Below are 115,343 nucleotides of genomic sequence, written 5' to 3'. Positions count from 1 at the left end.
GCCCGTTTAAGAATAAGGTTACAATAATATTGAACACCGAATGTCCAATATCGAATAATGAACGAGAAAGTTCGGTGTTCGATATTCAAAATTCATTGTTCGAAATTACTGATACCGCCGTTTAATTGAGATGTTCGTATTATGGCGTGTCCCTCCCGCTGGTAGAAGCGGGGGGCCCGGGCTTTCCATTTATACGCCTGCAAGGCATTAGGCGCGGCCTGGCTGCTGCCCACTGCCGGGCCGGTATTCATTGCAATCCTTCACGCTATGYGGGTACATTACCAAAAAACTGTATTAATCTACTTTATTGGGATTAGTGTATTTTAACGTATTAACTTTTAGGAAGTCACGATTATTCACCGGCAATGATCCATTGAGATACTTGATTATTGCAGAGGTATCAATCAGATAGGTCTTTGCCATTCATCCCGGATATTATGGAGTTGCTCGTCAATTTCTTCATTACTCATTTTAGTTTGAATTTTTTTTGTAATGAGGAAAGTGTTGAAGGCCTTTTTATTACTTTAATGATATTAAGCTTCTCAAGGTCTTCCAAAATTTTATAAGCCTTTTGATTAGTCAGTTCTATAATAACTGTTTCCATATCGCATCTTTTTATGAATACATTATTGTTGGCTTGTCGAGAATGCCAATAATAATCTCATTCAAACAAATTAATGATTTTATCTGATCTAATGCATTTTTATAAAATGTAACGAACTGTTTCCGCTCTTTTTCTTCTGCCGGCGTTTAAGTACATTTAAGCCAGATAACCTGCACTATCATGATACCCGAACAAGAGTTACTCTGGCAAAATATTCAACACTATAGTATAGATAAACCCGGGGTCGGTTTCAAATTTTCGGACAGGCTGGCCCGCGAAAATGGCTGGCCGCGCAACTATGCCTTGCGCGTGATTGAAGAATATAAAAAGTTTATTTTCCTGTGTTGTATCACTCCTGGTGGGGTAACCCCGTCTGATCCGGTAGACCAGGCCTGGCACCTGCATTTAACCTTCACCCAATCATACTGGAACGATTTATGCCGCGATACCCTGGGCCAGCAAATACATCATAACCCAACCAAAGGCGGCCAGGCCGAGGCCATTAAATTCGATGGTTATTACACCCATACACACCAGCTGTATACCCAAACCTTCGCCACTATGCCTCCGGCAGATATCTGGCACAACAACAAAACGCGTTTTACAGATATCAATTTCAGGCGCGTAAATGTGGGTAGGTACTGGCTGCTGCCCAAGCCCCGCAATATCAGCCAGGTTGTTATTTTGCTGATGCTGATTGTTGCCGCAGGCTTGTTTATACAGGCCTCGGAAACCAGCATTGCGTTGGCTATTATGATAGGGGTTATTGGGCTGGTGGTTGTGGCGGTTTACAAGGGCGGCCACGATTATAGCGATGAAGATCGTAAAAACAACAATGATGGAAACAGTGGTTGCGGCGGCGACACGGATAGCGGCCACCATGGCGACCATTCCGGTCACGGCGGTTCACATGATCACGGCGGTTCACATGATCACGGTGGTTCACATGGCTGCGGTGGGCACAGCGGTTGCGGCAGTGGCTGCTCAGGCTGCTCATCCTCGGGTTGTAGCGGCTGCGGCGGTGGCGGCGACTAATAAAGCGCGCTTTGCATATTATCACCCCACAACATCTATATTAGCCGCACCAATAAATCACCAATGGAAAACACCACAAAAACTGCTGTTGAACAAGTAGTAAAAAAACAACTGGATGCCTATAATGCAAAGGATATTGATTTGTTTATGACCTGTTGGGCCGATGACGCCCTGTATTATGAATTCCCGGATACACTGCTGGCCAGCGGAGCCGCTGCCATTCGCGAAAGGCACCTGGTTAGGTTCCTGGAGCCCGATTTGTTTGGTAAGCTGCTCACCCGCACGGTGCTCAACAATAAAGTTGTCGACTTTGAGTTGGTATCCCGTACTTTTCCTGATGGGCCGGGCCATATCGACGCTCTTTGTATTTACGAGGTGGCCGGCGATAAAATTAGTAAAGCCTGGTTTGTAATGGGCACGCCAATGCTGGATACTGTGGTGTAATGTTGATTATTACCTTTAAACATAAAAGACCTGCTTTTTGTGGAGCAGGTCTTGGTTAATATAAGTCAGTCAATAGTTAATAGTTCAATTTTATCGGATGGAGATGATTTTGTACAGTACCCAGTTGTCCGTTTCGTGAACGCGGCGGTAGTTAATGCCGCTGTTTGCAATACGAATGGCCGGGATATACTTATTGTTAAGCTGTGTGTAGCCGGTAAACGGATTTTTGGCCGTTGCAATCAGGATGTAATCATCATACCGGTAGGGCGTTTCAATGGCGCTTAAAAACAGGTCCTGGTAGGGAAGGGTTAACCTCCTGATATCATTTGTTAAGGCTGCAACCGGGTATGCTATGGCATCGTCCATAAGCACATGTGAGTTTTTGGGCAAGGTATTAATATAACCTGCCATGTCCATAATTTCCACCTGGTCCATATTATGTTCGCCGCTCATAAGTGTGGTTATAAATGCTTTTTCATCATGGATGAAAGACCCCTTTAAAAACGAGTAACCGGTGTAAAACGAGACAAGCGCCGCAACCAAAACAATTATTTTAAAAGCCTTTTGATTTTGAACCACCAGGGCCTTAAATATAAGGCAAAGCAACGATAGTATGAGGAAAATGAGGTAGTACTCATAAGTAATATATAGCTTGTCGTATTTGATGTGCAAAAACTCGATAAACGCGAAAGGAGTTAAAATAGTTAAAGCCTGGTAAGTACTTTCGCGGAAGAGGTATATAGCTATCAAAATAAGCGGGCAAAAATAGATAACCCTTACAGATACCAGTACCGAAAGTTCGGGCAACTGGTAGTTGGTTGCGGCTGTTGTAATATCGTAGTTTAATTTATCAACCAACACATTCCAGGTGGCATAGGGGCTTTCGATAAAGTAGTTAAGATCGTTGGAATGGGTGAGGTTGAGCAGCTTGTAAGAAATGATAGAGGCAATGGGCAAAATAAACAGGATGATATAAATTGCGAATGTTTTGCTTATGAGCTTACGGCGCAGTGATGGGCTGTTAAAACTTAAAAACAGCCGGAAAATGGATTCCTTTTCGCCAAGGTTTAAGCTTTGTAAAGTAATGGCCAATACCAGCGGTATAAAGAAGAGGCAGAGCCATACAAACTTATAATCGCAAAAAATAAGTATCACCAGCGAAATACTGGCTAATGATACGTGGAAAGTTGTATTTGAGCGATAAAACTTTAGCAGGTTAAAAAAGAACAGGAAAAAGCTGATAAGCACCAGGTAAATAGCCTTGCCCGATGCTGCCACATAAATGATACCCGGGTGTAAAAAAAACAGGGCAACAAATATGTAAAAGTAAAAATCGTCGTGCTGGATACGTGTTTTTAATGTAGAGGCAAGGATGTAAAATAAAACGGCTGTACCCAGAGCCGACGCTATTACGGGTGCCAGGAAAGTACTTACAGAACTAAAAATTATGGAACAATAAAAGGGTAATAATGGCGATGTAAGCCCCATTACTTTAATACGGTTGCCAAGGCCCTCAAAAATGATCTTGGTTTTTTCGATATAAAATATGCTCTCCTGGTTATAATAGCCCAAATGGTTCATGTAAATGCCCACTGCCAGGTAATAAACAGCAAGTATTGCGGTTATTATAAACAGGTATTGACTTTTAGAGATCCTCATTTTTTATTTAACAACATTTGTAGGATTTTTAACTTTGCTTAAACCATGGTTGGTTTTTTCCCAATAAAACGGATTGGTTATCAGCTGGTATAAGCCCATATATGCTGCTGCCGAGTGCATTAACCAATAAACCGGGTTGGCAAGGGCAAACAATATCAGTTCAAAATAACGGCGTTTAAATACGGCCATCATGTTTACATATATCATCAGGATGTTGCCTACCATCAAATTAAATATAGCCATAAATAAAACCCAATCAGGAAACAGGGTGCGGATTGTTGAAAAATCGAAAACCAGGTAACAGATAAATATGGCTAACAACAGCGGGTAAACCAAAAACGTGGCCGATGTAGCGCCGATAAAAAAATTGAAGCCTAAAAAACCTTTAAAGCCAATCTTCCTGATTAATTCAACAGGGTTACGCATGTGTACCAGGTAGGTTTGCATATAGCCCTTTATCCATCTTGAGCGCTGCCTGATCCAGTTAATGGGTTCGTTGTTAGCTTCTTCGTAGGTGGTTGAATTGATGATGGCTATTTTATAACCTTTGGCATAAGCACGCACACCAAGGTCGGCATCTTCGGTTACGTTAAAGGGATCCCAGGCGCCAAGCTCAATAAGGGCATCCATTTTAAAGTGGTTGCTGGTGCCGCCCAAGGGGATTGGAATGTCGAGGGTATCTAAGCCGGGCAACATATAATCAAACCAGTATGAGTACTCCAGGGTAAACATACGGGTAAGGAAGTTTTCATTGCGGTTAAAATAGTTAAGTGCGCTTTGAATACAAATGTAATGATCGGGCAGTTTGGCAAATAAGGTAACTACTTTTTTAAGCTGATCGGTATCGGGGATATCCTCGGCATCGTAAATGGTTAGGAATTTACCCCTTGAAAAATGGAGGCCATAATTACAAGCTTTGGGCTTGGTTTTAGGCATGTGAAAGGGCACCACAATTACCTCGAAAACAGCAGGGAAATCAAGGTTTTGAACGGCTTTTAATGTTTTATCATCATCTTCTTCAATCAGTAACTTTATATCCAGCATCTCGCGCGGATAGTCAAGGCTTTGCAGGTTCCAGATCAGTTTTTTAATGAGTTTGTCTTCTTTATATACCGGCAGCAGCACGGTGTACATGGGCAGTTCGGCATCAACTACATCGCGCACTTCATCCTTGGTTACGGCCTGGTGCAACTCAAACCGCGACCCCACCAGGGCCAGGAACAGTTTAAAGGTAATAGCCACCAGGAAAAACATGCTGATAACTACGTTGATGGCAATTGATGTGTTCTTAAAATTTAAAACCATCCCTGCAGCTATAAGGCCCAGCAGTATAAATATGAATGCCAGTTGAGGGGTGGTGAAAGTAGTAGAAGCCGAACTTTTAGGGTCTCGCCTCATTAATTCATAAACGGATGCTTTAACATACTTTTCGCCCAGCAACTTGTGGCTAAACCACGTTATATCCAAATCATAGGCAACAATGATGTCGGGCTCCATATCATAAGTAAACCTGATGAAATCGACAAAAAGCTGATCGGATGGATCGGCCATAAGCGTAACCACCCGGTTGTTTTCTATACGCAGAGGGAGCGCGAGGTGGTCATTAGCAAATTTGAGTTCAACTTTTTTCAATACTTCGGTATCAAAAACTTCCTCTCGAATTTGTGCAAAATGATAACCGGCGTTACTTAATGAGCGTTCATAGTTTTTGCGGGAAATGTAACCAAAGTTAAGCGCTATTTTAACGTAGGCCATACCCGATCTTTCTGCAAAACTTTTGATTTTTACCTGATCGCCTGGTGTTATAAACCCGTCATTAACCAAAAGTTCAGGAATTGAAATACTCATTATATATATGTAAGTTACTTTATTAGTATCAAGTAGTAAGTATCAAGTATCAAGTATCAAGTATCAAGTATCAAGTAGGTGGTACCGGTTTAAAATCTTGATAGTTTAAGATCGGTTAAACCTGGTAGTTAGTACTTAGTATCAAGTAGCTGGTACTGAAAGCCGCATTTGCAGCTATCTTGCTACTTGATACTTACTACTTGATACTAAATCAAAAGGTTAATCATTAAACAAATCCTGTGATCTTTGAACTCTTGAACGAACGTACAGGAACGATAGCAATATTAATATAAGTATCCCCAGCAAAATGTACAGGTTATAGCTGTCCCAGAAACGGGTTAACCCGCTTTTGGTATCAATATACTCCAGGTTTTCGCTCGATTTATTGATGTTGAACAAGTATTTGTTGGAGTTTACATCTGATATACATACGTTGCTTGATAGGGTAGAGAGCTGCTCCGTGATTGATTTTGACGCAGCCAGGAACGCATCGCCAATGTGGGTTCCAGTTGCGGTGAGTACCAGGGTGGCGTTGTTGCTGCGGCCGTAAAATATTTGCGCAAGCCCGTTTGATACAGTATCATTTAAGGAGTATACCGTTGTGTTATCATCGGTTTTATATAGCCTGAAATCCCTGTCGAACTTAATTGGGGCATCAGGAAACTCGCCCATTAATTTGTCGTTTTTTGATAACAGGGCGATGATATTATATTTTTTCAGATCGCCGGTTGGAATTTCGTCTGAATAAACAAACTCCGGGAAATTATTGGCGTTAATATTGTTGTTTAATTCATAAATAATCTCGCCTAAAGCCCCTGCTGCATATTTTGCATAATCTTTGGTTACCACTATACGTGTTGTGCCAGTGTTAAAGGCCTCGGGATATTGGTAAAAACTCAGGTCGCTGGTTACAAACGGGTTTTTTGATTCCAGGTATGATTTGTCAACATCAACCTCGGCAAAAAAGTTGGTAAAGCTATCCTTGCAATGGCCGCTGGTTGGGTAAAACCTGAATTCGGCCTCCAGGGTATTGTATTTATGATGCTGATAACGGTTAATGGTAATAGCTGTATTTAATTTACCGGTACCGTCAAGTTTTTCGCTGTTGATAAGCAAGCCATTAAGGTATATGTTAAAAAACCCACGGTCGCCTACGCTTAAAGCACTATAGTTGGCCACAAAACGAATCTCCACTTCTTTTGGAGTAAAACTAAAATCGCTGTTTTTAAACGAGTATGCGCTTTTTAACGATCCGATACCTGATAAAAAATCGGCTACACCGCCAATTTGTTTTAATGAAAGTTTTGAACGGTTTTCGTCGATAGTTTTAGAAAATGTATTTTGTGCTTTTTCAATCAACAGGTAGTCACCATAGGTCGAATTTAAAATATTCATGTTACCCAATGCGGTAATGGCTTTCTCGTAACCCTTATCATCACCGCCGGTAACAAATAATATCTCTTTTGGCTGCAATTCCTGTGTTGCTGTTTTTACCGCGGTAAGTACACCTTTAATATCAACCAAACGGGTATTGGTATCAGTAACCATACTCATTGATTTATGCAGGTAAAATAAACCCTGGCCGTTTTGCGGGGTTACTTTTAACAACCCGCGCGAATCGGCGTTTAACGAGCCAACGGTACCAACTTTAATATAATTTCTGAGGGTATCAGGCACATGGGCTTCGTCATAAACCATGATATCCCTGGTTTGTGTCTTTTTTAACCTGGAGTAAGCCCATGCCACCGCTTTAAGATCGGGAAGGGTAGGGTTTGTAGGGTAAACGATAGCCTTTTTTGAATCGAAGCAATTGCTAATGTTTACGTTATCAAAAAAACCTTTGGTGTTACGTAGCAGGGATAAGTACGAGTAATTTTTAACTTTTAACCACATGCCGGGGTTGTCCAGGTCGCGGCACTCATCATCAGTGATGGTTAGCAGGGTTTTAACTTGTATTTTAAGGAATTTATCGTTGGATAAATCGGCCCTGGTTAAGGTAAGCGTTACTTTTTGGATAGAATCTTTAGTCATGCGGCCACTATAGGCCGGCTTGTTATTTATAACGACGTTTATATAGGAGTGTTCTTTGAGCAAGGCTTGTGATGGCTCAAAAAACAACACCACTTTACTGCCATTCATTTCGGTTAGTGGCGTTATTTTAAAATAAAATGAATTGGCACCACTCATGCCATATATCATATCGTCATCATGGCCCAGTGTTTTAAAAGTTACAAGGTGTTGTGCTTTTGACGCTGTACTAATAAGAAATACAAAGGCTAAGAGGGAAAGAAATTTATTCATCGGGTTGTAAATAATTAATTTATAACGTAAAACTCTACTCGGAAATAATTACCATTTTCATTACTACGGTATGTTAGGTCGCCGCCCATTTCCTGGGTCATTAACTTGGCTATTGAAAGGCCAAGTCCAAGGCGGCTTTCGGTAACTCCCGATGTATCATTTAATGTTTTTAGTTTATTGAACATCATATCCAGTTCGCTTTGCCCTATAGCAATACCTTCGTCAATAATTTCAAACACAAAGCGCTGGCGCTGCAAACTGGTTACAATTTTTATGGTATTATTGGTTTGCGAAAATTTGATGGCATTTGATAACAGGTTTTGAAAAACCTGCCCGGCAAATACCTTATCAAGTTTTACGTTAAGCGGTAGTTTTAATATGTTATCAACCAAATGGATATTTTTCAGCTGGGCGGTTTCATACAAACCTTTAAAAATATGCATTACTTCAACGTTGATATCAAAAATCTCCAGGTTGAATTTAATCTCGGGCGATTCGATCTCTTTAACATCCATCAGCTTATTAAGCATATACTGCATTTTATCGGCCGATTCGGCTATATAGCCTACAAACTCTTTCTGATCGTTGCTTAAGCGGTAATCTTCCTCTTTGATCATGTTGTTGCTCATGGTGATAGAGCCAATGAGGTTTTTTAAATCGTGCCCGGCTATATTGATAAAGCTGTTTTTTTGTTCATCAAGTCTACGCAACTGCTCATACTGTAAATCAATAAGGTTGTTTTTCTCGTTGATAGATGTATTTTGCTCCTTTAGCTGTTCGTTTGATTTCTCGATCAGTATCTGCGAACGCACATCACGTTGCATTATCTTGAAGCGGGTGTTGGGCACTATACATGATATGGCCGATATGATAAAAAACAGCTGTCCGCCGCCGTTTATCACGATATCAAGGTTGTACTCATGCTGCATGTTAAAAAATACGGCAAGAAACAAAATGGCCAGCATAAACTGGATAATTGAATTGATGGGTTCCCAAAAAACCTGCAGGTTAAAAAACAGTACCAGGGTAGCAAAAAGCGAATAATATATATTTAAATTAGATACGCTTACAATATTACAAAGCAACGCCGATGTTACCGATAGCAGCAACATGCTAACATGTAACAATATCCGGTAATTGTATTTTTTGTATTGCACGTAACTGTGTAAGGCATAAATTATAAGGCAGGTAATTATCCTTACAATAAAAAATTGTATCCAAACATCGGGCGCATATATAAAATCGACTATACTAAAAAGCGGGTAAAGGAATATAATCATCCAAACAATGTTGTTAGTTTGGAACCACGCTTTTTTTGAGGTCTCTTTGATTAACTCTTCTTTTGTAATTTGAACAAACATTATTCGCTATCTTGAAAATATAAATTAAAATGAAGGCTTGAACTAATTAATTGGTGATGAATATAATATGCTTGCGAAACAAAAATATATGTTTTAAGCTGCTTTTAAACTTTTTGTTAATATTATTATGCATGACAACAAGCTGCCCAGTTGCAAAAAGCAGTCCAAAATATATGCAGGTGCGGGCACTCGCCTTCAGGCGGGCTGCAAGCCTTAACAATGGTATCAGTTTTTCATGGCTCGAGCAAACATGGAACAAAAATCCGCTAAGCCAGGGCGCTATAAAAGATGCTGATTTTGCGTTGCTGAAAAGGCTTGGTTTTAGGAGCATACGGCTCCCAATAGCTTTTACATACTTTGAAACGGCACACATACCAACCGGAGAAATATTGGGATACATTGATAAAGTGGTTAAGCAATGCCATAGGTACGGATTTAAATTGGTATTGGATTACCATTATGGCAATTTAAATGATACAAACAGCACTGCCGAAACCCTGAAAATTATCAATTTATGGGCGAAACTTGCTAAAAGGTATGCGAATGTGAATGCTGATGAATTGTTTTTTGAATTATATAACGAGCCACCCCACATGAACCCCAATGTGTGGAAAGATGTAGCCTATAATGTTGTAACAGCATTGCGTAAAGTTGATAAAAAACGCACGTTTGTTATTGGCGCCAGCAATTATAACAGCATATATGAATTAAGCCGTTTTGTAAGGCTTGCCGATGAAAATATTATATACACATTTCACTTTTACGAACCTTTCTTTTTTACCCACCAGGGGGCCAGCTGGGTAGGCAACCAGGTTGCCACAACCGGGGTATCATTTCCTTATAGTGCGGAAAATTTTCCAGTACTTGATCCCAGGGCCAAAGGTACCCCCGGCGAAAGTAACCACGAAATGTACCGGCGCGATGGTAACGAACAGTCGGTAAATTATAAGCTGCAAATTGTGAAAGCCTGGGGCGATAAATATGACGTGCCAATAATATGCGGCGAATATGGCGTGTATAATAAATACGCAGATTTAGGCAGCCGGTGCAGGTATATTAAAGCCGTGAGGTCGGCACTAAAAAAACTGGGTATTCCAGGGATGCTTTGGGACTATAATGGTTCCTTTTCGATATTCACGGGCAAACCTTCGACGGATAATTTGCCTGCGTGTATGAAAGACGCAATAGCTTATTAAGCCTTAAAATGATATAACTTTATTGTGGTTTAAATGTTACCTTTGAACACTAATAATTTGTTATGGAATTTTTTGTAGAAAAACGCAGGGAAGTAATGAGCCACATTGAAAAATTCATGCTCGAAAAGATGTATGATTTTTTAAAACCTGTTGATACGATATGGCAGCCCTCTGATTTTTTACCCGATTCTTCAAGAGATACCTTCTTTAACGAAATTAAAGAACTACAGGAAAGCGCACAGGGGCTGAGTTACGATCTTATTGCTGTATTAGTAGGCGATACCATTACCGAAGAAGCGTTGCCAACCTACGAATCATGGCTTACTATGGTTGATGGTGTTTCGAAAAACGAAGATGGCGGCTGGATGAAATGGACACGCCACTGGACTGCCGAAGAAAACCGCCACGGCGATTTGCTTAACAAGTACCTTTATTTATCGGGCCGGGTTAATATGCGCATGATGGAGGTATCTACCCAATACCTTATTGCCGATGGTTTTGATATAGGCACAGGTACCGATCCGTACCGCAACTTTATATATACCTCTTTCCAGGAGCTGGCAACCAACGTATCGCACAGGCGCGTGGCATCGCAGGCTAAAAAAGACGGCGATACTTTATTGTCAAAAATGTGTGGTGTAATTGCAGGCGACGAGGCCCGCCACGCCAAAGCCTACAAATACTTTATCGAAAAAATATTTGAGGTTGACCCTAACGAAGCCATGATAGCCTTTGAGGATATGATGCGTAAAAAAATTGTAATGCCGGCCCACTTCCTGCGCGAAGTAGGTTTAAAAATAGGCCAGACTTTTGGTCACTTTACCGATGCCGCCCAGCGTTTAGGTATTTATACCGCTATTGATTATGTTGACATATTAAAAGAGCTGATTGAAGACTGGCACATTGAAAGTGTTACCGACCTTAACGAAAGCGGCGAAAAAGCCCGTGATTATATCATGAACCTGCCAACCCGTTTACTACGCGTTGCCGACAGGATGAAAAACCCCATGCTGGAGTACAAGTTTAGCTGGATAAACGGATAAGGTTTTAAACCCATAAGATTTTTGTAGAGACGCATTACATGCGTCTTTTTTTTGTTTAGGGATATATGGTCTTCCCAATAGTATCCGGACGTCCCGATAGGGCAAAAGGGCGGAAGACCCGCGGTGAAACGAAAGCGAAATGAAACTTGTTTTGCATTAAATGTGTCTACTCCACCTTAAACCCCGGTTTAACATACCCTTCGGCCACATAGCCATCCGGAATCTGGATATGGTTGCCATCCCTTAACGATGTATAATGCGGCGACATGATCTCCACACCGGCTTCGTTAAACTTATCCTGTATGTTTTGATGCAACCGCGAATAAACGCCGGCCATTTGGTTTGATAAAGCGGTATAAGCGTTAAGCTGGTAACTCACATTAAAATCGTTGAGTGCGGTTTGCAGTACAAAAGATTTTTTATCGGCCAGGATACCATCCGTAGCTTCGGCAGCAGCTATTAAAAGGCTGTGCACTGTTTGCCAGGGAACATCGTAACCAATGGTAACCGTAGTGTTCAATATCAGGCCCATAGTATTGGCTACGGTAGTATAGTTGGTGGTATGCCCGCTTAATATGGTGGCGTTTGGTATTGTAATGTCTTCGTTTTTGATGGTGCGCAGGCGGGTAACCAACAGGTTTTTTTCTACCACATCGCCCATAACCTCACCCACTTTTATGCGGTCGCCAATTTTGTAGGGGCGCATATAGGTAAGCACAATGCCCGCTACCATGTTGGATATGGCCGACGATGACCCTAACGAAAACAATATCCCCAGGAAGACAGTAACCCCTTGAAAAATCTTTGAATCGGAGCCTGGCAAATAAGGGAAAATCACCACAAACATAAACGCGAAAAGCAACACCCTGATAATGTTATAAGTTGGCATGGCCCATTCGGCATAAAAACCTTTAATAGTAAAATTGCCCAGGGCTATTTCGTTGGCTATAAATTTTACCAGCTTAACAATATAACGGGTTACCAGGTAAATAACCGCAATGGTAAGCAGGTTGGGGATATAATGTACAATAGCCAGCAATATGCTTTTAAATGGCGTAACCACATAGCCCAGCAACTGTACCGAAATGGGTTTTGAGGATGGAAAAATATAAAACAATACAGGTAGTGCAAGGTACACCAGCAAAATAATAACAACGATACGTGCTATGCGCAGCAAGCCGGTAACAACGGGCAGCAGCCGGTGCGCGTAAACCACTGGCGCTCCCTGTGATGCCAGTTTATCCATCCGGGTTTCCCAGGCCTTTAATAGTTTTAGCTTTAACCAGCGCGAGGCTTTAAACAGTGCCCATATAAGCGCTATTAACAGCACAATAACGGCTGTGGCTTCTAAAATATTAACTACCACCTGTTTGGTGCCATTATTGGTAAAGTAGTTGCCCAGTTTTTGTTTAAGGATGAGTAAATAGCTGGCGGCAAGTTGCGGGCGGTTAAGTTCGGTAAAAGTAGCATCCTGGTTATTTATGGCCATCACAATTTGCGAGCTGTAATAAATAACCGATAATGTACTGTCGTTTTTTAACGTAAGCGAATCGGGGTTAAAATCCATCCGCGCTACGAGGGCCTCAATCCGTTTGGTAACTACGGCGGCGCGTTCCTGCACGTTAAACAGGCCCTGCCCGGTATACAATTTAAGCAGGGTATCGCGGTTAATGACAACCGGCTCGCCCCGCAAAGGGTCCGGCGCTTTGGCTTTAACAGGCGCTTGCGCGTTCAGGTTGACCGATGCTAATAAAAAACAGATCAACAGGTACCATATATTACGCATAGGTAGTTTTTCTGTTAAAGCTAAAAATTATATTTCAAATTTTCGCTTAGCCTTCCTGCACAAGGTCGGTGCCGTACTTACCCGCCACATCGGCAAACAGGTCGTTCAGGATAGATTCTACCGTCAGGGAGTTTACATCGTCAACATAGTGTTCATTACGGGTAATATGTAGTTCCTGCCCAACTATCTCAAGTTTGAACAAAACACCATCGTACAAATCATGCTGGCTTATCTCAATAACATCGTTATGCCCGCTGATGGCAAAGTTAACATCAACCTGCCTGCGTTCGTGAAAAAGCGCGTTAAGCTTATGCTGCAATATGTTAAATAACTCGTGGATATGTATCGGGGTATGGAGTGTTATAATTTTCATGGTAATACATTTGTATTGTTTAATATTACAAAGCACCTTTGTTATTGTTTGAGCCCCACCCAAACCCTCCCCCAAAAGGGAAGGCTTTAAATTTTCTTACTTAGGTGTATGGGGGCTAACTGATAAAATCGATAAACTAAAAAATAAAAGTCTCCCCCTTCAGGGGGAGATTTAGAGGGGGCTCCTATGAACTACAAATTACTCGGCCGATCGGGCCTTAAAGTTTCTGAACTGTGCCTGGGCACTATGGGTTTTGGCACCGAAGGCGGCTGGGGTGCCGATGCGGCAACTAGTTTTGCCATTATGGATGCCTACGCCAACGCAGGCGGTAATTTTTTTGATACCGCCAATGTTTACAAGCTGGGGACCAGCGAAAAGATCATAGGCGATTATATGAGCAATCACGACCGTGATTATTTTGTGCTGGCAACAAAGTACACGCTAAAAGATAACGTAACCAACCCCAATGCATCCGGCAACAGCCGTAAAAACATGATGCGCAGTGTAGAAGAAAGCCTGAAGCGCCTGAAAACTGATTTTATTGATGTTTTGTACCTGCACATATGGGACAATATTACCCCCATTGATGAGGTACTGCGCGCTATAGACGACCTGATAAAACAAGGTAAAATTACCTATGCCGCTATAAGCGATACGCCCGCCTGGGTGGTAGCCAAAGGCAATACCCTTGCCGAACTGATGGGCTGGAGCCAGTTTATAGCCTTACAGGTTGAGTACAGCCTGCTGGCCCGCACTGCCGAGCGCGAGCTGATACCCATGGCCAAACACTTTGGGATGACGGTTACACCCTGGGCACCGCTTGCCGGAGGCGCACTTACCGGTAAATATTTAAAAGGCGATAAAGGCCGCATAAAACCCGAAAGTAACCGGCTGAATGCCCGCGCCGAAAAGATTACAAAAGTAGTGATGGAAGTTGCCGCCGAATTGGGTGTATCAGAAAGCCACGTTGCCCTAAACTGGACCCGCCAGCAATATTTTTCGTGCATCCCCATTGTGGGTGCTACCAAGGTAGACCAGCTGCTTGATAATTTAAAAACAGTTGATGTTACCTTGAGCGCCAACCAGATGAAACGGCTGAGCGATGCCAGCGCAATTGAATTAGGTTTCCCCGGCGATTTTTTTAACGAAGAGGCAGTTAAAAATAACAGCTTTGGTGGGTTTTATGACAGGGTGGAGAAAAGGTAAATAAATTTTAATAATAGTTTTTTGAGCTATATATTTAGGCAAAGCTTTATCACATACGCTTTGCCTTTTTTATGAAAAAACCTATCCTTTTATTACTGCTGCTATTTGCTGTTTTTAAAAATGTTAAAGCCCAGGAACCGGTATCTTCAGAACAAATTCAGAAGCTGATAGGTTATTTAAATGATGAAAACTGGAAAGATGCCGCCGATTTATCTGAAACCTATTTGAAAGCTATTCCTGATGATAAAATTGATTGGGATGCTGCGGCCATCGTTAGATATATGTACCTCACTTCCGAGTCGGGATTGATGAATTCAGGGGGAATTACCCAACAAGAGGCCCTGAAGAAAGTAAGCCGTTTTGCCGGGCATACGATTATTTTTCCCTGGCGGTCAGTAACTGTTGCTTTCGGTATGAATAAAATAATGCCTCATAATGATAAAGCTGACACCTTAATGGTTACCGCCACCAATAGGAAGGCCACGTCGATATTTGCCTTTGAATATATAGTACCGGTGCCGGGAATATCGTTGGATGATTTAAAAAGCTTTGCAGGTAAATCCTGTAGGGTTAACGGTACATTAAAGTCGGTAAGTGTTGAAGGACATATATTGCCGAGATATAGGTTATTGATTGATAAAGCAAGTTTGAAATTTGGCGAATAAACCCTTTATTGAAGGGGTTGGCCATCATTGGTATGCGTCTCGTGATGTGCGTGGTGGTCATGGCGCGTATCCTTGTGATTATCCTGCTGAAGATTTTGTTGCTTTGTACGTTTGCGGTTAAGATAACGTCTTAAGCGACTGAAAGCCAGTTGTGCTTTTCTAATAAACCGCGAATCCCAGTGATCGAATTTTCCCATTAAGGCCATAGTGCCAAATATGATGAAGCCACCTATAACCACGATAACAAAAATGTGCAGGCCGTTAATAAAAAACTCTCTCATGATCATTATTGGTTAACTATACATTCAATAGCAATACCCATGCCCCTTTTTGTAAATGCAATTTACCTGAACGGTGCATGCAAATGTATAAGGAGAATGTAGGCTAATAAATGACGGCGATCACTCAAAGCGTTTTAAATATGCAGGGCTCACCAGTTCGCCATAAAGGATGTAGGCTGGTTCATCAAGGCTAAACCAGGGATTTTCCTGGTATTGGAGCAGTTGGATGCTTTGGGCAGGCATATAGCTTTGCGCCAGCAGGAATTTTTTATGATAGGCCGCATCTTCTACCACGTTCATCACTATAAAACAATGCCCCGGCGAACCGCCTTTAATAAACACATCGCCGGTTTTTAAGGTTGATGGATTGCTTACGGTTTTCAATTCTTTTTGTAGCGATAAGGTGCCGGCATAGCTAAATACCAGGGTCATGTACCGCATAAAGTTATCGTAACCATAATCTTTTTTGGCTTTTAGTATCCAATGATCATTATTGTAACGGTAACCATTGGCATAATGCACAAAATCGCAGCGGAAACCACTGGTAAAGTTGAAGGATATGTCATCGTACTTCTTCTGGCTGTACAGGTACTCGCCGCGCAGGCGCATTACAGCATCGGCACATTGCTGCAGGTCGTATTTACCAACACTCAAATCAACTATGCCCGCGGTATAACCCTCCGTACGGGCCACCTTACCCTGGTAGGTAAGGCATTGCGATCCATTAGGTTTCAGCGGTACATTCTGTAGCCAGGCACTGAAGCTACCGGGCGCTACGGCACTTTGTTTATAACCTGTGGGTGGCTTAAAACGGGTGATAACATTATCGGTTTTAACCGGGCTGCTCATCAACCCTATTATTATGAGCATTAAAATCGCTTTCATAATGTTTTAGCTTTTTTTAATTGCTGATAAGGGTTAAAGGGCACAGGGATATCATCAACCAGCCGGAAGGCCGAAAAATGCAAATGTGTTGGCGAGCGTTTTTTATAGGCATTGTAGCCGGTGCGCCCAACCTCGGCTATTTTTTGGCCGGGCCTAACTTCGTTGCCAGGCTTTACAAAAATGGCGCTGTTGTGGGCGTAGTAAGTGATTACTCCATCGGTTGAATTGTCATTCTTTCCCTTGCTTCCGGGGTTATGATAGCCATAAACAAAATGATAAATCCAGATATATTTCCCACCCCGTAGATCGCTATTGGTTTCCCAGGTATCACTGCAAGCAATCACAATACCATGATCTATAGCAAGTACATCTACCGGTTTATGAGAGTGGTCGTCAATACAATCCTGGTTTTTATCATTTATAAATATATCATGTGCCGGATGAGCACCGTGTTTGTTGCCATCAAGGTAATGGTAGCCTTTATCTGAATAACCATCGCCATTGCCGCCAATCGCATGGTAATTGTATCCCTTCAGCGGAAATATCCATGTGTCATTTAACTCATCTATTTGGCTGCGTACAAAAAGCCATTGGTTAATCTGTTTAACTACTGCCTTAAATTGTTTTTGGGCCTCTTCTTTTTTTACACCACCATTTAGAACCAGGCTGTTAAATTCATTGAATTTAACGCAGGCCCCAATACGGTCTATCGTTTGGCCATAGTTGATTTTGGCTAAAAATACTAATCCAACAAATAGTACAATTTTTCGCATAAGGTTTATCCTGAAGAATACATATAACTAAATATCCGCCAGAATATTATCCCTCAATTTTAATATCGTATTTGGCCAGCAGGCCGGGCAGGCCGTGGAGCGAGAACATGGCTTTTTTAATCATATTATCATCCGGGTCAATGGTGTAATTGTAGGAGCTGCGCAGGTCGGCGCCCTTCAATATGGTGCGGCTGAAGAAAGCCCGGTTAAGGTTGCAGTTGATAAATTTAGCCTCGGTTAAATCTGCCTCAGTGAGGTCAGTCTCTGTCATGGAGCAATCGGTAAACCGGCCTTTTTTGTTTTTCTTTTTGTAAAAGATGGCGTTATCTAAAATGCAGTTCTCAAAGTAAACCTCGAACAGAAAGTCGCGGGCTTTGCCAAAGTTTAGTCCGCTCAGTTTGCAATCTTTAAACCGGATGTTCTGGAACCCGGTATCGGTGGCATCGGCCAGCGCCAGGTTGCAGCCATCAAATACACAGTCGATAAAAACTAAACCGTACAGGTTGGCATGAGACAGATCGCAGCTGATGAATTTACAGTTTTCGTAGATATGGTTGCGCCCGGTAAGTTGTGTGGCAGGGGCTTTGGTAAATGTTTCGTCCTCGTAATGCATGGTAGAATAGTATCAAGTCGCAAGTATCAAGTATCTTGAGAAGTATCAAGTAGCGAGTATCAAGTATCAAGATTTTTTTTGGATAGTTGAGCGCGAAATAATAAATAAAAGGCAAGGTACTTGATGGAAAAAGTAGCAAGTATTTAGTATCAAGTATCAAGATTTTTTTGGATAGTTGAGCGCGAAATCTTAAATAAAATGCAAGGTGCTTGATGGGAAAATTTGAATTAAATGACAATACTTTTTAAAAGTCTTGATACTTGATACTCGCTACTTGATACTAATTTATTTGTAACTTTTCGCACCAAAAGTATTCTTAACAGAAAATCTCCTGCACATGCATCCAAACTACATTTTAGTGATCAATGGCAAGCCCGAAGGGCCTTTCAGTATTGATGAGCTAAAAGCCCGGAAAATAAAACCTGCCGACTTTGTAAAAACGCCCGAAATGCCCGATTACAAGGAAGCCCAGGAAATTGCCGAACTGCGGGAACTTTTTGGCTTTGCCAAACCCGCCCTTCTTATGCAGTATTTCGGCAGTTTTGACCAGCGATTGCTGGCCTCATTTTTAGATTGGTTTATAATTTTTGGCGCATTTGTGGTGGTTATTTTTGTGGTGGTATTGTTGATATTGCAGGATAAGGAAACGCGCATGACAGCCAGCTTTGGCTTATTGGCCTGCATACCATTTGCTAAAATTATTTACCACATGGTGATGGAAAGCTCGGCCAAACAGGCCACCTATGGCAAACAGATGCTTAAAATAAAAGTAGTTGACATGAATGGCGACCGCATTACGTTTGGCAAAGCCGTAGCCCGTAACCTGTGCAAAATATTCTCTGTACTTACTTTTTTTATCGGCTACCTGCTGGCGTTTTTTAACAAGAAGCAGCAATGTTTACATGATATGATGGCGGGCACGCTGGTGATTAAGGAGAGGTTGTTTTAGGTGGGCTATTTAATCAGGCTTTCAGAAATTTGGCTTTGATGGTTTCGAAGGAAACGTATTTGGTTGTATCATCTTCCTCCTCATCCAACATTTTATCTATCATACTTTTGTACCCTTCGGTTACTTCGAGTGTTAAATGTCGCTTATGTAATAAATCCTCAAAGTCGGTTATCGGAATAATTGCAGCGGTTTTTTCGCCTTTATAATTAGTTATAAATTGGAGCTTCATTCATTAAATTTAATCAATTAAATGCTTAAATTTGAATATGGAAACGCTAATTGTACATCCGCAAAATAAAGAGCAACTGGATGCTTTAAAAGCTTTTATGAAAGCACTTAAAATTTCATTTGAGGCCGAAAAACCTTATGATCCTGAATTTGTGGCGATGATTTTGCAAGGAGAGGAAGATATCAAAGCCGGAAAAGGAATTAAGGTTGATATAGATAATCTATGGAAGTAGTTTTTACTCCTAAAGCTTTAACTCACCTTGATGAATGGCGACAAAGTGGCGACGTTGGTATTCAAAATAAAATTCACGAACTTCTAGTCTCTATAAAAGAGTCGCCTTTTAAGGGAATTGGTAAGCCGGAGCCATTGAAACACAAACTTTCGGGTAAATGGTCAAGGAGGATTAATGGCGAACACAGGATTGTTTATAGTTTGGACGGTAATACTATAAACATATACTCATTAAAAGGACACTATTAAAAGTCTATCTACCTTATCCTTACCAACCGATACTTCAATTTACCCAAAACCAATTCTGTTGAGTCGTTATTTTGGGTACATCTAAAATGCAAATTTATCCTAACCGTCCCATTAATTTATCATTTACATCCAAACAACTTATTCCCCAACATAATCGTTAAATTTGCAGCTTATTAATTATCCGCTGCATGAATACTGATGCTGTTAAATTGCTGCAAGGCCGTTATTGTAATTCGTTAACCCAATATTCGCGTTTTGTTACCCGCGAGGTAAACATTGGCGATGTGCCCATGGGCGGTAATAACCCCATCCGCATACAAAGCATGACTACTACCGATACCATGGATACTATGGGTACGGTTGAGCAATCTATCCGTATGGTTGATGCCGGCTGCGAGTATGTACGTATTACTGCACCCAGCATTAAAGAGGCCAAAAACCTGGCCGAGATAAAAAAACAGCTTCGCGCCCGTGGGTACAATGTACCCCTGGTGGCCGATATCCACTTTACGCCAAATGCTGCCGAGGTAGCTGCCCGTATTGTCGAAAAAGTACGCGTTAACCCCGGCAACTACGCTGATAAAAAGAAATTCGACCAGATAGATTATACCGACCTGGAATACCAGGGCGAACTTGAACGCATTTACCAAAAGTTTGCGCCACTGGTAAACATTTGCAAAGAGTATGGCACCGCTATGCGCATTGGCACCAATCACGGTAGCTTAAGCGACAGGATCATGAGCCGTTATGGCGATACCCCGCAGGGCATGGTTGAATCGGCCATGGAATTTATGCGTATGTGCGAAACGCTGAATTATTATAATTTGGTAATCAGCATGAAATCCAGCAATCCGCAGGTAATGGTGCAAGCCTATCGCCTGCTGGTAGAAACCATGGTTGCCGAAGGCATGAACTACCCCCTGCACCTTGGCGTAACCGAGGCCGGCGACGGCGAGGATGGCCGCATAAAATCAGCCGTAGGCATAGGCACCCTATTGGAAGACGGCCTTGGTGACACCGTCCGCGTATCATTAACCGAAGAACCAGAAGCAGAAGCACCGGTGGCTATTGAGTTGGTGAAACGCTACTCTTTGAGGGAAAAGGTTAAAGGCGAAAGGTTAAAGGCAAAAGGCAATGAGATTATTACAGATCAGAACCTTTCACCTTTAACCTTTTCCCTTTCACCTCAACAACACAGCCCCTACGAATACAAAAAACGCCACACCTATGAGGCCAATGCTTTCATTGGCGGGCACATGGTGCCAAGGGTGGTGCTTGATCTGAGTAAAAAGAACCTGAAAGATCCTGGTATTATGGCGGATGCCGGTTATATCTACTCGCCCTTGCTGGATAAATATAATATGGCCGAGCAATCGGTTGATTTTGTTTACCTGGCAGATGAGCTGCCGTCGTTTAACCTACCGGGCAATTTAAAACAGCTTTATAACTACCAAACATGGTTAAAACTGGCCGATAAAAAACTTTGTCATCCATTATTTACACTGAAAGAATATATCGGGGCCACCAACAAAACATCTTCATTAAACCTGGTGAAACTGTTTCCGGAAGATATTGATTCGGAAGAGTTTGGCTCGTTACCGTTTGATAATTCGCTGGTGTTTGTTTTAGAAACCAACGCACTGCACGGCATGGCCGACCAACGCAGCTTCTTCTTCAAAATGGAAGAACTGGGATTGGATGTGCCGGTTATAGTAAAAAGGAGTTATGAGTTTGGAGTTATGAGTACTGAGTCGGAACATGAAAACTCAGCACTCAAAACTCAAAACCTACAACTATTTGCCGCCACCGACCTTGGTGCTTTATTGGTTGATGGCTTTGGCGATGGCATTTGGATTGAGGCACCTGAGGTTGATACCAAAGTGATCACTTCTACCGCCTTTGGTATTTTGCAGGCTACACGCTCGCGCATTTCCAAAACAGAATATATCAGTTGCCCAAGTTGCGGGCGTACCTTGTTTGATTTGATGATTACTACGCAGATGATCCGCAGCCGCACAAGCCATCTTAAAGGCTTGAAGATTGGTATAATGGGCTGCATTGTAAATGGTCCCGGCGAAATGGCGGATGCTGATTATGGCTATGTTGGTTCGGGTACTGATAAAATCACCCTTTACCGCGGTAAAGAAGCCGTAAAGAAAAACATCAGCGCGGCAAACGCTTTAGATGAACTTATTGGCATCATTAAGGACGACGGAAACTGGGTTGAGCAGGAATAAACCTAATGTATGAGCGATAAGATCACCGTTTTAGATATTCCATCAACGCTAAAAAAACACCTGGCATCGGTAGGTGATAACGCGCCAGATTTTGGAATTATTAACGACGGTTGGAACCAGGACGATTTTGCAGTGCTCAATAACCAGCCGGGCCTTACGCATGGCCTGCCTGTTAAAACAGATTATTATTCGGTTATTTTATGTTTAAGGGGCAGCTGTAAAAAAACAATCGGCCACTTCGTGTTCGAGGTGTATACCAATTCTATCCACCTGGTATCGCCCCAGTTTATAACTTCCTATGAAGATGCCTCGCCCGATTTGTTATTGTACGAGGTGTTGTTTAAAAAAGAATTCCTGACCAATAACCTGCTTAAGGAAAACATACTGGATAACCTGCTGGAGGTAAACCCCGATTATCCGCCAATTTATGGTCTGTCGCAAAAAAACTGCGCCTCGTTAAAAGCCCTTTACGAAAAAATAAGCGACGAAAGCCGGGAGAAAGGCGCTTTTCATTTACCTATATTACGGTTGCTGTTAACAGATTTACTTTACGAAATGAACCGGGCTTGCGAAAACTGCCTGCTGCATTCAACCCGCCACCTCAGCAAACAATATCAGCTGGTTTATAAATTTAAAAAGCTGGTTGAGGATCAGTTCCTGACCCTTAAAACGGTGCAGGAATATGCCGATGCTTTGTTTATATCGGCAAAATATTTAACCGAAATTGTAAAGGCCGAGACAGGCCAAAACGCCCTGCATGTTATCCATAACCGGATGTACCTGGAAGCGCAATACCTGCTCTCGTCGTCTGGCCTCAGCATAAAAGAAATTGCCGAGCGACTGAACTTTGATAACAGTTCGCATTTTAGTCGTTTTTTCAAACGTTTTGCCGGTAATAATCCCTCGGAGTTTAAGCAGCTTCAATAAAATTCTCCATTTAGCTCACCCCAATCGCCGTTATGACTATCGGCTGACGGTAATAACCGGCCTCAGGAAAAATTGGTTGTTAAAACCGATTTATTGAGATTGATGCGCCCTGCTATGCGCAGTACCTTTGATATGTCAATCAAACAACACGATCATGAAAAAGGAAAACATAGAACTCATAAAAAGCAGGTTACTGCAATTGTACTTTGGTACCTACCAGATATTAACTATCATTTACAGGTAATAATAAAGCTTAAAGCAGAATGCTTAAGGCTCAAAGCCGATGCACGGTTGTAACAGCCGGCTATATATACATAAATAATTAAGAACTATAGGTAACAAACACTACAAAAACAAGCAGCCGTTAAAAGGCTTCACTATATATTGGTACATAAAAAAGGGGCAGACTTATAACAAGTTTGCCTTTTTTGTTTTTAATTAATAGCATTGGTAAAAGGAAACAATGGCGCTTCGCGTTTTACTAACAGTCAGGCCTTTGTTCCGGGTATCGGGTTGTGGCACAGCTCCCACAAATTATCTTCCGGGTCGGTAAAAAAGCCGCTGTATCCACCCCAAAATGTTTGCGCGGGCCTCTTTACAATCGTGGCTTTTAACCTGGCCAATACCATAAAATTATCGTCGACTTCCTTTGCTGAATCAAGGTTGATGGTGAAATAACAACTGTTATTCTTTTCTCCGTGCGATGGTATCCCGGTATAATCAGCAAACAACGCCTCGGTGCACAATGTAAGTACAGATGTTTTCAACTTCAGCATTAAAACACTTTCGTTTTCGGCGAGTATTTCCCAGCCTAAAACACCGGTATAAAATAGCTTTAATTGCTGCAAATTTTTAGCAGCGATAGTAACAGCGCTAAGTACTTGCTTCATAAATAGAGTCGGGCTTCAACTGAAAGTAACTGGCGTGGTGTAGGCTACTCTGCGCGCAACGCCATTTTGCGAACCCGGCTTCCATTTTGGCGAAAGTTTGATAACACGCACTGCCTCTTTATTAGCCTCGGCACTAAGCCCTTTAATTACTTTAATATGGTTTAGCTTTCCAGTCTTTTCCACAACAAAATACACCAAAACTTTGCCTGATACCCCTTTTAATGGCCGCAATTTTGATTTTATAAACGCCGTAAGCTTATCCTGCCCGCCCGGAAACTGAGGCAGCACTTCGCCAGGCTCCGCGGTAACGGTGTTGGTTTTAACTGTATCCTTTTGTACATTGGCAAATGAATGTTGTCCTATAAAACAAAAGGTAAAAATTGCGATGATTGGTGCAAGGTTAAATTTCATATTCCCTGGTATTAAAGTAAATTCTGTATTTATATTTTATCTGCAAACCCTACCATAACAATAAAATACACACTTTGTTGGCATATGGATAATTTGTTTAATTGGATTGGCATGTTACTAGCTTGTTAATCAATAGTGTTAAACTCTGCAAACATGTTTCCGGCCTCGGCAAGGCTGTTTAGGTTTACATAGTCGCATACCTCTGCATACTCGGCCCACAACTGGTGTACAACAGGGTTGGCATGTGCCTGCCTGATGGCATCGGCCGATAGCCACTCAAAAACTTCTATTACGGTGCCATCAGCGGCTTCCATAATTATGGCTTCGCGGTTAGTAACAAGCCCTTCGGCCCTTAAACGCCGTACATGGGTTTTGGTGAGTTCTTTCAACTCCAGGGCTTTGCCGGGCTTGGGTTTGTAAGCTACAATAACTATGCGTGCCATAAGGGTTTTATTAAATATAATAATATGAACCGGATCTTGATGCGCTTGTTCATATACGCCTAAGTGTCAATTTTTTAATAAATATATAAAATGTTACTTAATGCCAACTTTACTTAAAAGCAATCGTATAAAAACAGCATAAAGCTAAATTAATTTTTTTTATATAGTGATGATTAAACCGCACAGATGGTTTACATTTTTGGTTGGGGGACTTGTATTGTTTGCAGGCCTTTTATCCCCCAAAGATGGTAAAACACAAGCGCCCGAAATAAAATTTAAGCAAATCAGTATCGAGCAAGGCTTGTCGAACAGTTATGTTTTTGCAACGCGGCAGGATAGCCGTGGCTTTATGTGGTTTGGCACACAAGATGGCTTAAACCGTTACGATGGGCAACAAATGGTTGTTTACCGCAACATCCCGGGCGATAAACATAGTTTGAGTGACAACCTGATCAAGTATATTTACGAAGACAGCAACAAGGTTTTATGGATTGGCACATTAAACGGACTAAATAGCTTTAACCCGTATAGCAATACATTTACGCGTTACAATCACGAGGCAAAAAATAAAAATAGCATTAGCGGAAGCATGATAGCTTGCATTTTGGAAGACACACAGCATATTTTATGGGTGGTTTCTGAAGATGGCGGCCTTGATATATTTAACCGGCAAACAAAGCTGTTTACTCATTTTACCCACAACAAAAAAGTTGGCAATAGCATTAGTGCGGGAGCTGTCCATTACATTTTAGAAGACAGGCAGAACAGGCTTTGGATAGCAACTGATTCTGGTTTAAATGTGTACAACCGCCGCACAAAAAAATTCAGCCTGATAAAAAACAAATTTGGCCCCACAGCTAATGATATACAATCTATGCAGCTGGCCCGGGATGGTAAACTTTGGCTGGCCACTAAAACTGCCGGGGCGATTGTTTTCGATCCGCAAAATAGTTCCTTTAAGCAGTATCAACATATTCCGGGATCGGCTGGTAGCCTATCGGGCAACGAAATAACACTTGCGGGTTTGCTTATTGACCACGACGGCCATGTTTGGATAGGTACCATCAACGAAGGACTTAATCTTTATAATCCGGCAGATGACAGCTTTTACCACTATACCCATAAGTTTTATGATCCGACAAGCCTTGCACAAACCTCGGCATCGGGTTTGTTTGAAGATAACCAGGGCAACTTATGGGTTGGTACGGGCCGCGGAGGTATCAGCCTGTACACACCGGCTGCCAACAGGTTTAACACTTACCGGCAGGAAAAAGCCCCCAATAGTTTAAGCTTCAGCGATGTTAAGTCGTTTTGCGAAGACAGCGAGGGTAATATCTGGATTGGTACCGATGGGGGCGGGCTAAATCTTTTTAACCGGGAGAAAGCATCGTTTAAACATTTCAGATACAACGAGGCCGACCCGGCCAGCATTGGGTCGGATGCTGTGCTTGATATTACCGAAGACCGCGATAAAAACCTATGGATAAGTACCTGGGCCGGCGGGCTAAACCGGCTCCGCCCGGGGAGCACCAGGTTCACTCGTTTTAAAAATAATCCGAATGACACAACAACCATTAGCTCGGATATGGTATTTAAAACCTTCCAGGATAGCGAGGGTAACCTGTGGGTAGGCACTTTTGGCGGGGGGCTTAACCTGCTGGATGCTAAAACCCACCAATTCAGGCGTGTTACCAAAGACCCTGATGGCGTTACCAGTTTTTTAGGCAATAACGTTTTTGTGATTAACCAGGATAAAGCCGGCAATGTTTGGTTTGGCGGCGACGACGGCGGGTTAAACTGCTATAATTTAAAAACCAGGCGGTTCTCGCATTATTTTAATGGATCGGCCAAGAAGCCCGATATCAGGGTAATATTTACCGATCATAAAGGACGCTTGTGGATCGGTCAAACGGGCTTGTATCTTTTTGATGTGAAAAAAAACGCATTTGCTCCTTACAGCCAACAGCCAGAGCTGCTTGATGATGTGATTAAGGGTATAACCGAAGATGAATTTGGCAACCTATGGGTGTCGGCTAATGACGGCTTGTCTATGTTTAACCCGGATAAGCACACCTATAAAAAATTTAATATTCATGATGGGCTGCAGGGGATTGAATTTGAATCCAATTCGTTTTTAAGGGCAAAAGATGGCGAAATGTTTTTTGGCGGTACAAAAGGGCTTACTACTTTTTATCCTAAAAACATCAAAATCAACACCTTTCTTCCGCCTGTTTTTATTACAGGGCTTCAAATTTTTAATAAAACCATCGTTCCGGGTGAAAAGGATTCGATATTGAAAACCGATATTTCTTTAACCAGGCAACTGCAATTAAACTACAAACAAACATCGCTTACGTTTGAATTTAACGGGCTGAATTATGTAATACCCGAAAATAACAGCTATGCCTACAAGTTGGAAGGGTTTGATACAAGCTGGACAACTGCCGATGCCACAAAAAGAGCTACCTATACCAATCTTGATCCGGGTACTTATACATTCAGGGTAAAAGCGTCAAACAACGATGGCTTTTGGAACCCCAAAACTGCTTCGGTTCAAATTATTATTACCCCTCCGTACTGGCAAACGCTTTGGTTCCGTATTTTGGCTGTGCTAACCTTTATCGTTGGCATTTATTCCTATTACCGCCACCGTATCGATGGTATCAGCAAGCAAAAAATAGCGCTTGAAAAGCAGGTTAAAGAACGGACTGCCGATATTGCCAATAAAGCCGAAGAACTGCAAACGCAATCAGAAGCACTACAGGCGCAGGCCGAAGAACTACAGGCGCAATCAGAAGAATTACATTCGTTAAATACCGAATTGACTATAAAATCAGATAAACTGCTTGAGCAGGCCGATGACCTGACAGTGCTTAACCAGCTGCTTACCGAACAAAAACACCAGGAACATTTGGCCCGCGAAGAAGCCGAAAAAGCTAACCTGGCAAAAAGTACTTTTTTGGCCACCATGAGCCATGAGATACGCACGCCAATGAATGGTGTTATAGGAATGGGATCATTACTGGCCGAAACCAACCTTGACAGCGAGCAGCGCGAGTATACCGATACGATTATCAATTGCGGCGAGAGCTTGCTGAATGTGATTAATGACATCCTTGATTTTTCTAAAATAGAATCAGGGAAAATTGAAATTGAACATGAGGATTTTGTGCTTCGTAAAAGCATAGAAAATGTGGTGGATGTGTTCTCGACCAAAATTGCCGAAAAACATATTGATTTAATTTACGAAATAGATACGGATGTACCGGCATGTATTGTGGGCGACGAGCTTAGGCTTAAACAGGTTTTGATAAACCTTGTAAGTAACGCCATAAAGTTTACCGAGAAGGGAGAAATATTCATAAGGGTGTTTGCTGCATCAAAACCTCATGACGGTAATATACTGATAGGCTTTAGTGTTAAGGACACCGGTATTGGCGTTCCTGAAAACAAGTTATCAAATTTATTTAAGCCTTTTAGCCAGGTAGATTCTTCAACCACCCGAAAATATGGCGGTACCGGGCTTGGTTTGGTAATTAGTAAAAAGCTTGTTGAGTTTATGGGCGGCGAGATATGGGTTCAAAGCCTGCCTTCAGAAGGCTCGGTTTTTAACTTTACTATTAACGCCGGGGTAAGTAATGCCAAAGCGCCCCGCGACGATATGTATACTACCGTGGGTTTTACGGGGGTGCATGTATTGATTGTAGATGATAATAAAACCAACCTCAAAATTTTAAAAAACCAGCTTGAAAACTGGGAGATGAAAGTTACTGCAACTACTTCGGGTAAAGAAGCCCTTAACCAATTGATAACAGATAGCAGTATACAACTGGTTATTACCGATATGGAAATGCCCGGGATGGACGGCGTTGGCTTAACCAAATCAATAAAGAGCATTAGTGAATTAATACCGGTTATTATGCTTAGTTCAATAGGCGACGAGAGCAGGAAAAAGTTTCCGGGATTGTTTACTGCTATTTTAATAAAGCCCGCTAAGCAGCAGTACTTATTTAACAGCCTGCAAATAGCGTTAAACTTAAATAATAACACCCCGTTGCCTGAAGATAAAAGCAAACAGATGCTTTCGGTTGATTTTGCGGTGCAAAACCCGCTTAAGATACTTGTTGCAGAAGATAACCCTATAAATCAGAAATTGATACAGCGCATTTTAAATAAGCTGGGTTACGTACCAGAAATGGTTCAAAATGGTTTTGAAGTTTTGACTGAAATGGAAAAAAATGATTTTGATGTAGTATTGATGGACATACAAATGCCGGGGATGGATGGATTGGAAGCAACCGCCAACATCAGAAAAAACAACAGGCCGCAACCCTATATTATTGCTATGACGGCAAATGCTATGGCCGAGGATAAAGAAATATGCCTGCAAGCCGGCATGGATAACTACATTGCCAAGCCGATGAAGCTGAACGAGATCATTGATATGTTGAAAAACGTTTCGGCCACTTATAAGCAAAAAGCCTGATGGCCGTGTAAAATATTTTATCAGCAATAACGGATAAATTGCAAACCCTTGCCCTGTAATTTGGTTAAGCTATACGGAGATAATCAAAATTACCATGGCAAAAAAAGTTGCAGACCAATTGGTGCAGATGTTGGTAGATGCCGGCATCAAAAGAATTTACGCGGTAACAGGCGATAGCCTTAACGAAGTAAATGATGCCGTAAGGCGCGAAGGCAGTATTCAGTGGGTTCACGTTAGGCACGAGGAAGCCGGTGCCTATGCCGCAGGTGCCGAAGCACAACTAAACGGACTTGCCTGCTGCGCCGGCAGCAGCGGACCGGGTCATGTGCATTTAATCAATGGGTTGTATGATGCCCACCGCTCTGGTGCGCCGGTTATAGCCATTGCATCAACAATTGCAAGCTTTGAGTTTGGTACAAACTATTTCCAGGAAACCAATACCACTAAGCTATTTGATGATTGCAGTTATTATAACCAGATAGCCACCACACCAAAACAATTGCCGCGCATGCTGCAGGCCGGCATCCAAAGCGCCTTGCATCAAAAGGGGGTTGCCGTAATTGGTCTGCCGGGAGATTTATCCGGAATGGATGCCGTTGAAATAGAAACATCAACTCAAAACTTTAACACTATCCCGCTTATCCGACCCACAGATGCCGACTTACAAGAGTTCGCCGCATTGGCTAACCGTTATAATAAGATCACCATATTTTGCGGTATCGGTGCCGCCGATGCGCATGACGAAGTAGTGGAGTTATCGCAAAAACTGAATGCTACGGTAGCCTATTCGTTTCGTGCTAAAATGGATATCCAGTATGATAATCCTAACGAAGTGGGCATGACGGGCCTGCTTGGCCTGCCATCGGCTTACCACAGTATGCATGAGTGCGACCTGCTGATCCTGCTGGGTACCGATTTTCCGTATACACCTTTTATGCCTGCAGATTGTAAAATAGTGCAGGTAGATATTAAGCCCGAACGGCTTGGCCGCCGCGCCAAAGTTGATATTGGTTTATGCGGAACTGTGAAAGATACATTGACAGCGTTGATGCCACTCATCACCCAAAAACAAGATGACAGCTTTTTGCAGGCCCAGCTAAAAGTGTATGCCGATGTAAAAGACAAAATGCAAACCTATGTTGACGATAGCGGCGAAACCGATAAAATTCACCCAGAATTTGTGGCTCATGTACTGGATAAACTTGCCGCCGAGGATGCGATTTTTACAGTAGATACGGGCATGTCATGCGTGTGGGGTTCGCGTTATATTAATGCTACCGGCAGGCGTAAAATGATAGGCTCCTTTAACCACGGCTCGATGGCCAATGCCATGCCCCAGGCTATAGGCGCGGCGCTTGCGCGGCCAGGGCAGCAGGTGATAGCCCTTTGCGGCGACGGCGGCCTTTCGATGCTTTTAGGCGATCTGGCAACCATTGTTCAATACAAATTGCCTGTTAAAATCATTGTTTTCAATAACCGCTCATTGGGCATGGTAAAGCTGGAGATGGAAGTTGCCGGCCTGCCCGATTGGCAAACCGATATGTACAACCCCGATTTTGCACTGGTTGCCCAGGCTATGGGCATTAAGGGCTTTACCGTTACCGAGCCCGGCGATGTAAGACAGGCTATAAGTGATGCCCTTGCTTTTGACGGCCCCGCGTTGTTAAACGTTTTTACCGACCCTAACGCCCTGGCCATGCCGCCGAAAATTGAACTGAAACAGGTTGCAGGCATGGCGGTTTCCATGACCAAATTAATGCTTAACGGCCATATGGATGAGGTATTGGACACCGTTAAGGCCAACTACAAGCATCTGAAGGATTTGCTGTAATGTTGTTTAGCATGCTGCCGCGGGTTTAGCGAAGCGTAACCCTCGGCAGCATGCTAAAACAAGCCAAACTTATCCCGCATCATGTGGCCATCTTTCAGCACATAGGTTGTGGCTACTTCGTGGCCAAGGTCTTTAAAAACCATTATCCTGCGGTACTTGCCGGGGATGAGGTTGTAAAAAGCATATTCGTTGTTAGGGGGGGCCAGGTGGTCGAGCAAACCGATACCCAGCAGGATGGGGGTTTGAATGTTTTGCGCAAAGTTTTTGATGTCGAAGTAATCCAGGTTGTCTAATACCTTATCAAATTTAACCCCTTTTTCGCCTGCATATTTGTGTAAATCGTACATAGGCCAGTCTTCCTGGTCGGCAAGGTTGCGGATATCACTCAGGATAGGATTTTGTGATGAGATGAGTTGCACTCGATTATCCAACCCCGCTACCGCAGCGGCAAAGAAACCGCCCAGGCTGCCACCGGATACCTCAATACGTTTAGGGTCAAGCTCGGGCCGCGAATAGATGAAATCAATGGCGCGGATACAATCCATAATGGCTCCACGGAGAACGTATTTGTTTTTATCCTCAGCATTCAGGCTAATATAATCAGGTCTTTTAGGATGAATTACATCGCGGCTGTTGCCCTGGCCACGTACGTTAAGGGTAATAATGGCAATATCATCATCCTCACCTAACATGGGTTTTAAATCAACCTGGTAGCCCGGCAATGCTAAAAGGGTGGTAAAACGCCTGTTCTTGATAGTGGTTTTAGGGATTGTTAGCCAGCCGCGAACAGTGATATTGTCCAGCGAGCGCATCTCTATTAAGTAAACCTTGCGGTTTTCTGTTTCCTGATCGGCTTTTTCGGTCATCTTGAATTGCGGATTAACCGCAGCTAATTCGCTTTTGGTAGTTTGCCAAAAACTGTCAAAATCAGCAGGGCGGCCATGCTGTGATTGGATCTCTTCCGGGCGGATGCCAAACACACGACGTGTTGTATCGTCATAATCAGATACATTGATCATAAAATTGATCTTGTAAAATCCCGGTTTTTGCTCGGGTATGGTAAAATCGAAGCTGGTGTTGCTGTGTTTGGACAGGCTTACTTTCCTGCTTTCTTTTGCAACTGTAACCCCGGCTGGCGTAAGGGCTATGTAAGATACGGTACCTGTTTGTGGTGCATCGGTAGCATTTTTTACCGTAAAGGTATAACTGGCCTGGCCGCTAAAAATGGCATCTTTACTGCCCGCAATAAGCGTGGTTGATACTTCCTGATCGGCCCTATGAACAGTTGTTTTAGCATTCGCGCTGCCCATTATTAACAATATGGCGAGTTGTAACACCAGGATAATGGATTTTAGGCTGTTCATAATTCGTATCAAATATATATTATACTACCGGGTATCTAACCTGTAATTCAACGATGCCGAAAGGCTTGTTCCTGCACCTGTATTGCGGCCGGTGATAAAAGTTCCACCGGTTAAAAACAGCGATAAGTTTTTAGTAAATGCATGCCCGTAGCTTGCCGATACCTGGTTAAACGCAAAGTTTTTACTGGTATTAGGATTGGCCGAAATAAGTGGGTTAGGATTTATAAATGAATTATTGCTGGTGGCGTAAAAGCCGCCAATACTTATCGAAAGCTGCTCCTTGAATTTTTTGTCGAGTGTTAAACCAAAGGTTAGGTTATACCTGTCCTGGAAAACCGATTCGCTTCCAAAATATTCGCGAATGGCATTTTCGGCAACAAAATAGCTTTGTTTGCCAAACAAATGCCCGCTGCCGGCAAAGGCAAGCTTAAGTTCCGATCCATAGTATCCATAGCCCAGGCTTGCATTATTGCGGTAGGTAGGGATTATACCGGTGGCTTTTATACTGAAATAGTATTTGTAATTGATGTTGGCCAGGTAATATTTCAGGCCGATTTCAATATCCTGTAAACCCGATGTGGTGATGGCATGGGTTAGGCTATCGGTACTAAAGTAGTTCATGGAATAGGGTACCAGGGCAGATAGGGTAAACTTTCTGCTGATGCCATATTCGCTATAAAACGCGTAACTTACAGAATGAAAACGCCCGTTATCATCAAATGCCCGCCGGTGGCTTGTTGAATCGAATTGTTTGTTAGCAAAAAAGTAACTTACCGACGGCGATAAAATAAACCGTCCCGGCCTTACCGGAAAGCCATCGGCATAGCCGTTGCGTGGCGCAAAAGCTATTAGTATTGCCACTGCAAGCAGGTATTTAAGTAGCTTTTTGTTAAGGGTTGTGTTTTTATCCATAGGTATATCTTTAAAATAATCCAAAGGTATCGCGCATCCAGGCACCCTCGTAATCCTTATATTTTTGGCTCACCTCGTGTCCCAGGTCTTTAAATACCATAACTTTTTTATTGGTATTTAGCGAGTTGTAAACCGCAAAGCCGTTGCCCGGCGGCACATAGGGATCAAGCAAACCCAAACCCAACAGAATAGGGCACTTAATATCAGTTGCAAAGTTTTTTGTATCGTAGTATTCCATGTTATGCAAAACCTGCTCAAATGTTACACCAGGTTTGCCGGCAACATATTTCCTGATATCTTTTATTGGCCATTCAACGGTACCAACCAAATTGTGCACATCGCTCAGGATAGGGTTTTGGGCCGAGCATATGGTTACCCGGTTATCCAATGCTGCAAGAGCAATAGCCAGGTAGCCGCCCATACTGCCGCCGGTAGCCAGGATTTGATCGTGCCTTAACTCCTTACGCGAGTAAATAAAATCAACCGCACGTACACAATCCATAATTACGCCCCGCATCACATATTTATCCCTGTCTTCAATATTGTATGATATGAAGGCATCGCGTTCGGTATGTATAACATCGCGGCTATTGCCCTGGCCCCTGGTATTCAGGGTGATGATCACGAGGTCATCGTCGCGCCCTACAATAGGTTTCAAACTCACCTGGTAGCCCGGTAACCCTAAAAGTACCGAAAATTGTTTGTTTTTGTTACTGTTTTTAGGAACGGTCATCCAGCCGCGGATAGTCAGGTTATCCAACGATTTCATTTCGATGAGGAAAACCCTGCGGTTATCAGTATTTTGTGATGGATCCTCAGTTACCTTAAATTGTGGTTTTACTTTAGCCAGTTCGGCTTTGGCATTCGCCCAAAAGCTATCAAAATCAGCAGGTTTTGCAAATGCAGATTTAATCTCGTCGGCCCTGATACCAAAGGCCCGGCGGGTGGTATCGTCATAATCAGATACGTTGATCATCATATTAAGCTTATAAAACCCGGTTTTAAGCGCGGGGATTTCAAAGCTGTAGTGCTCCGCGCTTTTTTTGGCAATTTTTACGGGTTTTGAAAGGGCTTTAACCTTTACACCCTTTTCGTCGGTAATAAGGTATGATACGGTGCCTTCCTGTTGGGTATCATAGGTGTTTTTTACGTCGAAGGTGAATGATGCAACCGAATTAAATATACCCTCTTTGTTATTAATATTTAATATGGTTGATACGCTTTCCTCATCTTCTTTTTTAGGGTTAACAGGGGAATCGTGCTGCGCAAATACCTGCTGAAAAGCTAATAACGCCCCGATTAATATCAAGTATCTTTTTAATTTACGCACCATAATATATTCACTAAGCATTGATGTTTTCCGGTTCATTTTCGGGCTTACGCGATTTGTTTTTAATCAGAAAATCTGATTTACGGATATAATGGTTTAAAGGTTCCTCTATTAGTTTGAATAAAGTGATTGAAATTATGTTTAAAACGATAAAAGCATACACAAGGTTTAAACTATCGTACTCAAATGGCGAATGCCACTCCACCCCCCATTTATCATAAAGTGCAAAAGTATAATCATTAAGCCAGTTAAAGCCAAAATGTAAAAAGTTGTACATGTAACCCAGGTGTACCAGGTAAAATATATAAGAGCTTTTGCCCAGCAGTTCCACAAACGGGGTGGCCAGGATCTTTTTCAGCAAGGTTGTCTCGGTAAGTATACCATAAAAAAACAACGTAATTGATAAAGCCAGCAGGTAGTTGTTGGTGATAATGCCCAACGGGTTATGCAGGCCGGCCTCCTGTCCCTGAGGAATAGGTAGCACCGACATGATCCATACGCAAACGAAAATCAGGATAAAGCCCAGGTAGGTGAGTTTCTTTTTGCTGTTACCATCCGGTTTTTGTCTGCGTACAATAAGGGCAAGCTGTATGCCCGCAAAAAACTCAAAGCACCGGCCCAAAAAGGTATACAACATCATGAAAGTGAAGTTGCCAAAAAAGCCATACCAGTTAACATGGCTAAATATTAATACAAGTACAACGCCCAGACCGGTAACAGCAATGGGCTGGATATAAAACTTTTTGTATTTGGTAGCTATCAGGAAAATGAAAGGCGCCGAAAAGTAAAAGCATTCTTCAACCGTTAACGACCAGCCCTGCGCTACGCCGGTAAATTTAAGCTGATCAAAAAAGCCCCGCAAAAAAACAATGTTCATCAGGAACATGGCTATAGGGTTATGCCCGGCAGTAACAATTTGATTGTTGGTAAAATAAAAGGCAATGAAAGCGCCGATGGTTAAAATGGCATACATGGGGTATATGCGTGCAACCCTGTTTTTAAGGTACTGCTTAAACCAGTCTTTGGTAAGTTTAAAACTATCAAAATACCTGAAAGCAATTAAAAAACCCGATAATACAAAGAAAATTGTAACCCCAATGTGGAACTCGTTAAAAAAGCGTTGCACAGAGTGAGGAAATTTTTCATCAAATACATACGCAAAGTGCGATATAAAAACCAGGTAGGCAGCCATTGCGCGTACACCGGTTAGTGCTGGAATATAATTTTGTTGCGCTCTCTGTGACAAAACGTATCTAAGTTAGAAATTTTCGATGGAATTTTTCAACTATCGGTTAACAAAACTGGTACCAAACAGGAATATAACAGGCACGTCTATTTGTTATCCACGCCAAAATAGCTATCGCAATGTTGCAAATTGAAAATATTTTATATTTTAGTTGCTTACTAGACTTTATGCGCAAACTATTACCATCGTTGCTTTTGCTTTTTTGTTTTAATAACCTGCGGGGGCAGGAAATCATAGAACAATTTTTAGGCATTGATAATTTTCCGAATAAATTTATTATAGCAAACAAGGTTGTACGTAGAGTTAAGTATGAATATAAACTGAACGGCCATGGTATTGCTGATTCTACTTATATGGGAGCCATAAATTTCAATTATAACAATGAAGGGCATCTTACCGACCAGGTTCACTTTGATAAAGAAAATTATTTGGACGAGAAATACATGTATTTTTACTATGATTTTGGCTTGATTAGCAAAAAGATTGAATACGAATACCCTAAGCGAAAGTTGTATCCCAGAAGTTTAAACATGACTCATGAGTTTGCTTATGATAGCATAGGCAGATTGCAATATCATGTAAGTTATAATCAGGATACATTGTTTGTAAACCGTGATAAAAGAGATTATGATGCTAAGGGACGCCTTTACCGGATTACAAAGACGACTAATAATTTACCTACATATGTATCCAATATGGCCAGTTACAATGAAGATAATAACCTGGAAGTGATAGACTACTTCTACAAACAAAATACGCCTGACTTTAGCTATAAGATGAACACAGATACAACAGAGCAGGGAGATAAAATTATCAATATATCTAAAATTGTACCTGGAAAAGATGAGGATTATTGGTGCACCTACAAATTTAACCGCTATAATCAATGCACTGAAATAATAGGGTTTGACGTTGTTGGTTTGCAGAAAACCAAGTACACCGAAAAATTAATATATAACACAGACGGCACTTTGTATACCATGATTTTTTATATCAACAAAAAGATGCGCAGGATGTATAAGTTTTACTACCATAAATAGCAATGAGTTTGGTGTTGCTATCGTGAAAAGGATTAAACCAACGCACTTCCCTGTACCACACCACGGCTCAGTATTCTTTGATCAATATAATATTGGATCTCCGATTTTTTTAAGCCCCAGTTTGGTGCTATCAGCAGTTCGCGGTCGCTTAAGCCAAACAGGCGCTGGATCACGATATCGGGGCGAACGCGGGGAAGTAGTTCGCATAAAAAGTCGGCATATTCGTCAATGCCAAATAGTTTAAACGGTTCGCGTTTGTATTTTACACCCATTACCGATCCTTCTACAATATGCAGGTGATGGAATTTTACAAATTTTATCTGCGGAAAACGATTTATCTCATCGGCATATTTAAGCATCATTTCATGTGTTTCCCAGGGGAAACCAAAAATGGTGTGCACACAAATATCCAGTTTGCTGTTCTCAACCAGTTTAAGGGCTTTTACCAATTCCTCGTGATCGCAGCCACGGTTTATCTGGCCCAGGGTTTCGTTGTATATCGATTCCATGCCCATTTCAAGGTCAACGTCAAACCTATCGGTGTAACTTTCCAGCAGGGCAATTTTTTCGGCATCAATACAGTCGGGGCGTGTGCCAACGCTCAGGCCAACAATATCTTCGGTGCCGTAGCTCAGCGCCTCATCGTACATCATTTTTAAATAATGCGTGGGGGCATAGGTATTGGTGTTGGGCTGAAAGTAGATGATGAATTTATCGGCCTTATTGCCTTTGCGGGCACGTTCCATGCCTTCTATCACCTGCTGGCGTACCGTAGGGGCATTGCGGCTAACCGATGGGGTAAACGAATCAACATTGCAATAGGTACAGCCGCCATAGCCCTTGCTACCATCGCGATTGGGGCAGGTAAAGCCGCCATCAACAATTACTTTAAATACCCGGTGGCCTTTATATTTTTCTTTAAGCCAGGGGCCGTAATTGTTATAACCCTTTTCCCAAACCGCTGTTTTCTCTCCTGTTAATTGCATTGTGCCGCAAAGATAAGGAATTTGTTGCAGCTGCGTATTGCGGGAAATTACAGACGATAAGTCATTTACCTTAACAATCAGTTCACTTTCAAATAAGCCTTTTTATACTCATTTAGTACGGTGGTTATTTTTGATGGATTTCTCCACTCAAATAAATGGATTATCCAAACCGTAAAGCTTAACAAACCTACCGGGGCTACAATGCCCAGGCCAAGTTTGTTGATATCGGCATCGCGGCTGGTTATCTGGTTAATGTAATCCTGCCCTGTTCGTGTGTAAAGCTCTTCGGCAAAACACCAGGCGCCGTCGCGGGCGTTGCCAAGCGCAAATTGAATAAGGATGGAGTTGTTCTGCGCGTGCAAACCGGCTAAGGACATTAATGGGGATACCTGGTTTAGCTCGGTAATAACCTCATAAGTGAGGGCAGATAAAATGGTGTTAATGGCATTAAAATCGTTATGCACCTGGGCCAGTGGTTGGTTAAAAGCCTGCGCGGTTTCAACAACTGCAATACCCAAATCAAGGTTAATATGCGCGTTCATGCCGATAAGCAAGTGTTGCAGTACCATTTTTCGGGGTTTATCAAATATGCCGAAAGCAAGCGCCCACGATGCCGAGGGCTGCTGTTTTTGCTGCCATTGACGATAGGCCGTAATATATCGGCTTGCAAAAGTAACATCCAGTTGCTCCATTCTTTTGCCATCCTCAAACTCGCCGGCCAATATTCCCTCCTTTACTTTACAGGTTACTTTGTGGTACAGGGCAGCAAAATACCCGGCCCGGCTGCCGGTTTGTATGGCATCGGCAATGATGGTTTCCAGTTGTGTTATAATTTCGTCAATAGTTGTAGCTTGCATAGGTAATTGGATATTGCCAGGTGTTTAATGGAGCTAAATATAGCTTAATAAGCTGGCAAAACTGCAAGCGCATGTGCCTATACAATTTGTAGATGATGACAGGTATATAGCCTTACAGGGCGCCGGATTCCGGCCAGTTTTTCCAATGCGAATTTGGTGCGATGGTTGGTTGGTATAAAGAAATATCGCCGGTAGCAATTACTGCCGCCAATTGTTGCCATGTTTCGTAACTGCCGGGGCGGTTATTTTCCCACTCTTCCATATTAAACCGGGCTGTTTTTTCCTGATGCTCCCTGATCATGTTTTGAATAAATTCCTGCGTGAGATCGAACATGCTAAGCCTTTCGGCAGAGTCAAAAGGAGACCGCGTTTGGGTAAACTCTTTATGGTACCACTCATCAAGCACCAATATTTTTTTAAGACCGGGCGGGATTGATTTGTATAGCTCCTCATCAGTAGCCCTAAAAAGGTGGGCGTGATCAATTACTGCCAAACGTGCGGCCTCTATTATTTGTATTTCATCGGGCTCGTATTCGGCCAGGGTTATCCCTGCTTTATCGTAATCTGCCTTGTTGAATGAAAGCGGAACTTTTTCGCCTCGTACAATCCAGAAGTCGGCATCCGGGAGCAGTGCTTCAATGTCGGTGGTTGAGTCAAAAGATTTATCGTCGATGGGATAATTCCTATAGGTATTAACAGAATGGCCATCGTAGTTTTCAAGGTTGATAAGGCAGTTGCCAAAGTAAAAAAGTTCGGAAGTGATATATGTACCCCTCGGATTGTAACCAAGTACTTCGGCTGCTACTGCCCACTCGTCATTATCTCCACGGAAGATGTTCAGCCTGCTGTCGATAAGGAAAATATACGGGTGGCTTAGCGTTATGAAATAGTTATAACTAATAGCATTGCTGTGATCAAGCGTATGTAGGATATCGGCGGGGTGAAGCATAACCTGGTTGTTTGTTGCATGAAGTTACGATATGGAAGATGAATTTTGCAGTTTGTTCAAGAAAAATATATTGGATAGATCCCTGAATTAGCGACGTACCGACGGGCTATAAACCTCAAAAGCCGGTTTCGTAAAACCAGCTTTTGTTTGAATTTTTAAATCGCTTTCCTGGGTGCTACATAAACTTTTTCCACCAGGCCGAATTATAAGGGCCTTTAACTTCGGTGGGCTTACCCGGTTCGGGTACAAAAAGGTCTATCTTTTTATCTTTGGCAAATTTTTCCAAACGTTCAACCGGCTCGTACCAGGCGTGTGGCGCCAGGTTAAACGTGCCGTAGTGTATAGGCATCATGAGCTTGCCTTTTAGGGCTATGTGGGCATTTGTAGCATGATCGGGACCCATATGGATATCCGGCCAGTATTTGCCGTAGGCGCCTACCTCAAGCATCGTTAAATCAAACGGGCCAAAGGCCTTGCCAATCTCTGCAAAACTGGGCGACCAGCCAGAGTCGGCTCCAAAATAAATATTATGTTTTGGGCCTTTTATTACAAAGCTTGCCCAAAGCGTTTCGTTACGGTTTACCACGCCCCGGCCCGAAAAATGCCTTGATGGGGTAGAGGTAACAACAACCTGGTTCCCTATCAACACGCTATCGCCCCAATCCATCTCAAATACAAAATTCTTAAATATGCCCCATTTTTCAAGATATTGGCCTACACCAACCGAACAGTAAAAAGGGATATCGGTTCCTGCAAAAAATTTAATCGTATCCTTATCCAGGTGGTCGTAATGGTCATGCGAAAGCAGCACCGCATCCAGTGGTGGCAAATCTTGTAATGCAACGGCCGGTTTAAAAAAGCGCTTCGGCCCAAAATATTTGGAAAATGACGCCCTATCGCCCCAAACCGGGTCGGTAAGGATACGTTTGCCATCTATTTCAATCAATATGCTGGAGTGGCCAACCCAGGTAATGCGCAGGCCGCTTTCCGGCGCGTCGTTATAAATTGTAACGTCGGTTTTAAACGGACCTATCGGTTTTTTTGGAGAGTTCTCGGCTTTATTGCCCATATACTCGCGTAAAATGGGAATCATTTTTCCAAAACCTGCCTCGTCGGTAGGGATAACGTTGATGTATTTTTTTGCCTTTTTGCGGGATCCTTCTAAACTCATGGAAACAATAATAGTACTTATACGGGGTGTGATAACTTTAACACAAAAAAGTTACGATAGATTGTTGCTGCCGGTTTTATTTACTTAAAAATGATATTGTTGTATCGCAAAATGCAATTAGCGATGCAGGCAAAACATCGCTTAAATAAGGATGGACACCGCCAAAAGTATGGTCGCAGGCAGGCAAAATAAAAAACTCAGCATCGGGATGTGCTGCATACAATTCTTCGGCATGGCTTAACGGAACGGTGGGATCTGCATCGCCGTGCATCAATAGCCAGGGCTGCTTAACTTTTACTGCCTGTGCCAATATATCCAGGCGTTTAGGATGCTTATCCAAATCGCCCAGCAGGGTAGATTTTAAGGGCATTTGTTGGCCTGTACGTTTATTGGGCATGTAAATAATGCCCTGCAAACGCCATTGTATTTCTATTTCTTCGGGCCAAAGGTTATAAAAGCTTGATATAGACGCCATGGTAACCAGCTTTTTTATCCGGCTATCCTCTGCCGATTTAATGATGCTGATACCGCCGCCCATGCTGTGGCCAATAAGGTAAACCCCACTGGCCGCTGCCATGCCCGATCCGCTGCAGGCAAAATCAATAATGGTATCCAAATCTTCCAACTCTATCGAAAATGTATTATCGCTAAAAGCTATCAGGTCGGTAAAATCAAGCGGGCTGTCGGGTGTAGTGCCATTGTGCGAAAAATTGAATTTAAGGTATTTAAACCCGGCATTGGCAAAGTAGCCGGCCACTAAATTATGCGTTCCCCAGTCTTTAAAACCTTTAAAGCCATGTGCAAAGATAACTACAGGCGCGTTTTTAAAAGCGTCATTGTAAGTTACGTCTATCAGCATGGGCCGGCCTTTAGCGCCGGGGAGTGTATAATTATCTTTACGGATCATGGGGTTAAAACTATACTTTTTTCCCGTTAAAAGTAATATTATACAAATCGGTCCGGCGGTCTTTCAAATTTTGTACGCTGCCGTATTCATGCAGTTCATCCAGTAGTGAAAGGTCTACGTCGGCTATTACAATCATCTCGCTGTTTGGCGTGGCTTCAGATTGAATTCCGTTGGTAGGGAAGCCAAAATCCGACGGCGTAAATACCGCCGACTGTGCGTAGCTGATGCCCATATTATTTACATTGGGCAGGTTGCCCACGCAGCCCGCTATGGCCACATAACATTCATTTTCGACGGCCCGCGCCTGCGAGCAAAACTTAACCCGGTTATAGCCGTTTTGGGTATCGGTTAAAAATGGTACAAACAGGATCTGCATGTCCTGGCTGGCCAGTATCCGCGATAACTCCGGGAACTCCACATCGTAACAAATCAGGATGCCTATTTTGCCGGCGTCGGTTTCAAATACTCTAACCTCGTCGCCGCCACGAATACCCCATGAACTGATCTCGGATGGGGTAGGGTGAATTTTATAAACCTCTTCCATGCTGCCATTGCGCCTGAACAGGTACGATACATTGTATAACGAATCTTCAAAAATGGTAGGCATACTGCCTGCTACAATGTTTACATTGTATGATACCGCCAGCTTTGAAAATTCTTCGATGATGGGCTGGGTATATTTGGCCAGTTCGCGCATGGCTTTGGCACTGTCCATGTGGTTGTAATCGGCCATCAATGGAGTGCCGAATAACTCGGGGAACAGTATAAAATCTGCCTGGTAATCGCTTACCGCATCTACAAAATATTCGGCATGTTTTAACAGTTCGCTAATGTTATTGTACGGGCGCATCTGCCACTGTACCAGGCCAATACGCACTACAGTTTTTTGGTTAATAGCAGTGCTTATTTCCTCGTAATACACATTGTTCCACTCTATCAGCGTAGCAAATCCCTTGCTGCGGCTATCCTCGGGCAGGTAATTGCGCAACACTTTACGTACGTGAAAATCATTTGCCAACTGGAAGGATAGGGTAGGGTCATATATCTCCTTATATTTTACCTTATCAATATACTGGCGGGGGGTAAGATCGTTCTGGAATTTTTGATAATTGGGTATGCGGCCACCTGCAATAATGCTTTTCAGGTTCAGCTTTTCGCACAGGGCTTTGCGGGCATCATAAAGGCGGCGGGCCAGGCGCAAGCCGCGGTATTTTGGATGGATAAATACATCTATTCCGTATAAAACATCGCCCTTATCGGTATGGGTTTTAAATGTACTATCGCCGGTAATTTGTTTGTAGGTATGGTTATCGCCAAATTTTTGATAATCGACAATGATGGCCAACGCGCAACCTACCACCACATCGTTCACGGTTACACAAATTTGCCCTTCGGGGAATATTTTGATGAGCTTCTTAATGGAATTGGCGTCCCAATAATCCTCGTCCATATCCATGTATGCCGATTTCATCGATTTTTTTAGTTCCTGGTAATCCTGTACTTCCAGGTTACGCATTTCAACACTTTGCAAATCCATATTATACTTTTAAGATGCTGTATCCTTAAATAAAAAACCCGGTGATTTGTTTTGTCCTTAAGATAAGCCTTTGATGTTAATTTTTGCGGTGCCACCAAACCCACAGCATCAATACCGGTTGTAAAATTAAGCGTCCCCAGGCAAAAAGTGGTGTTACGGTTATGTTACCTAATTTAAAAGGCGCATCAATAAGCATTTGGATATGAACCGGTAAAAACGCAGCCAGCATCAGCATAATACCATATACCGTCCAATGCCTTGTTTTGGGCCATATCAGCATAAGCGCAAATGATATTTCTGCTATCCCGGCAATAATGTTCATTAAAACCGGGAAGGGTATATAATGCGGAATGATATGGATGTAGGATTCGGGGTTTATGAAATGATTTATGCCCGCAAATGCATAACCAACCACCAGTATGAACAGGCTAACCTTTTTTAATAAATGCATTTGTTCAATATACATAATTTTGCCATGTATTGTTTTGAGCAGTTTTTATGTGGTTTTTCGGTCATTTTGGCTAATTTATAACCATTCTAAATACTTCTGTTTGACAAAGTGTTGACATTGCATCGCATATATAGTGATATTTTTGTTCGGTCAAATTTAAAACTGCTTTGAAGTATTTAAAGGTTATTGCTTTTACACACAAACAGATTGAACTGAAGGAAATAGGAAGATTGGTGGTTTGCCAGGAAAATCTAACTGAAAAGCTTCAACAGGTTAAAACTCAATTTGGAATACCGGAAATATTCTATCTGGCTACATGTAACCGTGTGGAATTTGTTATGACTACCCCACAGGTAGTTGATAAGAACTTTGCCAAACGTTTTATTGAAGCTTTTAACACCGAGCTGTGTGAAAACTCCCTGAGCACTTTCATGGATGGCGCTTCTATTTATGAAGACCAGGAAGCTATGGTACACCTGCTGCGTACTTCATGCTCGTTAGAGAGTTTGATAGTTGGCGAAAAGGAGATACTGGCCCAGCTACGCAAAGCCTACGAACACTGCAAAGAAGCAGGCCTTACCGGCGATGGACTGCGCATGATCATGAATTGTGTGGTTAAAACAGCCAAGGAAGTTTATACGCATACCAATATTTCAAAAAATCCTATTTCGGTTGTCTCGTTAGCTTATCGTAAGCTTAAAGATTTAAACCTTTGCTCAAACGCCCGTGTATTGATTATCGGGGCCGGCGAAACCAACCGCAATTTATCTAAATACCTTCAAAAGCATAAGTTCAGCAACTTCGCGGTTTTTAACCGTACTGTTTCAAAGGCGGCTGAACTGGCCAAAGACTTAAACGGTGAGGCATTTGACCTGGAGGCGCTTAAGACATACAACAAAGGCTTCGACGCCATTATCACCTGCACATCGGCAGTTGAACCTATCATCACTACCGAAATTTATCAATCGCTGCTTAATGGCGAAACCGGCAAAAAAACCATCGTTGATTTGGCCATCCCTAACGATACCGCTCCCGAAGTTTTAGAACAATTTCCAGTTAACTTTATCGAAGTACATTCATTAAACGAGGTTGCCAAACGTAACCTGCAGGAGCGCTACCACGAACTGGTACACGCCGAAGGTATTATTGAACAAAATATAGCCGAGTTTTTAACCCAACTGAAACAACGCCGCATTGAAGTGGCCATGCGCCAGGTGCCCGAGAAGATAAAAGAGATCCGCAACACGGCCATCAATTCTGTTTTTGCTGATGAAGTACAAAGTATGGATCAGCAATCGCGCGATATCCTGGAAAAAGTGATTAACTACATGGAGAAAAAATATATCAGCGTGCCCATGATTATGGCTAAAGATATATTGATTAATGAGAATTGATTTCCATTAATTTCGATAAGCTAAAAGCATTTCTTTTATATTTAAATACGATTGTATAATTGTATTTATGTCGCTGAAAAACAAGATCATTCTTGAGGTTATCGCCTACATCGCTTTAATGACTGGCTTCGCCTTTTTTTGGGCCAATTGTTTTGAGTTGTTTATCCACCATAAGGGCGACGATTTTGAATGGAATATATTCATCTGCACAGGCTTAACTTATCTGTTTAACTTTATCTACTACTTTACTTTAACAAGGATTAACATTTACTTTTTTATGTTGGTGCCTATAATTATTGCAGTTTTGGCAATTCCTGTGGGGTTTTTACTGATGATGACGCTTGCCATCGGAGGCACACCGGCCCAAATTACGTATTTGTATACCTTTACCTATCTTTTTCTTTCGCTGATAGGTATTCTTATCACATTCCGTAAATGTAAATTTTTTGAAGTGGTGGTTTAAGTTTAGCGAGGATATTGCTAACTTGATGCCTATAAATCTTGTTAAGCAATGTCTGAAGCCGTTACTGTTGATGAAGCGTTAAAAAAAGGGTCAACGCATGATAAATTACCCTGTTTTCGCAATACAGATAGTCGGATTTGGCGTTGCGTATTATTTGACAACATTTTCCGCTTTTCCTCAGTGGATAGCGTTGATTGTTTTTATATTGGGGTTTACGGGAGCCTGGCTTTATTGGAGTTTTAAAATTACAAAATGGAAATTGTGGGCATTCAAAAATGTTGACGATGTGTACGATTTAAAATATAGGGCAATAAAGGGAAGGCTAATTTGGCCCGATGGTAGCATTTGGGAAAAAACGGAGATTTGGTCAGCTGCCGACAAAAAGAAATGGATCCAGCTTCAGGAACGATTTACTGAATATGATGACTCACATGATGTTCACTAATACTCCAGCCACTTCCAAAACCTAACTGATACCATATCTCCTTCTTTGTAACTATCGGGTTCTCCGTTTGATACGCGGAGCAGTACGCCCTCTTTTTCGAGTATCAGGTCTTCATAAAAACCACGGAAAAGGATTTGTTTTATTGTCCAGCTTTTGGTTGATGAGATCAGTTTGATCCTTATCCAGTCGGGATAAATTACCACATGTTCTTTTATGGTTTCGATACCGCAAATCTGCGCGTCGGCAGCGCTAAGTACATTACAGTTACTTAACAGTTGGGCGGTATACAAATGCTGCGGGTGTTGATACAACATTTTTGGATGCCCTTGCTCCACAATCTGACCATTTTTTATCACTACCAGTTCATCGGCCATAGATAGCACCTCGGCCGGGTCATGCGATACCATGATCACCGTAATACCAAGCTCTTTTACAATTTGCCTGATGTCCTGTTGCAAACCCTCCCTGAAGGAGGTATCTACCTGGTTAAACGGCTCATCCAGTAATAAAACCTGCGGGCGGGTAATTATGGCCCTTGCAATGGCTACGCGCTGCTTCTCGCCGCCACTCAGGTCGGCCACCCGTTTGTCGGCCATGTGGAGCATGTTAAGCTGTGTTAAAATTTGCTCGGTTTTTTCCTTTTTTGCCTTTAGGTCGGTTGCCGGCAGCATGGCCGCTACGTTATCCCAAACTTTGGCAAACAGGTTCAGGTCGTCGGTATGTTGGGTAACCATTTTCATGGCATCGTGGCCGGGAATCAGTTTTTCTTCGGGACCCCAAATGCGGTCGCCTTTAAACTTAACAATGCCTTCATCAGGAGAAAGCAGACCGTATAATAATCGCAGCAGCGTGCTTTTCCCGCTTCCGCTTTCGCCAATAATAGCCGTTATTTTTCCGGGTTGGATAGAGATATTTGTAGTTTTAACACCGGCCGCCTGTTTACCGGGATATATTTTACTTACTGCAATAGCCTGCAAAAAAGGGATGTCTGACATTAATGCAAAGATAGTAGGATTAAGTTGATTAAGTAAGTGGTTGATTGGGTTGAGTAGTTGATTATCCTGGATAAATATATTACCTGATAACCCTATTTTAACTCAATTAACTCATTCTAACCTAATCAACCCAATCCAACTTAATCAACCACTCACCACTTCATTAAAATCCCAGCGTCAACCCGAAGCTGAAGTTCCTCAACCCTTCCTGGGCGGGGCTGTTTTCAAACATATCGTTAAAATAGTATTTGGCGTAGATGCCCATGATGCCGTAGCCCATGCGGATGAATGCGCCTTTGCGCAGTTTGGCAAAATGGTAATCGTCATCAAATTTTTGCTTGCCGCGTTCTTCGCTTATTTGTTTTACGCGTCCGTTGAGCAGGATGCCAACCTCGGGCCCAACAACCAGGCGGAAGTAGTTACCACGGCTATCCTCATGACTGCGATAGTAGAATGATAAAGGGATGCGCAGATAGCTTGACGAAAAACGGTTTTTGCTGAAGTGGATGCTATCCGGCAAAAAAGTTAACACAGGCGCATTACGTTGTATGGTAATATCCTGGCGCAGGCGAATGTTGGTCCAATCAAACCCACCCGAAACATATATTTTAAAGGCGCTGTTAAAACGGTAACCAAACTGCACCACATCAAAACCAAAGTTGGCTGTTTTGGCCTGGCGATAACTGAGGAACTTATTTTTTTCAGATAAAGTAAAGCTGCCGTTGTCAACCAGGGTAGCAAAGCCAAGGTCGATCCTTGAAAAGGTAATGCCGAAAGAAAAACCGGGGGCTTTTGTCCTTTGTACCTTTGTGCTGTCGTTGCTATATGGAGATACATAGGGCACATCGCGACCAAGCCCTAATTTAACTTTGATATGTTTTTTGGTTACAATAGTGGTATCTGTACCGGTTTTGGTCGAGTCGACTATAGTGGTTGTGGTAGTTGTGGTGGTTTGGGCAAAGCCGTAGCTTGCTGCAACGCATAGCATTGCCGTTAAAATTAAGCGTTTCATATTATCGGGTATATATTTTTTCTTTAGATTTTATTTTTCTTTTTTTACTTTAATGATGCCCAGGTTTACACCGGTAATGGTGGCATCGTCCTCATCGGTATTGCTAAATTCAATGATCTTATCTTTGCGCTTATCAACAGCGGCAATCATTACATTAAACACATCGCCCAAACTGCGGATCTTATGCTTTTTTGCCGGCGTTGCTGGCTTAATAGTTGCCACTTCTGTTGGGGCAACGGGCGATTTAATACTTGCAAAAGCCGGCGTTTCGTCAATATGTTTTTGGAATATCCTGGTAACTGTATCTGGCTGTACAGTAACTTTTACTTCCTGCTTGTTAGTTGCCGATGCTAATACCGGCTGCTGATCGTCGGGCTTTGCAATATCCCTGGCAGGCGCGGCTGTAACCCGGGCTGTTGTAACCGCTTTTTTATTCTGTTTGTGTATGCTGATAGCCGCTAAAGTGTTAGCCGGGGCCGCCGCCGCTTCCTTGGGCTGTTTACCGGCAGCAGTTTCGGGCTGTGTTGCCTGGATCGGCCCGGCAACCGTTTTTGGTTGTATCGGATGGCTGACACCTGCCAGCCCATCTTTTTTGATTGTTTTTACTTCTTTAGGGATAAATAAAACACCGGCGGTTATCATTAAAACCGCTGCTGCGGCAATACTCAGGTATGGCAGCCATACCTTTTTGCGTTTGCCTGCATCCAATTCGCCGGCAATCCCTGTCCACACGTTTGCAGATGGTTCTATCTCGTAGTCGTTTAATGCCGATTGAAATAGCTTGTCCAAATCCTTATCCTGCATATCCATAGCTTTTGCTCTCCATTTTTGCAATTTGTTCTTTTAATATCGTTCTCGCCCTTGATAGCTGCGATTTTGATGCCCCTTCGGTGATGCCTACAATTTCGGCAATTTCTTTGTGTGCATACCCTTCTAAAGCATACAGGTTAAATACGATGCGGTAACCCGGTGCCAGTTGCTGTATCAGCCCCATCAGCACTTTGGCATCAAGATTGGCGGCAGCTATCGGGTTAACCGATGGCTCTGTGCCTGCTTCGTCTATATCAACCACCTGCATCATTTTGTGGTGCTTGCGATAGTATTCAATAGAACTGTGTACCATGATGCGCCTTACCCAACCTTCAAATGATCCATCTGCCCGGTAATCAGCCATTTTGCCAAATACTTTTATAAACCCGTTTTGCAGCATGTCTTCAGCCTCCATTCTATCAGTAGCGTAGCGCATACACACGGCCAGCATTTTACCCGCCAATTGTTTGTATAACAATTCCTGTGCCTTACGTTCGCCCGCTTTGCAGCGTTCAACCAATTGTTCGATAGTATATTTAGGTTCCAAAAACATCATTTAAAAGTAAGATGGTAACCTGCGGCAAATGGTTGCATGGGGTTTGAAATATTTTTTAGTTGGGCGACTACGCTTTTATAACTTGTTTTTATTGAATAGCAAAGTAATCATTTGTAATCGGGTTTGAATAATTGTATTTTTGAATGAGGCTAATAGAAAAAATCATGGAACTGATACTAAAATCTAATAATGAACAAAGCATTGCTAAGATTATAGCTTTGGCGAAAAGGCTGAATGTTATTGTTGAAAAAAAAGATGCAGACAGTAATAGCAACGACAAAGCTGCTATAAAAGAAAGGATTTTAAACTTTAAAGCGTCAACACCCTCTCCCTTTGGTGATGCTGTAGCTTGGCAAAACGAACAGCGAGAGGATCGTGATCTGCCGTTTTCCTAATCATGATTTCATTAATCGACAGCAATATTCTCATTTATTCTTTTTTATCTGAGTATCAATACTTACGGGAGACTATCACTAATGAGTTTTCCTGTATTTCTGAAATATCAAGGGTTGAGATCCTTGGATTTCACGGTTTGAAAAAAGACGATGAAAAATATTTTCTTGACATATTTGACGTTATCACCATTATCGCCCCCTCGACCGAAATATTTGACTGCGCAATACAGATTCGAAAATCTCATCGATTGAAGTTGGGCGATAGTATTATTGCTGCTACAGCATTAGTTAATGGCCTGACTTTATACACACGAAATGTTTCTGATTTTGATAAGGTTACGGGTTTAAAATGTGTCAATCCTATAAAGTAAGCTATCTTTATTTATAATGAAGAAAACAATAGCCACAATAATACTCCTCATTTTTTGCCTGCCCATATTTGCCCAAAAAACTGAAACCTATATATTACTTAAACCCGACCGTGTTTTCGACGGTGAGCAGATGCACGCGGGCTGGTGGGTACTGGTAAACGGTAATCGTATCGAAGCAGCAGGAGAACCCGCTACCATAAAAATACCTGCCAATGCTAAGGTGATTGACCTGAAAGGCACAACCCTGATGCCCGGCCTTATTGAAGGCCACTCGCACCTTTTCCTGCATCCCTATAATGAAACTGCCTGGAACGACCAGGTACTTGGCGAAAGCCGTGCCGAGCGTACCGCCCGTGCGGTTAACCATGCCCGTGCAACTTTGATGGCCGGCTTTACTACCGTGCGTGACCTGGGAACCGAAGGCGCTGCCTATGATGACGTGGGATTGAAAACTGCGATTGAAAAAGGCATAATCCCCGGCCCCAGGATGTTGGTGGCCACCCGGGCAATTGTGGCTACCGGCAGTTATGGCCCTAAAACTGAAGTGGCCGAAGCCAGCATAATTAAAGGCGGCGAAGAAGCTGATGGTATTGATGGCATTACCAGGGTGGTGCGGTCGCAAATTGGCCATGGCGCAGATGTAGTGAAAATTTATGTGGATTATCGCTGGGGGTTAAACAGTACCGCAGCCCCAACTTTTACTGAAGAAGAGTTGAAGGTAGCTGTACAGGTAGCTAAAAGCAGCGGCCGTACGGTTGCTGTACATTCGTCAACTACCGAAGGCATGCGCCGGGCCATAGCGGCAGGCGTAACTACCATTGAGCATGGCGACGGCGGAACACCTGAACTGTTTAAGCTGATGAAAGAAAAAGGCATAGCTTTATGCCCAACCCTCAACGCTACGGAATCAATTTCGGGCTACAAAGGCTGGAAGAAGGGCATCGACCCGGATCCCGCGGGAGTAAAGCAAAAGCATTACATTTTTACCGAGGCATTAAAGGCCGGTGTTACTATTTGTATGGGCGGAGATGTTGGTGTATTCGGCCACGGCGATAATGCCCGGGAAATGATATTAATGGCCGAGTACGGCATGAAACCGTTGGAGGTGTTGCGCTCGGCAACATCAGTTAACGCCTCAGTTTTTGGATTGAAGGATTTGGGGAATATCAAGACCGGATACCTGGCAGATTTAGTTGCCATTAATGGTAACCCGGTTGAGGATATGAAAGCTTTGAAGATGGTGAAGTTGGTGATGAAAGATGGGGTGATTGTAAAAGAATAATTGATATTTTTACGTACAACCATATCACATGCAATATTCAACCTTTTTTAAAAAGCAATCAGCAGCTCTTATCGATATTTACCAGGAGCGTTTCACAAAAACTATCTGGCAGGCTGTTTTATTGACAAGCATTAGCTTTATAATAACGGCGGTAATTTCAAATTATACCCAGTATGATCAAAGTGCAAAAAACATCCCGATAAGTGTATTAAGCTTTTTTAGTCTCCGTTTTAGTTTCAATGAAACTTATAGCATAGTTGATAATGCCAAGTCCATTTTTATTTTTTTCGTGTCCATTTTTTCAATTAGCAAGGTTGGTAAGGTAACGATTAAGAATATAGCCTGCTTAGCAGCGATATTGTTTATATGTTGTTTGTTAGACCTGTCATTTTTCCAGTTGAAAGGACAACTACACCACGGTATAGATAACCGGTATTTGGAAAGATGGAGCAGTGCGGTCATTTATATTTTAAGGCTTTACACGCCATTAGTGTTATTTGCCTTAACCATTCAAATTTGTACTTCGGGGGCAAAGTTTAATGCCAGGAACATTGTTTTCCTGTTTATCACATTGTATTTTTTTAACGAGATGACCTTTTTAGTGATATCGTTAATGAGGACTTGTGTTTTTGAACTGTTACTATGCCTGTTTAATTCAAAAACATCACATTTTATTGCAGAAAGTGTTTTAGGTGCCGGATTGATGGCATCGTTCGTTATAGGCTATCATTGCGCTATGACTGGTCCGTTTGTTTTAGAGCAAGAGGCTGTAGAAGATGCGGAGGAAGGTATTTGAAAGATAACATATAACTATGCTCTATTTGCATTGAGCAGTAATCATAAGGTTGTACTTTTAGATAAAATGTGTATCTTTATTGAAATTTGTGTGTATGAGAACAAATATTGATATCGACGATACGTTGATGGCCAAAGCTCAAAAGTTAAGCAGTATCAAAACCAAAAAAGGTATAATTGAGGAAGCTTTAAAACTGTATGTTACTATAGAAAATCAAAGGAAATTTGCTGCTTTGAAAGGGAAAATCGAAATGGATGATACTGCTTTTGAATAATGGAAACTATCCTTATTGATACATCTGTTTGGGTTAATTATTTCAAGGACGTGGATACGAATGCCAGTAGATTTCTTACTAATAATCTCACGAATGTGATTTTGGCTACTTGTCCAACAATAGTTCAGGAGGTTTTGCAGGGTGTTGTTTCTGATAGTGATAAAAGAAAGGTCAATTCGCATTTTGATACATTAACTAAACTGATTGAAGATCCTTACGAAGTTGCTGTCGAAGCTTCAGAATTATATCGGCTTTTGAGAAAAAAAGGGGTTACGATTCGCAAAACTAATGATTGTTTAATAGCTGTATATGCTATGAGAAATAAAATCTCATTGTTGAACGACGACAGGGACTTTCAATTCATAGCCCAACACTCATCGTTGAAAGTAATGAGCTTTCATGAATGATCATTTCTTCTCCCTGAACCGCTTATAAATTTTCACCGCAATCATTAATATCACTCCCAGCGATACTATTCCAACAATCCCAAATATCCAGCTTAAGCCATCTTTTTTAACGGCAAGAAACACAATTGCGAAAAGTAAAATGGTGGCCAACTCATTCCACAAGCGTAATTGGGTTGATGTCCATTTAAAAATACCTTTGCGCATCTGCTTCATTTTGTGTTCGCAGATGTGGTGATAAGCAACCAGTCCCAACACAAATAACATTTTTACCTGTAGCCAGGCCATTAGCATCCAGCCTTGCTTTAAATATACCATAGTACAGCCGGCAACAATAACTATCAGCATAGATGGAGCCGTTATAATATTAAACAGCTTTTTCTCCATGATCTCGAACTGGGCCGATAGGATACTGCGGTCTGGCTCGGGCTTGGCTTGTGCCTCGGTATGGTAAATAAACAGGCGCACCATATAAAATAGTCCCGCCATCCAGCAAACTACAAAAATGATATGTATGGCGAGAACGTATTCGTACATGAAACCCCCTAACCCCCTAAAGGGGGAATTTTTTGATTTGCATTTTTTTATTACCCCGACTATAATTCCCCCTTTAGGGGGTTAGGGGGCGTATTCCTTTATAATCTCTACCGCGTATTTCACATTATCAAACGGGATATCGGGCATAATGCCGTGGCCCAGGTTGAAAATGAAGCCTGGCTCGTCCTTCATCCGGTCGAACAGGCGGTATATGCGGTCTTTAATTACTTTTTTGTCGGCGTATAATATATGCGGATCAAGGTTACCCTGTACGGCTACACCGGCAGGTAAACGCTTTTTGATATCCAGTAGGTCCACATTCCAGTCAATTGATACCACATCCGGCTTAGCCTCGGCCATTAACGGCGCAAAAACCGAGCTGCCTTTACAGAACGATATCACCGGGATATCCTTACGGTTAAGCTTGCTGATGATCTGTTGGATGTAGTAGTGGCTAAACTCTTTATAATCATCCCATGCCAAAGCTTGTGCCCAGCTATCAAAGATCTGTACTGCGTTTACGCCGGCTTCAATTTGCAGGTTTAAATAGTCGGCTGTAACAGTGGCGATTTTTGATAACAGCTGATGGGCCATTGCCGGCTCATTGTGCAGCATCAGTTTGGTGAGCTTAAAATCTTTTGACGATCCGCCTTCAACCAGGTAGCTCATCACGGTAAATGGCGCACCTGCAAAACCAATCAGCGGGATACTGCCATTTAAACGCTGCTGAATCACCTTAATGGCATCCGCAACATATTGTAATTTATCACCTACATCGGTCTGCAGGTTATCAATATCTTTTTGTGTACGTACCGGGTTAGCAAATTTAGGGCCTGTGCCTGCATTGAAACTCAAATCGCCGCCCATCGCTTCGCCGGTAACCAGTATGTCCGAAAACAGGATGGCACCATCAATGCCCAATAGATTAACCGGCAACATGGTAACATCGGCAGCAAGCTCCGGTGTCTTGCACATTTCCAAAAAGGAATACTTGTTTTTAATGTCCCAATATTCTTTCATGAAACGGCCGGCCTGGCGCATCATCCATACTGGTGGCCGTTCTGTTTTTTCGGAAAAAGCTGCTTTTATTAATAACGAATCTCTCATATCTTTTAGAAGAGAGCAAAAGAGTCAAGAATCAAGAGTCAAGAATTAAGACTTTGGGTTGCCGGTAACAGTACTGGCGATGTGCGGAGCAAATAGTTAGATCAACTTTACGCTTTGCATTTTCATGTCTTGATTCTTGATTCTTGACTCTTGATTCTATATACTCTATTTTTGTTTAATCTCCTTATGAAGTTTGTTTATAACATCCTTCATTTTGGCGGTAATTTTATCGGCATGCTGCTCGGCCAATTGCAGGTAGGCTTTGGCTTTATCGTAATCATTATGCCTTATACTTATATTGGCCACTGTAACCAACGCGGCTACATGGTCGTTTACAGATCGCAGCGGGTATTGCGCTGCAATCTCATAATGTTGTTCGGCTGCTTTAAAATCCTGTTTTTGCACACAAATGCCGCCGTAAATAAATTCATAATAGCCCCGGCGCTTTTTACTGAGCCATTCGGGTTTGCTGATTTCTTTTAACGATGCCTCTGCCTTATCAAATTCTTTATGGTGAAAATATTTGGCCGCAACAACCAGGGTTCCCTGTTTAAAGTAATCCCATATTAGCAACAAAATCATCATAGCAGCAACAGCCGCAAGCTCATAAATGCGCAGGTACAGCAGTAGGCCTAACGATAGCAGGAAAACAAATGCAATAAATATGCGCACCCGGTTACTGAACATTAATTAGTGCTGATTATCGGTAAATTTATAGCCTACACCACGGATGGAGTGAAAATAAACCGGGTTTTTAGGATCTGGTTCAAAATACTTACGGAAGGTTAGGATAAAGTTATCGATAGTACGGGTTGATGGGTATACATCATAGTTCCAAACAGTTTCCAGTATCTGCTCGCGCGATACGGCATCGTTACGGCGCTCAATTAAAAGCTTTAGTAACATGGTTTCTTTTTTGGTAAGCGGAGTAATAGAGCCATCCTCATTCACCAGCTCAAACGAGTTAAAGTGGATGGTTTTTTCGCCAATTTTGTAGCTGTTAAACTCTTTAAGGTCATCGCCTTTCAGGCTGCGTTTTACCAGGTTGTTCACCCGTAAAATAAGCTCTTCCAGGTTAAACGGTTTGGTTAAATAATCGTCGGCCCCTTTTTTAAGCCCCGAAATTTTATCCTCATTGGTGTTTTTGGCTGTAAGAAACATGATAGGCACCTCGGTATTTTCAAGGCGGATGGTTTCTGCAACCACAAAGCCGTCAATTTCGGGCATCATTACATCCAAGATAACCAGGTTAAAACGCTCTTCTTTAAACAACTGTAAAGCCTTTTTACCATTTTTTGCTGTCGAAACTTTATAACCTTCCAGCTCAAGGTTAAGTTTAATGGCTTCCAACAAATGCTCTTCGTCTTCGGCTAATAGAATTCTTTTTTTGTTAGGCATCGTCTGACTCATAATTTTAATACACTAATTTGATAAGCATTAATTCACACTCATTAAATCGAATTACACGAATCACTATTCAAGTTATTTACACATTTTACTATTCAAACTATATAAGCAGATTAGTGAAATTTGATATAATTTGTGCAATTGGTGTTATCCAAATACAACTTCAAAAATACTACCAGCGGGGCGGTTGTCTTTCACCTTAATACTGGCATGGTGCTTATCCAGCACCTCTTTTACTATATACAGGCCCAGGCCGGTTCCCTTGGTGTTGCGGGTTTCCTCGCTGCCCACACGGTAAAAACGGTCAAAAATACGGGCTTTTTCATTATCGGCTATGCCAATGCCCTGGTCGGCTACCTCCAGGTATACCTTATCATCTTTTGAAAATAACTTAACAACCACTGCCGAGCATGGGCTGGAATATTTTACAGCATTCTCTATTAAATTGGTTACCACGGATGTAAGCGCAAACTTATCGCCGGTGATTTCAATTTTGGGTTCAATCTCGGCATCGATAATCATTTGGTTGCAATCGCATTTGCTGATTTGCAAACGGTTTACAATGCTATCTACCAAAACCGAAAGATTAAAGCTTGCTTTAGGAAACGTGTATGATTGGTTTTCAATTTTGGAGGCCAGCAACATATTCTCTACCATATCATCCAGGCGCTCAACATCATTCAATGATTTTTCTATAAAATCAAGCACCTGTTCTCTGGTCAGGTTGCGCTTCTGAATGGTTTGCAGCAGAATTTTTATTGATGCCAGCGGCGATTTCAGTTCGTGTGTTACCGAAAGCAAAAAGTTCTTTTTTTGCTCCTGCAGCTTACGCTCTTTATTGATGGTTTTGTGCAGGCTAACCGCGCCCAGCGTAAATACCAGTATAAACATCGATCCTTCGCATAGTACCATACTGATAGGCCTTGCGTGAGGCGTTACCAACATATACCCCCACCATACCAGTTGAGCAACGGCATAGATGATGAGCGCGTAAAAAATTACAAATGTCCTTTTCATTTTATCTGTTGTCGGGTTTCTGTTGCCAGTTGCCTGTTTTTACTTATTACTGAAAACCAGGTCAAGGCTATCAAAAATAGCGCGTTTGGTTTTTTCTAAATCAATTTTGGTATGGGCCGATGATATAAAACCAACTTCGTAACCTGATGGACCAAGGTAAATACCCCGGTTTATCAGTTCGCGGTGGAATTTTTTGAATTTTTCCATGCTTGCTGCATCAATATCTTCGGCTTTACGAATATACTCTTTATCTGTAAAAGCAAACCAGAATATCGATCCGATACCAAACACCTTAAATTTATAGTTACGGGCTGTAGCAAAACGCTGTATAGCCTCGGTAAATTCTTCTCGTTTATTATTCAGGTCGCGGTAAAAACCCATGCGCAAAAGTTCGGTCAGCTGGGCAATACCTGCCGCCATAGCTACCGGGTTGCCAGATAATGTGCCGGCCTGGTAAACACCGCCATCCGGCGATACGTTGCCCATAATTTCGGCCGATGCGCCATAGCAGCCAACCGGCAAACCGCCACCGATGATTTTGCCATAGGTAATAATATCCGGCTTAATTTGGTAATAGCCTGCCGCGCCTTCAAAACCAACCCGGAAACCCGAAATTACTTCGTCAAATATCAGCAGCGTGCCGTTTTGGGTACATATATCGCGCAAAAATTGCAGGTATTCTTTTTCCTGTAACAGCAAACCGTTATTGGCCGGGATAGGTTCGATGATGACGGCTGCAATCTGGTCTTTAAATTCATTAAAAGCCAGGGTAAGAGCTTCCTTATCGTTCAGGGATACTACGATGGTTTCGTCAACAAATGCCTTTGGTACGCCGGCTGATGACGTTTCGCCAAAGGTAACCAGGCCCGATCCTGCTTTAACCAGCAAAGCGTCGGTATGACCATGGTAGCAGCCTTCAAATTTCAGGATCTTATCGCGTTTGGTATAACCCCTTGCCAACCTAATAGCCGACATAACCGCTTCGGTCCCTGAACTTACAAAACGCAGTTTTTCAATAAATTTATTGTTCTTCAGGATCAGTTCAGCCAGTTCATTTTCTAAAGCGGTTGGTGCACCAAAAGACATGCCGTTTTGCATCACCTCTATCACCTTCTCCCGTACTTTGGTATTGTTATGACCAAGGATGAGCGGCCCCCATGAGCAGCAGTAGTCAATAAACTCATTACCATCGGCATCCCAAATATGACTGCCATCGCCTTTTTGAATAAACAAAGGCGTACCATATACCGATTTAAACGCTCTTACCGGAGAATTAACTCCTCCCGGAAAATAAGTTTTAGCCTTGGCATACAGTTCGGCGCTTTTCTCCCTGCTAATATCCGGCTTCCCCGTAGTATTCACCGGTTCATTGGCCTCGCCCGAAAACATCTTTTTTATTGAATCTAACATTTTTATAAGTCAAAAATCAAAATTCAAAAGTCAAAAATTCAGTGTTTGTTTCGAATTTTTACTTTGAACTTCAACTTGTTTACAACCAAATCAAAGACCAAGAATCAAAATTTAAAAGTCAAAAAATTCAGGTTCATTTTGAATTTTTACTTTTGAATTTGACTTTATCAAAGCCATTTATTCTCCAAAACTTCCTTGGCATGATACGTCAATATCGCGGTGGCGCCTGCCCGGCGGATGCTGGTAAGCACCTCGGTTATGGCGCGCTGCTCGTTGAGCCAGCCGCGTTGTATAGCTGCTTTTATCATGGCATATTCGCCGCTTACGTTGTAGGCGGCAACGGGTAGTTCGGTATTATCTTTTATTAGTTTTATCACATCCAGGTAGGGTAGGGCCGGTTTTACCATTAAAAAGTCGGCGCCTTCCAGCTCGTCTAAGTTGGCCTCTATCAATGCCTCGCGCTGGTTGGCCGGGTTCATCTGGTAAGTTTTTTTATCACCAAACTTGGGTGCCGAATTTAAGGCATCCCTGAACGGACCATAAAAAGCACTTGCATACTTGGCCGAATACGACATGATAGAAACGTTGGTAAAGCCGTTTTGGTCCAATACTTTCCGAATGTATCCAACACGGCCATCCATCATGTCTGATGGGGCAATAATATCGGCCCCGCATTGTGCGTGTGCCAACGCCATTTTACCTAAAACTTCCAGCGTTTCGTCGTTCAATATTTCGCCATTTTTAACAATGCCGTCATGGCCATCGCTGCTATAAGGGTCCATCGCCACATCGGTAACCACACAAGCCTCCGGAAAGTTCTTTTTAACTTCGCGAATAGCGCGCAGGTACAAGCTTTCTTCGCGGTAGCTTTCGGTAGCCATGGTATCCTTAAGGGCTTCATCAATATTGGGGAACAAATCAAATGATTTTAAACCCAGCTTCATACAGCTTTCAATTTCGCGCAGTAAATTATCTACCGAGTACCGGTAAATACCCGGCATTGATGCTACTTCGCTTTTTTGGTTCTCGCCATCGATAATAAACAGGGGGAATATCAAATTGGCCGCGCTTATGTGCGTTTCCTGCACCATTTGGCGTATTACTTCACTTTTACGGTTTCTACGTGGTCGTTGTAACATGTTATAGCTGATACCCCGGTTTCGGAAACTGCCTTGCCGGCCGGAGGAGCGCAAAGTTATATAAACCCTTACAATTATGTACGCTATAAACTCATTAAAGGTAATTTATGGCGTAAAGATGATTTTACAGAAATGTTTGTACAAGCAAAATATTTTATAGCTGTATATTTCATAACTGCCTGATAAGCAATAGGTATTGATGAATTGATCCCGGTAATGGCGGTTGGTAGCGGGAATTTTGCCCAAAGGTTACGACGATGTGTAGAGAGACACCCAGGTTGATAGTGAAGTATATTAAGCATTAAATACCCGGACCATGGTATTCATGGTCCACATGCTTTTTTAACACCTGTTGGTTAAACAGGTTGTTCCAAAAACGGCTTCGGCCAGACCTACTTCGTCGGGCGAAAACGGTAGTGTGTAGCGGGTGCCCATTTCGTCGAATTTTTTGCCTGTTGATTTACCAATGGCTATTACCTGCTGATTGGGTTCTAACAGGTTATCCTGGAAATAAGCCTCAACGTTAGATGGGCTGGTAAAAACCAGAACATCAGCGCCGGTTCCTTCTACTTCTTCTTCAATTACAGTTTCGTACACCGTAAGGTCGATTATTTTGGTTTCGGCAGATAAGCCTTGTTGTATGCTGCGTAATGAGCCTTCGGCGCCGGGGAACAATACTTTAGTACCGTTGGCCAATGTTGCAAAATCTGCCGCAACCTCGGCGGTATCGCCGCTTTCGCCAACATAAGCCGCGAAATGGCCATTGCGGCGCAAGGTATCTTCAGATCCTGAGCCCATTACACCAAATTTTACTTTTGAGGGTAATTGCGGCTTTAGTGCAAAGAAATACTCTACCGCGTTTTTACTGCTGAAAAATATCCAGTTGATATCTCTTAAAATATAAGGATCGAGTTTGTTGATAACGGGTACCGTGCGGATAAGCGAACGCGCATCTATATTAATACCATGTTTCTCCAGTGCCTTGCGGAAATAGCTTTGCTCCGAAAGATCGCGGGTTATAAATACACTTTGGGCCAGTTTGCGGTTAGTATCAAACATAGCCACAACCTTTTGGGCAAGGCCATCGGTTGTATCCGATTTCAGGAATACTCTATCCGGGAATTCATCACCTTCATCGGCTTTTGAGGTAAATACCTGGTATACATCATCCTCCTTGCGGCAATAGCAGCCCAGGGGCAGGTGACAGCCACCGCCAAATAGCTTTAACACGGTACGTTCAACAGCCAATTCCTCGGCTACAGCCGGGTGGTGCAGTGCTTGCAGGGCTTCAAAAAGTTCCTGGTCAACCTCACGTATCTGTATGGCCAAAGCGCCCTGTGCAGGTGCAGGGATCAGCTCGGCAGGGGTTAGTTCCTCTACGTGAAATTCGCTTAAATCGATATTTAAACGGCTTACACCAGCCTTGGCCAGCATAATGGCATCATACTTTTCGTCGCGTAGTTTGCCTATGCGGGTAGGTACGTTGCCGCGTAATTCTTCTATCTCCAGGTCGGGGCGGTAGGCCAGTAACTGGGCCTTGCGCCTGTTGGATGATGTACCAACAATAGCTCCGTATTTAACAGATAACTTTTGATGTACATCTACACAATCTTTCAATATCAGCAACAGTTCAGATGGATCTTCCCGTTCTGAAACTGCTGCGATGATGAGTCCCGGAGGGTTTTCGGTCGGCAGGTCCTTATGCGAGTGTACCGCAAGGTCGATGGTGCCGGCTAATAATTCTTCTTCTAATTCTTTGGTGAAAAAACCTTTACCTTCCAGCTTATCAAAGCTGAGGTTGAGGATACGGTCGCCCTGTGTTTTAATGATCTTTAACTCGGCGGTAATGTTGATGGCGGCAAGGCTATCTTTTACAAAATTGGCCTGCCACAGCGCTAATTCGCTGCCACGTGTTCCTATTATCAGTTTTCTGTCCAAAAGAATGATTGTTTGCAGGCGCAAATTTAATTTTTTATCAGCATGAAAAGGTACAACAACCGTACGATTTTTTTCTGATTGCAACAATATGACGGTTAGGTGTGGGTTTAAAGCCCTACCAACCGGTTATTTATTAAACAATACTGTTTTGATTAAGTTTATCTTTGGGGTTAGTCCTAAGTCTCAAGTCCAAAGTCAAAGTTCGAAGAAATATCACTTTTGGCTTCAGACTTGATACTTAGTACTTCAGACTAAAAAGAAATACATCATTTCATTAAAATGAAAGCAGTTATTATAACACGCCCCGGCGATCCATCGGTGTTACAGGTACAGGATAGGCCGCTGCCAGCTTATGCTGATAACGAAGTATTAATTAAGGTATTGGCCGCGGGAGTTAATAGGCCGGATGTTTTTCAACGTAAAGGGAATTATCCGCCACCTGCCGGCGCGCCACAGGATATTCCGGGTTTAGAAATTGCCGGCATTGTGGTGGCTATTGGTGCAACAGTAACTCACCTGATGGTTGGCGATAAAGTTTGTGCCCTGGTTACCGGCGGCGGTTATGCCGAATATTGCAACGCCCCCGAAGAACAATGCCTGCCCATACCCGAAAATCTTTCGTTTACAGAAGCGGCCTCGTTGCCCGAAACGTTTTTTACCGTTTGGAGCAATGTGTTTGATCGTGCCGGTTTAAAGGGTGGCGAAACATTATTGGTTCACGGCGGCTCAAGTGGTATTGGCGTTGCCGCTATCCAAATGGCCAACGCACTGGGGCATACCGTATATGTAACAGCCGGATCGGAAGATAAATGCCGCTTTTGTGAGGCTTTAGGCGCGGCAAAGGCTATTAACTATAAAACGGAAAACTTTGCCGACAATATTAACGATATCACTAAAAGCAAGGGTGTTGATGTGATACTGGATATGATAGGCGGCGATTATACAGCGGGCAACATTAAATCGCTGGCTTTTGAAGGGCGTTTGGTGCTTATTAATACCATGAACGGCAATAATGTTCAGGTTGACCTTGCCCAGGTGATGCGAAAACGGCTTATAATTACCGGCTCGATGCTGCGCTCGCGCGAGGTGGAATTTAAAGGCGCTATTGCACATAAATTGAAAACTGTTATTTGGCCGTTGTTGGTATCCGGCCGAATAAAGCCCATTGTAAATGCTGTTTTCCCTATTGCCGAAGCCGCAAAAGCCCACCAACTTATGGAAAGCAGCGGGCATATTGGCAAAATTGTGCTTGACTTTGGCGATCAGTTGGCGCTGTAATCAGAGAGTTTGGCTTCTTTTAAAGCGGTGCCATATTTTGCGTTGGTAACCGCCACATAGTTATTGGCTAAAATGGCGTTGCCGCGCGGGCTTAAATGAACGCCATCCAAAGAAAACAACCCTCCGGTTAAATAATTTGACGAAACAGCGACGCCTTGAACAGTACTGCCGTTTTTAACCTCATTAAAAAAGGCGTAGGCATCAAATAGGGCAAGCACCTTGGCTGATGCCAAAGTGCGGATAGAAGTGTTATAAGCGCTAATGTAATCAGATGTGATAGCTTTTTCGTTAACATCGAGTATCCATTTATTTTCGATAGGGGCATAGGGCGATAAACCATAATACTGCAATCCTTGCGCGGTTGAAACCTGTTTGCCTATCTGGGCAACGTTAAGGCTTAATAATAATAAGTCTGCTGCCGTTGCAGCACGGATCTCGTAACCGTCCTGGGCAACATCCGAACTTTGTTTGGCTTCAATATATAATTTATCAAAGGCGGGATTGGTAGCTTTCGTTTTATTTAATACATCGGCCAGCGTCTTCGCAGTAAAAAATGGCAGGGCGCTTACGTCCGGAATGGTGGTTAATACTCCTTTTGCTCCGTTAGCGGTCAATTTGTTTACCAGCAGGGTATATGTTGTGTTAAATGTTGTTTTGTCTGTTAAGGCCGATGGTTTTACTCCGCCGCCTGCTGCATATCCAAAAACATCGTTGGCACCCAAATTAAGGGTGAAAAAGCCGAATGGTTTGCTGGTAACAAAATCTACATAACTGGTATTATTTGCCGGGGCGCTTAATGGCAGTAATCTTTCAAAATACCTGTTGGTGTTTCCGGTTTGTACGTTGCCTATGTCGGCCACTTTTAACCCGGCTACGCCAAAATTGTCATTATCGCCAGTGAACTTGCTTAGCAATTGCACGTTACCTACACCGCTAATATTGATGTTGTCGCGAATAGCAGTTTTTAAGGTGTCTCTTACAATCAGGGGCTGTCCGTTGGCGTCGGTCCCTTTTAGCTCCATAAAGCCTGTGCCGTTCATCTGGGCAATACTAAACAACGGCTGATTAAATGTTTTTAAACCCGCGCCCTCCAGGCTGCCTGCAAAAATATTGGGAAAGGAGTTGTAAATTCCCCAGTTATATAAGCCGTCGTTGGTATAACCGGCAGTTTGTGAATCGCCTATGGCGATGTACCGGCTGTAAAAGCCGGTATTGGTAGCCGGCGTGCTTCCGCTTACCTCTGCTTTTTTTTCCGGACCAATTGTAGTGTCAAGTTTGCATGCCGAAAAAAATAGCAATGCAGAAAAAAATAAAGCCCCCGCTAATCTCATAACTCGTTTTTGATAATTAATAGTATATATATTTAATTAGGAGTTATTTTTACGCGGCAACTATTTGTTTTGTTGCGTAATACGATTATTATTTGGGCAATTATTCGGGGGGATTTTTTTTATTTAGCTATGCCACTTAAAAATCGCTTTCTAAATGTTGACTTTCTATTTTAAAATTGGGATAGAAACTTTATCTTTGCGCCTCTGAAATAGCATCTTATATTTTACAAGCAGGATACTATTAAAAAGGAAAATTCTTAAACACCAGGTTATATATGCCAAACATTGGAAAAATATCACGGATCATCGGTCCGGTAGTTGACGTAAGTTTCGCTGATGACGCTCATCTCCCTAAAATTTATGACGCGTTAGAGATCACGAAAGATAATGGCCAAAAAATCATTTTAGAAGTTCAGCAGCATTTAGGTGAAGATCGTGTACGCGCGATTGCGATGGATTCAACAGACGGATTGCTACGTGGCATGAAAGTTTTGGATTTGGAATCGGCTATCAAAATGCCAATTGGCGAAAACATTAAAGGCCGTGTATTTAACGTAGTAGGCGATGCTATCGATGGTATACCAAATCTTGACAAAACCAATGGCCGCCCTATTCACAATACTCCTCCGCGTTTCGAAGACTTGTCTACCGAAACTGAAGTATTGTTTACAGGTATCAAAGTAATCGATTTGCTGGAGCCTTATGTAAAAGGTGGTAAAATTGGATTATTTGGTGGTGCCGGTGTAGGTAAAACAGTATTAATTCAGGAGCTTATCAACAACATCGCGAAGGCTTATGCAGGTTTATCTGTATTTGCTGGTGTTGGCGAGCGTACACGTGAAGGTAATGACCTTTTGCGCGAGATGCTTGAAGCAGGCATTATAAAATATGGTGATGCATTTATGCATTCAATGGAAGAAGGTGGCTGGGATCTATCTAAAGTAGATACCGAAATGATGAAAGATTCAAAAGCAACCTTCGTGTTCGGTCAAATGAATGAGCCTCCTGGTGCACGTGCGCGTGTAGCTTTATCGGGCTTAACTATTGCCGAGTATTTCCGCGATGGTGATGAGGATGGCAAAGGCCGCGATATCCTTTTCTTTATCGACAACATTTTCCGCTTTACACAAGCAGGTTCCGAAGTATCGGCGTTATTAGGTCGTATGCCATCTGCGGTAGGTTACCAGCCAACACTGGCAACTGAGATGGGTACCATGCAAGAGCGTATTACTTCAACCAAACGTGGTTCAATTACATCTGTACAGGCCGTTTACGTACCTGCGGATGACTTGACCGACCCTGCGCCGGCAACAACATTTGCCCACTTAGATGCTACAACAGTACTTTCACGTAAAATTGCAGAGCTTGGTATTTACCCTGCTGTGGATCCTTTGGATTCTACATCACGTATCTTAAGCCCGGCTATTTTGGGCGATGAGCATTACAATACCGCTCAACGTGTTAAAGAAACTTTACAACGTTACAAAGAGCTTCAGGATATTATCGCCATCTTAGGTATGGATGAGTTATCTGAAGAAGATAAACTGGTTGTATCGCGTGCCCGTCGTGTTCAGCGTTTTCTTTCTCAGCCGTTCCACGTTGCCGAGCAGTTCACCGGTTTAAAAGGTGTATTGGTTGACATTAAAGATACCATCAAAGGTTTCAACATGATCATGGATGGCGAAGTTGATGAGTACCCAGAGGGTGCATTCAACTTAGTTGGAAGCATTGAAGATGCCATTGAAAAAGGTAAAAAATTATTGGCAGAAGCCAATAACTAATAGAATCAAGACATTAGAGTCAAGAATCAAGAGAAGAGAAAAAAAGTCTTAACTCTTGATTCTTGACTCTTGAATCTAAAAAGAAATGACTTTAGAAATTCTTACTCCCGATAAAAAGATCTACGAGGGCGAAGCGACATCGGTTACCGTACCTGGTACCTTGGGATTATTTGAGATATTAAACCACCACGCGCCTATCATATCAACCTTACAGGATGGTAAGCTGATTGTACGTGGAGGCAACGCCGGTAAAGAAGAAGTGTTTTTTATCAAAGGCGGCGTAGTTGAAGCATTAAACAATAAGGTCATTATTTTAGCCGAAGGAATTCTGCATAAATAAACTATACCCTTATTTTTCAGAAAAAACGTCCGGGTATAGCACCCGGACGTTTTTTTTTGAATGAATTTTTTTCTTWACAAAGTTGTTTTTATCGAGGGAATAAAGAAGATAGAATTGGTATGTCAAATGGCAAATTCAAAAAATAATGTAGCATCCATCATCTGCATATCCGCACATTTAAAATCTGCACATATGAAGGCACATTTAACAAACTTTTTCAGTCACCACCGCCATTTCAGGAAGAAAATCGGCAATTTACTATGCATGCATAAAATATGTACCGAATACCGTTTTGAACTTTGGTCTATTTTGTCAAAAATTATGTTCGTTTAATTATTATAAATACGTAATTTTATATTGTTAAAATAATAAATTAAGATATATTATACTTTTTGAAAAAATAAATCCTGACTATTGTTATTCGCGGTTGCTATATCTACCTTACGTTTATTGATTCGAGCAATCATATAAACCTGGTCAACAACAAGAATATTTTATAAAAACTTCTATCATACCAAATAAAAATGAGTTCATCATCAGATACTACAGCGGCTATAGAATTGAACAAGTATAGCAAAACTTTTACCCAGGATCCAACACAGCCGGCCGCGCAGGCCATGCTTTATGGTATTGGGTTAACAGATGATGATATGCGCAAAGCCCAGGTTGGTGTGGCAAGTATGGGTTACGATGGTAACACTTGTAACATGCACCTGAACGATTTGGCTAAGATAGTTAAACAAGGGATCTGGGATGAGGATATGGTAGGCCTGATATTCCATACCATTGGTGTAAGTGATGGCATGAGCAACGGTACCGAAGGCATGCGCTACTCGTTAGTGAGCCGCGATATTATTGCCGACTCCATTGAAGCTGTTACAGGCGCGCAGTATTATGATGGTTTAATTACTTTGCCTGGTTGCGATAAAAACATGCCTGGTTCTATTATGGCTATGGGGCGTTTAAACCGTCCGTCAATTATGGTATACGGTGGTACTATTAAACCTGGCCATTGGAAAGGCGAAGACCTGAACATTGTATCGGCATTTGAGGCTTTAGGCAAAAGGATGGCCGGTACTATTGAGGATGTTGATTTTATGGGCATCATTAAAAATGCCTGCCCAAGCGCAGGTGCCTGCGGTGGTATTTATACAGCTAATACGATGGCCGCAGCTATTGAGGCTTTGGGTATGAGCTTGCCTTACTCATCATCAAACCCGGCATTAAGCGAAGATAAAAAAGCTGAGTGCCTGGCAGCAGGCAAGGCTATAAAAATATTGTTAGAGAAAGACATCAAACCATCAGATATCATGACCCGCAAAGCATTTGAAAATGCTATGGTGGTAATTATGGTATTAGGCGGCAGTACTAACGCCGTGCTGCACATGATAGCGATGGCTAAAAGTGTAGATGTAAAGGTAACTCAGGATGATTTTCAAACAGTAAGTAACCGTATCCCGGTATTGGCCGATATGAAACCAAGCGGTAAATACATGATGGAAGACCTGCACAACATTGGCGGTGTACCGGCAGTAATGAAATATTGTTTGGCGCAAGGCTGGTTACACGGCGATTGCCTTACCGTTACCGGTAAAACCATTGCCGAAAACCTGGCAGATGTACCCGAACTGGAGTTTGATACACAAAAAATTATATGGCCGGTTGAAAAACCAGTTAAAGCTACCGGCCACTTACAGATACTTTACGGCAATATTGCCGAGGGTGGTAGCGTAGCCAAGATCAGCGGTAAAGAAGGTACCCATTTTGAAGGCCCGGCCCGCGTATTTGATGGCGAGTTTGAACTGATACATGGCATACAAAGCGGCCGAGTCAAAAAAGGTGATGTGGTGGTTATCCGCAACGTAGGCCCTAAAGGCGCACCAGGTATGCCCGAAATGCTTAAGCCAACATCGGCCATTTTTGGCGCGGGTTTAGGCAGCTCGGTAGCATTAATTACCGATGGTCGCTTTAGCGGTGGCACACACGGTTTTGTGGTAGGCCACATCACCCCCGAAGCTTTTGACGGGGGCGCAATAGGCTTAATTAACGACGATGATAAGATCATTATTGATGCAACAACAAACAGGATCAATGTGATATTAACCGACGAAGAAATGGCAGCCCGTAAAGCAGCATGGCAACAGCCCGCTTTAAAGGTATCCAAAGGCTTATTATACCGCTACGCCAAAACAGTAACATCGGCAGCTGAAGGTTGCGTAACAGACGAAATGTAGAGAGAAATTGTACGTATGACGTTTTAAGTTGTACGTGAATGAAAAGTTAATAAAAAACAAAACGTAGAACGTAAAACGTTCTACGCAAAACAAAAAATAAGCGGTTATGGAAGCTATACAAGAAGTACTTACTGAAACAAAACCTACAGAAACCATTGTTGAAGTTTCAGGATCGGTAGCATTATTGGAGGCATTGATTGTTGAAGGTGTTGATACCATCTTCGGTTATCCGGGTGGTGCAATTATGCCCATTTATGATGCTTTGTTTGATTACAATGATAAGCTGAACCATATCCTGGTGCGCCATGAGCAGGGCGGTATCCATGCAGGGCAGGGCTATGCGCGGTCATCGGGTAAGTGCGGTGTTGTGTTTGCAACCAGCGGTCCCGGCGCTACTAACCTGGTAACAGGCCTGGCCGATGCCCAAATTGATAGCACACCATTGGTATGTATCACCGGCCAGGTTTTTGCGCACCTTTTAGGTACCGATGCTTTCCAGGAAACCGATGTAATCAATATTACTACACCGGTAACCAAATGGAACTACCAGGTAACCGATGCTAACGAGATTCCTGAAGTGATAGCCAAGGCATTTTACATCGCCAAAAGTGGTCGCCCCGGACCAGTATTGATCGATATTACAAAAAACGCGCAGATCCAGTTATTTAACTATAAAGGTTATACACCCTGCAATCATATCCGTAGCTACAGGCCTAAGCCTATAGTTCGCCCGCAGTATATCCAGGAAGCTGCCGCTTTAATTAACCAGGCCAAAAAACCGTTTATTCTTTTTGGACAAGGCGTGATTTTGGGCAGTGCCGAGCAGGAGTTTAAAACTTTTGTTGAAAAAAGTGGTATCCCTGCAGCATGGACTGTTTTAGGAGCCGGCGCTATCCCAACAGATCACCCTTTAAATGTGGGGATGCTGGGCATGCACGGTAACTACGGACCAAACGTATTGACCAACGAATGCGACGTATTAATTGCCATAGGGATGCGTTTTGACGACCGGGTAACAGGTCGCCTTGATAAATATGCTAAACAGGCAAAAGTTATCCACCTGGATATTGACCCTGCCGAGATTGACAAAAACGTAAAATCAACGGTACCTGTTTGGGGCGATTGTAAAGAAACGTTGCCGTTGCTTACCGCAGCTGTTGAAGCCAAACAACATACCGAATGGCTGGCTAAATTTAATGACTACACCCGCCAGGAGGTTGAACAGGTAATTGAAAAAGAACTTAACCCAACCACGGCCGAAATGACGATGGGTGAAGTAATTAAACAACTGAACGAAATTACCGAAGGCGAAGCTATCATAGTTACCGACGTTGGCCAGCACCAGATGGTGGCCTGCCGTTATGCTCAATTTAACAATACCCGCAGCAACGTTACCAGTGGTGGTTTAGGTACCATGGGTTTTGCCTTGCCGGCAGCCATTGGCGCTAAATTTGGCGCTCAGCATCGTACGGTGGTAGCTATTATTGGCGACGGCGGTTTCCAGATGACCTGCCAGGAATTGGGTACTATTATGCAAAGCGGCATCGATGTAAAAATCATCATCCTGAATAACCGTTTCCTGGGTATGGTAAGGCAATGGCAGGAATTGTTTAACTCGCGCCGTTACTCGTTTGTCGATATCCAAAGCCCGGATTTTGTGGCGCTGGCAGCAGCATACCGCATCCCCGGCAAATGTATCGACGACCGTAAGGATCTTCCATCGGCATTAAATGAAATGCTGAGCAACAAAGGATCGTTCCTTTTAGAAGTAATGGTTACTAAGGAGAATAACGTATTCCCGATGGTACCGCAAGGTTGCAGTGTAAGCGAGATCAGGTTAAAATAGGCCCCCTAACCCCCTGAAGGGGGAACTTAAAAAAAAGAAATCATGACCCAGGATACAGAAAAACAGGAATTTAACATCACGGTTTATACAGAAAACCAGATTGGTTTATTAAACCGGATAGCCATTATATTTACGCGCCGTAAAATCAATATCGATAGTTTGAATACTTCTCCATCTGAGATTGAAAGCATTCACCGTTTTAATATTGTGATTACCGAATCGGAAGATGTGGTACGCAAACTTACCCGCCAGATAGAAAAACAGGTGGAGGTATTAAAATGCTACTATCATACTAACGAAGATGTTATTTGGCAGGAAATGGCGTTATATAAAGTATCGACGGACGTAATTGCCGAGAAGGTAAGTGTTGAGCGTTTATTACGCGAAAACGGTGCACGTGCCGTTGTGATCCGTAAAGATTATACGGTGTTTGAAACCACTGGCCACCGCGAGGAAACCGATAACCTCATCACTATTTTACAACCCTACGGCCTGATTGAGTTTGTGCGCAGCGCCCGCGTTGCAATTATTAAAGATAGTGACGGATTTAACCGTAAATTGCGCGAGTTTGAGCGCCTTGAACCGGGCGAAGACGTTATTGAGAACGAATATTTAAACCAGGGACAAAAAGTATTTACGATGTAAGTTTTGAGGTGAAAGGCTAAAGCTGAAAGGCAAAAGGTCAGGGCCCCTATAAAAAAAGCGTCATTGCGAGGTACGAAGCAATCCCCAACTATACAGGACAAGCTTTCAGGTTAAGCAATGTCAAAAATAAATTAGAAAACTTAAATTACTCATAAAATCAAAATCGGTGAAATCATCACAAATCGGTGAAATCCCAAAAAACAAACAATAAAACAATGGCAAAATTAAATTTCGGCGGTACCGAAGAAAATGTGGTTACCCGCGATGAGTTCCCTTTATCAAAAGCTCAGGAAGTACTAAAAGATGAAGTTGTAGCAGTAATTGGCTATGGCGTTCAAGGTCCGGGTCAGGCGCTAAACCAAAAAGACAATGGCATCAACGTTATTGTTGGTCAGCGTAAAGGCACAAAAACATGGGATAAAGCTGTAAGCGATGGCTTTGTACCGGGCGAAACCCTTTTTGAAATTGAAGAAGCTTTACAAAGAGGAACAGTAATTTGCTACTTATTAAGCGATGCTGCACAAATTGCTTTATGGCCAACTGTAAAAAAACACCTTACTCCGGGTAAAGCGTTATACTTCTCGCACGGGTTTGGTATTACTTTTAACGAGCAGACTGGTATTGTTCCTCCTGCTGATGTTGACGTATTTTTGGTTGCACCTAAAGGTTCGGGTACTTCATTACGTCGTATGTTCCTGCAAGGCCGTGGCTTAAACTCAAGCTACGCTATTTTCCAGGATGCAACAGGTAAGGCATTTGAGCGTGTTATCGCTTTAGGTATTGCTGTTGGTAGCGGTTATTTATTTGAAACCAACTTCAAAAAAGAAGTATTCAGTGATTTAACCGGCGAACGTGGTACGCTGATGGGTTGTATCCAGGGTATTTTTGCTGCTCAATACGAAGTATTGCGTGCAAATGGTCACTCTCCGTCAGAGTCTTTCAACGAAACTGTTGAAGAACTTACCCAATCATTAATGCCTTTAGTTGCAGAAAATGGTATGGATTGGATGTATGCCAACTGCTCAACCACCGCACAACGTGGTGCTTTGGATTGGTGGAAAAAATTCCGTGATGCCACTAAACCGGTATTTGAAGACCTATACAAAAGCGTTGCAACAGGTGTTGAGTCGCAAAAATCAATCGATTCAAACAGCAAAGAAGATTACCGCGAAAAACTGGATGCTGAATTAAAAGAATTACGTGAAAGCGAATTGTGGCAGGCAGGTAAAACTGTACGCAGCTTACGCCCTGAAAACCAGGTTGTAGAAGCTTAGGTTTAGTAGTAAGTAGTTAGTATCAAGTAGTAAGATTTTTTTACTTGCATGGTACTAACTACTTTATACTATAATACAGTATCAAAGTAAAGCTGGCCGCTCATGTAGCGGTCTCGATACTTAATACTAACTACTTGATACTATAATGCCGTATCAAAGTCAAGCTTGCAGCTTACGCAGCTGTCTTGATACTTGATACTTACTACTTGATACTATAACACCATGGGACAAACATTATTTGATAAGATATGGGATGCGCACGTCGTCAGTAGCAACGAGGGCTTTCCGGATATTTTATACATCGACACACACTTCATACACGAGGTAACCAGTCCGCAGGCATTTGATGGTTTGCGCACACGGGGATTACCGGTTTTCAGGCCAAAACAAACCGTGGCCACGGCCGATCATAACGTTCCTACAATTGATCAGCATCTCCCGATAAAAGAAGAACTTTCCCGCTACCAGGTTGATATGCTCACCAAAAACTGTGCTGAATTTGGTATCGAGCTTTATGGTTTAGGTCATCCTTTTCAGGGTATCGTGCACGTAATAGGGCCCGAGCTGGGCATCACCCGTCCCGGTGGCACTTATGTTTGCGGCGATAGCCATACGTCAACACACGGCGCCTTTGGTGCCATAGCGTTTGGTATAGGCACATCACAGGTTGAGCAGGTAATGGCAACCCAATGTTTGCTGCAATCGCGCCCAAAACGCATGAAAATTGAAGTAAATGGCACGTTGCAAAAAGGCGTTGGAGCCAAAGATATTATCCTGTACATCATTTCAAAGATCTCGGCCGCAGGCGGTACAGGTTATGCTGTGGAATATGCAGGCGATACCATCCGCGCGTTAAGCATGGAAGGCCGCATGACCATCTGTAACATGAGCATCGAAATGGGTGCCCGTTGCGGGTTGATAGCCCCCGATGATACAACGATTGAATATGTAAAAGGCCGCGAATTTGCCCCTAAAGGCGAAGAGTGGGACAAAGCAGTAGCTTACTGGAAAACTTTATACTCAGATGCAGATGCAGCCTTTGATGAAGTATTATCCTTTAAAGCCGAAGATATTGAGCCAATGATTACCTACGGAACAAACCCCGGTATGGGCATTGGCGTTACACAACACGTTCCCGAAACTGCTTCGTTTGAAGCAAAAGAGCAGGGATCATACAAAAAAGCCCTTGATTACATGGGGCTGCATGATGATGAACAATTATTAGGCAAACCTATTGATTATGTATTCATCGGCAGCTGCACCAACTCGCGCATAGAAGATTTGCGCCAGGTGGCCGAATTTGTAAAAGGCAAACACAAAGCAGATAACGTAGTAGTATGGGTAGTTCCCGGCTCTAAACAAGTACAGGAACAAGCCATCCGCGAAGGACTGGATAAAATATTTGATGCCGCCGGCTTCCCGCTTCGCGAACCAGGCTGCAGCGCATGCCTTGGCATGAACGAGGATAAGATCCCGGCAGGTAAATACTGTGTATCCACCTCCAACCGTAACTTTGAAGGAAGACAAGGGCCAAATAGCCGTACCTTTTTAGCCAGCCCGCTAACTGCGGCAGCAAGTGCAATTACAGGTAAGGTGACGGATATAAGGAGCTTTTTGAAGGAATCAGTTGTCTGAACCGGAATTAAACGAATTTATTGAATTAACAGAATTTCAGAATGTGGCTTCGAGAAATTCTAAAGATGTCTGAACTGGAATTAAACGAATTTATTGAATTAATAGAATTTTAAAATAGTGCTTCGAGAATTCTAAAGATGTCTGAACGAGAATTAAACGAATTAATGAATTTATAGAATTTTAAAATGGCGCTTCAAAAATCCTATCATTCGTGTAATTCTAAGAATTCAACAAATTCCGGTTCAGAAAAAAATAACAAATGGACACCTCTAAAAAGACGCCCGACGAATTTAAAGATTGCACAAGCCGAATCATTGGTTGTGCAATGCGGGTGCATTCTTTTTTAGGTAATGGTTTTCAGGAAGCCATCTACCAAAGGGCGTTACAAATAGAAATGGCTTTAGAAGGCTTGGCGTTTACAAGAGAAATGGAAATGCCAATCTTTTACAGAAATGAACAAATAGGTACAAGGCGGGTTGATTTTTTTGTAGAGGGTGAGATAATGGTGGAACTGAAAGCAATTATTTTTTTAGAAGATGTTCACCTTGCACAAGGTATTAATTATCTCGAAGCATACAATATCAAGACAGGTTTACTTATAAATTTTGGAAGTAAAGGCCTGCAATTTAAAAGATTACTGAATAAAAAATATAAACCGGAGAATGTATGAGCCGGAATTCATCGAATTAAAGAATTAACAGAATTTTAAAATTCTAATTCAATAAATCCTAAAATTCGTGTAATTCTAAAAATTCGACAAATTCCGGTTCAGAAAAAAGAAAACATCATGGCAACCAAAATATTCAAACACATACAAACCAGCGTGGTGCCTTTGCCTATCGAGAATATCGATACGGACCAGATTATCCCTGCGCGGTTTTTGAAAGCCACTACCCGCGAGGGCTTTGGCAATAACTTATTTCGCGATTGGCGTTTTGATGGCGATGATAACCCTAAACGGGATTTCGTGCTGAACAATCCCAATTATAGCGGCAAGATCCTGGTTGCAGGCAAAAACTTTGGTTGCGGCAGTAGTCGCGAGCATGCGGCCTGGGCCATTGCCGATTATGGCTTTGATGCCGTGGTAAGCAGTTTTTTTGCCGATATTTTTAAAGGCAACGCCCTTAACAATGGCTTGCTGCCCGTACAGGTGAGCGAAGATTTTTTAAAGAAGATATTCGACGCGGTTTATGCCGATGAGCACGCCGTAGTTGAAATTCACCTGGTAGACCAGTTCATCCGCCTGGTAACCACCGGCGAGCAGGAAAGCTTCGAGGTTAACCCCTACAAAAAAGCCTGCATGACCAACGGCTACGATGATATCGACTACATCCTGAGCAAAAAGGAATTGATAGCCGAATTTGAAAATAAGTAGTGAGTTATAAGTGCTGAGTTATGAGTTTTAAAATGACCCAATGACCAGCGGAGCAATGACCTAATGACAATAGTAAACAAGCATATTCACCGGGAAGGCAAAGGCACCGCCAAGTTATTTGACGAACGTAGTTTGGCTAATGATTATGCAACGCTCGCTTCTGCCCTAAAGTCTGGTTTGCGGGTGTTGGATGTGGGTTGTGGCACGGGGGCGATATCTAAAGATATAGCCGCTAAAGTTGGGGATACCGGTCATGTTACGGGCATTGATAATACGGAGTATTTTATACAAAGCGGCAGGGAAACCTACGCTTCGGTAAAAAACCTTGATTTGATTTATACCGACCTGTTTGCTTTTGAACCTGAAGAAAAGTTCGACCTGATTGTAGCCGCAAGGGTTTTACAATGGCTCAATAACCCGGTGGTGGCATTAAAAAAAATGTATTCGCTTTTAAAACCGGGTGGCACGGTGTCGATATTAGATTACAATCACGAAGCATTGGAATGGCAGCCGCAACCGCCGCCAAGCATGCTGCGGTTTTATGCTACCTTTTTAAGATGGCGCGGCGATGCCGGCATGAACAACCACATAGCCGAAGACCTGCCCGGATATTTTGAAGAAGCCGGTTTTACCAACATCGCGGAGTTTAACGCCGACGAGGATTACCAAAAGGGCGAGGAAAACTTTACCAACAAAGCGGGCATCTGGGCTAAAGTAGCCATGTCGAAACAAATGGTAGAGGAAGGTTATATTGATGATGAGCTACGCTTTTTAGCGATAGATGAGTACACCGAATGGGTAGCAACCGACGCCGAGCGCATGGTAATGAAACTAAAAGAAATACGCGGCATAAAACCGCTATCATAATATTAAACTATAACAAAACATTCCCCCTTCAGGGGGTTAGGGGGCTGGGCTTCATGAAAAAACACATTTTAGTAATACCCGGCGACGGGATAGGCCCCGAGGTTACCACCTGGGGTAAAGCGGTTTTAGAAAAAATTGGCCGGGATTTTGGCCATGAGTTTACTTTCGACGAAGCCCTGATGGGCCACGCCGGTATCGAGGCTACGGGTAACCCGCTGCCCGACGAAACTTTGGCAAAAGCAAAAACCAGTGATGCCATTTTATTTGGCGCCATCGGTCACATCAAATATGATAATGATCCATCGGCCAAGGTACGCCCCGAGCAGGGATTATTGAAGATCCGTAAAGAATTGGGATTGTATGCCAACCTGCGCCCTATCATGTTATTTGATGAGCTGCTGGATGCATCGAGCCTCAAACCGGAAATTTTGAAAGGTACCGACATACTTTTCTTCCGGGAACTTACCGGCGACGTTTACTTTGGCGAGAAAAAACGCAGTGAAGACCGCAATACGGCGTCGGACCTGATGATCTATTCCCGTTACGAAGTTGAGCGTATCGCCATAAAAGCATACGAAGCTGCCATGGTACGCGGTAAAAGATTATGTTCGGTTGATAAGGCCAATGTGCTGGAGGCTTCACGCCTGTGGCGCGAGGTGGTACAGGAGATGGCCAAAAACTATCCCGAGGTTGAAACCGAACACATGTTTATTGATAATGCCGCTATGCAGCTGGTTAAAAATCCTAAAAAGTTTGATGTGGTATTAACCGCCAACCTTTTTGGCGATATTTTAACCGATGAAGCATCGCAGATAGCAGGTTCGATGGGCATGCTGGCATCGGCATCAATTGGCGATGGTACCGGCTTTTTTGAGCCTATCCATGGTTCGGCACATGATATTGCCGGCATGGATAAAGCCAATCCGCTGGCATCTATATTATCTGTAGCTTTGATGTTGGAGATTAGCTTCGGCCTTAAAGACGAAGCCAAACTCATCACATCGGCCATCGATAAAACGCTGAAAGAAGGCTACCGCACCGGCGATATTGCCGATGCAAAAACCGACAAGAGCAAGATTTTAGGCACCAGGGCGATGGGGCAAAAAGTGCTGGAGTATTTGAGTTAAATTCAAAAATAAAAAGTCAAAAATGACGGGGTTTAAAGTATTTATCTTGTTGTTTTTCCTCTTTTGTGGCTATGCAGCCAATAACGGAAGCGGAAGTTTTGGCTTTATAGAGTTTTTAGCAATCACCAACATTGATGATTACGAAACATCCGAACGGCTGGTACTGGTGATTACAGTAATAGCCCAGGCAGCGGAAGTTTTCGCGCTCATCACCTCAAATAACCGTTTAATGCTGGCTTCGGTAATAGCATTAAGCGTGGTGGTAATTGTGGTAACAATTGCTTCGGCAGATGCCATAAGCAAAGTAATATGGGTTAACAGCCTGTTCCTGATAACTGCAGCTATTTATATAGTACTGCACTTCAGGAGCAAAAAAACACACGTCATCGATCCAAAGTCAAACCAATGACTAATGACCAATGACACAATGACTAATGATATGAAGTGGAACGCTGATTTATACGACCAGAAACATGCCTTTGTATTTCAATACGGGGAAGATGTTTTGGCTTTGCTGGATGTTAAACCCGGCGAACATATCCTGGATATTGGTTGCGGCACGGGCCACTTAACCAAACAGATACAGGATAAAGGCGCCATTGTAAAAGGCACCGATTATTCGCCGGATATGATAGCGCAGGCAAAAAAACTGTTCCCCGGTGTTGATTTCGCGGTAGAGAACGCCGCCGATTTTTATACCGAGGAAAAGTATGATGCCGTTTTCAGCAACGCGGCCCTTCATTGGGTTTTGGATGCCAATGGTGCTATCAAAAGCGTTTACAATGCCCTTAAACCCGGCGGCCGTTTTGTGGCCGAAATGGGCGGCAAAGGCAACGTAGCCAAATTTTTGGAAGCCATCCGTTTGGTACTGCAAAATCATGATTATCCTGATAAAGCCGAAACCAAGGTATGGTATTTTCCGTCCACAGCCGAATACGCCAAACTACTGGAAGACCACGGTTTCCGGGTAACCTTTACGGCCCATTACGACCGTAAAACCCCGCTGCAGGATGGCGATCAGGGTGTAGCTAAATGGGTAACCATGTTTGGCGCCCAGTTTTTAGAAGGCATTCCCGAAGAAGAAAAAGAACAAATATTAAAAGAAATAACCCACAAGCTGGAACCCTACTACAACGAAGGCGGCCAATGGTACGCAGATTATAAAAGGCTAAGGTTTGTAGCTGTGAAGGAATAGCTTCTTTTAGTATCAAGTAGCAAGTATCAAGTAGTAAGATTTTTTTAGGCTACTCCATAACATGTTTCTTTATACTAAATCAACGATAGCAAGTACGCCGTTGATCTGCATTTTTTAAAAACGTTTTGATTGACGATATTTATAGATTAATAACAAATTGAAGTAGCAACACATCGCGTAGCAGGAGCAATCTTACTACTTGATACTTACTACTTACTACTAAAAAGAAGAATATGTTACACGATCCCAACCGCGTTTATGTTTTTGATACCACGCTTCGCGATGGCGAGCAGGTACCAGGGTGCCAGTTAACCACCCCCGAAAAGATTGAGATAGCAAAAGAACTGGAACTACTGGGCGTGGATATTATTGAAGCCGGTTTCCCGGTTTCAAGTCCGGGAGATTTTCAGAGTGTTGTCGAGATATCAAAGGCAGTAACCAACCCTACCGTTTGCGCGCTTACCCGTGCCAACAAGGGTGATATTGATGCCGCTATCGAATCATTAAAATATGCCAAACACCCGCGTATCCATACCGGTATCGGCTCATCTGATATGCACATTAAGCATAAATTCAACAGCACTCGAGAGGAGATTTTGGAGCGTGCCGTTGAAGCCGTAAAATATGCCAAACGCGCGGTAGAAGACATTGAGTTTTACGCCGAAGATGCCGGCCGCGCCGATGTGGTTTACCTGGCCCAGATGGTCGAGGCTGTTATTGCCGCCGGTGCTACCGTGGTTAACATCCCCGATACCAACGGCTATTGCCTGCCCGACCAGTATGGCGCCAAGATCAAATTCCTGAAAGAGAACGTAAAAAATATCGATAAAGCCATCATCTCGGTACATTGCCATAACGATTTGGGTTTGGCCACCGCCAACTCCATCGCCGGTTTACAAAACGGTGCCCGCCAGATAGAAGGTACCATCAACGGCATTGGCGAACGCGCGGGCAATACCTCTATTGAAGAAGTGGTCATGATCCTGAAAGTGCACCAGGTTTTGGGCTTAAAAACCAATATCGATTCTAAACGGTTTTATGAATTAAGCCAGATGATCCGTACGCAAATGCGCATGCCGGTGCAGCCCAATAAGGCTATTGTGGGCAGCAACGCCTTTGCGCACAGTTCGGGCATTCACCAGGATGGTTTCCTGAAAATGCGCGAAAATTACGAGATCATTCGCCCTGAAGATGTAGGCTTTCCGAGCGCCACAATAGTGCTAACCGCGCGCAGCGGCAGGCATGCTCTGAAGTTCCATTTGGAACGCCTTGGCTTTAGTTTGGATAAAGAGGAACTTGCCCAGGTATACAACAAGTTTTTAACGCTTGCCGATGTCAAGCTTGATATAAATGACGAAGACCTGCAAGGCTTAATGGCCCACAGGCTGGTAAAAAATTAATAATGGAAACCGAAACCAAAAACCTGCTCGATTTCGATTCGGCTTACGAACGATTGAAAGGGGTTGTTAAACGCACTCCACTGGAGTATAATGCCGGCTTATCGGCCAAATACGAGTGCGAACTATATTTAAAACGCGAAGACTTACAAATAGTACGCTCGTACAAACTGCGCGGCGCTTATAACATGATAAGCCAGCTTACGCAGGACGAGCTTGACCGCGGCGTAGTGTGCGCCAGCGCGGGCAACCATGCGCAAGGTGTAGCCTTTAGCTGCAGTCGCCTGGGCACCAAAGGCGTAATTTTTATGCCCGAAATTACCCCCAAGCAAAAAGTTACCCAAACCGAAATGCACGGCAAGGGCAATATAGAGATCATTTTAACCGGCGATACATTTGACGATTGCCTGCGCGAGGCTTTGATATACACCGAAGCCCACCAAATGACGTTTATCCCACCTTTTGATAATTACCGCATCATTGAGGGCCAGGGAACAGTAGGGGTAGAGATACTGCAGGACCTGCCCGGCATCGAAGCCATCATTATGCCCATAGGCGGTGGCGGCTTAGCGGCCGGCACAGGCACCTACCTTAAGCAACACGTACCGGGCATTTACCTGGCAGGGGTAGAGCCTGAAGGCGCCCCATCTATGCTGGAAGCCTTTGAACACGGCGGACCAACTACCTTAAAAGAGATTAACCGCTTTGTTGATGGCGCCGCCGTAAAATGCGTAGGCAAGCTCACCTACAACCTTTGCCAGCAAGTACTGGACGATATGCTGCTGGTACCCGAAGGTAAAGTGTGCACCACCATACTTAAACTATACAACGAAGATGCCATTGTGGTGGAGCCTGCCGGTGCCCTATCCGTAGCCGTGCTGGATGCCTGCAAGGATAAAATAAAAGGCAAAAAAGTAGTTTGCGTTATCAGCGGAGGCAACAACGATATCGCCCGCATGCAGGAGATCAAAGAAAAATCGCTGCTGTACGAAGGTTTGAAGCATTACTTCATCGTCCGCTTCCCGCAACGCCCGGGAGCCTTGAAGCTGTTTGTGAATAACGTATTAGGCCCCCAGGATGATATTACCCGTTTCGAGTTCATCAAAAAAACCGAAAAAGAAAACGGCCCCGCCCTGGTAGGCATCGAACTTCGCAACGCAGGCGATTACCCCGCCCTCCTCAACCGCATGGCCGCCCACCGTTTCGACGTTATCGAGTTGAATAAAGATCAAACGTTGTTTGAGTACCTAGTGTAGGGGGGAGGTGAAAGGCAAAAGGCGAAAGGCTTGAGGTGAAAAGGGCCGGCCATGCTGAGCCTGTCGAAGCACGCGGGCAAAGGCCTCGCCGCCATGCATAACCGCCATGCTTCACCCACCCGTCATTATAAGGTACGAAGCAATCCCCGACTATGCTACCAAGCCCAGTTGCTTACCCCAAAAACATCAAAGCCTCCCGAAGCCAAAAACTCCGGGAGGCTTTTTGTTTACCCCAAAGTCATGCCGAACTTGTTTCGGCACCCCACTGGACAGGTAACCTACACGCAAATCATTAGCTGTCCCCTTGGGGTCTCTCAACGAGGACCCTGAGGTGTACCCGATCATCTCGCATAAACGCGGCTTGGAGATTGCGACTGCCTTTGTACACCGCAGGGGCCTCGTTGAGAGACCCCGCGGGGACAGAAATGACATAATTGTAAACGGGGCTTTTGTAGAGACGCAACATTTTGCGTCTCCCGCATGCAAATCACACATGCAAATTGAGCCTGTAAATTTTGAATGTCCTGGGGGAGACGCAAAATATTGCGTCTCTACATTAAAAAATAACATTGATAATCAATAACTTGAAATCATGTCATTATAAGGCACGAAGCAACCTCCTCGCATGCCGTCAAGCCAGTTGATTACCCCAAAATATCAAAGCCTCCCGAAGCCAAAAACTCCGGGAGGTTTTTTGTTTACCCCAAAGTCATGCCGAACTTGTTTCGGCACCCCACAGGACAGGTAACCTACATGCAAATCATTAGCCGTCCCCTTGGGGTCTCTCGTAGAGGACCCTGAGGTGTCCCGATCATATCGCATAAACGCGGCTTAGGGATTGCGACTGGCGTTGTACACCGCAGGGTCCTCGTTGAGAGACCCCGCGGGGACAGAGATAAGCAGATTTAATTGATTTTAATCCAGCTTAGGCCATCACTTTCTAATTGATAAATTGTTCCATTCGCCAGGTCTGTTATAGGGGCTCCGCTCGCATCTAAAATACTGGACACAAAGCTCCACTTATAAGTTGGTGACGTATTCCGATTCCATATAGTTAACTTATAGCCTGGATAGTCTGTTGCTTGGGGCAATGTAATAAGCCGGTTCCCGGTTAACGAAGGTAACTTTACAAATTGCTTGACATTAGTTACAACATAGTTTGAGGTGCCGGACGAAATAACAGTATCATTGTTGATAACAGTGCCACCCATAGATTGGTTACAAGGGGCTTTTGCACCGCTTACTGCATTGTAAAACAAATTTGGAACATTTGCTCCGGGCTGTAAAATTTGCGAGCTGGCATATTTTACATTTAGCCCATTCCAAAACAATACGGGGTTAGCATTGTTTTTTAATAATAGTAAATCGCCAAGTGCATATAACTCCCCATTGGAGTTTGCAATAGTAGGCTGATTGCATGCACCGTGTATAGATATCATAGCAGTACAACCACCGTCTAACACCACCAGATTTTGTTGGTCAATAGCTGTCACCACTAATTTTTTAGCAGAAACTGTAGTTGATGCATTAATTGAAAGGGTTACCTGTGTTGATGATACATATGCGGCAATGGTTGTTGTTAACACAGCACCCGATGCTCCGGCACCTGTTACATTTACTACTTTGCCAACGTCGGCAACAGTAAATCCCGCCGAAAGGGAAGTTAATGAGTTAGATCCACTGTTTATTGCACCGTCATTAACCATCAAAAAGCTAAAAGGGTTGTTTATCCCGTTTTCACCCTTCAGGTTTATAAATACACACGTATCCACGTTAATTGTACTTGTATAGCCATTAATATATATCAAACCACCCTTATTACCATCGCCAGATATATTAATAAAGCTCATGGATTGTAAAGATGATTTAGCGTAAGGCGACAACGTATTTGTGTATTGACTTATAACGATGCCCGGTCCGCCATTCCTGTTAAATTTTATATTTTGCAGGTAACCAGGGTCGCCGCCGTCCGGAAGTTCAATACCTCCCTCAGGAAATAAGGAGACAGCGAGATTTGCCAATATGCTGGTGTCCTGAAACGCTGTAGGGGTTGATGTGCTGCCGCCGCGGCTCGAAAAATCAGACCTTAGCGAAATACCAAACCCTTGGGTATTGCCCGTGTAACCCAGTAAGCATAGGTCGCGTATTGTACCATACCAAAAGTTTCGTTGGTTTAAGCTTTTAAAATTGCCTGTAACTGTAATCAGAGAACCGTTTGCAGCCGGCACCGGCATTTGACACAAGCATGTTCCGGAATTTCCAGAATAATCCGTTGAACCATTTTCTCCAAACAGCGTAACCCCATAAGGGATAGTTATTTGCGAAACGAGGTAATTACCCACCGGAATAAAGATATTTTTATTCCGGTGACTTGTACTTGCATAATCTATGGCACTTTTTATCGCAGGGGTGTCATCCGAACGATAAACTACTACAGTTGCCCCCGTAACGGCAGGAATAGTGGTTGAAGCATCTTTTAAATTTACCGTTGTCGCTGACGTAAATGCAGAGATCGTAGTGTCTAAAAGGCCTGATGATGGCCCCGCGCCGGATATTGTTATTCTTTTTCCAACGTCTGCACTTGTAAATAGCGCGGAAGAAGACTGTAGCGTTGATCCACTAAATATGGCCCCATCATTAAGTATCATCAATCCATAAACGGTAATAGTAGCTCCAGAAATGCCGGGGTCTGAAGGAAGTGCTACTTTTACTGTATGGAGGTCTTTGTAACCTGTTATGTAGGTAGATATAATTGGAAGCGTTGCACCGGGGCCAGATATAGTTATCATATTGCCAACATCCGCTGCGTTAAAAAGATTGTAAGAAGAAGTTACTGTAACAGCACCTTCCCAAACCCCGGTAGAAGCACTTGGATTCAATTTTACGCCTCCCATTGCTCCAAACCATTTCACATTAACTATGTCAGAATCCATTCTTATCCATGTCCCCGACGGTGTAACCCCTGTATTGCTTACCAAGATGGTACCACCATTGTCAGCAAGGCCGGTGCCTGACCCAGCCCAGTAAAAAAAGCCGTCTCCCCCGTCGCCGATAGAAGCATAACCTTCAACAAAAACAGTTTCATTTCCCGCAGTGTAACTAAAATTTCTTAATGCTGTATAATTGGCGATTGTTGTCATGAAAGTAAGGTTAAAGGTATATTATAAGATTTAAGGTTTTATTTTTTCTAATGTATGAAAAGTATAAACTAATCTCATGGATAAGTTCATAAAAAATAATAAGCAGGAAAAACAGTCAGGGCTTCGTTCAAAGTGTCGTTGAAACGTCAGGGCACTAAGTTGTGGGAGTAATAAGTGATAAGACTTGTGGTGTAGGGTCTCTCGGCGATCTGCTGATGAATACGCAATATATGACTCGTACCTACGGCACTCATTCATCTGCTGTATATTTTACCACGGGTTAAAACCCATGGCTACAATATTGGCCGAACCTACGGTTCTTTTTTGGACTTTATTAACGATGCCCTTGAACCTGGCGCTACAATATTGCAGGAGCGGCGCCTGGTGTTGCCTGGTAAATGAAATCATAATTGCCGCTAAGAGCCGTAGGCTCACAACATGTTGTAGCAACGGGTGTTAACCCGTTGGATGAATAAACAATAGCAATGGAGTGCCATGGGCACGGCGCATATTAACCGCCGGGCATCGCCGCGATCAGGGAACGAAGGTATATCGGGAATATTTGCTTAACTTTGGATATCTAAACCCTAATCATGAAGTTCAAATATTGTATTTTCCTCCCTGTATTTATTGTATTGCTTATAGCATCCTGCAAAAAGGAAAATAGCCCAAATCCTGGAAACACTTTAGATATATATGTGGCCGGCTCGGTTTACCCCGCCGGCGATTATACAAACACAACGGCTGCATTTTGGAAAAACGGCATAGTTAAGCAGATACCCGTACCCAACTCAAAAAAATCGTGGGCAAATGCCATTGCTGTTCTTGGTACTGATGTATACATTGCCGGAAATACGATCAGCAGCAATTCCAACGCTTTTCAAGCTACGGTTTGGAAAAATGGGGTAGCCACATTGCTTACATCCGACCCATCGGGCGGCGAGGCAAGGGCTATTGCCATAAGTGGTAATGATGTGTATATAGCCGGATATTCGAGGGATGCAAATAATCACCCTGTGGCAACCTATTGGAAAAATGGGGTAAAAACTGTAATAGGCGAAGAAGATTCGGAAGCAAGCGCTATTGTGGTTAAGGGCACTGATGTTTACATGGCTGGCAATATGTTTGTATATGACACGCCCAATAGTGGCAATCAATGGGCAGCCACCTGGAAAAACAAGACAATTACAAAGTTAAATTCAACTAACAGTGTAGATGCAAACGGTATGGCATTTATAGGTAATGATATGTATGTAACAGGTAATATTGTTTATTGGAAAAATGGTATCGAAACGAAATTATCAAGCAGTTCAACAAACGTTAACATAAGTTCTGTTGCTGTAGATGGTGCTGATGTTTACCTGGGAGGTACTGAAAGTAATGTAGCCTCATATACCGGTAATACGGTAACCTATTGGAAAAATGGAATTCCGGTAACACTCGGTGATGTGGGATTTATTGAAGTATATGGCATCGCAGTAAATGGTCAGGATATCTATTTAGCCGGCTTTATGGATCGCGCTGCAACGGTTTGGAAAAATGGCAAGCCCGTTCAACTTTCCCAAAATAGCAGTGCATCTTGCATCGCTGTGGTATCGCGGTAAAAACTCGCCCTTGTTGTGTTCTCCCCCGCACTTTGTTGGGAAGTGTTCGGAAGATTTTTAGGCTCTCCCCAAAGGCAGAGAGGGTTTTCACCGCGCTGCCGTAAAATGCGCCTGTGAACACCGGATTTTAACCCCTACCTCCACCTTCCCCAGGGAAGGAATCGCACGTTCCCCCGCTTTTTTATTCCTTCCGAACACCTGTGGACACAACTCCAACAACGGCTTTGGACGATAGCGTAATGGCTTCTTTTCTGAGTAGGATCATTTTCTTAAATATGACAATCCACAATCTTCACTTCGCAACCAAGGCGGTCTTCAAATTCGGCTATTACGCTATCTTTTAATTCGGGCCAGTTCCAGAAGGTAAAGCCCAGGTTGCTGAAACCCCAGGTTGGTTCAATGTCGTAGTCGTTAAGGTCGGCAACCTGGTTACATAGCGGGCAGGTTAGGCTGGGGGTGCCCTGTTCGTGAAAATCATTAAGGTCCCAGCCTGCTTCTAAAATATCGTCGCCACAATTGGGGCAAACAAAGCTGTCGAGGCCATTTGCACCGGCATGAAAAACGGTATTTTCGGTAATTACTTCAAGGCCGCAAACAATTAGGCCGTAGGGGAGGTCTCCGGACTCGTCAACCAAAGCTTTGGCGTTTTTGCCAATAGGATAGCCAAGGCCCTTGCCCAAAATACAGTCGGTTTTTACCGGTTCCACAGCCCCGATACCAATGAGCCAGTCGACAATGGTTTTGGCTTTTATCAATCTGTCGGGATATTGGGTAAGTTTTGGAACTATGGAGGTACTGTTATCGCTCATGAGGGTTTAAATTTAAACCAATATAGGAATTGTTATTTACTATAGGCTGTGGGGTGTGTTTGAAAAGTAATCAAAGCTCTCGTTTTCCCTACCCGCCGGCAGTGGAGTTTCGGGCGAAAACGGCCAAAACGATGGTGGCCTGTGCGGTTGCAGGGCATAGGGAGTTTTTGCGGTGGTTTAATTGTCTGAACCGGAATTTTTCACATGTAAATGATTTTTCAAAGGTGTTCAAGAGGGCTGCGCCGTTCACAGAATTAAAGAATTAGCAGAATACATAGCGAAAGATTTTATAACCCTCCGCGAGGACGTTGAAAGCTCTCGTGTTCCCTTCCCGGCAGCAGTGGAGCTTCGGGCGAAAACGGCCAAAACGATGGTGGCCTGTGCGGTTGCAGGGCATAGGAAGTTTTTGCGGTGTGTGGGCGTGAGCTTAGGTGCAAAATAATTCCAGCCCAGGTTTTGGCCGTTTTGTCCCGATTAAAATCGGGATGCGGCAAAGAAGCCTTTCTGCTGACAGCCGTTTAGTTACTTTGCGGCTTCAAACGGCGAAGCCCTCTTGAACCCCAACAAAAATAAACAACAGCGAAAAACTAACAGCCCTCCCGCGGCAACTGAGCGGGCCAATGTTGGCGATTACAACTAAATAGTGTAAAAAACCGCGGCTAATATAACGGCCGAACCTATAGTTCTTAGCTGATGAACATGCGCATCGCTGTTCAAATATCTTTTAACACCACTACCAATCATGTCTTATCTGCCGGGATTGGTTTAGCAAATAGGAAACAATATATAATACCCAGGCATGGAAGAAAAAAGCCGCAAACACCCTCGCGGTATTTGCGGCTTAACCTAAACCTATGAAAACATTCTTACTATGAAAAGAACATAAACAGGTATTCAAACCTGGTGCCAACAAAAAAAAACTGTCTGTAGATGCTCAAAACAGCATTTTTAGCCATGCCCTTTTTCCACACTATGGAAAATGTTGCCTTTTTTGGAAAAAATGTTCCCGGGCTGGTTAAGGGAGGTGCCGCCATAAATCCTCGCCCCGGCCATTGCCGGGTTTAACCCTCATTACGCCGCCGTCACCGGTTTGCCGTTGAAAACTTGTAACTTAACTTATTACTTTACATTTATTAAAGCTACAACGCTATGAAAAATAAGGTATTTAAAAAGCTGCTGGTGCCGCTGGGGGCATTGCTCATTATCTTTTTGGTAATGCAATCAATAAGGCCGGCGCTGCCCAACCCGCCGGTAAAAAAGGATTTTGAGGCACCGGCCGATGTGAAGAATATACTGGTAAGGGCCTGTTACGATTGCCACTCCAACCAAACCAACCTGCGCTGGTACGATAAAATACAACCCATTTACTGGCAGGTTGCCGCGCACGTAAAGGACGGCCGCAAGGTGCTCAACTTTTCTGACTGGGGCAGCCTGGCCCCGGCCGACCAAAAGGCCAAACTTTGGGAGGCAGTTAATCAAATTATTGCCGGGGCCATGCCAATTAAAAGTTACGCCTTTGTGCACCCCGATGCAAAAGTTTCCGGGAATGACATAGTTGTACTAAAAAACTATCTTGCCGCTATGGTGCATGATAAGCCGGCCGATACCGCCCAAACCAACGCGCTATTTAAGCAGGTAAAACAGCTTAACCCAAAAGCGGCAGCCGGCCGCAATTTGCCTGAAGCTTTAAACGGCATCAGCTATATTCCTGATTATAAAAACTGGCAGGTGGTTACCACATCAGACAGGTTTGACAACGGCACCATGCGCGTGATTTTTGGTAACGATGTAGCCATTAAAGCCGTTAAAAACCACCAGGTTAACCCATGGCCAAACGGTACCATATTTGCCAAAGTGGCCTGGGATAAACTACAGGGTAAAGAGGGCAACGTGCGCACCGGGGCCTTTAAACAAGTTGAATATATGATTAAAGACGACCAGAAGTACGCAGCCACCAAAGGCTGGGGCTTTGCCCGTTTTAAAACCCTTAAATTGGTGCCCTATGGTAAAACCGCGCTTTTTGCCAACGAGTGCGTAAGCTGCCACAAGCCCATGAGTAATAACGATTTTGTATTTACCCTGCCGGTTAAAAATTAAACAGATGAAAAAATTAAGCATTTTAATAGTGGCCCTGGGTTTGCTTTTTGCAGCATGCCAGTCGCCAACCCCTGCCGGGCAATTGCTCAATGCGGATGCATCGTTGCCCGCATCGCATACCATATCTGGTAAAGGCCTTAAAGTGATCACGTCGTTTATCAATAACAGGCAGCATACCATGGCCACCCTGTATGGTAACGCGGCAGCCCTGCAAAGCCTGCAACGCGGAACTAAACCAACTGCGGGGGAAGAGCTTACCCTCATTACCTGGAAACAAAAGGAGGACGAACATTGGTTTGGCGCCAAAATTCCGGGAGCCATCAGCTCGCTAGAAACAGTAAAGATACTGCCGGGCGATAACAAAAATGTAGTAAGCTATCAACGGTTTGTGGGCGCGGCTTTAACTGCCGACAGGGATACACTGGGCAATGCCGGCAGGATAGCGTTTATGCTGGCGCAGCAACCATCTGTTATGCCATGATATTTGAGCGCGACTTTAACATCAGGAATGCCAGTGTGTTTAACGTGCCGGCACGCATCATTTGGTTTAGTGCCATGTTTATGGGGATCTTGGCGTCTATCCCTAAAATATTGCAGCTGCACACCACCATCCCCGAAATTTTGGTGGACTGCCTGGTGGCTTTTTTATTTTCGCTGTTTGTTTGGTATTACAACATTTACAGTCTGCCCAAATTTTCGGCCAGGCGGATAACTACCCGCTTTTTTAGTTTACGGTTGTTAAGGAGCCAGTTGCTGGGCATTGTGCTGATGATTATATTGGTTATAGTTACGCAGTTTGCATTTTTTGGCATAAAACCGGTATCTATGATGCTGATGTATGAGTTCAGGGGCATCCTGATTAACCTTACCATATATATGTTTTTACACCTGCTTTATCAAAACTATAACAACCAACTCATCGGCATCGAATTGGAACGCAGCAAGGCCGATAACCTGAGCGCTCAATATGAGCTTTTAAAGCAGCAGGTTAATCCTCATTTTTTGTTCAATAGCCTCAATACCCTTAAATCGATGGTAGATATGGGTGATGAGCACTCGTCGGACTTTATCCTAAAGCTTTCCGATTTTTACCGTTTTACCCTCGAAAACCGAAAAGAAAATCTTATCCCCCTAAAAGAAGAACTGGCCATTTTGGATGCCTACATGTACCTGTTAAAAGCCCGTTTTGAGAACGGCATCCAACTGGAAACCAACATCAGCCAGGCGCATTTAAACAGTTACGCACCACCATTTACCTTGCAGCTGCTGGTAGAGAACGCCATAAAACATAACGTTGTTTCGCTTGAGCAACCCCTGCATATCCGGCTATATTCAAACGGCGACTATCTGGTGATCGAGAACGCCATAGCGGCAAAAAAGAATAGCGAACCATCTACCCAAATGGGGCTCGAAAACATCAACCAGCGTTATCTTCACCTGCTGGGTAAAACAATCAGTGCAGATGCAGGCAACAATTTTTTTAAAGTAACATTACCGGTGATTTATGAACGTACTAATCATTGAGGACGAGCTGAAAACGGCGAGGGCTTTAGAGAAGCTCATTACCGGCATCAAGCCAGGTGTCAGGGTGCTGGCATCGCTGCAAAGCATCAAGGCATCGGTTAATTTTTTAGCCACCAACCCGGCCCCCGACCTGATATTTATGGATATCCAGCTATCCGACGGTATTTCTTTTGAAATATTTAAAGAAACAAAAGTGACATCGCCGGTTGTGTTTTGTACCGCTTATGATGAATACGCCATACAGGCGTTTAAAGCTAACGGGATAGACTATATCCTTAAACCCTTCTCAAAAGAAACCATCACCGAAGCTTTCAATAAGGCCGAAATGTTATCCAACTTTTTCCAGCTAAATGAAAACGCTGGGAAAGGGATAGAAACGTTGTTGCAGCAACTGCAGGTGCTGAACGGCAAAAAAAGTTTCCTGGTTTTTAAAAACAATAAGTACCAACCTGTGCCAACAGCCAGTATCGCCTATTTTTATATCCGTAACGAAATTGCCCACCTGGTTACCTTTGATGGAGCGGAATTCGCGCTTACCATGCCGCTCGACGAAATTCAGCGCCTGCTAAACCCCGAAGATTATTACCGCCTGAACCGGCAGTACCTGGTAGGTTTTGCCGCTGTAAAAGAGGTAGAACATTATTTTTCGCGCAAACTGCTGCTTAAGCTTACCCTCCCCACTACCGAGGACCTGATTGTAGGTAAGGACAAATCAACCTCGTTTTTTAACTGGCTTAATAACAGGTAGGGGGATTATGGGCAGCAGAGGCGGATTTTATACCACTCCCGGAGCTGCTTGTTTTGGGAATAATATTTACATGGATTAGCTTAGTTTAAGTGCTTACCTTTGATTATACCTTTTAAAATATGCCCCCACGCCAAACCATTTCCTTTTTCGACAAGCTGAGCAAACAGGTAATCAGCATACAGGTTGCCGGCTCGGCGCAGCTGCCGCAAAGTGCGGGGTATTTTAATACGGATACCAACCAGGTTTTATTAGGGAGGGATCGATTTAGCGAATGGGAAACATTAACCGGCCACCTGGAGCGGCAAATAGAATTTATTTTAAGCTTGCAAAAAGTGAAGGGGGAGGAGAGCCAAGAGATTAGAGTCAAGAATTAAGACTTTTGGTCAGGGTATGACCGCCCTCTTTATAGCCTGCGCTGCCTGGAGTATTGCAGCTGCTGGAATATCGCCGGCCTTCCAATGATTTTAAGCTTCGGCAATTTCAGCCACATGTTGCAATTTTAAAGCCGTGGATTACTGGTTTTCCGGGAGGGTTTTTCAAGAAAATTTACATGGAATTTCACTTCTGTTTTTTTGTGTGAATTTTTGTATCATTTGTTGAAATTATTGCTGCTTTTTTGTTAAAAAAGCAGCAATAAATGACTTGTTTTTAGCTATTTATTACGCGTTTAAGAGGCATCTGAAAATATAAAAAGGACGGGTATATTTGTAATGATTACAAGCAAAAAACAGCCCCCCGCACGACAGCGGGTTAGACAAAGCAAACGCATCTAAATAGCTAATGGCATGGGCTTATGGCGCAGGGAAGATATAAGCATCAAACTCACCTTGTTTTATTGGCTGATCCTGGTTAAATGATCCGGCTACCGAAAGGCCTTTTATCAGTCAACAACAGGCACAGGTATTTGGATGCGCCTGAATTACGCAATCATTTTAGTGTTAACCATGATTAAATATAAAATAGTGATTATCAGGTATTTATAAATATTTTATCTGAAATGTGTTAAGTTATGTTAACCCAATGAATACGTTAACTGCCTTAAAGCCAGCTACGGCTACGCGGTTACCTGTCACAAGGCCCAGGGTGGGGAATGGGCAAATGTGTACCTTTTCCTTGAAAAAAGCATGTACGCCATGCCTTACCCCGAATTATGTAACTGGTGGTATACTGCCGTAACCAGGGCCAAAGAAGAGCTAAACCTGGTCAGCAACTGGTGGGTACGGTAGGGGCTTTAAGTATACGCGCTTTAAAACTCCCCCTTCAAGGGCAGAGGGGCTTAGCTCAACTCCTCATAAGCAGCAGTTAATCCGCGTTCAATACCGTCGCCTTGCCACTCGGGCGCGCCGGGGATAGTTTTAGCGGTCATGATCTCGTCTTTTGATTTGCCCGCTTTAATACTGCTACCCACATAGGTTACCAGGCTTTCCATAAAATGTTGCATGGCTTTTACATCGTCTATATTGCCGGTTACCTTCAACGGATCGAGCGCGTGGCCGAAAACGAAAATGGTGTTTTTATCAAACTGTTTGGTGGCTGCCTCCAGGGTAGTTATCCAGCTTTTGCATGATGCACCGGCGCTACGATCAACAAACGGGAAACGGCGGTTAAAAACCAAATCGCCGGTGTGTACTACGTTGGCATTTTCAAAGTGAATGAAACTATCGCCATTGGTATGGCCCGCGCCAAAGTAGTGCGCGGTGATATGCTCATCGCCTACTTTAGTTTTCCATTTATCGGTGTAAGTAATATTGGGGTATAGCTGCTTGTCGTCGTTATTTTGTTTTGCTGCCGCGGCTTTTTGATTGGTAAGCGAATTGGCATGCGCGGCTACATTGGCTGCAATGCCTTTAAAAGAGATGTTGCCGCTGGTATGATCGCCGTGGTGGTGGGTGTTAATGAGCCATTGGAAAGGTTTATCCGATTTTTTTTTCAATTCGGCAATAACATGAGTCGCCTGTTCAGGGAACTCAGCATCAACCACTACAATACCTTCTTTATTTACCAGCCAGGCAATGGTGCCACCCTTTTCGGCAAACATGCCCACGTTACCACGCAAGGTTTTAAACTGAAAGGCTGGGTCCTGCAGTAAGGCGGCCAGGCTTCTTTTTCCGAATAATGCGATTGAGCCCGCGGTAAGGGCTGTTGTAGTTAAAAATTTACGGCGTTCCATAGGGTTGTTCATTAGTTCACTGGTTCATTATTTCATTGGTCTTGTATGGTGGCCAATGTGGGAAATGGGTTTAGTAAATTTAGGTATTTTAATACTGAAGTATCAAGTCGTTAGCATCATGTATCAAGATTGATGCATTGCGCCATAACATACCCAACCAGATGCCGCATGTAAATACCAATGAACTAATGAACCAGTGAACTAATGAACCAAAGAGTTAAATAATGTTAACAACTCCAATTACCTCGTACAATCAAATTATCTTTATATGATAAAACAAACCTTATGCTGAAAAACTACTGTAAACTGGCCTGGCGTAACCTTTGGAAAAATAAGGTATTCTCGATAATCAATATTTTCGGGTTGTCTGTAGGGATAGCTTTTACCATGCTTATAGGCGCATATATATGGGGGCAGGTGCAGGTAAACCACCAGCTTAAAAATTTCAAGAATCAGTATATTTTAACCAGCAAGTGGAAAGATGCGGGGCAGGGAAATGAAATTGCTTCGGCCGGGCAAATGCCCCGGGCTTTGCATGATAATTACCCTAACCTGGTTGCCAATTATTACCATTTTGATGGTGTAACCACTAACGTATCAAAAGGTGATAAACATTTCAGGGAGAGCCTGCAGTTGGGCGATAGTACATTTTTTAATATGTACGGCTTTAAATTGCTGCATGGTGATACCAAAACAGCACTGAATGATCCGTTTGCCGTGGTGTTAACCCAAAAAATGGCCCTGAAATATTTTGGCAGACTTGATGTGGTTGGGCAAACCATCAATTTTGAAAGTTTTGGTGGCGAAAAGCACGATTTTACCATTAGTGGCGTACTTGGCGATGTGCCCAAAAACTCGGTAACCAACCTTGATCAGAACAATAATTCTGATTTCTTTTTTACGGCAGCTGCAGCCAGATTTTTTAAACGGAACCTGGAAGGCTGGACAAACTTCAGCACGGTAGGTTATGTAGAGCTGAAGGACGGCGTTACCGCGAAAGATCTGGAGCAACCCCTACGCGATTTGATGAAGCGCAATGCGCCGGCCGATATCAGTAAAAGCCTTACAAACATCGCAATCCCACTTGAGGATTATTACCTGGACGGCTGGGGTGGCGCTGCCAAACGGATGTGTTATACACTGGGCTACATCGCCTTGTTTATCTTATTGATGGCTATTATCAATTTTGTAAATATCTGTATCGGGCGCTCTTCGGGCCGTATGAAGGAGATGGGTATCCGTAAGGTGTTGGGTGGTTTGCGGGGGCAACTGATCTGGCAGTTTTTAACCGAGTCGGTGCTGATGGTTTTAATAGCTACAGTTATTGCATTGGTGTTTTATAGTCTTTGCAGGCCATATTTTAGTAATGTTTTGGGCGGGCAAATTAGCGGGCTTTTTGCTTTCCCGTGGTATTTTATGGCGATACCCGTTTTGTTTGCAGTTTTGGTTGGGATAGTGGCCGGTATTTACCCGGCGCTGGTGTTATCCGCTTTAAAATCTATCGATTCGTTAAAGGGTAAGCTGGCGTCGGTAAAGGAAAGTGTGCTGTTTCGTAAAACACTGGTGGGTTTCCAGTTTGGTACGGCAGCTATTGTATTTATCGGGGCGCTTATTGTTTCGCAGCAAATTAACCTGTTTTTTAACGGCAAGTTGGGATATAGTAAAGATTATGTGGTGTATGCCCAGTTACCAAGGGATTGGTCGGTAAAAGGGGTGCAAAAAATGGAATCGGTAAGGGAGCAGCTGGCACAAATGCCCCAGGTAAACAGTGTGTCGCTTTCGTGGGATATACCGAACGGACAAAATGGTGGCAACTACCCGGTGTATAAACAAGGTGGAAACCCGGCACAATCTGTTACAGCTACGGGTTTAATGGTTGACAACCAATACGCGGCAACCTACAATATACCCATGCGGGCCGGTACTTTTTTTAAGCCGGTTTTTATTGCGGCAGATACCACGCAGGTGGTAATTAACGAGTCGCAGTCCAAAATGATGGGTTACAAAAGTCCAGGCGATGCTATCGGACAAAAAATAATGCAGCAGGGCAGCAATATCCCATTAACCATCTGCGGTGTTACTGCCGATTTTCATTTCGGATCGATGCATGACCTGATGCCGCCCATTACTTTCATGAACGTAAACTATACAACCTATTACCGCTATTTTTCGGTGAAACTAAAGCCCGGGGATATGCAGCAAAGCCTTACCGCCCTGCAAAAAAAGTGGAGCGAACTATTACCCGGCGCCCCTTTTGAATACAATTTTGTTGACGATGCCCTTAAAAAACTTTACCAGTCAGAAATTCAACTGAAACAGGCGGCGTATATAGCCACCATATTGGCCATTATCATCGTGCTGTTAGGTGTATTGGGGTTAATATCATTAAGTATACAGAAACGTACCAAAGAGATAGGCATCCGGAAAGTATTGGGCTCGTCGGTTACCGGTATCATCGGTTTGTTTATGCAGGAGTTTTTAGGGGTGATAGTTATTGCCTGCCTGGTGGCCTGCCCGCTAGCCTACTGGATGATGAGCAGCTGGCTTAGTGATTATGCCTACCGGGTAACCATTGGCCTGAATCCGTTTATGGCAGCTATTGTGTGTCTTACGCTGGTGACGGCTATTTTGATAGCCATCCAAACAATTAAAGCAGGTTTAGATAGCCCAGTTAAGAGTTTGAGGAGCGAATAGATTAGTCATTGGTCATTTCGCTGCGCTGTCATTGGTCATTGGATGATTAATTAATAGTGAACGTTATTTCACCTAAAGAGCCATTTGCTCTGCTCATTTTGTAGCAACGGGTTTTAACCCCTTGGAAATGAACGCAACAAAAGATGAGTTCCATAGGCCCCGCCTATATAATTTTGCAAGTTGTTATGGAAATACCATCAGTTTAACATCTGGTAAGAAATAATATGATATGAATATATTTATGTATTTCTCGCTGTTAACGCTTTTGGCATTAAAAGCAAACTGTCAACAAAAGCAAATAAGTAATGATATAGAAACATCTATACAAAAAGTTAAGATATGTAGCTTCGCTGTTCGTGCAACATTTGCCGAATCTGGTTATATGAACTTTAGAATATCTGCCGATTCTATTCATTATAGCAGTATGCAGTATAATCACGACGGAACAGTTATTGCTAGGCGGATGCATAAGAGCGTAAAGCCTGAAGATTGGACAAGGCTACTTAATTCTTTTAATCTAGCAGATTTTGAAAAAGTTAAGACAGGTAAAAGCATTGGTTACATCGACGGATCAGATCTTTTTACAATTGTTGAAACAAGCAAGGGAGCAAGGGAAATTGTTAACCCTGATAAAAGAGATTTAGAATATAAACGGCTTGAAAAGTTTTTAGAAAAGCTTTGGGAAGTAATTTACAGGTTAGCAAAAGACGCTTCGGAGGCAATCACTCATCGCTGATTTTGGCTCTTGGTTTGGGGAAAAAATTAAAAGAGCGTTTCAGCATAAGTATGGTGATAAATGCTATACAATTAACACATGTATAAAACGATTGTGTTATGCTTCACGAAAATGATATTAAACAACTATATACCGATTTTAATAAACGGGATATCAACAGTGTTTTGAACCTATTTGATGTCGATGTTAAATGGCCCAATGGATGGGAGGGCGGTTATGTTCACGGGCACCATCAGGTGCGCGATTACTGGACAAGACAATGGACAGAAATTGATCCGCTGGTTATCCCTGTTGGTTTTAATGGCCTTGCCGACGGCCGGCTGCAGGTTGAAGTAAAGCAAACTATTAAAGATAAAAACGGCCAATTAATTGCCGAAGGAGCTGTCATGCATATCTACACTTTTAGGGATGGATTAATCAGCAGGATGGATATTGAAATGGTTAGCTGATTTAGCCTTCCCCTATACTAATGCAGCCAAAGTAATACCACCTATATATACAAAGGGCAGAAATATCACCTTAGTTTAGCCTTAAATTGTTGGATGCAGGTATAGGTTATTCATGAACTTCAAAATCAAACTACTCCATCATCAGCCTCCTGATCAGTTCTGCGCTTTGAGCCTTGCCTTCTTCCAGCCTGTGGCTGAAAAAGGATTGTACTTCGTTGAAGTGCTTTTTGTAGCCCTCCATATCACCGTAACCAATAATGGCCGACCATTCCCTTACTGCCGAGTGGAACTCCAAATCATCGCCCCGGATGGTTTTATCGTACAGGGCGGTTTCGATGGATTCTTCTAATAGTTCTTCGTTTTTAAAGAGGTATTCGGCAATGCCAAGCCTCAGCCGGAAAGGCGGGGTTTGGCAAATGAGGTTGTCATAAGGGTTTACCCCCAGGTGGTACCAGGCATCAACCATGCTCAGGATGCTCAGGTGTGAGTTGGGTTTCTGATGATCGGCGTGTTGCGACAGCGAAAACTCTTTCATCACGGTATCGCTCAGCATAATAGGTTTGCGGCTTTCATGAAAAACAAAATCGCGGGCTTTGTACAGGCGCTCCCTGAAGGTTTGCGCCTCTTCTTTGATCATGAGCTTAAATAATTCCGACTCTGACTCCGAGTAGCGTTTTACCTGCTGGCGCGCGTAGGGATTTAAAATGGCCAGCCCGGCGTATACGTGTGCTTTATAGCTAAAAATGCGCAAGGTGGTCAGGATCTTCACGTTGTCGATACCACCTAGGTACGATGCGTTTTCCCAGGGAAAAAAGCCGGCGGCTTTCCAGGCGGTGCCCATGCTTTCAAAACCTACGTGGGTAACGGCCTGGGTATCGGCCACAATTTTATCGTGCTCGTGGTAATCGGCAATCTCTACAATATCGCTGCCAATAGCTGTAAACAAATCATACATGCGCTGATAAGCATCGGCTTTTGCCCGGTGCGGAATCAGGATAAGCGTTTGCCCTTTTGGTTCAAAGCCCGGCCCGTGCATAGCATGAAAGGTAATGATTTGCACGTCGGCGGGCAGGTATTTTTCAAATATGGCTATCTCGGGGTGCTTAACAGATGTTTGGCCGGCCACAATGGCCCCGTACTTGGTAAGCGGACCGCACTCGGCTACCACCTGCTCCAGTTTGTCGGCCTCGACTGAGTAAATAACCAGGTCGTTTGTACGGGATACGTCGCGCGCGCTATCCATTATGGTGATGCCAAAGGGGCTAAGTTCGTTTTCAAGCTTGTCGCGGTTTTCGGGTAAATCGCATCCGCAAACGGTGTAACCTGCTTTTGCAAAAGCTTTTGCATACAAACGCCCCATGTCGCCCAACCCAATGATACCTATATTCATGCTGCTAATATAACTATGAGTAGCAAAATTCCGTACGAAACCTTACATTAGCGATCAGAAACATGGAGGATAATAAAATAAAAACCATTAAAATCCTGTTTTGTTAATAACAGGTACCTAATTTTACATGATGAACAAGCATTCTATATTCCGTATCTCTGTTTTAATGGTCATAATTTTAGGCATCAGTGGTATGGGCTTTGCCCAGGATACCGTTAAAAAAGCTGCTGCTAAACCCCCTGCCGCCAAAACAACAGTTGTAAAACCGGTGGTTAAATATGGCGCGGCCACACCTGCAGGCACTGCTAAACCTGCCATCACTCCCCCAAAGTATAACTATCAACCCCGCCCTACAGCTGCCGATTCGGCCCTGGCGAAAGACAAAAGTCTGAACGGACAATATCAATACTTGTTAAGTAAATTATTCCATTACCAGCAACCTTTGGTATCGGCTTTATGGAAAAACCTGCAGGATACTTTAAAAACGGAGCGCCGCAATCTTAAAGAAGCCCAGGCCAAATTGGCCGCGCAAACGCAGGATATTACCGGCCTTAAAACCGATGTTGCCACCAAAAGCCAAACCCTTTCCGAATCAAACGCCAAACGCGATGAGATAAACCTGGCCGGCATAAGCTTTACCAAAGCCACCTACAATTTGATGATGTGGGGCCTGGTAATTGTTTTTGGCCTGGCAGCTGCCATTGTGATAGCCCGCTCGGGCGCACATAGCCGCGAAGCTAAATACCGCATAAAACTGTACAACGAGCTTGACGAGGAATACAAAACCTACAAAGCCAAAGCCAACGAAAAAGAAAAGAAACTAGCCCGCGAACTGCAAACCGAGCGTAATAAGCTGGATGAGTTGTTAGGCAGAGGGTAGGTTTTTGATGTGCAGATTTCAAATTTCAGATGTGCGGATGTTTTCTCAGTGTTATTTCGAACTATTTGGGAATCCCGCGTGCTAAACACTCATTAAGTTGGCCACCTGTCATATGAGATGCTGAAATAAATTCAGCATAACCTTTTTTCTCTTATAATTTAATTTGATGAACAATACCGAACTTTTAACCCTTATAACCCGCCTGCGTTCGGTGGCCGATGTGGGCTTGCTGTATGCTAAAAACGAGTATGATATTGAACGTTATGCCGAGTTACAACATATTGCAATTGAAATGCTGGATAATGTTACTGGTTGGGGGATAGATGATATTAAGCTTAACTTTCCGATGCCACATGATTACCCTACAGCTAAAGTTGATGTACGCGGGATGTTATTAAATACCGAGKGTAAAATATTGCTGGCTAAGGAAAGCGCAGATGGCAAATGGAGCCTGCCGGGTGGCTGGGCCGATGTGGGTTACAGTGCCAAAGAAGTGATTGTTAAAGAATTTGAAGAAGAAACCGGGCTGGAGGTAGTTGCCGATAGATTATTGGCGGTATTTGACAAAAAAATGCACCCCCACCCGCCGCAGCCCTTTTACGTTTACAAAATGGTGTTTCACTGTAAAGCAGTGTCAACCGCTGTTAACAAAGGGTTTGACATGCTGGGTGTTGAATATTTTGATATCGATAACCTGCCGGAACTATCAGAAGACAGGATATTGAAAAGCCAAATAGAGTTGCTTTACCAAAAGATCATCAGCGGGAATCTGGCGGTGGAGGTTGATTGAGCGCGGATTATTAAGACTTACTAAGTTTCAAAAACTTAGTAAGTCTCTGATCGATTATAAACTGCCTACTGCAAACTGCCCGGTGCCGGCGCCAGTTGAGGTAAAGCTTTTTTATTGGCAGGCAAGGCCTTGTATTTCTTATAAGCATCGTTGATATAGGCCGTCATACTTGGGGCATTGTTGTTTTTGAGGAAAGCATAGCTTGGGCGATATAACGACATGAAGTTTTCCAGTTCGGCACCCCGTAATGGTATCACACTTTTTACATAATCTACGTTAAATGCTTCGTCAATTTGCTGCTCTTCTTCAGCACGCTGGAAATATCTTTTTAAGCGTCTCGCATCCTTTCCCTCTTTACTGAACCAGGTTGATGGCGACATTACAAATACTTTGCTTTTGGTGTAAACCTCGGGATATTCTTTATGCGGGTCGAATGCTTCTTTGGTAGCGCTTACGTTCACCTGCCTTAGCGATATGGTTTGCGATATCATATCTACCCGTTTTGGCCTCATATCAGTGATGTACAACGTATCTGATACATAGCCCGGTGCGTTGAATATTAGTGTATGGCCCGTTGCTGTGCGAATGCTGAAATTGCCATTGTTATCGGTAATCGTGATCTGTTTGTTGGTAACATCTTTTACAAAAACATTGGCCAGTTTTTCGTTTTTACTTTTTTCATAAACCGATCCTTTTAACACATCCTGGGCTTGCACATGTGCAGTTATAAATAGGCTAATTATCAATATTAGGTAGTTCGGTTTCATGGTAGTTGAATTATGCCGTAAAATAAACTTATTTTTTGAGCATATGGTTTTCAATTTAACATATTTAAATATAGGTGGTGGTTTAATGACAGAGGGGTGAGAGATGAATATTTATTATCAAAAGATTGACACCTGCAACGTTTCTCGTTACATTTGTAAATGATTATCAGCATTCGGCATAAGGGCTTGCGGCTATTTTTCGAAAAAGGGGATGCTTCAAGGTTAAATGCTCAACACGTAAGTAAGATCAGATTAATCCTTACCCGTTTACACGCTGCAAAAACTATAGCTGATATGAATGTTCCGGGATATGGACTACATCAGTTAAGCGGCGAATTTAAAGGCTTTTGGGCCGTAAAAGTTGATAAAAATTACCGAGTCATATTTCAGTTTATTGCTGAAGACGCTTTTGAAGTTGATTATTTAGATTACCATTAACAAGGAGAAAAAAAATGCAGATGTTTGACCCAGCCCACCCGGGCGAATTAATACGTGAAACCCTTGAAGGGATAAGGGAAGAAACCGGAAGGAAATTAACAGTTGAGCAGGTTGCCACCGGCCTGGGAACAACCCGTAAAACATTATCGGCTATAATTAATGGTAAACAAAGTATTAGCTCAGATATGGCATTGCGCCTGAGCGCGGCCTTTAATACAACACCTGAGTTTTGGCTGCACGCACAGGAAAATTATGATCTGGCCCAGGCGCGTAAAAAATTCGACATAAAAAAGGTTACTGTTTTTTGGCATCCGCAGGTCGCTTAAAAATTTCTACGACAAAAAAAACCGCCTCATTTTCATGAAGCGGTTAATAGAATATATATTAGTTCTGTCCCGGTAATGGTTGGGCAGGTTTAATAACGGTTCACTTTAAAATCGGCCAGGGCACCACTTATGTGAATGATGATCTTGTTTTTTGCCGAACTGAAGCCTTCTGTTTCGTAAGTATTATCATCTTTTTTGGTAAAACCTTCAAACTTATTTGAAGATAAACCTGTATTGGCCTCAATACTACAGGCTGCCTCTTTTGGCACATTGATAGTACTTTCAGACATGCCTGTTGCAATCTCTACATTTGTACTTACTAAAGGCATTCCAAGTTTCACGTCAAATGATGCTGCGCCGCCTTTTAAAGTTACACTTTTTATTTTAAATTTACTCAAATCAAAATTTACTTTTGTTGCGCCTGTTTCTACATTAATATCCCAGATAGGGTTTGGGTTTAGTTTGATATCGGCGGTGTTTGATTTGTTATCGTCCGAATCAAAGTGCCAATCCTTGTTATTGCTTTTCATTCTAAGGTTTAATACATAAACCGAATCTACCAAATCGTTAGTGAATTCATATTTGCCGTAAAACTCCTTTGTTTCGGCCTTAAATAGCTGGTTGGTGGTATCGTTCAGCGTATAAGTGGTAGCTCCTCCGCTAATATTCAGTCGTGCCAGCCTAGCATCCGGGGTATAATCTTTATTAAAAGTGCTGCTGCCTTCAATTTTTGTTACACCATGATCGGTATTTGTGCTGTCGCTGTCATCGTTGTTGCCGTTATCATGGTCGTCATCAAAGTTGATAAAAGTAGTGGGCCAAAAATGATAGCGGTTACCAAAGTTGCCAAATAGCAGCAGCGAGAACCCACCAATTATTACGGCCAGTTTTACCACTGTTGCCAAAGGCGACCGATTACCCGCAAATACCAGGTTTACGCCACCTATAATTAAAAATATAGGCCACAGGTAAAGTATATTCATCCATTGAAAATGGAAAATATGGAAGTTATGGAGCAGGAATATGGCTCCTATGCATACCAGGATTGTTCCGGGAATAAGTCTGTCGGTTTTCATGGTTTTATATAATTGGAGGGGTGTTGTTAAAATTATCGTCTTTTTTCTCTTCGGTGTTCAGCGGCTGTTCAGTTGTGTTTGCTTCGGGTTCAGCAGTTGTATTTTGCCAGCCTTCTTTTTCCCATGGCTGCCTCTTTTGTCCGGATGCGATCATCGCCAGGCCACCAACTACAAGAATTGCGGGCCATAGCCTTGCTACATGCCAGAAACGAAAGATACCTAATTCATGAAACAGGAACACTGCGCCGAAAAATATAAGGATGCAGCCAAAAATGATACCAGCAGGTGTTGATGTTTTTTTTGGGAATACCGGCTCAAAAGGAGCACCAGGACTTGCCGGTCTATTGGCGTCAAAAGGAGTAAACGGCTGTTGTGGCGGTACACGATAATCGACATTGGGGTTAAAATAGCCTACGCCTTTGTTTGGTATAACTATCCACAATACGATATAGGCCATAAAGCCGGTGCCCATAAATATAAAGGTGAGTACAAATAGTGCGCGTATAATAGCAACATCCATATCAAAGTACTCGGCCAGGCCGGCGCAAACGCCGCCTATTTTCTTCCGGTATTCATCCCGGTAAAGTTTCTTTTCCATAATTTTATTTAAATATCGTTCAGTTGTGATTGTTTGATGATATAAAGGTATATATGGTGGCTCAAAACGCCTATATATTATAGGTTAGCAGGGGCAACAAGTCGGTGAACTGCCGTGTTTCAGCGGTGAAAAAGTTTTGAGTGGTGAGTAGTGAGTGGTGAGTCGAGTATTTGAGTTTTAGCCAGCTACTTTTAAACCCAATACTCAAAACTCAATACTTAAAACCAACACCTACAACTGGCCTGGCGCAGGTTTAATGATAATCTCGTCTACATTGGCGCCGGGGCTCATCCTGTAAATATTGATGATTGCCGATGCTATGTCTTCGGGCAAAACCATGGTGTTTTTATCAACAACAGCATCCTTCCATGAATCAGTTAAGGTTGATCCTGGGATTATTGCCGTTACCTTTACGCCATGCTCCTGCGTTTCAAGCCTCATTATTTTTGTTAAGCCTAACAACGCGTATTTGGTTATGCTATAGCTGCCCGCTTGTACAACGGGGTTTAATGCAGCTACCGAGCAGATATTAAAAAAATGCCCCTTATGTGCAGCCATCATGGTTTTGCCAAAAAAGCGATAAAGCTCGTAAGTTGGCATCAAGTTGGTTTTTAGCTGTTTATCAAATGTGTCGTCGGCATCGTCCAATATGCTCGATGGGATAAAAGTGCCCAGGTTATTTACTACAACATCAATAAAACCAAGTTCCTGCTGCGCGGCGGTGGCGAAGGCCAGCAGCTGGGCCTTATCACTGCCATCTGCAACTTGCGCAAAAACTTTAATGCCAGGGTTTGATCTGTTAAGCAAATCCGCGAATTCAAATAATTCTTTTTCATTTCGTGAACAAATTGCCACGTTTAATCCTTCATTAGCGAAGGCCACAGCAATGGCGCGGCCCATGCCTTTTGTTGAACCGGTGATGAGGGCGTTTTTCATGATGATGTGCTATATTTTTTTAGTTAAATGTTCGTTATTGCAGCGTCGGGCTTAGCGGCGCAAGTTTTTTTGTTGTTTTAAAAGCTTTACGGCACTAAATTACGTAAGCTGTATTAATAGCTTGCAAAAACCGCCTATTTTAGGCAATTAAACAATAGCGGCTGGGATGCTAAATTTAAAAATGTAATTTTATCCAATTTTTAACATATACCTATGATTCAAAGTTTAGGCAGATATATACTTTTATTACGTTTAAGTTTTCGAAAACCCGAAAAATTTTCGGTGTACTGGGCCGAGGTAATGCGCGAGATGGTGTCGGCCGGTATTGGCTCTTTGGGCATCATCATGATCATCTCGGTTTTTATTGGCGCAGCGGTAACTATTCAAACAGCTTTTCAGTTAATCTCTCCTTTAATTCCCAAATCGGTTGTAGGTGGTATCACCCGCGATAGTATGGTTTTGGAATTTAGCCCAACTATATCATCGCTGGTGCTGGCCGGTCGTATTGGTTCAAGCATGGCATCGCAAATAGGCACCATGCGCGTTACCGAGCAGATAGATGCTTTGGAGATAATGGGTGTAAATGCGCCAGGTTACCTGATATCACCGAAGGTAATAGCAGGTGTTACCATGTTTCCGCTGCTGGTAATCGTATCTATACTGTTGGGTTTTATAGGTGGCTACATCGCCTGCTTTACATCAAGCGAAGTTACAACTGATGATTTCCTGATTGGCTTACCCGATGGCTTTAACACCGTAATTATTACCGTATGTATGGTTAAAGCAGTTGTATTTGGCTTTATTATTACCACCATATGCAGTTACCAGGGCTTTTACACATCAGGGGGGGCCCTTGAAGTAGGCCAGGCGGCAACACGCGGGGTTGTATTTAGCTGCGTAATGATACTCATGTTCGATTTAATTATCTCCCGCCTCTTCCTATGATAGAAATACAAGACATCTATAAAAAATTCGGAGAAAACGAAGTACTTAAAGGCATCAGCTCCACTTTTGAACCCGGCATCAACAACCTTATAATAGGAGGATCAGGATCCGGAAAAACAACATTATTAAAATGTATTGTTGGGCTGCACGAACCAACAAAGGGTGATGTGCTTTTTAACGGTGAAAACTTTACCGACATGGGCTTTGAGCAGCGCGTACCCATCCGAACGCACATAGGCATGCTTTTTCAAAACTCGGCTTTGTTTGATAGTATGACGGTAGAGCAGAATATCATGTTCCCGCTTAATCTGTTCACCAACCAAACACGCGCTGAGAAACGCGACCGGGCTAACTTTTGCCTGGAGCGTGTTAACCTTGCGGGTAAAAATATGCTTTACCCATCAGAACTATCCGGCGGGATGAAAAAGCGTGTGGGTATTGCCCGTGCCATATCTATGCAACCCAAATACCTTTTTGTTGATGAGCCAAACTCGGGTCTCGACCCGGTAACTTCTATCCTGATAGATGACTTAATCAGCGAGCTTACCGTAGAGTATAACATGACCACAGTTGTAGTAACACACGATATGAACTCTGTAATGGGTATAGGCGACCATATTGTTTTCCTGCACCAGGGTAAAAAATGGTGGGAGGGAAGCAACAAAGAAATTGCCCACACCGACAACAAAGAACTTAACGACTTTGTATTTGCCAGCCGGTTTATGAGGGCAGCGAAAGCAAAGCTTTGATTAGTAGTAAGTATCAAGTAGTAAGTAGTAAGATTTTTTTACGAGTATCAAGTACTTAGTAGTAAATATCAAGATTTTTTGATTGGTTAATTTGAATTAATTGCCAATACACTATTTTTAATTGGCACAAACTTCATATCACACGAGGGCAGCCGTTTTGATACTTACTACTTGGTACAAAAAAATATGCACAATTTTAAAGAGTTAAAGGTTTGGAAGGCAGGTATTGAAGTATCCAAAATTACATTTCAAACGTGCAGGGCGTTTCCTTCCGAAGAAAAGTACGGTTTGATATCGCAAATGGTTCGGGCAGCCATTTCGATTCCATCAAATATTGCAGAAGGTTGCGGCAGAAAGTCAAATAAGGAATTATATCAATTTCTAAATATAGCATTAGGTTCATCTTTTGAACTCGAAACCCAATTCATTATCGCAAAAGAATTTGGTTATGTTACACAAGAAGCACAAGACATGGTGTGCACTCAAATCAACGAAATTCAAAAGATGATTCGCGGCTTTCAAAAAAGTCTTGTTATTTAGTATCAATTACCCGGATGTTTGTCGGAATTTAAAATTGATTGGAATGCATTTCCCTGCACCAATCTTCTATCCAAAAAAAGATACTAAATTTGCGCCATGCAAGTGCAGCGGTCTTACTACTTACTACTTGATACTCAAATCTAAAAAGAATGATTCAACTACTTACCCCAACGCACTGGAAAGATTACGAGCTGATTGATTGCGGCGATTTTGAAAAGCTGGAGCGTTTTGGGAATATTATATTAATACGTCCCGAGCCGCAGGCGGTTTGGAGCAAAGGCCTGCCGGCATCTGAGTGGCAGCGCTTACACCATATAAAATTTAAGGGACGGTCGGCTACGGCGGGTGACTGGGTGAAAAAAGACCAGAAAACGCCCGACCGCTGGCACATTGAATACAAGAACAATGATGCAGCCATTAAATTTCGCCTGGGTTTAACTTCGTTTAAACACCTGGGTATTTTTCCGGAGCAGGCTGTTAACTGGGATTACATAACCCAAAACATTAAGCGTTTTAAAACCCCGCAGCCCAAAGTACTCAATCTGTTTGCTTATACGGGCGGGGCATCGCTCATTGCGCAGGCAGCCGGTGCCGATACCACGCACGTGGATTCTATTAAACAGGTAGTTACCTGGGCTAATGAAAACCAGGAGATATCGGGTTTAAGTAATATCCGCTGGGTGGTTGAAGATGCGCTTAAATTTGTAAAGCGCGAATTAAAGCGCGGCAAAAAATATAACGGCATTATACTTGACCCACCTGCTTATGGCAATGGCCCTAACGGCGAAAAATGGAAGCTGGAAGATAATATTAACGAGATGATGGCCGATGTGATGCAGTTACTTGATCCGGAAGAACATTTCCTGATTCTGAATACTTATTCGCTTGGTTTTTCATCGGTAATTATCGAAAACCTGATAAAAAGCGCTTTCCCGAAGGTTCAAAACCTTGAAATTGGCGAGCTTTACCTGCAGGCCACCGCGGGGGCAAAACTGCCACTTGGGGTTTTTGGAAAGTTTCATAAACTTAAAGGTAATTAATTATCAATATTTATATTTGCCGCAAACTAAAGCGGCTTTTATTGCTTTATAAGTAGCTGAAAATTAGTTTGAATTTACAATACATCTTACATACACCTGCCATTTACCGAACTTCGAAGACACATGAAATTAAAAAACGTCCTACTATCTGCCACCCTGCTCTTATCGTCTATTATACTATTACCGGGCTGTTCGCAAAACGACAAAACCGGAAAAACAGATAATAAAAAAAACGTCGCTAAAACCGATTCGGCCAAAGCCGAAGCTGCTGATACGCTTAGTGTTAAAAAATCGGAATACCCGCCGATAGATAAAAAACTGTACGATTCGTTGATGAAATTTAATGCCCATGGCGATACTACAGGCAGATGGCCGGTTAAAAACACACCGTATCCTGTGGGCGGCGCTATTTTGCCATTTAAACGCGTAGTAGCTTTTTACGGTAACCTATACAGCAAAAAGATGGGTATTTTGGGCGAATTACCTCCAAAGGAAATGCTTGCCAAATTAAAAGGCGAAGTAAAAAATTGGGAAAAGGCCGATCCCAAAACACCGGTGCAACCTGCGTTACACTATATTGCAGTAGTAGCACAAGGCGATGGCGGTAAAGATGGTAAATTCCGCTACCGGATGCCGTTTAAACAAATTGACAGTGTGTTGGTATTGGCAAAAAAAGCGCATGCCATTGTGTTTTTGGATGTGCAAGTTGCTTTGAGTAATATACAGGCCGAGTTGCCTTTATTAGATAAATATCTGGCGATGCCACAGGTACACTTTGGTATGGACCCTGAGTTTTCGATGAAAGATGGCAGCAAGCCTGGTCGTAAAATCGGGACTTATGATGCGGCGGATATCAACTTCGTATCAGACCACCTGGCAAAAATTGTGAAAAAGAACGGCCTGCCGGCTAAAATTTTAATAGTTCACCGCTTTACCAAAAAAATGGTAACCAATTACAAAAACATCAAGTTACACCCAGAAGTACAGCTGGTAATGGATATGGACGGCTGGGGCGAACCTGATTTGAAAACGGGTACATACCGCTATTTTATTAACCAGGAGCCGGTACAGTTTACAGGCTTTAAATTGTTTTACAAAAACGACATCAAAAAAGCCCCTCACCACATGCTAACACCAGAGGAGGTTTTATCAAGATACAAACCGTATCCTATTTATATTCAGTATCAATAGGTTGTAAGTGAGACGTTTTACGTGCCATAGCTAAATATGTAGTACGTTACACCGTAAGCAATACAAAACCCGTAAACTCATCAGTTTGCGGGTTTTGTATTATATATATTTGCTATTAATAACGTACAACATAAAACGTACAACGTACAACTTATAACCTATAAAACTATTATGATCAAATGGGGCATTATTGGCTGCGGGCGGATAGCCCAAAGGTTTATGCAGGGCTTTGCGGCGGTTGATGGTGTTGTGTTGGTGGCCTCGTACTCAAGGCGTGCCGTTACGGTTGATGATTTTGTAAGCAAGTATGGGGGGATGGCCTGCTATAGTATTGACGATTTACTGGCAAGTGATATTGATGCCGTTTATATTGCAACCCTGCCGGATAGCCATGCAGCATACAGCATTGCTGCCCTTAAGGCCGGGAAGCATGTGCTTTGCGAGAAACCAGCCACCGTAAACTTAGCCGAACTTGATGAGGTTTTGGAAGTGGTTAAGGCAACAGGCTTATTATTTATGGAGGGAATGAAACCGCCCTTTTACCCTTTATATACCAAATTAAAAGAATACCTGGCAACAGATCCCATTGGGCCGGCCGGTTATGTACGTGCCGGGTCGGCTGTTGCTGATTGCCCGCCCGATCATCCAAATTATAATCTTGAACTTGTTGGCGGCAGCTTAATGGGTATAGGTATTTACGAAGCCTTTTTGGCTATAGACTGGCTTGGCGATTTGCAGGATGTACAAACCATGGGGCGATTTGGGCAAACAGGGATCGATATGTTTGCTATATTCCAGACGATGCACAAAGGCGGGTATTCACAGTTGTATGCGGGTTTTGATTTGCATGGTAAAGGTGATGCGCTGATAGCTGGTCCGCTTGGGCACGTTACCATTCACAAAAACTGGTGGAACCCGGCAATCGCTACCATTGATTATTTGGATGGCCGTTCGGTTGAAATCAATGAGCCATATACGGCCGGAGGTTTAAACTACGAACTGGAACACTTTTGTAATTTGATAAGGAGCGGGCTAACAGAAAGCCCGATAGTACCGCACCGGATGTCCCGCCAAATGATTGATATGATAGATAGGGCGAGAGCACAGTTGGGGTTGAAATATCCTTGTGAGGAATAGAGTCAAGAGTTAAGAATTTAACCGACTGTTACGGGGCTAACTGTTGTGGAGTTTTAACCCGTTACCGATATGGTTTCAGCTTTTAGCTAAACCGCGAAGCCACAGGCTTTGGCCAGGTTTACCCACGAGTTGCGCTACGCTAACCTCGCGGGAGATAAGGTTAACATAACTTAACACATTTCAAATATATTTTTTATAAATATTTGATAATCAATGTTTTGTATTTTATCATGGTTAACACTAAACTGAGCGCAATTTAGGCGCATCCCAATATTTGTGCCTGTTGTTGGCCCATCCAGGTCCCTTTGGTACCTGGATCATTTAACCAGTATCAGCAACAAAAACAAGGTATCGGTTGAGGCTTATATCTTCCCGACGCGATAAGCTTATTCCGTTAGCGCTAACTGTTGTGGGGTTTTAACCCGTGACCATGATGGTTTCAGCTTTCAGCTGAACTGCGAAGCCATTGGCTTTGGCCAGGTTTGCCCACGGGTAACGCTGCCCTAACCTCGCGGAAGATTAAAACTTATTTGAATTCAGTACTGGGTTTTGGCTGGCATTTACCTGGTAGGTATAAATAGCGTTTTGCTCATCTATCTCCACTATCCGGTATCCCTTGTAGTCGGTACCCCAGTTGCCGCCAATATGGGAGTCGAAAAAATGAGGAAACTTGTTGCCCGTATAACGCACACCGTCCAACAGGTGATCGTGCCCATGAAATGCGGCTTTTACGTTGGGATACTGATGAAGTAACTCAATAGTTTCGGGGCAATCCACAAATACATCGTTTTTATTCCAGTTTATCGGCGGGATGTGCAGCACAACTAATACAATTTTTTTATCGGTAAACTTATCAAGAGCAGCTTTTATAAATACATTGTCGGGGCAAATGTAGCTTCCCTTGGTATCGGCAGTGTTGGCCAGTACAAAACCGATATCGCCAAACTCAACGGTGTACTTATCCTCGTAACCAAAGCTGCTTTTCCAAATCGAGGCATCGGCAAAGTCATGATTGCCCGGTATGGTATGATAGGGCACACTTAGTYTATCAAAATATCGCGATTTAATTTCTGGCAGCAGGTCGGGGCGGTTATGTACCAGGTCGCCGTTTATAATCACCATATCCAGGTGATTTTTATCGTGGTCCTGGTTAAGCCACTTAACCATATTGCCCGTGTTGGCAGCAAACTCGGTGCCGGGCTGGCCATAGTGAATATCAGACACGAGTGCAAAGCGCAGCTTGAGTTTGCTTTTACGGCCGCGCAGATAGCTGTTGTCTGTATTGGCGAATGAGTTAACAGCCGGTAATAAAGTTAAAGCCGCCATGCCGGTAAGGCTTGTGCCTATGAAGTTTCTGCGTGTGCTCATTTAAGGGGTGTTGAAGTTTAAATTTTTAGATAATAACGTTCCTATCTTTATGGCCTATTTAACAACCACCCAGCGGTTCACTGTATTCAATTCGCCTTCAATAACAACCTTGTAAAAGTTAGATGGCATGTTTTTTACATCGATTAAAGCATGTTCGGTAGTAACCGGTACTTCGGCCAATAATTTATATTCATCGGCTTTGCCTTCTTTATAATTATTGGCAGCGGCTACCCATATCTTTACCTTGCCTTTGCCATTCATGGCTTTCCAGCTTACATCAAGTGCACCCTGAATTAAATTGGCTTCGGGCTGGGCCACAGACACCGCGCCGATGAGCGAAATTCCATCTACCTCGCGCAATTGTGCTTCAGGTACTTTTACATTTAAAAAGCTATTGATGGATGGGGTAATATCCACAATACCGGGGGTATAATACTTAGCGTAATTATTTAAAGGCCTGTAGCTGGTTACCATCCAGGTGCTGCGTTGGCGTGTGGTTTGGCCGCCATGGCCTTTACCGGTTTGCTCATCACGGCCATGGTCTGTAGTTACAAATATCACCCAATCCTCTTTAAAGTTTTTTTGGCGATATTGAATAGCTTGCCAGATGCGGCCTACCTGGGCATCCATTTTTTCGATAGCATCATAATATTGGGGGCTATCGCCGTAACGGTGCCCCATATCGTCTGTATATTCCAGGTACACCCATGATAAATCGGGCGCTTTATCTTTAATGCAGGTGGCTGCCGAAGATGCCACTTGCTCATCTATCAGGTGCATATAATTACCGGCTTTATCGTGCGGGAATTTAACGGTATCCAATTCGTATCCATCATAAGCATAATTCGGGTGAATGTTGCCGGCTTCGGGCAGGTTATCGCCAATGAGTTTGGTGCGGTTATCGGCCCAGCTTGAAAATATGGCGGTTTTTTTATTGGGGTAGGCATTTTTAAACATCCGGAAAATGTTCCAGTAGTTGTAGTTAGGCGCTTTAATATCGTTGCCCCAAACGTTGTGCTTATTAACCCAGGTAGCAGTAAGCAGGCTGTTGTAGCCGTTGGCAGATATGGTAGGTGTTTGCGAGTAGCCGCCTTTTTCGCCACCAACATGCGCCCGCAAATAAGTGCCCTGCGCGGCTATTAGTTTAAGATTGGGCGTATTTAGTTTTTCGATAACATCGGCAGGAATGCCATCGGCAATAATAAATACCGCTTTTTTAACCCGAGTTTGGGCGTTTAAAGTAATGGCTGCCAGGCAAAGCAGGCTAAAGAATAATAGTGGAGTACGCTTTTGCATTATAATGTATTAATGTGCTAAGCTAAGATGATGAAAAAACCGCTGAGTTAATAAATTGTTATGTTTTGGCTTAACATATATGTATACCAAAGCCCGATTGGCATTTTTTTTATCTTTACAACACAAATGACCCCAGATACCGCAACAAGCCAAACAAAATGGATTTACCTTTTTATAGGGATGGCTGTTGTAATCAATTTCACTGGCTTGTTTACTACCATCATGGGCCCGGATCCGAGCCTTTATGCAACCATTGCCAAAAACATGGTGCTGCGCAATGATTATGCAGACCTATATGCCTGGGGTAGCGACTGGCTGGATAAACCGCATTTTCCATTTTGGGTAATTGCCTTGTTTTTTAAATGTTTTGGCTTTAAAACATGGGCCTATAAACTACCCGCTATATTGTTTTTAATGATGGGAGCAGTTTATACCTACTATTTGGCAAAGGCGTTATACCATAAACAGATAGCGTTGTGGGCAGTGTTGATATTACTTACCGCCCAGCATATCATCCTATCCAATACCGATGTACGGGCCGAAGCTTATTTAACAGGGCTCATTATAGCAGCTGTGTATCATTTTTATAAGGCACAGAACGGCAATAGTATCTGGCACCTGGTGCTGGCCTGTGTGTTTACAGCCTGCGCAGTGATGACAAAAGGGATGTTTGCCCTAATCACCATTGGTGGCGCTATTGTTGGTCACCTGCTAATTACCCGGCAATGGAAACAGCTGTTTCACTGGCGATGGTTGTTGGCTGTAGTGCTGGTACTTATTTTTATATTGCCTGAAATTTGGTGCCTTTACCAACAATTTGACCTCCATCCCGAAAAGATTGTATTTGGCCGTACCGGTGTATCGGGTGTTAAATTCTTTTTTTGGGATAGCCAGTTTGGTAGGTTTTTTAATACCGGGCCCATTAAAGGCAGCGGCGATCCGTCGTTTTTTGTTCATACCACGCTTTGGGCCTTTTTGCCCTGGTCGCTTTTGTTGTTTGTAGCTGTATTCCAGTTCATCAAAAAGGGGGTGAAAAATGTGCAGGCACACGAATGGTATTGCATCTGTGGGGCTTTAATCACGTTTTTACTATTTTCGGCATCTCAGTTTCAGCTGCCGCATTACCTGAATATCGTATTCCCATTTTTTGCCATTATAACCGCCCAATATCTTTATGGCCTTGCATCTCCTAAAAACATTAAGGCCATACAAATCACCCAAACAGTGGTTATAACAATTATGCTGATTATTATAAGCGCTTTAGGTTACTTTTTTAGGCCATCGGCCTTTAACTGGCTAACCGGGGCTATTATTTTGGTGTTTGTGCTGTTGCTGTTGTTTTTGCCCGGCCGCGTTTCCACAGGCATGCAGCAAACCATTTTTAAAACAGCGCTGGCATCATTTATTGTAAACCTGTTTTTAAACCTGTGCTTTTACCCGGCCTTGCTGCTTTACCAGGGAGGCAGCCAGGCGGCTATCTACATTAGCCGGAATAATCCTGACAAACTCCCCGTATATGTAGCTGCAGGCCAGTTTCATGATGATTTTAACTTTTACCTGGAGGCTTCTTTTAAAGAAACCACCCCGGATGGCATGGCTAACCTCCCTAATCAATTAATACTGTATGCCGATGCAGGCTTGTTGAAGGAGTATGTTAAGAAAGGGTTTAATGTAAAGCCGCTAAAAATCTTTAAAAGTTATGCAATTACCCACCTGGCCCCTGCATTTTTAAACAAGGCAACCCGCGATAAGGAATTATACGATATGGAGGTAGCCATCATTCAATCGCCAAAAAAATAAAACAGGTGTAACGTTTAGGGGGGAGTTTATCGTAATGTAGATATAAACCTATCTTTATGATCCGTAAAACACTTACCATCCTAAGCTTATCACTCGTTGTAATTAGTGCCTGTAAAAAAATTAACAGCAACCCCGACACCGGTAAAGATCTTGTATTGACCACTACAGAGCAGCAAAAAGTTGCAGCAGATAATGCATTTTCCCTTAAGCTGTTTAAAGCCACGTTGAGCGGGAATGGTAATAATAACCTTTTCCTGTCGCCACTGAGCGTGAGTATGGCTATTGGCATGACCAGTAATGGAGCAGCTAACCAAACCCTGCATGATATTCGCAATACAATGGATTTTAACAATTTTACTGAAGACCAGGTAAATAGTTATTACCACAAAATGATAACCGAGCTGCCGCAACTCGACTCAAAAACCACGTTAAAGTTCGCTAACTCCATTTGGTATGCCGATGGCTTTACACCTATGGCTGCATTTTTAAATACAAGTGAGGCCAACTATAGCGCCCGGATTGAATCGGTAGATTTTAAGAACGCGGGTACAAAAGATGTTATCAATAATTGGGTGAGCAACGCCACCGACGGTAAAATTGCTACAATCATAGATAAATCGACGGATGGTGCAATAATGTACCTTATCAACGCCATTTATTTTAAAGGTAGCTGGGCAAACAAATTTGATGCGGCTAAAACCCAAAAAAGTGTTTTTTACCTGCCTTCAGGCGGTACTGTGCAGGCCGATTTCATGAATCAAAGTTATGTGCCTTTAAATACCAACATTGTTAACGATGCCCGGGTGCCAGGGCTGACGCATTAGAAATTTTTATTAGCGATAAGCGTTAACAGAAATTTATGGTTCCAACCAGCCATTTTTCGTTTGGCCTTCAGGCTGGCCTTGCTGGTTTTATCAGCTTTCAGAATATTTAAGGCTATTTTTCTGACGACTGCCAGGTTTTGAGCGGCCTGCCTGTTGCGTGTGGTATTGTAGTCTTCGCCAAAACCAACATCCAGTTGCCAGTGCAACTGATTTTCTATCCCCCAATGTATCCCCCAATGTGC

The 115,343-nt window shown here is 43.1% G+C and carries 110 protein-coding genes and 1 pseudogene; 61 read left to right on the top strand and 50 right to left on the bottom strand.

All coding sequences use genetic code 11. From position 1 onward, the window contains the following. Positions 1 to 466: 466 nt before the first annotated feature. Positions 467 to 604, bottom strand: a complete 138-nt coding sequence (locus AC1DU2_RS21285) for a hypothetical protein (protein WP_477386676.1) — start codon at positions 602 to 604, stop codon at positions 467 to 469. A 180-nt stretch (positions 605 to 784) separates the two neighbouring features. Between AC1DU2_RS21285 and AC1DU2_RS21280 the strand changes: the two genes are divergently transcribed. Together AC1DU2_RS21280 and AC1DU2_RS21275 are read left to right on the top strand one after the other, a co-directional pair. After that, positions 785 to 1,639, top strand: coding sequence for a glycine-rich domain-containing protein (locus AC1DU2_RS21280; RefSeq protein WP_477386674.1), 855 nt, complete (start codon positions 785 to 787; stop codon positions 1,637 to 1,639). 63 nt (positions 1,640 to 1,702) lie between these two features. Continuing rightward, positions 1,703 to 2,083 (top strand): nuclear transport factor 2 family protein, encoded by a 381-nt coding sequence (locus tag AC1DU2_RS21275; protein WP_477386672.1) that lies wholly within the window; start codon positions 1,703 to 1,705, stop codon positions 2,081 to 2,083. Positions 2,084 to 2,173: 90 nt separating this feature from the next. Here the strand turns inward: AC1DU2_RS21275 and AC1DU2_RS21270 are convergent, their stop codons facing one another. From AC1DU2_RS21270 to AC1DU2_RS21255, 4 genes are all read right to left on the bottom strand, one after another. Next, positions 2,174 to 3,742, bottom strand: a complete 1,569-nt coding sequence (locus tag AC1DU2_RS21270; protein WP_477386670.1) for a hypothetical protein — start codon at positions 3,740 to 3,742, stop codon at positions 2,174 to 2,176. A 3-nt stretch (positions 3,743 to 3,745) separates the two neighbouring features. Beyond that, entirely contained in the window at positions 3,746 to 5,590 is a 1,845-nt protein-coding gene (locus tag AC1DU2_RS21265) for a glycosyltransferase (protein WP_477367493.1), read from the bottom strand. Between the two features lie 219 nt (positions 5,591 to 5,809). Continuing rightward, positions 5,810 to 7,891, bottom strand: a complete 2,082-nt coding sequence (locus tag AC1DU2_RS21260) for a cellulose biosynthesis cyclic di-GMP-binding regulatory protein BcsB (protein WP_477386668.1) — start codon at positions 7,889 to 7,891, stop codon at positions 5,810 to 5,812. Positions 7,892 to 7,905: 14 nt separating this feature from the next. Further along, positions 7,906 to 9,252: a sensor histidine kinase gene (locus AC1DU2_RS21255; protein WP_477386666.1), complete on the bottom strand. Its 1,347-nt coding sequence runs from the start codon at positions 9,250 to 9,252 to the stop codon at positions 7,906 to 7,908. Positions 9,253 to 9,383: 131 nt separating this feature from the next. On the opposite strand from AC1DU2_RS21255, the gene AC1DU2_RS21250 reads away from it, so the two are divergent. Then, entirely contained in the window at positions 9,384 to 10,448 is a 1,065-nt protein-coding gene (locus AC1DU2_RS21250; protein WP_477386664.1) for a glycoside hydrolase family 5 protein, read from the top strand. A gap of 62 nt (positions 10,449 to 10,510) precedes the next feature. Further along, a complete protein-coding gene (locus AC1DU2_RS21245; RefSeq protein ID WP_477358846.1) occupies positions 10,511 to 11,491 on the top strand; it encodes an acyl-ACP desaturase in 981 nt (326 codons plus the stop codon). A 166-nt stretch (positions 11,492 to 11,657) separates the two neighbouring features. Here AC1DU2_RS21245 and AC1DU2_RS21240 read toward each other — a convergent pair whose 3' ends face one another. Then, the gene (locus AC1DU2_RS21240; protein ID WP_477386662.1) at positions 11,658 to 13,277 is read right to left on the bottom strand and encodes a mechanosensitive ion channel family protein; all 1,620 of its coding nucleotides are present in this window, start codon (positions 13,275 to 13,277) and stop codon (positions 11,658 to 11,660) included. A 46-nt stretch (positions 13,278 to 13,323) separates the two neighbouring features. Further along, a complete protein-coding gene (locus tag AC1DU2_RS21235) occupies positions 13,324 to 13,650 on the bottom strand; it encodes a hypothetical protein (protein WP_477358853.1) in 327 nt (108 codons plus the stop codon). Positions 13,651 to 13,836: 186 nt separating this feature from the next. On the opposite strand from AC1DU2_RS21235, the gene AC1DU2_RS21230 reads away from it, so the two are divergent. Beyond that, positions 13,837 to 14,856, top strand: coding sequence for an aldo/keto reductase (locus AC1DU2_RS21230; RefSeq protein ID WP_477386660.1), 1,020 nt, complete (start codon positions 13,837 to 13,839; stop codon positions 14,854 to 14,856). Positions 14,857 to 14,927: 71 nt separating this feature from the next. Further along, a complete protein-coding gene (locus tag AC1DU2_RS21225; protein WP_477386658.1) occupies positions 14,928 to 15,521 on the top strand; it encodes a hypothetical protein in 594 nt (197 codons plus the stop codon). A gap of 5 nt (positions 15,522 to 15,526) precedes the next feature. Here AC1DU2_RS21225 and AC1DU2_RS21220 read toward each other — a convergent pair whose 3' ends face one another. From AC1DU2_RS21220 to AC1DU2_RS21205, 4 genes are all read right to left on the bottom strand, one after another. Beyond that, on the bottom strand, positions 15,527 to 15,802 hold the full coding sequence (locus AC1DU2_RS21220; RefSeq protein WP_477386656.1) for a hypothetical protein: 276 nt from the start codon (positions 15,800 to 15,802) through the stop codon (positions 15,527 to 15,529). 120 nt (positions 15,803 to 15,922) lie between these two features. Further along, a complete protein-coding gene (locus AC1DU2_RS21215; RefSeq protein WP_477386654.1) occupies positions 15,923 to 16,687 on the bottom strand; it encodes a DUF4846 domain-containing protein in 765 nt (254 codons plus the stop codon). Further along, a complete protein-coding gene (locus AC1DU2_RS21210; protein WP_477386652.1) occupies positions 16,684 to 17,460 on the bottom strand; it encodes a M23 family metallopeptidase in 777 nt (258 codons plus the stop codon). Before AC1DU2_RS21210 ends, AC1DU2_RS21215 begins: the two co-directional genes overlap by 4 nt. Positions 17,461 to 17,506: 46 nt before the next feature. Further along, complete coding sequence (locus AC1DU2_RS21205) at positions 17,507 to 18,073, bottom strand: pentapeptide repeat-containing protein (RefSeq protein ID WP_477386650.1); 567 nt, start codon at positions 18,071 to 18,073, stop codon at positions 17,507 to 17,509. A 337-nt stretch (positions 18,074 to 18,410) separates the two neighbouring features. Between AC1DU2_RS21205 and AC1DU2_RS21200 the strand changes: the two genes are divergently transcribed. Further along, complete coding sequence (locus tag AC1DU2_RS21200; protein WP_477386648.1) at positions 18,411 to 19,022, top strand: RDD family protein; 612 nt, start codon at positions 18,411 to 18,413, stop codon at positions 19,020 to 19,022. Positions 19,023 to 19,035: 13 nt separating this feature from the next. Here the strand turns inward: AC1DU2_RS21200 and AC1DU2_RS21195 are convergent, their stop codons facing one another. Beyond that, positions 19,036 to 19,251 (bottom strand): hypothetical protein, encoded by a 216-nt coding sequence (locus AC1DU2_RS21195; RefSeq protein ID WP_477386646.1) that lies wholly within the window; start codon positions 19,249 to 19,251, stop codon positions 19,036 to 19,038. Between the two features lie 37 nt (positions 19,252 to 19,288). Between AC1DU2_RS21195 and AC1DU2_RS21190 the strand changes: the two genes are divergently transcribed. The 4 genes from AC1DU2_RS21190 to AC1DU2_RS21175 all read left to right on the top strand — a co-directional run bounded on the left by AC1DU2_RS21190 (position 19,289) and on the right by AC1DU2_RS21175 (position 22,895). Continuing rightward, the gene (locus AC1DU2_RS21190) at positions 19,289 to 19,483 is read left to right on the top strand and encodes a DUF2683 family protein (RefSeq protein WP_477358879.1); all 195 of its coding nucleotides are present in this window, start codon (positions 19,289 to 19,291) and stop codon (positions 19,481 to 19,483) included. Then, the gene (locus tag AC1DU2_RS21185) at positions 19,474 to 19,731 is read left to right on the top strand and encodes a Txe/YoeB family addiction module toxin (RefSeq protein WP_477386644.1); all 258 of its coding nucleotides are present in this window, start codon (positions 19,474 to 19,476) and stop codon (positions 19,729 to 19,731) included. The genes AC1DU2_RS21190 and AC1DU2_RS21185 overlap by 10 nt, the downstream gene beginning before the upstream one ends. 188 nt (positions 19,732 to 19,919) lie before the next feature. Further along, positions 19,920 to 21,968: a (E)-4-hydroxy-3-methylbut-2-enyl-diphosphate synthase gene (gene ispG, locus AC1DU2_RS21180; protein WP_477386642.1), complete on the top strand. Its 2,049-nt coding sequence runs from the start codon at positions 19,920 to 19,922 to the stop codon at positions 21,966 to 21,968. Positions 21,969 to 21,977: 9 nt separating this feature from the next. Continuing rightward, complete coding sequence (locus AC1DU2_RS21175) at positions 21,978 to 22,895, top strand: helix-turn-helix domain-containing protein (protein ID WP_477358889.1); 918 nt, start codon at positions 21,978 to 21,980, stop codon at positions 22,893 to 22,895. Between the two features lie 488 nt (positions 22,896 to 23,383). Here the strand turns inward: AC1DU2_RS21175 and AC1DU2_RS21170 are convergent, their stop codons facing one another. The 3 genes from AC1DU2_RS21170 to AC1DU2_RS21160 all read right to left on the bottom strand — a co-directional run bounded on the left by AC1DU2_RS21170 (position 23,384) and on the right by AC1DU2_RS21160 (position 24,639). Continuing rightward, the gene (locus AC1DU2_RS21170; RefSeq protein ID WP_477358892.1) at positions 23,384 to 23,785 is read right to left on the bottom strand and encodes a VOC family protein; all 402 of its coding nucleotides are present in this window, start codon (positions 23,783 to 23,785) and stop codon (positions 23,384 to 23,386) included. A gap of 15 nt (positions 23,786 to 23,800) precedes the next feature. Next, complete coding sequence (locus tag AC1DU2_RS21165) at positions 23,801 to 24,196, bottom strand: energy transducer TonB (protein WP_477358895.1); 396 nt, start codon at positions 24,194 to 24,196, stop codon at positions 23,801 to 23,803. A 125-nt stretch (positions 24,197 to 24,321) separates the two neighbouring features. Then, positions 24,322 to 24,639 carry a hypothetical protein gene (locus AC1DU2_RS21160; RefSeq protein ID WP_477358898.1) on the bottom strand — a complete coding sequence of 106 codons (318 nt, stop codon included), beginning with the start codon at positions 24,637 to 24,639 and terminating at the stop codon, positions 24,322 to 24,324. 169 nt (positions 24,640 to 24,808) lie between these two features. Here AC1DU2_RS21160 and AC1DU2_RS21155 point away from each other — a divergent pair, with 169 nt between their 5' ends. Next, complete coding sequence (locus AC1DU2_RS21155) at positions 24,809 to 29,125, top strand: hybrid sensor histidine kinase/response regulator (RefSeq protein WP_477386639.1); 4,317 nt, start codon at positions 24,809 to 24,811, stop codon at positions 29,123 to 29,125. A gap of 94 nt (positions 29,126 to 29,219) precedes the next feature. Further along, on the top strand, positions 29,220 to 30,956 hold the full coding sequence (locus AC1DU2_RS21150) for a thiamine pyrophosphate-dependent enzyme (protein WP_477386637.1): 1,737 nt from the start codon (positions 29,220 to 29,222) through the stop codon (positions 30,954 to 30,956). A gap of 53 nt (positions 30,957 to 31,009) precedes the next feature. Here the strand turns inward: AC1DU2_RS21150 and AC1DU2_RS21145 are convergent, their stop codons facing one another. Genes AC1DU2_RS21145 through AC1DU2_RS21130 form a run of 4 tightly spaced genes read right to left on the bottom strand, consistent with a single transcriptional unit; the run spans position 31,010 to position 35,808 of the window. After that, positions 31,010 to 32,320 (bottom strand): acetylxylan esterase, encoded by a 1,311-nt coding sequence (locus tag AC1DU2_RS21145; RefSeq protein WP_477386635.1) that lies wholly within the window; start codon positions 32,318 to 32,320, stop codon positions 31,010 to 31,012. Positions 32,321 to 32,344: 24 nt separating this feature from the next. Continuing rightward, a complete protein-coding gene (locus tag AC1DU2_RS21140; protein WP_477386633.1) occupies positions 32,345 to 33,232 on the bottom strand; it encodes a hypothetical protein in 888 nt (295 codons plus the stop codon). A gap of 10 nt (positions 33,233 to 33,242) precedes the next feature. After that, positions 33,243 to 34,601: an acetylxylan esterase gene (locus AC1DU2_RS21135; RefSeq protein ID WP_477358913.1), complete on the bottom strand. Its 1,359-nt coding sequence runs from the start codon at positions 34,599 to 34,601 to the stop codon at positions 33,243 to 33,245. After that, complete coding sequence (locus AC1DU2_RS21130) at positions 34,576 to 35,808, bottom strand: acyltransferase family protein (protein ID WP_477358916.1); 1,233 nt, start codon at positions 35,806 to 35,808, stop codon at positions 34,576 to 34,578. Before AC1DU2_RS21130 ends, AC1DU2_RS21135 begins: the two co-directional genes overlap by 26 nt. Before the next feature lie 167 nt (positions 35,809 to 35,975). Between AC1DU2_RS21130 and AC1DU2_RS21125 the strand changes: the two genes are divergently transcribed. Beyond that, positions 35,976 to 36,848 carry a hypothetical protein gene (locus AC1DU2_RS21125; protein WP_477386631.1) on the top strand — a complete coding sequence of 291 codons (873 nt, stop codon included), beginning with the start codon at positions 35,976 to 35,978 and terminating at the stop codon, positions 36,846 to 36,848. A gap of 32 nt (positions 36,849 to 36,880) precedes the next feature. Here AC1DU2_RS21125 and mnmL read toward each other — a convergent pair whose 3' ends face one another. From mnmL to AC1DU2_RS21090, 7 genes are all read right to left on the bottom strand, one after another. Beyond that, complete coding sequence (gene mnmL / locus AC1DU2_RS21120) at positions 36,881 to 37,834, bottom strand: tRNA modification radical SAM protein MnmL/YtqA (RefSeq protein ID WP_477358922.1); 954 nt, start codon at positions 37,832 to 37,834, stop codon at positions 36,881 to 36,883. A gap of 77 nt (positions 37,835 to 37,911) precedes the next feature. Continuing rightward, positions 37,912 to 38,691: a DUF5995 family protein gene (locus tag AC1DU2_RS21115; RefSeq protein WP_477386629.1), complete on the bottom strand. Its 780-nt coding sequence runs from the start codon at positions 38,689 to 38,691 to the stop codon at positions 37,912 to 37,914. A 112-nt stretch (positions 38,692 to 38,803) separates the two neighbouring features. Beyond that, positions 38,804 to 39,640, bottom strand: a complete 837-nt coding sequence (locus tag AC1DU2_RS21110) for a DUF7003 family protein (RefSeq protein ID WP_477386627.1) — start codon at positions 39,638 to 39,640, stop codon at positions 38,804 to 38,806. A 175-nt stretch (positions 39,641 to 39,815) separates the two neighbouring features. Further along, positions 39,816 to 40,811, bottom strand: coding sequence for an MBL fold metallo-hydrolase (locus tag AC1DU2_RS21105; protein WP_477358931.1), 996 nt, complete (start codon positions 40,809 to 40,811; stop codon positions 39,816 to 39,818). A gap of 76 nt (positions 40,812 to 40,887) precedes the next feature. Then, positions 40,888 to 41,718, bottom strand: a complete 831-nt coding sequence (locus AC1DU2_RS21100; RefSeq protein WP_477386625.1) for an alpha/beta hydrolase family protein — start codon at positions 41,716 to 41,718, stop codon at positions 40,888 to 40,890. Between the two features lie 10 nt (positions 41,719 to 41,728). Continuing rightward, positions 41,729 to 43,255: a GNAT family N-acetyltransferase gene (locus AC1DU2_RS21095; RefSeq protein WP_477386623.1), complete on the bottom strand. Its 1,527-nt coding sequence runs from the start codon at positions 43,253 to 43,255 to the stop codon at positions 41,729 to 41,731. 76 nt (positions 43,256 to 43,331) lie between these two features. Next, positions 43,332 to 43,706: a DoxX family protein gene (locus AC1DU2_RS21090; protein ID WP_477386621.1), complete on the bottom strand. Its 375-nt coding sequence runs from the start codon at positions 43,704 to 43,706 to the stop codon at positions 43,332 to 43,334. Between the two features lie 167 nt (positions 43,707 to 43,873). Between AC1DU2_RS21090 and hemA the strand changes: the two genes are divergently transcribed. The 3 genes from hemA to AC1DU2_RS21075 all read left to right on the top strand — a co-directional run bounded on the left by hemA (position 43,874) and on the right by AC1DU2_RS21075 (position 46,008). Further along, a complete protein-coding gene (gene hemA, locus AC1DU2_RS21085; protein WP_477358943.1) occupies positions 43,874 to 45,100 on the top strand; it encodes a glutamyl-tRNA reductase in 1,227 nt (408 codons plus the stop codon). A 67-nt stretch (positions 45,101 to 45,167) separates the two neighbouring features. Next, on the top strand, positions 45,168 to 45,563 hold the full coding sequence (locus tag AC1DU2_RS21080) for a hypothetical protein (protein WP_477386619.1): 396 nt from the start codon (positions 45,168 to 45,170) through the stop codon (positions 45,561 to 45,563). Positions 45,564 to 45,660: 97 nt separating this feature from the next. Continuing rightward, on the top strand, positions 45,661 to 46,008 hold the full coding sequence (locus AC1DU2_RS21075; protein ID WP_477386617.1) for a hypothetical protein: 348 nt from the start codon (positions 45,661 to 45,663) through the stop codon (positions 46,006 to 46,008). Here AC1DU2_RS21075 and AC1DU2_RS21070 read toward each other — a convergent pair. The 4 genes from AC1DU2_RS21070 to AC1DU2_RS21055 form a co-directional block, all read right to left on the bottom strand. Next, positions 46,005 to 47,003, bottom strand: a complete 999-nt coding sequence (locus tag AC1DU2_RS21070; protein WP_477386615.1) for an ABC transporter ATP-binding protein — start codon at positions 47,001 to 47,003, stop codon at positions 46,005 to 46,007. The two genes, AC1DU2_RS21075 and AC1DU2_RS21070, sit on opposite strands and share 4 nt — an antisense overlap. A gap of 163 nt (positions 47,004 to 47,166) precedes the next feature. Next, positions 47,167 to 48,015, bottom strand: a complete 849-nt coding sequence (locus tag AC1DU2_RS21065) for an outer membrane beta-barrel protein (RefSeq protein WP_477358949.1) — start codon at positions 48,013 to 48,015, stop codon at positions 47,167 to 47,169. A gap of 30 nt (positions 48,016 to 48,045) precedes the next feature. After that, entirely contained in the window at positions 48,046 to 48,849 is an 804-nt protein-coding gene (locus AC1DU2_RS21060; protein WP_477386613.1) for a hypothetical protein, read from the bottom strand. Beyond that, positions 48,809 to 49,378: an RNA polymerase sigma factor gene (locus AC1DU2_RS21055; RefSeq protein ID WP_477386698.1), complete on the bottom strand. Its 570-nt coding sequence runs from the start codon at positions 49,376 to 49,378 to the stop codon at positions 48,809 to 48,811. The genes AC1DU2_RS21060 and AC1DU2_RS21055 overlap by 41 nt, the downstream gene beginning before the upstream one ends. A 167-nt stretch (positions 49,379 to 49,545) precedes the next feature. Between AC1DU2_RS21055 and AC1DU2_RS21050 the strand changes: the two genes are divergently transcribed. The 6 genes from AC1DU2_RS21050 (at position 49,546) to vapC (ending at position 52,906) form a co-directional block, all read left to right on the top strand. Next, positions 49,546 to 49,776, top strand: coding sequence for a hypothetical protein (locus tag AC1DU2_RS21050; protein WP_477358958.1), 231 nt, complete (start codon positions 49,546 to 49,548; stop codon positions 49,774 to 49,776). Positions 49,777 to 49,778: 2 nt separating this feature from the next. After that, positions 49,779 to 50,147, top strand: a complete 369-nt coding sequence (locus AC1DU2_RS21045; protein WP_477386611.1) for a type II toxin-antitoxin system VapC family toxin — start codon at positions 49,779 to 49,781, stop codon at positions 50,145 to 50,147. Between the two features lie 16 nt (positions 50,148 to 50,163). Then, positions 50,164 to 51,429 carry a metal-dependent hydrolase family protein gene (locus tag AC1DU2_RS21040; RefSeq protein WP_477386609.1) on the top strand — a complete coding sequence of 422 codons (1,266 nt, stop codon included), beginning with the start codon at positions 50,164 to 50,166 and terminating at the stop codon, positions 51,427 to 51,429. A 28-nt stretch (positions 51,430 to 51,457) separates the two neighbouring features. Next, positions 51,458 to 52,225: a hypothetical protein gene (locus tag AC1DU2_RS21035; RefSeq protein ID WP_477386607.1), complete on the top strand. Its 768-nt coding sequence runs from the start codon at positions 51,458 to 51,460 to the stop codon at positions 52,223 to 52,225. 94 nt (positions 52,226 to 52,319) lie between these two features. Beyond that, on the top strand, positions 52,320 to 52,499 hold the full coding sequence (locus tag AC1DU2_RS21030) for a type II toxin-antitoxin system VapB family antitoxin (protein ID WP_477358970.1): 180 nt from the start codon (positions 52,320 to 52,322) through the stop codon (positions 52,497 to 52,499). Beyond that, positions 52,499 to 52,906, top strand: a complete 408-nt coding sequence (gene vapC, locus AC1DU2_RS21025) for a type II toxin-antitoxin system VapC family toxin (protein WP_477386605.1) — start codon at positions 52,499 to 52,501, stop codon at positions 52,904 to 52,906. The genes AC1DU2_RS21030 and vapC overlap by 1 nt, the downstream gene beginning before the upstream one ends. Here vapC and AC1DU2_RS21020 read toward each other — a convergent pair whose 3' ends face one another. The 8 genes from AC1DU2_RS21020 to hemC all read right to left on the bottom strand — a co-directional run bounded on the left by AC1DU2_RS21020 (position 52,907) and on the right by hemC (position 61,458). Then, positions 52,907 to 53,440, bottom strand: a complete 534-nt coding sequence (locus AC1DU2_RS21020) for a CopD family protein (RefSeq protein WP_477386603.1) — start codon at positions 53,438 to 53,440, stop codon at positions 52,907 to 52,909. A gap of 81 nt (positions 53,441 to 53,521) precedes the next feature. After that, the gene (hemE, locus tag AC1DU2_RS21015) at positions 53,522 to 54,547 is read right to left on the bottom strand and encodes a uroporphyrinogen decarboxylase (protein ID WP_090643151.1); all 1,026 of its coding nucleotides are present in this window, start codon (positions 54,545 to 54,547) and stop codon (positions 53,522 to 53,524) included. Positions 54,548 to 54,712: 165 nt separating this feature from the next. After that, positions 54,713 to 55,234: a hypothetical protein gene (locus AC1DU2_RS21010; protein WP_477386601.1), complete on the bottom strand. Its 522-nt coding sequence runs from the start codon at positions 55,232 to 55,234 to the stop codon at positions 54,713 to 54,715. A 3-nt stretch (positions 55,235 to 55,237) separates the two neighbouring features. Then, positions 55,238 to 55,945 carry a response regulator transcription factor gene (locus AC1DU2_RS21005; RefSeq protein ID WP_090643161.1) on the bottom strand — a complete coding sequence of 236 codons (708 nt, stop codon included), beginning with the start codon at positions 55,943 to 55,945 and terminating at the stop codon, positions 55,238 to 55,240. A gap of 156 nt (positions 55,946 to 56,101) precedes the next feature. Then, on the bottom strand, positions 56,102 to 56,971 hold the full coding sequence (locus AC1DU2_RS21000) for a sensor histidine kinase (RefSeq protein ID WP_147052978.1): 870 nt from the start codon (positions 56,969 to 56,971) through the stop codon (positions 56,102 to 56,104). Between the two features lie 39 nt (positions 56,972 to 57,010). After that, positions 57,011 to 58,381, bottom strand: coding sequence for a glutamate-1-semialdehyde 2,1-aminomutase (gene hemL, locus AC1DU2_RS20995; protein WP_477386599.1), 1,371 nt, complete (start codon positions 58,379 to 58,381; stop codon positions 57,011 to 57,013). A gap of 167 nt (positions 58,382 to 58,548) precedes the next feature. Continuing rightward, the gene (gene hemB / locus AC1DU2_RS20990) at positions 58,549 to 59,520 is read right to left on the bottom strand and encodes a porphobilinogen synthase (RefSeq protein WP_477386597.1); all 972 of its coding nucleotides are present in this window, start codon (positions 59,518 to 59,520) and stop codon (positions 58,549 to 58,551) included. Between the two features lie 342 nt (positions 59,521 to 59,862). Further along, a complete protein-coding gene (gene hemC / locus AC1DU2_RS20985) occupies positions 59,863 to 61,458 on the bottom strand; it encodes a hydroxymethylbilane synthase (protein ID WP_477358988.1) in 1,596 nt (531 codons plus the stop codon). Positions 61,459 to 61,737: 279 nt separating this feature from the next. On the opposite strand from hemC, the gene AC1DU2_RS20980 reads away from it, so the two are divergent. Then, positions 61,738 to 62,736: an NAD(P)H-quinone oxidoreductase gene (locus AC1DU2_RS20980; protein ID WP_477386595.1), complete on the top strand. Its 999-nt coding sequence runs from the start codon at positions 61,738 to 61,740 to the stop codon at positions 62,734 to 62,736. Here AC1DU2_RS20980 and AC1DU2_RS20975 read toward each other — a convergent pair. Further along, a complete protein-coding gene (locus tag AC1DU2_RS20975) occupies positions 62,721 to 64,067 on the bottom strand; it encodes an SGNH/GDSL hydrolase family protein (protein ID WP_477386593.1) in 1,347 nt (448 codons plus the stop codon). The two genes, AC1DU2_RS20980 and AC1DU2_RS20975, sit on opposite strands and share 16 nt — an antisense overlap. A gap of 275 nt (positions 64,068 to 64,342) precedes the next feature. On the opposite strand from AC1DU2_RS20975, the gene atpD reads away from it, so the two are divergent. The 15 genes from atpD (at position 64,343) to ilvA (ending at position 81,039) form a co-directional block, all read left to right on the top strand. Then, a complete protein-coding gene (gene atpD / locus AC1DU2_RS20970) occupies positions 64,343 to 65,848 on the top strand; it encodes a F0F1 ATP synthase subunit beta (protein WP_477358997.1) in 1,506 nt (501 codons plus the stop codon). A gap of 85 nt (positions 65,849 to 65,933) precedes the next feature. After that, complete coding sequence (gene atpC / locus AC1DU2_RS20965; RefSeq protein WP_477359000.1) at positions 65,934 to 66,188, top strand: ATP synthase F1 subunit epsilon; 255 nt, start codon at positions 65,934 to 65,936, stop codon at positions 66,186 to 66,188. Positions 66,189 to 66,712: 524 nt separating this feature from the next. Then, on the top strand, positions 66,713 to 68,422 hold the full coding sequence (gene ilvD, locus AC1DU2_RS20960) for a dihydroxy-acid dehydratase (protein WP_477359003.1): 1,710 nt from the start codon (positions 66,713 to 66,715) through the stop codon (positions 68,420 to 68,422). A 106-nt stretch (positions 68,423 to 68,528) separates the two neighbouring features. Further along, the gene (gene ilvB, locus AC1DU2_RS20955; protein WP_477386591.1) at positions 68,529 to 70,268 is read left to right on the top strand and encodes a biosynthetic-type acetolactate synthase large subunit; all 1,740 of its coding nucleotides are present in this window, start codon (positions 68,529 to 68,531) and stop codon (positions 70,266 to 70,268) included. Between the two features lie 42 nt (positions 70,269 to 70,310). Continuing rightward, positions 70,311 to 70,913 (top strand): acetolactate synthase small subunit, encoded by a 603-nt coding sequence (gene ilvN / locus AC1DU2_RS20950; RefSeq protein WP_477359009.1) that lies wholly within the window; start codon positions 70,311 to 70,313, stop codon positions 70,911 to 70,913. Positions 70,914 to 71,128: 215 nt separating this feature from the next. Continuing rightward, entirely contained in the window at positions 71,129 to 72,187 is a 1,059-nt protein-coding gene (gene ilvC / locus AC1DU2_RS20945) for a ketol-acid reductoisomerase (protein WP_477359012.1), read from the top strand. 222 nt (positions 72,188 to 72,409) lie between these two features. Then, the gene (gene leuC, locus AC1DU2_RS20940; RefSeq protein WP_477359015.1) at positions 72,410 to 73,822 is read left to right on the top strand and encodes a 3-isopropylmalate dehydratase large subunit; all 1,413 of its coding nucleotides are present in this window, start codon (positions 72,410 to 72,412) and stop codon (positions 73,820 to 73,822) included. 259 nt (positions 73,823 to 74,081) lie between these two features. Beyond that, entirely contained in the window at positions 74,082 to 74,492 is a 411-nt protein-coding gene (locus tag AC1DU2_RS20935; RefSeq protein WP_477386589.1) for a GxxExxY protein, read from the top strand. Positions 74,493 to 74,609: 117 nt separating this feature from the next. Continuing rightward, the gene (gene leuD, locus AC1DU2_RS20930; protein WP_477386587.1) at positions 74,610 to 75,197 is read left to right on the top strand and encodes a 3-isopropylmalate dehydratase small subunit; all 588 of its coding nucleotides are present in this window, start codon (positions 74,610 to 74,612) and stop codon (positions 75,195 to 75,197) included. 63 nt (positions 75,198 to 75,260) lie between these two features. Continuing rightward, positions 75,261 to 76,064, top strand: a complete 804-nt coding sequence (locus AC1DU2_RS20925; protein ID WP_477386585.1) for a class I SAM-dependent methyltransferase — start codon at positions 75,261 to 75,263, stop codon at positions 76,062 to 76,064. Between the two features lie 53 nt (positions 76,065 to 76,117). Further along, positions 76,118 to 77,191, top strand: a complete 1,074-nt coding sequence (gene leuB / locus AC1DU2_RS20920) for a 3-isopropylmalate dehydrogenase (protein ID WP_477386582.1) — start codon at positions 76,118 to 76,120, stop codon at positions 77,189 to 77,191. A gap of 22 nt (positions 77,192 to 77,213) precedes the next feature. Further along, positions 77,214 to 77,600, top strand: coding sequence for a hypothetical protein (locus AC1DU2_RS20915; protein WP_477386580.1), 387 nt, complete (start codon positions 77,214 to 77,216; stop codon positions 77,598 to 77,600). A 3-nt stretch (positions 77,601 to 77,603) separates the two neighbouring features. Further along, complete coding sequence (locus AC1DU2_RS20910; RefSeq protein WP_477386578.1) at positions 77,604 to 78,386, top strand: class I SAM-dependent methyltransferase; 783 nt, start codon at positions 77,604 to 77,606, stop codon at positions 78,384 to 78,386. Positions 78,387 to 78,619: 233 nt separating this feature from the next. Beyond that, the gene (locus tag AC1DU2_RS20905; RefSeq protein WP_274211852.1) at positions 78,620 to 79,786 is read left to right on the top strand and encodes a 2-isopropylmalate synthase; all 1,167 of its coding nucleotides are present in this window, start codon (positions 78,620 to 78,622) and stop codon (positions 79,784 to 79,786) included. Positions 79,787 to 79,788: 2 nt separating this feature from the next. Further along, positions 79,789 to 81,039: a threonine ammonia-lyase IlvA gene (gene ilvA, locus AC1DU2_RS20900; RefSeq protein WP_477386576.1), complete on the top strand. Its 1,251-nt coding sequence runs from the start codon at positions 79,789 to 79,791 to the stop codon at positions 81,037 to 81,039. Between the two features lie 905 nt (positions 81,040 to 81,944). Here the strand turns inward: ilvA and AC1DU2_RS20895 are convergent. Next, positions 81,945 to 84,179 (bottom strand): glycosyl hydrolase family 28-related protein, encoded by a 2,235-nt coding sequence (locus tag AC1DU2_RS20895; RefSeq protein ID WP_477359039.1) that lies wholly within the window; start codon positions 84,177 to 84,179, stop codon positions 81,945 to 81,947. A 593-nt stretch (positions 84,180 to 84,772) separates the two neighbouring features. Here AC1DU2_RS20895 and AC1DU2_RS20890 point away from each other — a divergent pair. Next, positions 84,773 to 85,783, top strand: coding sequence for a hypothetical protein (locus tag AC1DU2_RS20890; RefSeq protein ID WP_477359042.1), 1,011 nt, complete (start codon positions 84,773 to 84,775; stop codon positions 85,781 to 85,783). A 269-nt stretch (positions 85,784 to 86,052) separates the two neighbouring features. Here the strand turns inward: AC1DU2_RS20890 and AC1DU2_RS20885 are convergent, their stop codons facing one another. Beyond that, a complete protein-coding gene (locus AC1DU2_RS20885; protein ID WP_477359045.1) occupies positions 86,053 to 86,592 on the bottom strand; it encodes a hypothetical protein in 540 nt (179 codons plus the stop codon). Between the two features lie 1,149 nt (positions 86,593 to 87,741). Between AC1DU2_RS20885 and AC1DU2_RS20880 the strand changes: the two genes are divergently transcribed. From AC1DU2_RS20880 to AC1DU2_RS20855, 6 genes and pseudogenes are all read left to right on the top strand, one after another. Continuing rightward, positions 87,742 to 88,689, top strand: a complete 948-nt coding sequence (locus tag AC1DU2_RS20880) for a heme-binding domain-containing protein (RefSeq protein WP_477386574.1) — start codon at positions 87,742 to 87,744, stop codon at positions 88,687 to 88,689. A gap of 4 nt (positions 88,690 to 88,693) precedes the next feature. Further along, on the top strand, positions 88,694 to 89,170 hold the full coding sequence (locus tag AC1DU2_RS20875) for a hypothetical protein (protein ID WP_477386572.1): 477 nt from the start codon (positions 88,694 to 88,696) through the stop codon (positions 89,168 to 89,170). Next, the gene (locus AC1DU2_RS20870) at positions 89,167 to 90,213 is read left to right on the top strand and encodes a sensor histidine kinase (protein ID WP_477386570.1); all 1,047 of its coding nucleotides are present in this window, start codon (positions 89,167 to 89,169) and stop codon (positions 90,211 to 90,213) included. The genes AC1DU2_RS20875 and AC1DU2_RS20870 overlap by 4 nt, the downstream gene beginning before the upstream one ends. After that, positions 90,194 to 90,961 carry a LytR/AlgR family response regulator transcription factor gene (locus AC1DU2_RS20865; protein ID WP_477386568.1) on the top strand — a complete coding sequence of 256 codons (768 nt, stop codon included), beginning with the start codon at positions 90,194 to 90,196 and terminating at the stop codon, positions 90,959 to 90,961. Before AC1DU2_RS20870 ends, AC1DU2_RS20865 begins: the two co-directional genes overlap by 20 nt. A 119-nt stretch (positions 90,962 to 91,080) precedes the next feature. Further along, positions 91,081 to 91,335 carry a hypothetical protein gene (locus AC1DU2_RS20860; protein WP_477359060.1) on the top strand — a complete coding sequence of 85 codons (255 nt, stop codon included), beginning with the start codon at positions 91,081 to 91,083 and terminating at the stop codon, positions 91,333 to 91,335. 687 nt (positions 91,336 to 92,022) lie between these two features. Then, positions 92,023 to 92,187, top strand: a pseudogene (locus AC1DU2_RS20855) (ATP-binding domain-containing protein); the annotation flags it as partial. A gap of 50 nt (positions 92,188 to 92,237) precedes the next feature. Here the strand turns inward: AC1DU2_RS20855 and AC1DU2_RS20850 are convergent. Further along, positions 92,238 to 93,131 (bottom strand): MBL fold metallo-hydrolase, encoded by an 894-nt coding sequence (locus AC1DU2_RS20850; protein ID WP_477386566.1) that lies wholly within the window; start codon positions 93,129 to 93,131, stop codon positions 92,238 to 92,240. 285 nt (positions 93,132 to 93,416) lie between these two features. Between AC1DU2_RS20850 and AC1DU2_RS20845 the strand changes: the two genes are divergently transcribed. The 3 genes from AC1DU2_RS20845 to AC1DU2_RS20835 all read left to right on the top strand — a co-directional run bounded on the left by AC1DU2_RS20845 (position 93,417) and on the right by AC1DU2_RS20835 (position 97,010). Beyond that, the gene (locus AC1DU2_RS20845; protein ID WP_477386564.1) at positions 93,417 to 95,825 is read left to right on the top strand and encodes an ABC transporter permease; all 2,409 of its coding nucleotides are present in this window, start codon (positions 93,417 to 93,419) and stop codon (positions 95,823 to 95,825) included. 229 nt (positions 95,826 to 96,054) lie between these two features. Beyond that, positions 96,055 to 96,561 (top strand): hypothetical protein, encoded by a 507-nt coding sequence (locus AC1DU2_RS20840; protein WP_477386562.1) that lies wholly within the window; start codon positions 96,055 to 96,057, stop codon positions 96,559 to 96,561. A 98-nt stretch (positions 96,562 to 96,659) separates the two neighbouring features. Next, the gene (locus AC1DU2_RS20835; RefSeq protein ID WP_477386560.1) at positions 96,660 to 97,010 is read left to right on the top strand and encodes a nuclear transport factor 2 family protein; all 351 of its coding nucleotides are present in this window, start codon (positions 96,660 to 96,662) and stop codon (positions 97,008 to 97,010) included. A gap of 130 nt (positions 97,011 to 97,140) precedes the next feature. Here the strand turns inward: AC1DU2_RS20835 and AC1DU2_RS20830 are convergent, their stop codons facing one another. Beyond that, positions 97,141 to 98,400: an NAD(P)-binding domain-containing protein gene (locus tag AC1DU2_RS20830; RefSeq protein WP_477359072.1), complete on the bottom strand. Its 1,260-nt coding sequence runs from the start codon at positions 98,398 to 98,400 to the stop codon at positions 97,141 to 97,143. A 127-nt stretch (positions 98,401 to 98,527) separates the two neighbouring features. Here AC1DU2_RS20830 and AC1DU2_RS20825 point away from each other — a divergent pair, with 127 nt between their 5' ends. Together AC1DU2_RS20825 and AC1DU2_RS20820 are read left to right on the top strand one after the other, a co-directional pair. Then, positions 98,528 to 99,280: a hypothetical protein gene (locus AC1DU2_RS20825; RefSeq protein WP_477386558.1), complete on the top strand. Its 753-nt coding sequence runs from the start codon at positions 98,528 to 98,530 to the stop codon at positions 99,278 to 99,280. Positions 99,281 to 99,446: 166 nt separating this feature from the next. After that, complete coding sequence (locus tag AC1DU2_RS20820; RefSeq protein ID WP_477386556.1) at positions 99,447 to 100,070, top strand: NUDIX hydrolase; 624 nt, start codon at positions 99,447 to 99,449, stop codon at positions 100,068 to 100,070. A gap of 65 nt (positions 100,071 to 100,135) precedes the next feature. Here the strand turns inward: AC1DU2_RS20820 and AC1DU2_RS20815 are convergent, their stop codons facing one another. Continuing rightward, on the bottom strand, positions 100,136 to 100,837 hold the full coding sequence (locus AC1DU2_RS20815; protein WP_477359081.1) for a carboxypeptidase-like regulatory domain-containing protein: 702 nt from the start codon (positions 100,835 to 100,837) through the stop codon (positions 100,136 to 100,138). 159 nt (positions 100,838 to 100,996) lie between these two features. Between AC1DU2_RS20815 and AC1DU2_RS20810 the strand changes: the two genes are divergently transcribed. Together AC1DU2_RS20810 and AC1DU2_RS20805 are read left to right on the top strand one after the other, a co-directional pair. Beyond that, a complete protein-coding gene (locus AC1DU2_RS20810; protein ID WP_477386554.1) occupies positions 100,997 to 101,275 on the top strand; it encodes a type II toxin-antitoxin system RelE/ParE family toxin in 279 nt (92 codons plus the stop codon). Between the two features lie 14 nt (positions 101,276 to 101,289). Further along, the gene (locus AC1DU2_RS20805; RefSeq protein ID WP_477386552.1) at positions 101,290 to 101,601 is read left to right on the top strand and encodes a HigA family addiction module antitoxin; all 312 of its coding nucleotides are present in this window, start codon (positions 101,290 to 101,292) and stop codon (positions 101,599 to 101,601) included. 89 nt (positions 101,602 to 101,690) lie between these two features. Here the strand turns inward: AC1DU2_RS20805 and AC1DU2_RS20800 are convergent, their stop codons facing one another. The 3 genes from AC1DU2_RS20800 to AC1DU2_RS20790 form a co-directional block, all read right to left on the bottom strand. Then, positions 101,691 to 102,677: a LiaI-LiaF-like domain-containing protein gene (locus tag AC1DU2_RS20800; RefSeq protein ID WP_477386550.1), complete on the bottom strand. Its 987-nt coding sequence runs from the start codon at positions 102,675 to 102,677 to the stop codon at positions 101,691 to 101,693. 4 nt (positions 102,678 to 102,681) lie between these two features. Further along, positions 102,682 to 103,275: a PspC domain-containing protein gene (locus tag AC1DU2_RS20795; RefSeq protein ID WP_477359087.1), complete on the bottom strand. Its 594-nt coding sequence runs from the start codon at positions 103,273 to 103,275 to the stop codon at positions 102,682 to 102,684. 231 nt (positions 103,276 to 103,506) lie between these two features. Then, complete coding sequence (locus tag AC1DU2_RS20790; protein ID WP_477386548.1) at positions 103,507 to 104,211, bottom strand: SDR family oxidoreductase; 705 nt, start codon at positions 104,209 to 104,211, stop codon at positions 103,507 to 103,509. A 213-nt stretch (positions 104,212 to 104,424) separates the two neighbouring features. On the opposite strand from AC1DU2_RS20790, the gene AC1DU2_RS20785 reads away from it, so the two are divergent. From AC1DU2_RS20785 to AC1DU2_RS20760, 6 genes are all read left to right on the top strand, one after another. Continuing rightward, entirely contained in the window at positions 104,425 to 105,156 is a 732-nt protein-coding gene (locus tag AC1DU2_RS20785; RefSeq protein WP_477359094.1) for an MlaE family ABC transporter permease, read from the top strand. After that, the gene (locus AC1DU2_RS20780; RefSeq protein ID WP_477386546.1) at positions 105,153 to 105,905 is read left to right on the top strand and encodes an ABC transporter ATP-binding protein; all 753 of its coding nucleotides are present in this window, start codon (positions 105,153 to 105,155) and stop codon (positions 105,903 to 105,905) included. The genes AC1DU2_RS20785 and AC1DU2_RS20780 overlap by 4 nt, the downstream gene beginning before the upstream one ends. A gap of 186 nt (positions 105,906 to 106,091) precedes the next feature. Then, positions 106,092 to 106,445, top strand: a complete 354-nt coding sequence (locus AC1DU2_RS20775; protein WP_477359100.1) for a four helix bundle protein — start codon at positions 106,092 to 106,094, stop codon at positions 106,443 to 106,445. Between the two features lie 149 nt (positions 106,446 to 106,594). After that, the gene (locus AC1DU2_RS20770; protein ID WP_439699112.1) at positions 106,595 to 107,485 is read left to right on the top strand and encodes a class I SAM-dependent methyltransferase; all 891 of its coding nucleotides are present in this window, start codon (positions 106,595 to 106,597) and stop codon (positions 107,483 to 107,485) included. 123 nt (positions 107,486 to 107,608) lie between these two features. Beyond that, entirely contained in the window at positions 107,609 to 108,676 is a 1,068-nt protein-coding gene (locus AC1DU2_RS20765) for a hypothetical protein (RefSeq protein WP_477386544.1), read from the top strand. Between the two features lie 171 nt (positions 108,677 to 108,847). After that, on the top strand, positions 108,848 to 109,813 hold the full coding sequence (locus AC1DU2_RS20760) for a Gfo/Idh/MocA family protein (protein WP_477386542.1): 966 nt from the start codon (positions 108,848 to 108,850) through the stop codon (positions 109,811 to 109,813). A gap of 519 nt (positions 109,814 to 110,332) precedes the next feature. Here the strand turns inward: AC1DU2_RS20760 and AC1DU2_RS20755 are convergent. Together AC1DU2_RS20755 and AC1DU2_RS20750 are read right to left on the bottom strand one after the other, a co-directional pair. Next, entirely contained in the window at positions 110,333 to 111,181 is an 849-nt protein-coding gene (locus AC1DU2_RS20755) for a metallophosphoesterase family protein (RefSeq protein ID WP_477386540.1), read from the bottom strand. Between the two features lie 54 nt (positions 111,182 to 111,235). Further along, complete coding sequence (locus AC1DU2_RS20750) at positions 111,236 to 112,477, bottom strand: alkaline phosphatase family protein (protein WP_477386538.1); 1,242 nt, start codon at positions 112,475 to 112,477, stop codon at positions 111,236 to 111,238. Positions 112,478 to 112,603: 126 nt separating this feature from the next. On the opposite strand from AC1DU2_RS20750, the gene AC1DU2_RS20745 reads away from it, so the two are divergent. Together AC1DU2_RS20745 and AC1DU2_RS20740 are read left to right on the top strand one after the other, a co-directional pair. Further along, positions 112,604 to 114,277, top strand: a complete 1,674-nt coding sequence (locus tag AC1DU2_RS20745) for an ArnT family glycosyltransferase (protein WP_477386536.1) — start codon at positions 112,604 to 112,606, stop codon at positions 114,275 to 114,277. 56 nt (positions 114,278 to 114,333) lie between these two features. After that, a complete protein-coding gene (locus tag AC1DU2_RS20740; protein WP_477386534.1) occupies positions 114,334 to 115,101 on the top strand; it encodes a serpin family protein in 768 nt (255 codons plus the stop codon). On the opposite strand, the gene AC1DU2_RS20735 is transcribed toward AC1DU2_RS20740, so the two are convergent. Continuing rightward, positions 115,098 to 115,343, bottom strand: a 246-nt coding sequence (locus AC1DU2_RS20735; RefSeq protein WP_477386532.1) for a transposase, incomplete at its 5' end; no start/stop codon positions are given. The genes AC1DU2_RS20740 and AC1DU2_RS20735 overlap by 4 nt on opposite strands.

It is taken from the genome of Mucilaginibacter sp. P4_C11, from assembly GCF_056402115.1.
The sequence above is the reverse complement of the archived record's forward strand: the minus strand, read 5'-3'. Positions and strand labels throughout refer to the sequence as shown.

Coding starts and splice junctions, on each gene's coding strand:
- AC1DU2_RS21090 (WP_477386621.1), bottom strand. CDS start 43,706: ATGCATTTATTAAAAAAGGTTAGCCTGTTCATACTGGTGGTTGGTTAT.
- AC1DU2_RS20770 (WP_439699112.1), top strand. CDS start 106,595: ATGATTCAACTACTTACCCCAACGCACTGGAAAGATTACGAGCTGATT.
- AC1DU2_RS21050 (WP_477358958.1), top strand. CDS start 49,546: ATGGAACTGATACTAAAATCTAATAATGAACAAAGCATTGCTAAGATT.
- AC1DU2_RS20905 (WP_274211852.1), top strand. CDS start 78,620: ATGTTACACGATCCCAACCGCGTTTATGTTTTTGATACCACGCTTCGC.
- AC1DU2_RS21080 (WP_477386619.1), top strand. CDS start 45,168: ATGTCGCTGAAAAACAAGATCATTCTTGAGGTTATCGCCTACATCGCT.
- AC1DU2_RS21230 (WP_477386660.1), top strand. CDS start 13,837: ATGAACTACAAATTACTCGGCCGATCGGGCCTTAAAGTTTCTGAACTG.
- AC1DU2_RS21190 (WP_477358879.1), top strand. CDS start 19,289: ATGGAAACGCTAATTGTACATCCGCAAAATAAAGAGCAACTGGATGCT.
- AC1DU2_RS21040 (WP_477386609.1), top strand. CDS start 50,164: ATGAAGAAAACAATAGCCACAATAATACTCCTCATTTTTTGCCTGCCC.
- AC1DU2_RS21045 (WP_477386611.1), top strand. CDS start 49,779: ATGATTTCATTAATCGACAGCAATATTCTCATTTATTCTTTTTTATCT.
- AC1DU2_RS21225 (WP_477386658.1), top strand. CDS start 14,928: ATGAAAAAACCTATCCTTTTATTACTGCTGCTATTTGCTGTTTTTAAA.
- AC1DU2_RS21055 (WP_477386698.1), bottom strand. CDS start 49,378: ATGTTTTTGGAACCTAAATATACTATCGAACAATTGGTTGAACGCTGC.
- leuD (WP_477386587.1), top strand. CDS start 74,610: ATGGCAACCAAAATATTCAAACACATACAAACCAGCGTGGTGCCTTTG.
- AC1DU2_RS21255 (WP_477386666.1), bottom strand. CDS start 9,252: ATGTTTGTTCAAATTACAAAAGAAGAGTTAATCAAAGAGACCTCAAAA.
- AC1DU2_RS21280 (WP_477386674.1), top strand. CDS start 785: ATGATACCCGAACAAGAGTTACTCTGGCAAAATATTCAACACTATAGT.
- AC1DU2_RS20865 (WP_477386568.1), top strand. CDS start 90,194: ATGAACGTACTAATCATTGAGGACGAGCTGAAAACGGCGAGGGCTTTA.
- AC1DU2_RS20765 (WP_477386544.1), top strand. CDS start 107,609: ATGAAATTAAAAAACGTCCTACTATCTGCCACCCTGCTCTTATCGTCT.
- AC1DU2_RS20775 (WP_477359100.1), top strand. CDS start 106,092: ATGCACAATTTTAAAGAGTTAAAGGTTTGGAAGGCAGGTATTGAAGTA.
- AC1DU2_RS20760 (WP_477386542.1), top strand. CDS start 108,848: ATGATCAAATGGGGCATTATTGGCTGCGGGCGGATAGCCCAAAGGTTT.
- AC1DU2_RS21135 (WP_477358913.1), bottom strand. CDS start 34,601: ATGAACCGGAAAACATCAATGCTTAGTGAATATATTATGGTGCGTAAA.
- AC1DU2_RS21020 (WP_477386603.1), bottom strand. CDS start 53,440: ATGTACGAATACGTTCTCGCCATACATATCATTTTTGTAGTTTGCTGG.
- AC1DU2_RS21150 (WP_477386637.1), top strand. CDS start 29,220: ATGGCAAAAAAAGTTGCAGACCAATTGGTGCAGATGTTGGTAGATGCC.
- AC1DU2_RS21270 (WP_477386670.1), bottom strand. CDS start 3,742: ATGAGGATCTCTAAAAGTCAATACCTGTTTATAATAACCGCAATACTT.
- AC1DU2_RS21035 (WP_477386607.1), top strand. CDS start 51,458: ATGCAATATTCAACCTTTTTTAAAAAGCAATCAGCAGCTCTTATCGAT.
- AC1DU2_RS20810 (WP_477386554.1), top strand. CDS start 100,997: ATGATTATCAGCATTCGGCATAAGGGCTTGCGGCTATTTTTCGAAAAA.
- AC1DU2_RS20895 (WP_477359039.1), bottom strand. CDS start 84,179: ATGACAACAATCGCCAATTATACAGCATTAAGAAATTTTAGTTACACT.
- AC1DU2_RS20840 (WP_477386562.1), top strand. CDS start 96,055: ATGAATATATTTATGTATTTCTCGCTGTTAACGCTTTTGGCATTAAAA.
- AC1DU2_RS20825 (WP_477386558.1), top strand. CDS start 98,528: ATGATGAACAAGCATTCTATATTCCGTATCTCTGTTTTAATGGTCATA.
- AC1DU2_RS21285 (WP_477386676.1), bottom strand. CDS start 604: ATGGAAACAGTTATTATAGAACTGACTAATCAAAAGGCTTATAAAATT.
- AC1DU2_RS21250 (WP_477386664.1), top strand. CDS start 9,384: ATGACAACAAGCTGCCCAGTTGCAAAAAGCAGTCCAAAATATATGCAG.
- atpC (WP_477359000.1), top strand. CDS start 65,934: ATGACTTTAGAAATTCTTACTCCCGATAAAAAGATCTACGAGGGCGAA.
- AC1DU2_RS21105 (WP_477358931.1), bottom strand. CDS start 40,811: ATGAGTTTAGAAGGATCCCGCAAAAAGGCAAAAAAATACATCAACGTT.
- AC1DU2_RS21210 (WP_477386652.1), bottom strand. CDS start 17,460: ATGCGAAAAATTGTACTATTTGTTGGATTAGTATTTTTAGCCAAAATC.
- AC1DU2_RS21260 (WP_477386668.1), bottom strand. CDS start 7,891: ATGAATAAATTTCTTTCCCTCTTAGCCTTTGTATTTCTTATTAGTACA.
- AC1DU2_RS21010 (WP_477386601.1), bottom strand. CDS start 55,234: ATGTTCAGTAACCGGGTGCGCATATTTATTGCATTTGTTTTCCTGCTA.
- atpD (WP_477358997.1), top strand. CDS start 64,343: ATGCCAAACATTGGAAAAATATCACGGATCATCGGTCCGGTAGTTGAC.
- AC1DU2_RS21145 (WP_477386635.1), bottom strand. CDS start 32,320: ATGAACAGCCTAAAATCCATTATCCTGGTGTTACAACTCGCCATATTG.
- ispG (WP_477386642.1), top strand. CDS start 19,920: ATGAATACTGATGCTGTTAAATTGCTGCAAGGCCGTTATTGTAATTCG.
- AC1DU2_RS21125 (WP_477386631.1), top strand. CDS start 35,976: ATGCGCAAACTATTACCATCGTTGCTTTTGCTTTTTTGTTTTAATAAC.
- AC1DU2_RS21170 (WP_477358892.1), bottom strand. CDS start 23,785: ATGAAGCAAGTACTTAGCGCTGTTACTATCGCTGCTAAAAATTTGCAG.
- AC1DU2_RS21175 (WP_477358889.1), top strand. CDS start 21,978: ATGAGCGATAAGATCACCGTTTTAGATATTCCATCAACGCTAAAAAAA.
- AC1DU2_RS20910 (WP_477386578.1), top strand. CDS start 77,604: ATGACCAATGACACAATGACTAATGATATGAAGTGGAACGCTGATTTA.
- AC1DU2_RS20800 (WP_477386550.1), bottom strand. CDS start 102,677: ATGAAAACCGACAGACTTATTCCCGGAACAATCCTGGTATGCATAGGA.
- AC1DU2_RS21185 (WP_477386644.1), top strand. CDS start 19,474: ATGGAAGTAGTTTTTACTCCTAAAGCTTTAACTCACCTTGATGAATGG.
- AC1DU2_RS20870 (WP_477386570.1), top strand. CDS start 89,167: ATGATATTTGAGCGCGACTTTAACATCAGGAATGCCAGTGTGTTTAAC.
- AC1DU2_RS20790 (WP_477386548.1), bottom strand. CDS start 104,211: ATGAAAAACGCCCTCATCACCGGTTCAACAAAAGGCATGGGCCGCGCC.
- AC1DU2_RS21215 (WP_477386654.1), bottom strand. CDS start 16,687: ATGAAAGCGATTTTAATGCTCATAATAATAGGGTTGATGAGCAGCCCG.
- ilvB (WP_477386591.1), top strand. CDS start 68,529: ATGGAAGCTATACAAGAAGTACTTACTGAAACAAAACCTACAGAAACC.
- AC1DU2_RS21140 (WP_477386633.1), bottom strand. CDS start 33,232: ATGGATAAAAACACAACCCTTAACAAAAAGCTACTTAAATACCTGCTT.
- hemE (WP_090643151.1), bottom strand. CDS start 54,547: ATGAGAGATTCGTTATTAATAAAAGCAGCTTTTTCCGAAAAAACAGAA.
- AC1DU2_RS21100 (WP_477386625.1), bottom strand. CDS start 41,718: ATGATCCGTAAAGATAATTATACACTCCCCGGCGCTAAAGGCCGGCCC.
- AC1DU2_RS20975 (WP_477386593.1), bottom strand. CDS start 64,067: ATGAGATTAGCGGGGGCTTTATTTTTTTCTGCATTGCTATTTTTTTCG.
- AC1DU2_RS21235 (WP_477358853.1), bottom strand. CDS start 13,650: ATGAAAATTATAACACTCCATACCCCGATACATATCCACGAGTTATTT.
- AC1DU2_RS20875 (WP_477386572.1), top strand. CDS start 88,694: ATGAAAAAATTAAGCATTTTAATAGTGGCCCTGGGTTTGCTTTTTGCA.
- AC1DU2_RS20915 (WP_477386580.1), top strand. CDS start 77,214: ATGACGGGGTTTAAAGTATTTATCTTGTTGTTTTTCCTCTTTTGTGGC.
- AC1DU2_RS20980 (WP_477386595.1), top strand. CDS start 61,738: ATGAAAGCAGTTATTATAACACGCCCCGGCGATCCATCGGTGTTACAG.
- AC1DU2_RS20885 (WP_477359045.1), bottom strand. CDS start 86,592: ATGAGCGATAACAGTACCTCCATAGTTCCAAAACTTACCCAATATCCC.
- AC1DU2_RS21075 (WP_477386617.1), top strand. CDS start 45,661: ATGATAAATTACCCTGTTTTCGCAATACAGATAGTCGGATTTGGCGTT.
- hemL (WP_477386599.1), bottom strand. CDS start 58,381: ATGTTAGATTCAATAAAAAAGATGTTTTCGGGCGAGGCCAATGAACCG.
- leuB (WP_477386582.1), top strand. CDS start 76,118: ATGAAAAAACACATTTTAGTAATACCCGGCGACGGGATAGGCCCCGAG.
- AC1DU2_RS20835 (WP_477386560.1), top strand. CDS start 96,660: ATGCTTCACGAAAATGATATTAAACAACTATATACCGATTTTAATAAA.
- AC1DU2_RS21000 (WP_147052978.1), bottom strand. CDS start 56,971: ATGAAAAGGACATTTGTAATTTTTTACGCGCTCATCATCTATGCCGTT.
- AC1DU2_RS20780 (WP_477386546.1), top strand. CDS start 105,153: ATGATAGAAATACAAGACATCTATAAAAAATTCGGAGAAAACGAAGTA.
- AC1DU2_RS21200 (WP_477386648.1), top strand. CDS start 18,411: ATGCATCCAAACTACATTTTAGTGATCAATGGCAAGCCCGAAGGGCCT.
- AC1DU2_RS21205 (WP_477386650.1), bottom strand. CDS start 18,073: ATGCATTACGAGGACGAAACATTTACCAAAGCCCCTGCCACACAACTT.
- AC1DU2_RS20860 (WP_477359060.1), top strand. CDS start 91,081: ATGCCCCCACGCCAAACCATTTCCTTTTTCGACAAGCTGAGCAAACAG.
- AC1DU2_RS21115 (WP_477386629.1), bottom strand. CDS start 38,691: ATGCAAGCTACAACTATTGACGAAATTATAACACAACTGGAAACCATC.
- hemB (WP_477386597.1), bottom strand. CDS start 59,520: ATGTTACAACGACCACGTAGAAACCGTAAAAGTGAAGTAATACGCCAA.
- AC1DU2_RS20925 (WP_477386585.1), top strand. CDS start 75,261: ATGACAATAGTAAACAAGCATATTCACCGGGAAGGCAAAGGCACCGCC.
- AC1DU2_RS20745 (WP_477386536.1), top strand. CDS start 112,604: ATGACCCCAGATACCGCAACAAGCCAAACAAAATGGATTTACCTTTTT.
- AC1DU2_RS20815 (WP_477359081.1), bottom strand. CDS start 100,837: ATGAAACCGAACTACCTAATATTGATAATTAGCCTATTTATAACTGCA.
- AC1DU2_RS21275 (WP_477386672.1), top strand. CDS start 1,703: ATGGAAAACACCACAAAAACTGCTGTTGAACAAGTAGTAAAAAAACAA.
- AC1DU2_RS20890 (WP_477359042.1), top strand. CDS start 84,773: ATGAAGTTCAAATATTGTATTTTCCTCCCTGTATTTATTGTATTGCTT.
- AC1DU2_RS20935 (WP_477386589.1), top strand. CDS start 74,082: ATGGACACCTCTAAAAAGACGCCCGACGAATTTAAAGATTGCACAAGC.
- AC1DU2_RS21195 (WP_477386646.1), bottom strand. CDS start 19,251: ATGAAGCTCCAATTTATAACTAATTATAAAGGCGAAAAAACCGCTGCA.
- leuC (WP_477359015.1), top strand. CDS start 72,410: ATGGGACAAACATTATTTGATAAGATATGGGATGCGCACGTCGTCAGT.
- ilvD (WP_477359003.1), top strand. CDS start 66,713: ATGAGTTCATCATCAGATACTACAGCGGCTATAGAATTGAACAAGTAT.
- AC1DU2_RS20795 (WP_477359087.1), bottom strand. CDS start 103,275: ATGGAAAAGAAACTTTACCGGGATGAATACCGGAAGAAAATAGGCGGC.
- AC1DU2_RS21160 (WP_477358898.1), bottom strand. CDS start 24,639: ATGGCACGCATAGTTATTGTAGCTTACAAACCCAAGCCCGGCAAAGCC.
- AC1DU2_RS21065 (WP_477358949.1), bottom strand. CDS start 48,015: ATGAAACGCTTAATTTTAACGGCAATGCTATGCGTTGCAGCAAGCTAC.
- AC1DU2_RS20845 (WP_477386564.1), top strand. CDS start 93,417: ATGCTGAAAAACTACTGTAAACTGGCCTGGCGTAACCTTTGGAAAAAT.
- AC1DU2_RS21030 (WP_477358970.1), top strand. CDS start 52,320: ATGAGAACAAATATTGATATCGACGATACGTTGATGGCCAAAGCTCAA.
- AC1DU2_RS21165 (WP_477358895.1), bottom strand. CDS start 24,196: ATGAAATTTAACCTTGCACCAATCATCGCAATTTTTACCTTTTGTTTT.
- AC1DU2_RS21155 (WP_477386639.1), top strand. CDS start 24,809: ATGATTAAACCGCACAGATGGTTTACATTTTTGGTTGGGGGACTTGTA.
- AC1DU2_RS20785 (WP_477359094.1), top strand. CDS start 104,425: ATGATTCAAAGTTTAGGCAGATATATACTTTTATTACGTTTAAGTTTT.
- mnmL (WP_477358922.1), bottom strand. CDS start 37,834: ATGCAATTAACAGGAGAGAAAACAGCGGTTTGGGAAAAGGGTTATAAC.
- ilvC (WP_477359012.1), top strand. CDS start 71,129: ATGGCAAAATTAAATTTCGGCGGTACCGAAGAAAATGTGGTTACCCGC.
- AC1DU2_RS21240 (WP_477386662.1), bottom strand. CDS start 13,277: ATGCGTAATATATGGTACCTGTTGATCTGTTTTTTATTAGCATCGGTC.
- AC1DU2_RS21265 (WP_477367493.1), bottom strand. CDS start 5,590: ATGAGTATTTCAATTCCTGAACTTTTGGTTAATGACGGGTTTATAACA.
- AC1DU2_RS20740 (WP_477386534.1), top strand. CDS start 114,334: ATGATCCGTAAAACACTTACCATCCTAAGCTTATCACTCGTTGTAATT.
- AC1DU2_RS20830 (WP_477359072.1), bottom strand. CDS start 98,400: ATGAATATAGGTATCATTGGGTTGGGCGACATGGGGCGTTTGTATGCA.
- AC1DU2_RS20750 (WP_477386538.1), bottom strand. CDS start 112,477: ATGCAAAAGCGTACTCCACTATTATTCTTTAGCCTGCTTTGCCTGGCA.
- AC1DU2_RS20880 (WP_477386574.1), top strand. CDS start 87,742: ATGAAAAATAAGGTATTTAAAAAGCTGCTGGTGCCGCTGGGGGCATTG.
- AC1DU2_RS21220 (WP_477386656.1), bottom strand. CDS start 15,802: ATGAGAGAGTTTTTTATTAACGGCCTGCACATTTTTGTTATCGTGGTT.
- AC1DU2_RS20850 (WP_477386566.1), bottom strand. CDS start 93,131: ATGGAACGCCGTAAATTTTTAACTACAACAGCCCTTACCGCGGGCTCA.
- AC1DU2_RS21245 (WP_477358846.1), top strand. CDS start 10,511: ATGGAATTTTTTGTAGAAAAACGCAGGGAAGTAATGAGCCACATTGAA.
- ilvA (WP_477386576.1), top strand. CDS start 79,789: ATGGAAACCGAAACCAAAAACCTGCTCGATTTCGATTCGGCTTACGAA.
- ilvN (WP_477359009.1), top strand. CDS start 70,311: ATGACCCAGGATACAGAAAAACAGGAATTTAACATCACGGTTTATACA.
- AC1DU2_RS21095 (WP_477386623.1), bottom strand. CDS start 43,255: ATGGATTTGCAAAGTGTTGAAATGCGTAACCTGGAAGTACAGGATTAC.
- AC1DU2_RS21070 (WP_477386615.1), bottom strand. CDS start 47,003: ATGTCAGACATCCCTTTTTTGCAGGCTATTGCAGTAAGTAAAATATAT.
- AC1DU2_RS21005 (WP_090643161.1), bottom strand. CDS start 55,945: ATGCCTAACAAAAAAAGAATTCTATTAGCCGAAGACGAAGAGCATTTG.
- AC1DU2_RS21110 (WP_477386627.1), bottom strand. CDS start 39,640: ATGCTTCACCCCGCCGATATCCTACATACGCTTGATCACAGCAATGCT.
- AC1DU2_RS20805 (WP_477386552.1), top strand. CDS start 101,290: ATGCAGATGTTTGACCCAGCCCACCCGGGCGAATTAATACGTGAAACC.
- vapC (WP_477386605.1), top strand. CDS start 52,499: ATGGAAACTATCCTTATTGATACATCTGTTTGGGTTAATTATTTCAAG.